At 73.5% G+C, this 115343-nt stretch carries 96 protein-coding genes, 1 pseudogene and 1 riboswitch (1 of these 98 running past the window's edge); of the genes and pseudogenes, 43 read left to right on the top strand and 54 right to left on the bottom strand.

The features are described from left to right. Window positions 1-431, top strand: partial view of an ABC transporter ATP-binding protein gene (locus ACFYOS_RS20545; protein WP_387143777.1) — the end only. 577 nt of this gene lie to the left of the window's left edge; only the last 431 of its 1008 coding nucleotides appear in the window; the start codon falls outside the window, past its left edge; its stop codon occupies window positions 429-431. Between the two features lie 43 nt (window positions 432-474). Next, entirely contained in the window at window positions 475-1887 is a 1413-nt protein-coding gene (locus ACFYOS_RS20540; RefSeq protein ID WP_387143774.1) for a GH1 family beta-glucosidase, read from the top strand. A 160-nt stretch (window positions 1888-2047) separates the two neighbouring features. Here ACFYOS_RS20540 and ACFYOS_RS20535 read toward each other — a convergent pair whose 3' ends face one another. Both ACFYOS_RS20535 and ACFYOS_RS20530 read right to left on the bottom strand, forming a co-directional pair. Continuing rightward, a complete protein-coding gene (locus tag ACFYOS_RS20535; RefSeq protein WP_387143771.1) occupies window positions 2048-3307 on the bottom strand; it encodes an ROK family protein in 1260 nt (419 codons plus the stop codon). 169 nt (window positions 3308-3476) lie between these two features. Then, window positions 3477-3797 carry a TraR/DksA family transcriptional regulator gene (locus tag ACFYOS_RS20530; protein WP_387143768.1) on the bottom strand — a complete coding sequence of 107 codons (321 nt, stop codon included), beginning with the start codon at window positions 3795-3797 and terminating at the stop codon, window positions 3477-3479. Between the two features lie 314 nt (window positions 3798-4111). On the opposite strand from ACFYOS_RS20530, the gene ACFYOS_RS20525 reads away from it, so the two are divergent. After that, window positions 4112-4567: a GNAT family N-acetyltransferase gene (locus tag ACFYOS_RS20525; RefSeq protein WP_387143765.1), complete on the top strand. Its 456-nt coding sequence runs from the start codon at window positions 4112-4114 to the stop codon at window positions 4565-4567. Here the strand turns inward: ACFYOS_RS20525 and ACFYOS_RS20520 are convergent. Both ACFYOS_RS20520 and ACFYOS_RS20515 read right to left on the bottom strand, forming a co-directional pair. Further along, window positions 4564-5787: an LCP family protein gene (locus ACFYOS_RS20520; RefSeq protein WP_387143762.1), complete on the bottom strand. Its 1224-nt coding sequence runs from the start codon at window positions 5785-5787 to the stop codon at window positions 4564-4566. The two genes, ACFYOS_RS20525 and ACFYOS_RS20520, sit on opposite strands and share 4 nt — an antisense overlap. Before the next feature lie 102 nt (window positions 5788-5889). Next, window positions 5890-7080, bottom strand: coding sequence for a thiolase family protein (locus tag ACFYOS_RS20515; RefSeq protein ID WP_387143759.1), 1191 nt, complete (start codon window positions 7078-7080; stop codon window positions 5890-5892). A gap of 142 nt (window positions 7081-7222) precedes the next feature. Here ACFYOS_RS20515 and ACFYOS_RS20510 point away from each other — a divergent pair, with 142 nt between their 5' ends. Both ACFYOS_RS20510 and ACFYOS_RS20505 read left to right on the top strand, forming a co-directional pair. Next, window positions 7223-7801, top strand: a complete 579-nt coding sequence (locus ACFYOS_RS20510; RefSeq protein ID WP_387143756.1) for a TetR/AcrR family transcriptional regulator — start codon at window positions 7223-7225, stop codon at window positions 7799-7801. A 172-nt stretch (window positions 7802-7973) separates the two neighbouring features. After that, the gene (locus tag ACFYOS_RS20505) at window positions 7974-8717 is read left to right on the top strand and encodes a zf-HC2 domain-containing protein (RefSeq protein WP_387143753.1); all 744 of its coding nucleotides are present in this window, start codon (window positions 7974-7976) and stop codon (window positions 8715-8717) included. 13 nt (window positions 8718-8730) lie between these two features. On the opposite strand, the gene ACFYOS_RS20500 is transcribed toward ACFYOS_RS20505, so the two are convergent. The 3 genes from ACFYOS_RS20500 to ACFYOS_RS20490 form a co-directional block, all read right to left on the bottom strand. Beyond that, window positions 8731-9306, bottom strand: a complete 576-nt coding sequence (locus ACFYOS_RS20500) for a sigma-70 family RNA polymerase sigma factor (protein WP_387143750.1) — start codon at window positions 9304-9306, stop codon at window positions 8731-8733. A 188-nt stretch (window positions 9307-9494) separates the two neighbouring features. Next, window positions 9495-10571, bottom strand: a complete 1077-nt coding sequence (locus tag ACFYOS_RS20495) for an NYN domain-containing protein (protein ID WP_387143747.1) — start codon at window positions 10569-10571, stop codon at window positions 9495-9497. A gap of 65 nt (window positions 10572-10636) precedes the next feature. Beyond that, window positions 10637-11107 (bottom strand): molybdenum cofactor biosysynthesis protein, encoded by a 471-nt coding sequence (locus ACFYOS_RS20490; RefSeq protein WP_387143744.1) that lies wholly within the window; start codon window positions 11105-11107, stop codon window positions 10637-10639. A gap of 106 nt (window positions 11108-11213) precedes the next feature. Between ACFYOS_RS20490 and ACFYOS_RS20485 the strand changes: the two genes are divergently transcribed. Next, window positions 11214-11546 carry a putative quinol monooxygenase gene (locus ACFYOS_RS20485; RefSeq protein WP_387143741.1) on the top strand — a complete coding sequence of 111 codons (333 nt, stop codon included), beginning with the start codon at window positions 11214-11216 and terminating at the stop codon, window positions 11544-11546. A 26-nt stretch (window positions 11547-11572) separates the two neighbouring features. On the opposite strand, the gene ACFYOS_RS20480 is transcribed toward ACFYOS_RS20485, so the two are convergent. From ACFYOS_RS20480 to ACFYOS_RS20470, 3 genes are all read right to left on the bottom strand, one after another. Further along, on the bottom strand, window positions 11573-11890 hold the full coding sequence (locus ACFYOS_RS20480) for a hypothetical protein (RefSeq protein ID WP_387143738.1): 318 nt from the start codon (window positions 11888-11890) through the stop codon (window positions 11573-11575). A 269-nt stretch (window positions 11891-12159) separates the two neighbouring features. Next, window positions 12160-12879, bottom strand: a complete 720-nt coding sequence (locus ACFYOS_RS20475; RefSeq protein WP_387143736.1) for a hypothetical protein — start codon at window positions 12877-12879, stop codon at window positions 12160-12162. Then, window positions 12872-13327, bottom strand: a complete 456-nt coding sequence (locus ACFYOS_RS20470; protein ID WP_387143733.1) for an RNA polymerase sigma factor — start codon at window positions 13325-13327, stop codon at window positions 12872-12874. Before ACFYOS_RS20470 ends, ACFYOS_RS20475 begins: the two co-directional genes overlap by 8 nt. A 201-nt stretch (window positions 13328-13528) precedes the next feature. Between ACFYOS_RS20470 and ACFYOS_RS20465 the strand changes: the two genes are divergently transcribed. After that, the gene (locus tag ACFYOS_RS20465) at window positions 13529-14779 is read left to right on the top strand and encodes a YncE family protein (RefSeq protein ID WP_387143730.1); all 1251 of its coding nucleotides are present in this window, start codon (window positions 13529-13531) and stop codon (window positions 14777-14779) included. Between the two features lie 63 nt (window positions 14780-14842). Here the strand turns inward: ACFYOS_RS20465 and ACFYOS_RS20460 are convergent, their stop codons facing one another. After that, on the bottom strand, window positions 14843-15175 hold the full coding sequence (locus tag ACFYOS_RS20460) for a nuclear transport factor 2 family protein (RefSeq protein WP_387143727.1): 333 nt from the start codon (window positions 15173-15175) through the stop codon (window positions 14843-14845). 206 nt (window positions 15176-15381) lie between these two features. On the opposite strand from ACFYOS_RS20460, the gene ACFYOS_RS20455 reads away from it, so the two are divergent. Then, complete coding sequence (locus tag ACFYOS_RS20455) at window positions 15382-16146, top strand: DUF427 domain-containing protein (RefSeq protein WP_387143725.1); 765 nt, start codon at window positions 15382-15384, stop codon at window positions 16144-16146. Between the two features lie 200 nt (window positions 16147-16346). Here the strand turns inward: ACFYOS_RS20455 and ACFYOS_RS20450 are convergent, their stop codons facing one another. Beyond that, entirely contained in the window at window positions 16347-17921 is a 1575-nt protein-coding gene (locus ACFYOS_RS20450) for a Na+/H+ antiporter (RefSeq protein WP_387143722.1), read from the bottom strand. 77 nt (window positions 17922-17998) lie between these two features. Beyond that, the gene (locus ACFYOS_RS20445; protein ID WP_387143719.1) at window positions 17999-18619 is read right to left on the bottom strand and encodes an L-threonylcarbamoyladenylate synthase; all 621 of its coding nucleotides are present in this window, start codon (window positions 18617-18619) and stop codon (window positions 17999-18001) included. Between the two features lie 119 nt (window positions 18620-18738). On the opposite strand from ACFYOS_RS20445, the gene ACFYOS_RS20440 reads away from it, so the two are divergent. Next, the gene (locus tag ACFYOS_RS20440) at window positions 18739-19092 is read left to right on the top strand and encodes a hypothetical protein (RefSeq protein WP_387143716.1); all 354 of its coding nucleotides are present in this window, start codon (window positions 18739-18741) and stop codon (window positions 19090-19092) included. 160 nt (window positions 19093-19252) lie between these two features. Here ACFYOS_RS20440 and ACFYOS_RS20435 read toward each other — a convergent pair whose 3' ends face one another. From ACFYOS_RS20435 to ACFYOS_RS20425, 3 genes are all read right to left on the bottom strand, one after another. Then, window positions 19253-20047 carry a hypothetical protein gene (locus tag ACFYOS_RS20435; protein ID WP_387143713.1) on the bottom strand — a complete coding sequence of 265 codons (795 nt, stop codon included), beginning with the start codon at window positions 20045-20047 and terminating at the stop codon, window positions 19253-19255. A 112-nt stretch (window positions 20048-20159) separates the two neighbouring features. Further along, entirely contained in the window at window positions 20160-21047 is an 888-nt protein-coding gene (locus tag ACFYOS_RS20430) for an aldolase (RefSeq protein WP_387143710.1), read from the bottom strand. Further along, the gene (locus tag ACFYOS_RS20425) at window positions 21044-21271 is read right to left on the bottom strand and encodes a hypothetical protein (RefSeq protein WP_387143707.1); all 228 of its coding nucleotides are present in this window, start codon (window positions 21269-21271) and stop codon (window positions 21044-21046) included. The genes ACFYOS_RS20430 and ACFYOS_RS20425 overlap by 4 nt, the downstream gene beginning before the upstream one ends. Window positions 21272-21463: 192 nt before the next feature. On the opposite strand from ACFYOS_RS20425, the gene ACFYOS_RS20420 reads away from it, so the two are divergent. From ACFYOS_RS20420 to ACFYOS_RS20380, 9 genes are all read left to right on the top strand, one after another. Next, window positions 21464-22201 (top strand): GntR family transcriptional regulator, encoded by a 738-nt coding sequence (locus tag ACFYOS_RS20420; RefSeq protein WP_387143705.1) that lies wholly within the window; start codon window positions 21464-21466, stop codon window positions 22199-22201. Between the two features lie 151 nt (window positions 22202-22352). After that, on the top strand, window positions 22353-23750 hold the full coding sequence (locus ACFYOS_RS20415) for an extracellular solute-binding protein (RefSeq protein WP_387143702.1): 1398 nt from the start codon (window positions 22353-22355) through the stop codon (window positions 23748-23750). Continuing rightward, window positions 23725-24672 carry a carbohydrate ABC transporter permease gene (locus ACFYOS_RS20410; RefSeq protein ID WP_387143699.1) on the top strand — a complete coding sequence of 316 codons (948 nt, stop codon included), beginning with the start codon at window positions 23725-23727 and terminating at the stop codon, window positions 24670-24672. Before ACFYOS_RS20415 ends, ACFYOS_RS20410 begins: the two co-directional genes overlap by 26 nt. Further along, on the top strand, window positions 24669-25532 hold the full coding sequence (locus tag ACFYOS_RS20405; protein ID WP_387143696.1) for a carbohydrate ABC transporter permease: 864 nt from the start codon (window positions 24669-24671) through the stop codon (window positions 25530-25532). The genes ACFYOS_RS20410 and ACFYOS_RS20405 overlap by 4 nt, the downstream gene beginning before the upstream one ends. Further along, complete coding sequence (locus ACFYOS_RS20400; RefSeq protein WP_387143693.1) at window positions 25532-26668, top strand: ABC transporter ATP-binding protein; 1137 nt, start codon at window positions 25532-25534, stop codon at window positions 26666-26668. Before ACFYOS_RS20405 ends, ACFYOS_RS20400 begins: the two co-directional genes overlap by 1 nt. Before the next feature lie 53 nt (window positions 26669-26721). Beyond that, window positions 26722-27879 carry a CehA/McbA family metallohydrolase gene (locus ACFYOS_RS20395; RefSeq protein ID WP_387143690.1) on the top strand — a complete coding sequence of 386 codons (1158 nt, stop codon included), beginning with the start codon at window positions 26722-26724 and terminating at the stop codon, window positions 27877-27879. Continuing rightward, window positions 27870-28781, top strand: coding sequence for a sugar phosphate isomerase/epimerase family protein (locus ACFYOS_RS20390; RefSeq protein ID WP_387143687.1), 912 nt, complete (start codon window positions 27870-27872; stop codon window positions 28779-28781). Before ACFYOS_RS20395 ends, ACFYOS_RS20390 begins: the two co-directional genes overlap by 10 nt. After that, entirely contained in the window at window positions 28778-29911 is a 1134-nt protein-coding gene (locus tag ACFYOS_RS20385) for a Gfo/Idh/MocA family protein (protein ID WP_387143684.1), read from the top strand. Before ACFYOS_RS20390 ends, ACFYOS_RS20385 begins: the two co-directional genes overlap by 4 nt. After that, on the top strand, window positions 29911-32697 hold the full coding sequence (locus tag ACFYOS_RS20380) for a hypothetical protein (RefSeq protein WP_387143681.1): 2787 nt from the start codon (window positions 29911-29913) through the stop codon (window positions 32695-32697). The genes ACFYOS_RS20385 and ACFYOS_RS20380 overlap by 1 nt, the downstream gene beginning before the upstream one ends. A gap of 34 nt (window positions 32698-32731) precedes the next feature. Here ACFYOS_RS20380 and ACFYOS_RS20375 read toward each other — a convergent pair whose 3' ends face one another. Then, on the bottom strand, window positions 32732-33358 hold the full coding sequence (locus ACFYOS_RS20375; RefSeq protein WP_387143678.1) for an SGNH/GDSL hydrolase family protein: 627 nt from the start codon (window positions 33356-33358) through the stop codon (window positions 32732-32734). Between the two features lie 272 nt (window positions 33359-33630). Here ACFYOS_RS20375 and ACFYOS_RS20370 point away from each other — a divergent pair, with 272 nt between their 5' ends. The 7 genes from ACFYOS_RS20370 to ACFYOS_RS20340 all read left to right on the top strand — a co-directional run bounded on the left by ACFYOS_RS20370 (window position 33631) and on the right by ACFYOS_RS20340 (window position 39759). Further along, window positions 33631-34821 (top strand): sensor histidine kinase, encoded by a 1191-nt coding sequence (locus tag ACFYOS_RS20370; protein ID WP_387143675.1) that lies wholly within the window; start codon window positions 33631-33633, stop codon window positions 34819-34821. Then, entirely contained in the window at window positions 34818-35276 is a 459-nt protein-coding gene (locus tag ACFYOS_RS20365) for a roadblock/LC7 domain-containing protein (RefSeq protein ID WP_387143672.1), read from the top strand. Before ACFYOS_RS20370 ends, ACFYOS_RS20365 begins: the two co-directional genes overlap by 4 nt. Before the next feature lie 21 nt (window positions 35277-35297). Next, complete coding sequence (locus ACFYOS_RS20360; RefSeq protein ID WP_387143669.1) at window positions 35298-35639, top strand: DUF742 domain-containing protein; 342 nt, start codon at window positions 35298-35300, stop codon at window positions 35637-35639. Next, a complete protein-coding gene (locus ACFYOS_RS20355) occupies window positions 35617-36222 on the top strand; it encodes an ATP/GTP-binding protein (protein ID WP_387143666.1) in 606 nt (201 codons plus the stop codon). Before ACFYOS_RS20360 ends, ACFYOS_RS20355 begins: the two co-directional genes overlap by 23 nt. A gap of 17 nt (window positions 36223-36239) precedes the next feature. Next, window positions 36240-37478, top strand: a complete 1239-nt coding sequence (locus ACFYOS_RS20350) for a styrene monooxygenase/indole monooxygenase family protein (RefSeq protein WP_387143663.1) — start codon at window positions 36240-36242, stop codon at window positions 37476-37478. Window positions 37479-37714: 236 nt separating this feature from the next. Then, complete coding sequence (locus tag ACFYOS_RS20345; RefSeq protein WP_387143660.1) at window positions 37715-39340, top strand: glycoside hydrolase domain-containing protein; 1626 nt, start codon at window positions 37715-37717, stop codon at window positions 39338-39340. A gap of 260 nt (window positions 39341-39600) precedes the next feature. Further along, window positions 39601-39759 (top strand): hypothetical protein, encoded by a 159-nt coding sequence (locus tag ACFYOS_RS20340; protein ID WP_387143658.1) that lies wholly within the window; start codon window positions 39601-39603, stop codon window positions 39757-39759. A gap of 110 nt (window positions 39760-39869) precedes the next feature. Here ACFYOS_RS20340 and ACFYOS_RS20335 read toward each other — a convergent pair whose 3' ends face one another. Then, window positions 39870-40742, bottom strand: a complete 873-nt coding sequence (locus tag ACFYOS_RS20335) for an SDR family NAD(P)-dependent oxidoreductase (RefSeq protein ID WP_387143655.1) — start codon at window positions 40740-40742, stop codon at window positions 39870-39872. A 169-nt stretch (window positions 40743-40911) separates the two neighbouring features. Between ACFYOS_RS20335 and ACFYOS_RS20330 the strand changes: the two genes are divergently transcribed. Then, entirely contained in the window at window positions 40912-41946 is a 1035-nt protein-coding gene (locus ACFYOS_RS20330) for a nitronate monooxygenase (RefSeq protein ID WP_387143652.1), read from the top strand. Window positions 41947-41972: 26 nt separating this feature from the next. Here the strand turns inward: ACFYOS_RS20330 and ACFYOS_RS20325 are convergent, their stop codons facing one another. Together ACFYOS_RS20325 and ACFYOS_RS20320 are read right to left on the bottom strand one after the other, a co-directional pair. Further along, a complete protein-coding gene (locus ACFYOS_RS20325) occupies window positions 41973-42689 on the bottom strand; it encodes a DUF4253 domain-containing protein (RefSeq protein ID WP_387143649.1) in 717 nt (238 codons plus the stop codon). Window positions 42690-42786: 97 nt separating this feature from the next. Next, window positions 42787-45579, bottom strand: coding sequence for an FAD-binding and (Fe-S)-binding domain-containing protein (locus ACFYOS_RS20320; RefSeq protein ID WP_387143646.1), 2793 nt, complete (start codon window positions 45577-45579; stop codon window positions 42787-42789). A 188-nt stretch (window positions 45580-45767) separates the two neighbouring features. Between ACFYOS_RS20320 and ACFYOS_RS20315 the strand changes: the two genes are divergently transcribed. Then, complete coding sequence (locus ACFYOS_RS20315) at window positions 45768-46628, top strand: S1 family peptidase (protein WP_387143643.1); 861 nt, start codon at window positions 45768-45770, stop codon at window positions 46626-46628. 72 nt (window positions 46629-46700) lie between these two features. Here ACFYOS_RS20315 and ACFYOS_RS20310 read toward each other — a convergent pair whose 3' ends face one another. The 10 genes from ACFYOS_RS20310 to ACFYOS_RS20265 form a co-directional block, all read right to left on the bottom strand. Next, complete coding sequence (locus ACFYOS_RS20310; protein WP_387143640.1) at window positions 46701-47495, bottom strand: ABC transporter permease; 795 nt, start codon at window positions 47493-47495, stop codon at window positions 46701-46703. Continuing rightward, entirely contained in the window at window positions 47492-48292 is an 801-nt protein-coding gene (locus ACFYOS_RS20305; RefSeq protein WP_387143637.1) for an ABC transporter permease, read from the bottom strand. The genes ACFYOS_RS20310 and ACFYOS_RS20305 overlap by 4 nt, the downstream gene beginning before the upstream one ends. Then, window positions 48285-49253 carry an ATP-binding cassette domain-containing protein gene (locus ACFYOS_RS20300; RefSeq protein ID WP_387143634.1) on the bottom strand — a complete coding sequence of 323 codons (969 nt, stop codon included), beginning with the start codon at window positions 49251-49253 and terminating at the stop codon, window positions 48285-48287. The genes ACFYOS_RS20305 and ACFYOS_RS20300 overlap by 8 nt, the downstream gene beginning before the upstream one ends. Before the next feature lie 154 nt (window positions 49254-49407). Beyond that, entirely contained in the window at window positions 49408-50511 is a 1104-nt protein-coding gene (locus ACFYOS_RS20295; protein WP_387143632.1) for a hypothetical protein, read from the bottom strand. 13 nt (window positions 50512-50524) lie between these two features. Continuing rightward, window positions 50525-51943: an RNA-guided endonuclease TnpB family protein gene (locus ACFYOS_RS20290; protein ID WP_387143629.1), complete on the bottom strand. Its 1419-nt coding sequence runs from the start codon at window positions 51941-51943 to the stop codon at window positions 50525-50527. Next, on the bottom strand, window positions 51940-52125 hold the full coding sequence (locus ACFYOS_RS20285; RefSeq protein WP_387143626.1) for a hypothetical protein: 186 nt from the start codon (window positions 52123-52125) through the stop codon (window positions 51940-51942). Before ACFYOS_RS20285 ends, ACFYOS_RS20290 begins: the two co-directional genes overlap by 4 nt. Window positions 52126-52224: 99 nt before the next feature. Next, window positions 52225-52998 carry an aminoglycoside adenylyltransferase domain-containing protein gene (locus ACFYOS_RS20280; protein WP_387143623.1) on the bottom strand — a complete coding sequence of 258 codons (774 nt, stop codon included), beginning with the start codon at window positions 52996-52998 and terminating at the stop codon, window positions 52225-52227. A gap of 27 nt (window positions 52999-53025) precedes the next feature. Next, window positions 53026-54060 (bottom strand): ABC transporter ATP-binding protein, encoded by a 1035-nt coding sequence (locus tag ACFYOS_RS20275; protein WP_387143619.1) that lies wholly within the window; start codon window positions 54058-54060, stop codon window positions 53026-53028. After that, on the bottom strand, window positions 54057-55529 hold the full coding sequence (locus ACFYOS_RS20270; RefSeq protein WP_387143616.1) for an ABC transporter permease: 1473 nt from the start codon (window positions 55527-55529) through the stop codon (window positions 54057-54059). The genes ACFYOS_RS20275 and ACFYOS_RS20270 overlap by 4 nt, the downstream gene beginning before the upstream one ends. A 95-nt stretch (window positions 55530-55624) precedes the next feature. Next, entirely contained in the window at window positions 55625-56662 is a 1038-nt protein-coding gene (locus ACFYOS_RS20265; protein ID WP_387143613.1) for an iron ABC transporter substrate-binding protein, read from the bottom strand. An 85-nt stretch (window positions 56663-56747) separates the two neighbouring features. On the opposite strand from ACFYOS_RS20265, the gene ACFYOS_RS20260 reads away from it, so the two are divergent. Next, entirely contained in the window at window positions 56748-59396 is a 2649-nt protein-coding gene (locus ACFYOS_RS20260) for an AMP-binding protein (RefSeq protein ID WP_387143610.1), read from the top strand. Here the strand turns inward: ACFYOS_RS20260 and ACFYOS_RS20255 are convergent. Then, a pseudogene (locus tag ACFYOS_RS20255) lies at window positions 59316-60173 on the bottom strand (diacylglycerol/lipid kinase family protein); the annotation flags it as partial. The gene ACFYOS_RS20260 and the pseudogene ACFYOS_RS20255 overlap by 81 nt on opposite strands. A gap of 155 nt (window positions 60174-60328) precedes the next feature. Here ACFYOS_RS20255 and ACFYOS_RS20250 point away from each other — a divergent pair. The 4 genes from ACFYOS_RS20250 (at window position 60329) to ACFYOS_RS20235 (ending at window position 66285) form a co-directional block, all read left to right on the top strand. After that, on the top strand, window positions 60329-61504 hold the full coding sequence (locus ACFYOS_RS20250) for a hypothetical protein (RefSeq protein WP_387143607.1): 1176 nt from the start codon (window positions 60329-60331) through the stop codon (window positions 61502-61504). Window positions 61505-61657: 153 nt separating this feature from the next. After that, window positions 61658-62338, top strand: a complete 681-nt coding sequence (locus ACFYOS_RS20245; RefSeq protein WP_387143604.1) for a hypothetical protein — start codon at window positions 61658-61660, stop codon at window positions 62336-62338. A gap of 246 nt (window positions 62339-62584) precedes the next feature. Continuing rightward, complete coding sequence (locus tag ACFYOS_RS20240; protein WP_387143601.1) at window positions 62585-64819, top strand: transglycosylase domain-containing protein; 2235 nt, start codon at window positions 62585-62587, stop codon at window positions 64817-64819. A gap of 56 nt (window positions 64820-64875) precedes the next feature. Next, on the top strand, window positions 64876-66285 hold the full coding sequence (locus tag ACFYOS_RS20235; protein WP_387143598.1) for a CoA transferase: 1410 nt from the start codon (window positions 64876-64878) through the stop codon (window positions 66283-66285). A 30-nt stretch (window positions 66286-66315) separates the two neighbouring features. On the opposite strand, the gene ACFYOS_RS20230 is transcribed toward ACFYOS_RS20235, so the two are convergent. The 6 genes from ACFYOS_RS20230 to ACFYOS_RS20205 form a co-directional block, all read right to left on the bottom strand. Then, a complete protein-coding gene (locus ACFYOS_RS20230) occupies window positions 66316-66915 on the bottom strand; it encodes a TlpA family protein disulfide reductase (RefSeq protein ID WP_387143595.1) in 600 nt (199 codons plus the stop codon). Next, window positions 66912-67343, bottom strand: a complete 432-nt coding sequence (locus ACFYOS_RS20225) for a hypothetical protein (protein ID WP_387143592.1) — start codon at window positions 67341-67343, stop codon at window positions 66912-66914. Before ACFYOS_RS20225 ends, ACFYOS_RS20230 begins: the two co-directional genes overlap by 4 nt. A gap of 12 nt (window positions 67344-67355) precedes the next feature. Then, the gene (locus ACFYOS_RS20220) at window positions 67356-68618 is read right to left on the bottom strand and encodes an RNA-guided endonuclease TnpB family protein (protein WP_387143589.1); all 1263 of its coding nucleotides are present in this window, start codon (window positions 68616-68618) and stop codon (window positions 67356-67358) included. Between the two features lie 152 nt (window positions 68619-68770). Further along, the gene (locus ACFYOS_RS20215) at window positions 68771-68944 is read right to left on the bottom strand and encodes a hypothetical protein (protein ID WP_387143586.1); all 174 of its coding nucleotides are present in this window, start codon (window positions 68942-68944) and stop codon (window positions 68771-68773) included. A gap of 117 nt (window positions 68945-69061) precedes the next feature. Continuing rightward, window positions 69062-71119 carry a M6 family metalloprotease domain-containing protein gene (locus ACFYOS_RS20210; RefSeq protein ID WP_387143583.1) on the bottom strand — a complete coding sequence of 686 codons (2058 nt, stop codon included), beginning with the start codon at window positions 71117-71119 and terminating at the stop codon, window positions 69062-69064. Window positions 71120-71361: 242 nt separating this feature from the next. Next, window positions 71362-72252: a dihydrodipicolinate synthase family protein gene (locus ACFYOS_RS20205; protein WP_387143580.1), complete on the bottom strand. Its 891-nt coding sequence runs from the start codon at window positions 72250-72252 to the stop codon at window positions 71362-71364. A 293-nt stretch (window positions 72253-72545) separates the two neighbouring features. On the opposite strand from ACFYOS_RS20205, the gene ACFYOS_RS20200 reads away from it, so the two are divergent. Then, window positions 72546-73778: a PucR family transcriptional regulator gene (locus ACFYOS_RS20200; RefSeq protein WP_387143577.1), complete on the top strand. Its 1233-nt coding sequence runs from the start codon at window positions 72546-72548 to the stop codon at window positions 73776-73778. 60 nt (window positions 73779-73838) lie between these two features. On the opposite strand, the gene ACFYOS_RS20195 is transcribed toward ACFYOS_RS20200, so the two are convergent. The 3 genes from ACFYOS_RS20195 to ACFYOS_RS20185 all read right to left on the bottom strand — a co-directional run bounded on the left by ACFYOS_RS20195 (window position 73839) and on the right by ACFYOS_RS20185 (window position 78171). After that, entirely contained in the window at window positions 73839-75755 is a 1917-nt protein-coding gene (locus tag ACFYOS_RS20195; protein ID WP_387143574.1) for a Xaa-Pro dipeptidyl-peptidase, read from the bottom strand. A 276-nt stretch (window positions 75756-76031) separates the two neighbouring features. Next, entirely contained in the window at window positions 76032-77492 is a 1461-nt protein-coding gene (locus ACFYOS_RS20190) for a sensor histidine kinase (protein ID WP_387143571.1), read from the bottom strand. Between the two features lies 1 nt (window position 77493). Continuing rightward, entirely contained in the window at window positions 77494-78171 is a 678-nt protein-coding gene (locus tag ACFYOS_RS20185) for a response regulator transcription factor (RefSeq protein WP_387143568.1), read from the bottom strand. A gap of 112 nt (window positions 78172-78283) precedes the next feature. Between ACFYOS_RS20185 and ACFYOS_RS20180 the strand changes: the two genes are divergently transcribed. Genes ACFYOS_RS20180 through ACFYOS_RS20160 form a run of 5 tightly spaced genes read left to right on the top strand, consistent with a single transcriptional unit; the run spans window position 78284 to window position 81813 of the window. Further along, the gene (locus tag ACFYOS_RS20180) at window positions 78284-78892 is read left to right on the top strand and encodes a phosphatase PAP2 family protein (RefSeq protein ID WP_387143565.1); all 609 of its coding nucleotides are present in this window, start codon (window positions 78284-78286) and stop codon (window positions 78890-78892) included. After that, complete coding sequence (locus ACFYOS_RS20175; protein ID WP_387143562.1) at window positions 78889-79500, top strand: DedA family protein; 612 nt, start codon at window positions 78889-78891, stop codon at window positions 79498-79500. Before ACFYOS_RS20180 ends, ACFYOS_RS20175 begins: the two co-directional genes overlap by 4 nt. A 53-nt stretch (window positions 79501-79553) precedes the next feature. Continuing rightward, a complete protein-coding gene (locus ACFYOS_RS20170) occupies window positions 79554-80510 on the top strand; it encodes an ABC transporter ATP-binding protein (protein WP_387143559.1) in 957 nt (318 codons plus the stop codon). Continuing rightward, window positions 80507-81364, top strand: a complete 858-nt coding sequence (locus tag ACFYOS_RS20165; RefSeq protein ID WP_387143556.1) for an ABC transporter permease — start codon at window positions 80507-80509, stop codon at window positions 81362-81364. The genes ACFYOS_RS20170 and ACFYOS_RS20165 overlap by 4 nt, the downstream gene beginning before the upstream one ends. Window positions 81365-81366: 2 nt before the next feature. Continuing rightward, the gene (locus ACFYOS_RS20160; RefSeq protein ID WP_387143553.1) at window positions 81367-81813 is read left to right on the top strand and encodes a hypothetical protein; all 447 of its coding nucleotides are present in this window, start codon (window positions 81367-81369) and stop codon (window positions 81811-81813) included. Window positions 81814-81885: 72 nt separating this feature from the next. Here ACFYOS_RS20160 and ACFYOS_RS20155 read toward each other — a convergent pair whose 3' ends face one another. The 9 genes from ACFYOS_RS20155 to ACFYOS_RS20115 all read right to left on the bottom strand — a co-directional run bounded on the left by ACFYOS_RS20155 (window position 81886) and on the right by ACFYOS_RS20115 (window position 103805). Further along, entirely contained in the window at window positions 81886-85947 is a 4062-nt protein-coding gene (locus ACFYOS_RS20155; RefSeq protein ID WP_387143550.1) for a ThuA domain-containing protein, read from the bottom strand. A 188-nt stretch (window positions 85948-86135) separates the two neighbouring features. After that, window positions 86136-87326 (bottom strand): multicopper oxidase domain-containing protein, encoded by a 1191-nt coding sequence (locus ACFYOS_RS20150; protein WP_387143547.1) that lies wholly within the window; start codon window positions 87324-87326, stop codon window positions 86136-86138. Next, a complete protein-coding gene (locus ACFYOS_RS20145) occupies window positions 87323-88288 on the bottom strand; it encodes a sugar phosphate isomerase/epimerase family protein (protein ID WP_387143544.1) in 966 nt (321 codons plus the stop codon). Before ACFYOS_RS20145 ends, ACFYOS_RS20150 begins: the two co-directional genes overlap by 4 nt. An 18-nt stretch (window positions 88289-88306) precedes the next feature. Further along, window positions 88307-91429: an OmpL47-type beta-barrel domain-containing protein gene (locus ACFYOS_RS20140; RefSeq protein ID WP_387143542.1), complete on the bottom strand. Its 3123-nt coding sequence runs from the start codon at window positions 91427-91429 to the stop codon at window positions 88307-88309. 489 nt (window positions 91430-91918) lie between these two features. Then, the gene (locus tag ACFYOS_RS20135; protein WP_387143540.1) at window positions 91919-93661 is read right to left on the bottom strand and encodes a hypothetical protein; all 1743 of its coding nucleotides are present in this window, start codon (window positions 93659-93661) and stop codon (window positions 91919-91921) included. Next, window positions 93658-97104: a DUF5682 family protein gene (locus ACFYOS_RS20130; RefSeq protein ID WP_387143538.1), complete on the bottom strand. Its 3447-nt coding sequence runs from the start codon at window positions 97102-97104 to the stop codon at window positions 93658-93660. The genes ACFYOS_RS20135 and ACFYOS_RS20130 overlap by 4 nt, the downstream gene beginning before the upstream one ends. Further along, a complete protein-coding gene (locus ACFYOS_RS20125) occupies window positions 97097-98218 on the bottom strand; it encodes an AAA family ATPase (protein ID WP_387143536.1) in 1122 nt (373 codons plus the stop codon). Before ACFYOS_RS20125 ends, ACFYOS_RS20130 begins: the two co-directional genes overlap by 8 nt. After that, complete coding sequence (locus ACFYOS_RS20120; protein ID WP_387143533.1) at window positions 98215-102933, bottom strand: hypothetical protein; 4719 nt, start codon at window positions 102931-102933, stop codon at window positions 98215-98217. Before ACFYOS_RS20120 ends, ACFYOS_RS20125 begins: the two co-directional genes overlap by 4 nt. Continuing rightward, complete coding sequence (locus ACFYOS_RS20115) at window positions 102930-103805, bottom strand: DUF4132 domain-containing protein (protein WP_387143530.1); 876 nt, start codon at window positions 103803-103805, stop codon at window positions 102930-102932. Before ACFYOS_RS20115 ends, ACFYOS_RS20120 begins: the two co-directional genes overlap by 4 nt. A gap of 625 nt (window positions 103806-104430) precedes the next feature. Here ACFYOS_RS20115 and ACFYOS_RS20110 point away from each other — a divergent pair. Next, window positions 104431-106470, top strand: coding sequence for a M4 family metallopeptidase (locus ACFYOS_RS20110; protein WP_387143527.1), 2040 nt, complete (start codon window positions 104431-104433; stop codon window positions 106468-106470). 102 nt (window positions 106471-106572) lie between these two features. On the opposite strand, the gene ACFYOS_RS20105 is transcribed toward ACFYOS_RS20110, so the two are convergent. Genes ACFYOS_RS20105 through ACFYOS_RS20095 form a run of 3 tightly spaced genes read right to left on the bottom strand, consistent with a single transcriptional unit; the run spans window position 106573 to window position 108684 of the window. Then, entirely contained in the window at window positions 106573-107034 is a 462-nt protein-coding gene (locus ACFYOS_RS20105) for a YbaB/EbfC family nucleoid-associated protein (protein WP_387143524.1), read from the bottom strand. Further along, the gene (locus tag ACFYOS_RS20100; protein WP_387143521.1) at window positions 107031-107741 is read right to left on the bottom strand and encodes a radical SAM protein; all 711 of its coding nucleotides are present in this window, start codon (window positions 107739-107741) and stop codon (window positions 107031-107033) included. The genes ACFYOS_RS20105 and ACFYOS_RS20100 overlap by 4 nt, the downstream gene beginning before the upstream one ends. A 52-nt stretch (window positions 107742-107793) precedes the next feature. Next, entirely contained in the window at window positions 107794-108684 is an 891-nt protein-coding gene (locus tag ACFYOS_RS20095; RefSeq protein ID WP_387143518.1) for a helix-turn-helix transcriptional regulator, read from the bottom strand. 159 nt (window positions 108685-108843) lie between these two features. On the opposite strand from ACFYOS_RS20095, the gene ACFYOS_RS20090 reads away from it, so the two are divergent. Beyond that, window positions 108844-110286 carry an MFS transporter gene (locus ACFYOS_RS20090; protein ID WP_387143515.1) on the top strand — a complete coding sequence of 481 codons (1443 nt, stop codon included), beginning with the start codon at window positions 108844-108846 and terminating at the stop codon, window positions 110284-110286. Window positions 110287-110419: 133 nt separating this feature from the next. Here the strand turns inward: ACFYOS_RS20090 and ACFYOS_RS20085 are convergent, their stop codons facing one another. Further along, the gene (locus ACFYOS_RS20085; protein ID WP_387143512.1) at window positions 110420-111076 is read right to left on the bottom strand and encodes a transglycosylase family protein; all 657 of its coding nucleotides are present in this window, start codon (window positions 111074-111076) and stop codon (window positions 110420-110422) included. Next, a riboswitch (cyclic di-AMP (ydaO/yuaA leader) is annotated at window positions 111076-111249 on the bottom strand. It overlaps the preceding gene by 1 nt. A 186-nt stretch (window positions 111250-111435) precedes the next feature. After that, on the bottom strand, window positions 111436-113265 hold the full coding sequence (locus ACFYOS_RS20080; protein ID WP_387143509.1) for a glycoside hydrolase family 3 protein: 1830 nt from the start codon (window positions 113263-113265) through the stop codon (window positions 111436-111438). 264 nt (window positions 113266-113529) lie between these two features. Between ACFYOS_RS20080 and ACFYOS_RS20075 the strand changes: the two genes are divergently transcribed. From ACFYOS_RS20075 to ACFYOS_RS20065, 3 genes are read left to right on the top strand one after another with little or no spacing between them, the layout of a single operon-like run. Then, window positions 113530-114006 carry a winged helix-turn-helix transcriptional regulator gene (locus tag ACFYOS_RS20075; protein ID WP_387143506.1) on the top strand — a complete coding sequence of 159 codons (477 nt, stop codon included), beginning with the start codon at window positions 113530-113532 and terminating at the stop codon, window positions 114004-114006. Between the two features lie 38 nt (window positions 114007-114044). Beyond that, window positions 114045-114743 (top strand): SDR family oxidoreductase, encoded by a 699-nt coding sequence (locus tag ACFYOS_RS20070; RefSeq protein ID WP_387143503.1) that lies wholly within the window; start codon window positions 114045-114047, stop codon window positions 114741-114743. 40 nt (window positions 114744-114783) lie between these two features. After that, window positions 114784-115143: a hypothetical protein gene (locus tag ACFYOS_RS20065; protein WP_387143500.1), complete on the top strand. Its 360-nt coding sequence runs from the start codon at window positions 114784-114786 to the stop codon at window positions 115141-115143. Window positions 115144-115343 lie beyond the last annotated feature (200 nt).

Genomic DNA, 115343 nt, shown 5'->3' with positions numbered 1-115343 from the left:
TGATGCAGCGGCAGATCCTCGGGCAGCTCGCCGAGCTGCGCGAGCGGCTGGGCTTCGCGGTGCTGTTCATCACCCACGACCTGTCGCTGCTGGTCGAATTCTCCGACCGCATCGCCATCATGTACGGCGGCCGGATCGTCGAGGAGGCGCCCGCCGCGCAGCTGTACCGGCGGGCGCTGCACCCGTACACCGAGGGGCTGCTGCACAGCTTCCCGGCGCTGCGCGGCCCCCGCCGCGAGTTGACCGGCATCCCGGGGTCCCCGCCGGACCTGCGCGCCATGCCGGACGGCTGCGCGTTCCACCCGCGCTGCCCGAAGGCGTTCGCGCCGTGCGACGTGGACCTGCCACCGCTCGGCCCGCCCGGCGACGGTCACCCGGGGCGGGGCGTCGCCTGCTGGCTGCATCCCGCCGCCGCGCCGGTTTCCCGCTGACCCCTCACCATCTGATCGACCAGCCGCGAACGCGAGGAGAACCATGGACACCGACCTCACCCGCCCGACCGCCACCGGGCAGGCCGACCCGATCGACACCCTGCCGCCGACCTTCCGGTGGGGGGTGGCGACCTCGTCGTACCAGATCGAGGGGGCGGTCGCCGAGGATGGCCGCACGCCGTCCATCTGGGACACCTTCTGCCGCGTCCCGGGGGCGGTGGCGAACGGCGAAACCGGCGACGTGGCCTGCGACCACTACCACCGGATGCCGGAGGACATGGCGCTCATCGCCGACCTGGGCCTGGACACCTACCGGTTCTCGGTGGCCTGGCCCCGGGTGCAGCCGGGCGGGCGCGGGCCGGCGAACCCGGCCGGCCTGGCCTTCTACGACCGACTGGTGGACGAGCTGCTCGGCCGGGGCGTCGACCCGTGGGTCACGCTCTACCACTGGGACCTGCCGCAGGAGCTGGAGGATGCGGGCGGCTGGCCGCACCGGGACACCGCCCACCGCTTTGCCGACTACGCGGATCTGGTCTTCGCCGCGCTCGGCGACCGGGTGAGGACTTGGACGACGCTGAACGAGCCGTGGTGCTCGGCGATGCTCGGGTACGCGTACGGGAAGCACGCCCCCGGCCGGCGGAACCTGGGCGATGGCATCGCCGCCGCGCACCACCTGCTGCTCGGGCACGGGCTGGCGGTGCAGCGGCTGCGGGCGGCCGCGGCCACCCCGATCGAGGTGGGCATCACGGTCAACCTGGCCACCGCCGACCCGGCCACCGACAGCCCGGCCGACCGGGACGCCGCCCGGGCCGCCGATGGCCTGGGCAACCGGCTGTACCTGGACCCGCTGATCCACGGCCGCTACGCGGAGGACGTGGTCGCCGACCTGGCCGCCGAGGGGGTCCGGATCCCGGTCGAGGAGGGCGACCTGGCGGTCATCTCGGCCCCGATCGACGTGCTCGGCGTGAACTACTACTTCGGGCAGCTGTACTCCGGGGTGGACGAGCAGGGGCGGGAACGGGACGACGAGGGACGGCCGGTGCGCCGGGTGGTCCGGCGGGACCTGCCGCGCACCGCGATGGACTGGGAGATCGTGCCGGAGTCCTTCACCGACCTGCTGGTCCGGCTGCACCGCGACTACCCGGGCGTGCCGCTGGTGATCACCGAGAACGGGGCCGCGTTCGACGACCGGCCGGATGCCGAGGGCTTCGTGGCCGACGACGATCGGGTGGCCTACCTGGCCGAGCACCTGCGCGCGGTTGCCCGGGCCCGGCAGGCCGGCGCCGACGTGCGCGGCTACTTCGCCTGGTCGTTGCTGGACAACTTCGAGTGGGCGTACGGCTACGACAAGCGGTTCGGCATCGTGCGGGTGGACTACGACACCCAGCGGCGGACGCCGAAGCGCAGCGCGCACTGGTACCGCGACACCGTCCGGCGGGTGCGCGGGGAGCGCTGACCCGGCCACCCGGGGCGGCCGCGCGGGAATCGGCAACACCTCGGCCAAACGGCATGAAGACACAGATCTGGACCTGCACCGGCGGCGCCAACCAGAAGTGGACGCTGCCGTCCTGAGCCCAGGGTCGGGCCGGCGACGCGACCGTCGCCGGCCCGCCGATTCAGCGGGTACGCGACTGGGAGTCCCGCGCCGGTCGTGCCCGCGGCAGCACCCGGGCGGCCGGCTCGCGCGGCACGCCGCCGTCGCGCAGCAGCCGGGCCATCGGCAGCGTGGCCGCGCCCATCGCGACCGCGTCCGGCCCGAGCCGGCACAGCTCGATCGAGGTCTGCGCGTACGGCTGGCGCAGCGCGTGCCGTGCCGTGGCCTCGCGGATCTGCGGCAGGTACCGCTCGCCCAGGGCCAGTCCGGCCCAGCCGCCGAGCACCACCCGCTCGGGGTTGAAGAGGTTGACCAGGTTGGCCACCCCGGCGCCGAGGTAGCCGACGGTCTCGTCGAGCACCTTCGCGGCGGTCCGGCTGGTGGACCGCAGCAGCTCGCCGAAGGCGCTCTCCTCGTCCCCACCGGCCGCCGGACGACCCCGGTTGGCCTGGCGGAACCGGTCGAGGACCCCCTCCGCCCCGACGTACGCCTCCAGACAGCCGGAGTTGCCGCAGCGGCAGCGGCGACCGCCGTACACGATGGTGGTGTGGCCCCACTCCCCGGCGCTGCTGTGCGCGCCGCGGTAGCCCACACCGCCTGCCACCACGCAGGCCCCGACGCCGGAGCCGACCAGGGCGATGACGGCGTGCCGCACCCCCCGGCCGGCGCCGAACCACATCTCGGCCTGGCCGAGGGTCTTGGCGCCGTTGTCGACGTGGACCGGGATGTCGGTGCCGGACCGGAGCATCGCCCCGAGCGGCACGCCGTCCCAGCCGAGGGTCTGCGCGTGCACGACGGCGTCGGCGGTGCGCTCGACGGTGCCGGAGACGGCGACGCCGAGGCCGAGCACCGCGGCCGGGTCGACGCCGGCCTGCTCGATCACCGCGTCGAGGCCGTGCAGCAGGTGGGTGGCCACTTCCTGCGGGTCGGGCTCGGCGGCCGCGATCGGGTACTCGGCCTTGGCGAGGGCCGTCATCGACAGGTCGAAGAGTTCCACCTGCGCCCGGGTCTCGCCGACGTCGGCGCCGACCAGGTAGCCGTAGCCGGGGGCGACGCGCAGCAGCACCCGCGGGCGGCCGCCGTCGGACTCGACCGAGCCGGCCTCCTCGACCAGACCCTCCGCGATCATCTCGCCGACCAGGTTGCTGACGCTGGCCAGGCTCAGCGCGGTGGTCTGCCCGAGCTCGTGGCGGCTGAGCGGGCCGTCCAGCCAGATCCGGGTGAGCAGCAGCGAGCGGTTGGCCCGGCGCATGTCCCGCACGGTGGTGCGTCTGGCGTCCACGTCCACCACCTTTCCCCTGTCACCATCCGCGGCGAGTCACCCGGAATGCGTCACCCCAGATTAGTGCCGTGCACCAGGCAGCGAAAAATGCGCTACCGCGGGGCTACCGTTCCGGGCGGCACGGCGACTGCCGCGCCGGGCCGCCGTCAGACGGCCCGGCACCCGGCGGTCAGCCGTGCTTCTGCTGACAGGGCACGCAGAAGCGGGCGTGCGGTAGCACCTCGAGGCGCTCCGGCGGAATGCGCGTCCCGCACCGCGCGCAGGTGCCGTAGCCGCCGTCGGCCATCCGCCGCAGCGCGTCGCCGATCTGCGCCAGGCTCTGCCGGGTGGCGGCGATCAGCGCGGCGCGGGTGTGCGCCTCGCCGGGGTCGCCGGTGTCCGCGGTCAGCTCGGTCAACCGGGTGGTCTGCGCGTCGAACTCCGTGGTCAGCGTGGTCCGTAGCCGCGTGAGCCACTGCTGGTCGTGGGTGCCGTGAAGTTCCGTGCTCATCTGGTGTCCCTCCGGGAAAAGAAAAAGGGCCGAAGCCGGATGGCTTCGCCCTGGTGGCCGTACGCGGGATGCGCGGATCTCCGGAGGGCCACGGTCGGAGGGGATCGGGCTCGGCAGCCCGTGCACGGGCGCGACCGCAGTCCGGGGGTGACGGGCAGCCGAAGGCACCGCCGCGTGGACGGTGGTGCGGACCAACTGCCGGAACATGCGGCCCACCATAGGCGGATCCGCCGGCGGCACCAAGGCATTTCCCTGGTGCGCGCCGGGCGGAAACCGGTGGGGCCAGGCTGACGCCGCCGCCCTAAGCTGGCGCCATGGTGGAGGTGCGGCTCGAACCGATGACCGAGGAACAGTTCGGACCCTGGAAGGCGGACGCGGAGGCGCATTTCGCGCAGAGCGTCACCCGCTCCGGCGTGCCGGCCGAGGCCGCAGTGGCCGAGGCCGCCGAGACCTTCGCGAGGCTGCTCCCCGACGGCGCCGGGACGGCCGGGCACCATTTCTGGTACGCCTGCGACGGCGACCGCCGGCTCGGCTTCCTCTGGCTGAAGCTCACCGGCACGGCCGCGTTCGTGTACAACATCGCCGTCGAGCAGGACCAGCGCCGTAAGGGCTACGGCCGCGCCATCATGGAAGCCGCCGAGCGCTGGAGCCGAGCAAACGGCGCTGCGACCATCGGCCTGCACGTCTTCGCCCACAACCACGGCGCCCGCAGCCTGTACGAGCAACTCGGCTACGTCGAGACCGGCCGCAAGATGTCGAAGGATCTCTAGTGCGCTGCGGTGGTCGGACCGGAGTCGGCCACCCAGGTCGGGTGGGCCTGGACGAACGCCGCGACCGTGTCGTCCCGGACCGCGCGCAGCAGGTCCATGCTGGTCGGGCTGAGGATCTCGGCGCTGCCCACCCCCGGGACCGTACGGCTGTTGAAGGTGCCGTCGTTGGTCTTGATCGTGGTGATCGCGTCCGGGTGAACGCCTCGCATGGCGAAGGCCCAGTCCTCCAACGAGATACCGCCGTCGTCCACGGTCATGGTCTTGCCGACCGCCGAGAGCAGCCCGGCCAGCTTCGTCGGCGAGTCCAGTCCGTCGGTGACCACCTGGTGCATCACCGCCTTGATGAACTGCTGCTGGTGGCGTTGCCGGCCGTAGTCGTAGTCACGGTTGGCCAGCAGGTCCCGCTGCCGTACGAAGTCCAGGGCCTCCGCCGGGTTCAGGCAGTGGTTGCCCTTGGTGTAGATGTTCGGGGTGACGCCGGGGATGCGGTGGTTGACCGTGCCGTCGGGATTGATCTTGTACGGCGCGGCCGGCGCGCCCGTCTTGTTGTCGTGGCCCACGTGGATCGAGGTGGTGGTCTCGTCGACGTACATGCAGACCTGGCCGAGGACCTGGACGATCTTCTTGAACCCCTGGAAGTCGATGATCGCGCCGGCGTCCGGGGTGATCCCGGTGAGGTCGCGGACGGTCAGGGCGAGCAGCTCGAAGCCGTGCGACAGCGCCGCCGGGCCGGTCAGGCCCCGGCTACCGAAGGCGAAGGCGGCGTTGATCTTGTTCTTCCCGCCGCGGTAGGGGGTCGCGCCGTTGTCGTAGGCCGGGATGCTGACCAGCGAGTCGCGCGGCAGCGAGACCAGGTAGGCCTGGGTGTGGTCGGCCGGGATGTGCATCAGGATGATCGAGTCGGAGCGGGTGAGCTGGCTCGCGTCCTGGTGCGGGCGGGTGTCGACGCCGACCAGCAGGATGTTCTTCGCTCCGGTGATCGTCCGGTGCTGCCGGGGGGCCGCCGCGGCGCCGAGCAGGTTCTGCTGGGTGACCTTGCTGGTCGCGGTGTGCAGGAGATACTCGCTGCCGCCCAGCGCCACGCCGCTGAGGATCATCAGCGTCGCACCGAGGGCCAGGCACCACCGGGCCCACCGCGGCGCGCGCCGGCGGGCCGGGCGCGACGGTGGGACCGGGTCCACCGGTCTGGGGTTGTCGGAACGCACGGTGACGTGCGACACGGGTGCCTCCTCGGGCTGGGGCCAAGCCGGACCAAATGTAGGTCGCCGGTGAGCGAAGCGTCACCCCGCGGCGCTGTGAATCGGCTGGGAGCCCGCAGGCCGTCAGGCGTCGAGGCGCTCGATGATCGTGGCGTTGGCGGTGCCGCCGGCCTCGCACATGGTCTGTAGGCCGTACCGGCCGCCGGTGCGTTCGAGGACGTGCAGCAGGGTGGTGGCGAGGCGGGCGCCGCTGGCCCCGAGCGGGTGGCCGATGGCGATCGCCCCGCCGTCGATGTTCACCTTTGCCGGGTCGGCACCGGTCTCGGCGAGCCAGGCCAGCACCACCGAGGAGAACGCCTCGTTGACCTCGAACGCGTCGATGTCGTCGAGGGTGACGCCGGCCCGGGCGAGCACCCGGGCGGTGGCCGGGATGATGCCGGTGAGCATGAAGATCGGGTCGTCCCCGACGACCGTCGCGGTGTGGATCCGGGCGCGGGGGCGCCAGCCGCGCCGCCGGGCGGTCTCGCTGGTGGTGAGCAGCAGGGCCGCCGACCCGTCGTTGAGCGGGCTGGAGTTGCCGGCGGTGACCTTCCAGTCGATCTCGCCGAAGCGCGCGGTCCAGTGCTCGGCGGCGAAGGCCGGCGGCAGCTCGGCGAGCCGTTCCACCGTGGTCCCGGGCCGGATGGTCTCGTCCATGGCGAGGTCGACACCGGGCAGCGGGGCCACCTGGCGGTCGAACCGTCCCTGCCGCCAGGCCTCGGCGGCCCGCCGGTGGCTGGTGGCGGCGTACTCGTCGAGCCGGGTGCGGGACAGGCCCCACTTGCGGGCGATCAGCTCGGCGCTGACGCCCTGCGGGATGAGGCCGCCGGGGTAGCGCGCGGTGACCGCCGGCCCGGCGACGTCGGCCCGGGCGCCGTCGACGACGGCCGCGCTGCCGATCGGCACCCGGCTCATCGACTCCACCCCGGAGGCGACGACGATGTCGTACGCCCCGGCGACCAGACCCTGGGCGGCGAAGCTCAGCGCCTGCTGGCTGCTGCCGCACTGCCGGTCCACGGTCACCCCGGGCACGGACTCGGGGAACCCGGCGGCGAGGGCGGCGAGCCGGGTGGTGTTGGTGCTCTGCTCGCCGACCTGGCCGACCGCGCCGCCGATGACATCGTCGATCTCGACCGGGTCGAGGCCGGGGACCCGGGCGACGAGGCTGCGCAGCGCGTGCGCGTGCAGCTCGACGGGGTGGACCTCGGGGTACGCGCCCCGCTTCGCCTTGCCGACGGGGGTTCGTACCGCCTCGACGATGACCGCGTCCCGCATCGCTGCCTCCTGCCAGTTGAACCGGACCGATCGGTCCGGGACCGAGTGGTCCGATCCTGCGCCGCCCCGACCGCGCCGGTCAATCGCTGCCGGACCGATCGGTCCGTTATCCTCGCCACAGCAGACGGGAAGGGAGGAGCCCATGGCGCGCACCGCCGCCCCCGGGAGCCGGGAACGAATCCTGCGCACGGCCGGCGACCTGTTCTACCGGCACGGCATCCGAGCCGTCGGGATGAACCAGGTGATCGACGCGGCCGGCTGCGGCAAGAACCTGCTCTACACCCACTTCCCCAGCAAGAACGACCTGGTGGCCGCGTACCTGCGGGCCTGCCGGGCGGTGCGGGACCGGGAGTCGGCGGCGGCCACGGCGGGTCTGGCGGACGACCCGGCGGCGCGGCTGCGCGCACTCATCGCGGAGATCGCCGCCAGCGCCGCCCGGCCGGACTTCCGCGGCTGCGCGTTCCGGATGTACCTCACCGAGTTCCCCGACGACGCGGGCGAGCCCGCCCGGATGGCCCGGGACTACCTGCACGACACCCGGGCCGAGATCGACGACCTCATCGTCCGGCTGGACGTGGCCGACCCGGGCCAGCTCGCCGACCGGATCTGGCTGATCGTGGAGGGGCTCTACGCGACCGCCGCCCGGCCCGACTCGGCCGCGGCGTCCGCCGCCGCGACCCGACTCGTCGACGACCTGCTCGCCGGCGCCGCGCCCCGCTGAGCGGTCACCCGGCCAGCCAGGCGCGGGCACACCGCGGAACCGGGTGGAAGGGGCGCTGCCTCGAGCAGCCGGTCGCGGGCCGCCGCCATCGCGCCCGGGCCGAGTGGCCCGAGCCGCCGGGAAACCACGGGCCGGCGGGAACCCGACGGGCGGCACCGACGACTATCCGTACATGGCGTGTGAGCAGTGGCGGGAGATCCTGTCGGCGCAGCTGGACGGCGAGGCGTCCGGATCCGAGGGCGCGGCGGCCGAGGAACACCTGACGGGCTGCACCGGCTGCCGGGCGTGGTTCGACGCGGCGGTGGCGGTGACCCGGCGGGCGCGTACGCACGTGGTGCCGGAGGTGCCCGACCTCGTCGACGCGGTGCTCGCGGCGCTGCCCCCGGCGCCGGTCCGGCCGGCCTGGCGGGACCGGGTGGCACTCGTGTTGCGCGCCCTGCTGGGGCTGCTGGGCGCGGTGCAGCTCGTGCTCGGGCTGACCCAGATCGGCCGGGACGCGGTCGTCGACCACGTGCACACCGCCGGCCAGCACCTGTGGCACGAGTCCGCCGCGTGGAACGTGGCCGTCGGCGCCGGGTTCCTCTTCGTCGCGCTCCGGCGGTCCACCCCGACGGGGCTGCTGCCGATGCTCAGCGCCTTCGTCGCCACCTTGGTACTGCTGTCGGTGAACGACCTGATCACCGGGCAGGTGGCGGTGCCGCGGCTGGTCAGCCACGGTGTCCTGATCGTCGGGTGGGCGGTCATGATGCTGCTGTCCCGGCCCCGGTGGCGTCCGGGCGGCAGCCCGCCGCAGCGGGGCCGCGCCTCCGGGTCCCGGTGGTCGCTCCGGCTGGAGGACCAGCCCGAGCCGGCGCCGCTGCGGCTGCTGCCGCCGGCGCCGTACTCCGCGCAGGCCCGGCACCGTCGGGCCGCCTGACCGGCGGGCGGGCTCAGACCACCCGGCTGCCCCGGGCCGGTCGGGCACCGCCCTGCCAGGCGGCGACCAACTCCTCCCGGGCCCGGGCGACCCGGGACCGGATGGTGCCGACCGGGCAGCCGCACACCTCCGCGGCCTCCGCGTACGACAGGCCGACCACCTGGGTGGCGACGAAGGCCTCCCGCCGCTCCGTCGGTAGCGCGGCGATCAGCCGCCGAAGGGTCACCGCGTCGTCGCTACCCGCGGTCACCGCGCCGGCCGTCTCGGCGGCGGCCTCCCAGTCGGGCAGGGCGGCCACCCGGGGCCGGGCCGTCGTGGTCCGGACGTGGTCGACGGCGACCCGGCGGGCGATGGCGAAGACCCAGGTCCGGGCCGAGGAACGGCCGGCGAAGCCGGGCAGACTGCGCAGCGCGCGCAGGAACGTCTCCTGGGTGAGGTCGTCGGCCTCGCCCGGCCCGGCCAGGTGGGTGAGGAACCGCCACACCGGGCCCTGGAGGGCCCGGATGAAGGCTGCCGCGGCCTGCTGGTCGCCCCGCCCGGCCCGCTGGGCCCAGCGGGTCACCTGGTCGTCGTCGGACTCCGCGATCATGCGGCCGGCCGCCGCCGTCGTCCGGGCACGGTCATGATCAACAGTACGGGGCGTGGCGCCGATCGGTTCATCCCTCGGGTCCTCCTCCGACCTCACCGCCGGCCGGCCACCGCTGCCGCGGTGGCCCGTCAGGTGTTGGTCGGCGCGGGCGGCGAAAAGGTTCCCGGCGGTGTGGTCTTCTGCCGCGGTCAGGTGGTCCCGGGGGTGAGCAGGTAGTCCTCGTGGTCCGGGTCCCACCGCAGGTCGACCAGCCCGCTGGTGGCCGCCGCCTTGCCGAACTGCAGGAAGCTGCGGTAGCCCAGCTTCTTCTCGCTGAAGTCCGGCCGGGCTCGGCGGAGCTGGTTCTTCAGCCCGGACAGCGCCACCGCGCCGTCACCGGCGGCCAGCTCCGCGACCACCGAGCGGAGCAACTCGAACGCCGCCTCCCGGTCGCCCCGCTCCGGCAGCGACACCTCGGGGTCGCCCTTGGCGGGCCCCTCCCCCAACTCGACGACGTTCTGCTCGGCTAGATGGCGCAGCAGCTCGCCGAAGGTGCGGAAGCCGTAGTCGGACTCGCTGAAGGTGGGGTCCTTGCGGAGCAGGGTCCGCTTCAGCCCGGAGGCGGTCACCTCCCCGCCGGAGCTGCCCTGCAGGCCGGCCACCGTCTGGGCCACGAGGACCGCGAGCGTGTCGACATCGCGGGCGGCTTCCTCCTCGGCCACCGCGGTGGGCTCGGGCTGCGGCTCCAGCGGCGGCTGCGGCTCGGCCGCCCGGGCCGGGCGCGCACGCCGCCCCGCCGCCGGCGGGATGTCGACCCCTTCCAGGCGGTCGTAGTAGAGGAACTCGTCGCACGCGGGGGGCAGCAGCGCCGAGGTGGACTTCTCCACGCCGACGCCGATCACCCGCTTGTTGAGTTCCCGCAGCTTGTGCACCAGCGGGGTGAAGTCGCTGTCGCCGGTGCAGATCACGAAGGTGGAGATGTAGCCGCGCTCGAAGGCCAGCTCGACGGCGTCCACCGCCATCTTGATGTCGGCGGCGTTCTTCCGCGACGCGCCCATCCGCTGCGGAATCTCGATGAGTTCGACGTGGGAGCGGGTGAGCATGCGCCGGTCCTCGTCGAAGTACGACCAGTCGGCGTACGCCCGGCGCACGACCACCCGTCCCCGCTCGGCGAGGGCGTCGGCGATCGGGCGGAAGTCGAAGGGCCTGCCGCCGTGATGGTCACGTACGCCCAGCGCCAGGTTCTCGTAGTCGAGGAACAGCGCGATCCGGTCTTCCTGATCCACGCCGCCCAGCCTACGACGCGGCGAACGATCGGCAACCAGGGTCGGCGGCGAGTTGATCGGGGCGTTCACTCGACGACGGCGGTGACCGGGCCGACCCGGAGCAGGCCGTCGGTCAGGGGCTCGCAGCGGACGCCGCCCTTGCCCCGCAGCCCCTTCCAGGTGCCCGGCCCGACGGTGACGTCCATCCAGGCGCACGGATGCGCCGGGCGGTGCACCCGCAAGCGGACCGGCCCGTCCCCGGAGTCCAGGACCAGCACCCGGCCCACCAGGTCGTCGACGGCGAGGCCGGCGGTGAGCACGTTGCGCCTGACCTGGGTCAGGTCGGCCCCGGACGGTAGCGACTCCTGGGCGATCAGCGTCACACTCGCCTCCCGGTGCGCCGGCTGGCCGAAGTACCGGTCGCCAACGATACCGAGGCCCGCCCGGATCCGTACCTCCTCGACCAGCTCCCCGGGCGGCGCCGGCGCCGGACCGTCCGCCGGGCGGCCCACGTAGCGGTGCACGGGCGAGGCCAGCAACTGGACGATCCGTGACATGGGGCGATTCTAGGGACCGGCAGCGGGTATGCCGGGCCGCTTTCGCGCCCAGCCCTCGGCCAGGGGGAGCCGGCCAAGCGCCGTCGGGCTCGGTAGCCTGAGGCGCATGATCTTCATTACCGCCAAGTTCCGCGTCCTGCCGGAGCACGCCGACCGGTGGCCGCAGATCGCCGCCGACTTCACCGAGGCCACCCGGGCCGAGCCGGGCTGCCTGTGGTTCGACTGGTCCCGCAGCCTCGACGACCCGGCGGAGTACGTGCTGGTCGAGGCGTTCCGGGACGACGAGGCCGGCGCGGCGCACGTGCAGTCAGCGCACTTCCGCGAGGCGCAGCGCACCCTGCCGCCGCACCTGGCCGACACGCCGCAGATCGTGAACGTCACGGTGCCGCAGCAGGACTGGTCGCGGCTCGGCGAGATGGCGGTCCCCAAGGGCCGGTGACGGCGGTCGCTCGGACAGCCGGCGGGTCAGCTGTCGGCGTACACGAGGTCCATGGTGTCGGTGCGTCCGGACCACCGCAGGACCAGGTGCCAGCAGCCGGCCTGCGGCATGTCGATGATCGACGGACCCGGACCGCCGGCGACCTCCCGGGTCACCCGCGTGTCGGTGCCGTCCAGCGTCGCGGTGATCTCCAGCGTGGCCGGCGCCGTCGTGGCGGGCGGCGTCGGGACGGGGCGGGCGACCCAGAGGATCTTGTTGTTGCTCCCGTCGTCCCTGCCCACCGCCAGCGGGTACGCGAACAGCGCCGCGACGATGTCGCCCTTCGCGCCCAGGACGTGCGGCATCCGGGCGTCCCCGCTGAACCCGGCGCGCGCCCACTCGGGCAGGGCTCCCAGGTCGACGCGGGGGGCGCAACCCGTCGCGGCGGCCGCTCCGGCCGGCGCAGCCGCCGGCCGACTCCCGGTCGTGCAACCCGCCAGCAGGACCACCGACGCCAGCAACACCCTGCCCCGTACCACCATCTCACGCCCCCGACCATCTCGATGTGCCTGCCATCATCGAGACACCGGCCGAGCTCGCCCGGTTCCCGGTCCTGCCTCGCGCCGTCCTGGCCCTAGCCCAGCGAGCCGGCGACGGCGACCGCCTCGTCTCTGGTGAGGTTGCCCTCCAGTCGGTAGCTCACCCCGGACTCCTGCCAGATCAGGGTCGAGGCCGCGAGCCGCGCGGTCTCCACCCGCACCGTGCCGGTGCGATCCACATAGGCCACCGGGTGCGGGCCGTCCACCCAGACGGCGAAGTCGCCGTCGACCTGGACCAACTCCACACCAGGTCCGCTGGCCTGCTTCTGGAAGACGACATCGAGCTGGCCGTCGAACGCGTCGAGGCGCAGCGCGCCCCCGCGGTACAGCAGCGTCGCCACCCGGTAGGTACCCGTGCCGTCGGGGTCGGCGACCAGCACCCGCTCGGGCGGGCCCAGCTTCGCCGGCACGCGGATCGGGAAGCGCACCAGCCGCTGCGCCTCATCGAGCGCGACCGGCCGCTGCGACGGCAGTGGTGACGGAGTGCCGGTGGGCGACACCGGCACCGGCGACGCGCCGATGACGACCCCGGCGAAGCGCAGCAGCCCGGTCACCGCGTCGGCGACGGCGGCCCGCCCCGGCGGCAGCGCGGCGACGAGCAGGGCGGCGACCGCCGCGGCGAGCCAGTAGCGCCAGCGGCGTCGCCGCGGCGCGGGAGCGGCCAGGCGGGCGCGTACGCGGGCGGTCACGTCGGGCGCCTCGGGCGTCTCCAGCCACGCCGAGAGGTCGTGCAGTTCCCGTTCGAGGTCACGCACGGCGCACCACCTCGTGGTCGAGCAGCCCACGCAGCTTCGCCAGGGCCCGGGACGTCCGCGACTTCACCGTGCCCCGGGCCACGCCCAGCATGGTCACGGTCTCGTCCTCACTGAGGTCGAGGAAGAACCGGCAGACGATCACCTCACGGTCCTTCACCGGCAGCAGGCGCAGCGCCCGCACCAGCGCGGCACGGCGCTCCGCCGCGAGGACGGCGCCCACGGCGTCGTCCTCGACGGCCTCCGACTCCTGGTTCGCCGCCGCGGCCCGCAGGACGAGCCCGTCCCGCCGACTGCGGGACCGGTGCAGGTTGCGGGTCTCGTTGGCGACGATCGCGAGCAACCACGACCGGAAGGCGGACTGTCCCCGGTAGCGGGACAGGTTGCGGTATCCCTTCACGAACGCCTCCTGGATGACGTCCTCGGCGTCCGGACCGGCACCGAGCAGCACCGCCGTCCGGTACGCGGACGCGGTGTGCCGGGCAACCAGGAGTTCGTACGCCTCCAGGTCACCGGCCCGGGCGCGGGTGACAAGCTCGTCGTCGTCCAGGGGAAACCTCCGGTCGGTTCACTCTCATGACACCGCCCGCGCCGCCCGGGTTCCACCCCTTGGCGGTGGGAACTTCGCCGGGTCGGACGGTGTCACCCGAGCATGACCGCCACCACACCGATCTCGCGCCGCACGCTGCTGACCCTGCTCGCCGGCGCCGGCGCCGCCACGCTGGCCGGCTGCGACCCCACCCGGGCGGCGGCCCCCGCCGTCGCGATTCCCGACGCGCTGCTCGTCGACGTCGACGGCGCGGTCGGCGTGCTGCGCGGCACCGACCGGCGGACCATCCCGCACGCCGTCGCCACCGCCGACGGGCTGGCCGTCTACGCGACCGCACCCACCGGTCCCGACACGGCCTTCTGGCGGGTGCACACCGGCACCGGCGACAGCTCCCCGCGAGTCACGCTGCCCGGGCGCTGGCTGCCGCAGGCCGTCTCCGCCACCGGCACCCTGGTGGCGCTCACGCCGGGCCGGTCGGCCGTCACCGACGGGCGTCCGGCGGGGCGGGAGGTGACCCCGGTCCTGGTCGCCGACGTGACCGGGGTTCGACACCGGCTGGAGCTGCGGGGCAACTTCGTGCCGGAGGCGTTTACCGCCGACCTCGGCGGGCTGTTCGTCCTCGAATGGCTTCCGGCGACCGCGCCGGACCGCTACCGGGTGCGTCTCGTCGACCTCGCCACCCGGGCACCCGGCCCGCTCTCCACCCGGACCAAGACGCCGATCCCGCCCGGCGCCGAGGAGGAGATGCGCGGCGACGGCCGCCAGGCCGTGCTCGCCCCGGACCGCACCACCCTCTACACGCTCTACACCCACCAGCCCGACCATCGGCACACCCGGGACCTGGTGAGTGGACGCCCGGGCAACGCGCACGCGTTCGTCCACACGCTCAGCCTCGGCGAGCGCTGGGCGTACTGCATCGACCTGCCGCACCCGTTCGGAGAAGCCCCGGCGCGGGGCCACGCCATGGCGATCAGTCCCGACGGAGGGCGACTCTTCGTCACCGACATCACCTCGGGGGCCGTCGCGGAGATCTCCACGGTGGACCTCACGGTGGTCCGGACGGTCACCCGGGCCGCCGGCGCGGGCACCGCCCACGCCACCACCGACGGCCGCAGTCTCTTCGTCGGCGCCGGCACCACGGTACGCAGCCTGGACCTCGCGGCGCTGGACGGCGCGGCCGGCTGGCCGGTCCGCGAGCCGGTCACCGGCCTGGTGCCCAGCCCGGACGGCAGCCGCCTCTACGTGGGCCAGCGCGACGCGGTGAGCTGGCACGACCCGGCCACCGGCAGGGAACTCGGCCGCGTCGCGGTCCCCGGGCTGGTGGCCGTACGCGGTCTCGCCGGAAACGGGTGACCGGACGGCGCAAGCCGGCCGGAGTCGGTCCAACCGCCCACCGTTGACCGCGCTCGGCCGGTGCTACGGCCGGATGTCGAGGGCCCCGATCAGTCCGTCGCGGAGCGTGAAGCGGTGCCGCAACCGGACCGGACTGCCCGGAAACGTGCCCGAGACGAGGGTCGTCACCACCAGGTTGCCGCCGGCCTCCTCCTCGACCCCCTCCGGGACGGCCCGGTAGTCGAACTCGGCCGCGGTCCGCTCGCGCCAGGCACGGATTGCCGCCGGGCCCTCATACGTCCGGTCTTCGTCGGCGACGATCGCGTCGTCGGTGAAGCAGGAGACGAAGGCGTCGATGTCGGGTTCCGCGGTCAACTGGTAGTAGCGGACAATCACGGCGGGAACGGTCGTGGTCATGTGGCTCTCCTCGCGTGTCGCGGGCCGCGTACCCGGCGAGGCACCGCTCATTCGTCCTGGACCTTGCGGCCGGCGGCATTCGTCCGCCACCTCTCCACGTCGACGCGGGGCCGGGCAAGCGGCCGAGGCGCCTCAGGGACGCACCGGCCGTGCACGTGGGGCCGCGCCGATCGTTGCACCGGTGACGTCGCAGCAGAGGAGGAGCCGTGCCGGACTACCCGAAGGCGATCGCGCCCGTCGACCGCATCGAGCCGGTGCCCCGCCGGATCCGCGCGTTTCTCGCCGGTGAGCCGGTGCTGGACACCAGCCGCGCGCGGTACGTGTGGGAATGGCCGTTCTACCCGCAGTACTACGTCCCGGTCGCCGACGTGCGGCGGGACCTCCTCGTCGACGAGCAGCACACGGAGGAGTCGCGGCGCGGCACCGCCCGGGTGTACGGGCTGCTGGTCGGCGGCGCCAACCGTGACGCCTGCGCCCGCTGGTACGGCGACGACGCGCTGCCCGGGCTGGCGGACACGATCCGGTTCGACTGGACCGCGCTGGACGCCTGGTTCGAGGAGGACGAGGAGGTGTTCGTCCACCCCCGCAACCCGTACGCCCGGGTGGACGCGCTGCGCTCCACCCGCCACGTCCGGGTGGAACTGGACGGGACCGTCCTGGCCGAGTCGACGTCGCCCGTGCTGGTCTTCGAGACCGGCCTGCCCACCCGGTACTACCTGAACCGCACCGACGTGAACTTCGCGCACCTCGCCCCGTCGGCGACGCGGACCGCCTGCCCGTACAAGGGCCGGACCAGCGCCTGGTGGTCGGTCCGCGTCGGCGACACGGTCCACGAGGACCTGGCCTGGTCGTACGACTTCCCCACCGCGGCGCTGCTGCCGATCGCCGGGCTGGTCGCGTTCTACAACGAGAAGGTCGACCTGATCGTCGACGGGGAACGGCTGAGCCGACCGAAGACGCACTTCTCCTGAGCGGCATCCTCGGCGCGGCAGTGGCCCCGGTGACGCGGGTCGGCATAGCGTGAGGCGGACGCCCGCCCGGGCTGACCCACTAAAGCATCTTCAGCTCGCCGCTGTTCGCCGCCGCCACCCTCGCCTTCCTCGACGACCGGTCGAACTGACCGGCCCGACACCGCCGGATCGGGTCACCCGGGCCCCCGGAAGCTGGCCGGTCAGTCCTCGGGTTCCGGGCCGAGCAGCCGGATCTCCTCGATGTCGACGGCGGCCTGCAACTGGCGCAGCACCGCGTCGTCGATCTGGTTGGTGTCCCGCAGCCGGGTGACCTCCCGCCGCTTGTGGTCGAGCACCTCGATGCGCAGCCGGCGGGCGATCTCGCGCTCCTGCTCGGTCTCCTCGGTCCGCGGCGCGCGGACGTCCTCCAGGTGGTCCTGGTAGTCGGAGCGGAGCCGCTCGACGGCGTCCGGCGAGGCGCCGAGGTCGGCGGCGACCTGGGGCAGCGCGGCCAGCGCGGCCTCGGTGGCCCGGATCCGGGCCGAGCGCACCTCGTGTTCGCGTTCCTCGTCGCCCATCAGCCTGGCCCACTTCACCACGGCGGGCAGGGTGGTGCCCTGCACCACCATGATCAGCACGATCACCACGACGGTGACGAAGATGATCAGGTCGCGTTCGCGCACGGGGGTGCCGGCGTGGGTGGTGACCGGGACGGCGATCGCGGCGGCGAGGGAGACCGCGCCCCGGAAGCCGGCCCAGCCGGCGGCGGTGCGGACCCGCGCGTCGAAACGGCGGGCCTGGCGGAACTCCCGCCGGTCAAGTCCCTGGAGGGCGGACACGGACAGGTGCACCCAGGCCATCCGGACGGCCGTCACGACCAGCGCGATCAGCACCGCGATGCCGAGCGACTGCGTCGGCGAGTGGCTGGTGATGGCGCGCAACGACCGGGGCACCTGCATGCCGAGCAGAACGAAGAGACCGCCGTTGACCATGAAGGTGGAGAGGTCCCAGAACGCGTACGCGGTGATCCGGGAGCGGGCCCGGATCACCCGCGGCCCGGCGTACGAGAGCACCAGGCCGGCGACCACGACCGCGAGGACCCCGCTGGCGTGCACCACCTCGGCGAGCAGGAAGGCGACGAACGGGGTGAGGATGCTCAGCCCGCCCTCGCGCAGCGGGTCATCGACGTGCTTGCGGATGAAGATGACCACCCCGCCGACGAGCAGCCCGGCGGCGATCCCCCCGAGGGACTTGCCGACGAACTGGCCGGAAAGGGCGAGCGGCCCGGGGATCGCCCCGCCGGCGATCACCCCGACGGTCACGGCGAAGAGCACCAGGGCCGTACCGTCGTTGATCAGGCTCTCCGCGCGCAGCGTGGTGAGGATGCCACGCGGCATCCGCTTGGCCAGGCCGGCGACGGCCGCGGCGTCGGTCGGCGCGAGGACCGCGCCGAGCACCCAGGCCGCCGCCGGCTCCACCCCGAGGGCCTGTGCGGCGTACGCGACGGCGACCATCGTGATGATCACCAGGGCGACGGCGAGCAGGGCGATCACGCCGAGGTTGGCCCGGATCTCGCGCAGGCTGATGACCAGGCTCTCCCGGTAGAGGATGGCGGGCAGGAAGAGCAGCAGCACCACGTCCGGTTCGAGGACCACGTGGCGAAACGGGGGCAGCAGGCCGAGCAGGGCGCCCATGCCGATGAGCAGCACGGCCGGGGCGACGCTGTACCGGCCGCCGATCGTGGTGCCGATGAGCACGGTGGTACCCAGCACCGCGATCAGCACGAGTGCGCTCACGTCGTACCCCCGTCACCCGCCCACCGCGTCCCACGGTGCCGCACCGCGGCGGCGCGGCGGGGTGGAACGGCGAATCGCTACTCGAACCGGGCGGTGTCTCCGGCGCCGCGGCGCAGGATCTCCGGCTCGGGGCCGGACAGGTCGACCACGGTGGTCGGCTCCAGGCCGCAGTCGCCGGCGTCGACCACCGCGTCGACCTGGTGGTCGAGCCGTTCCTTGATCTCCCAGCCCTGGGTCATCGGCTCCTCCTCGCCGGGGAGCAGCAGGGTGCTGGAGAGCAGCGGTTCGCCGAGCTCGGCGAGTAGCGCCTGGGTCACCGTGTGCCTCGGCACGCGCACCCCGACGGTGCGCCGACGCGGGTCCTGCAACCGCCGGGGCACCTCGGCGGTGGCCGGCAGGATGAACGTGTAGCTGCCCGGGATGCAGGCCTTGACCAGGCGGAACATCGCGTTGTTGACCTTGACGAACTGGCCGAGCTGGGCGAAGTCCGCGCAGACCAGGGTGAACGGGTGCCGGTCGTCGAGCTTGCGGATCTCCCGGATCCGGTCGACCCCCGTCCGGTTGCCGAGCTGGCAGCCGAGGGCGTAGCAGGAGTCCGTCGGATAGGCGATCAGGCCGTCGTCGCGGAGCAGGTCGACGACCTGCCGGAGCACCCGGGGCTGGGGGTTGTCCGGGTGCAGGTCGTAGTACCTCGCCACGTCGGTCAGCCTATGCCGCGAGCGAGCGACCCGCGAGTCCGGGGAAAAGTCGTGGCGACCAGGTTTGCCGCGTCGGCGTACTGGAAAAGGTGGGGCCGCTCGAAGAGGGGGACTCATTCATGTCCGAAGCCAGCACAGACCGCGCCGACCGACCGGCCGAGGTGACCGACCCGCTGCTGTGGGGCCTGGCCGCCGCCGTGGCCGACGCCCACCAGCCCGACGATGAGCGGGTCTGCGTCAGCCCGAGCTGCGTCGGCGCGGCCTGGCCCTGCGCCGCCTGGAACAGCGCCCAGGAGGGGCTGCGCGCCGCGCGGGCCGCGCGGCCGGCGCCGCCACCGGCCACCGAGGCCGCCAACCGGCGCCCCGACGACCCGCCGCCCAGGTGGTCCACCGAACTGGGTCCGGCCGTCCCGTCGGAGGCCGCAGCCGTGCCGGCCGGCCCGGAGCAGCTGGCCGTCGCCTCCGTTGCCTGAGCTCCGCTCCGGTCGGCCTTTCCCGTCCGGGTCGAGCGCCGGGCGCGGCCGGTTGACGAACAGCAGCGCCCCGCCGAACACTGGCCTGCCGTGGCCGCACAGCGAGCGCTGCCGCCTGCCGGCCGGCCGGACGCGGTTCGGCCAGCGGCCGTCGCCCCTGCTATTTCTCGCGGCTGACGACTTGATTGTCGCCCTTGGCTCCGAAGTGCGAGCGCAGCCTGGACAGTTCGGCTTCGGTGCCGATGTCGGGGCGCTGGCCGGGCTGGTCCACGTAGTGGCGGATCGTGTTCGCGAGGAACGCGGGATCCACCTGCAACTGGCCGACGGGCAGCAGGTGCGGCCTGGGCCGACCCCCGAGCGTGGGGCCGGCCGTGCGGTAGAGCCACAGGTTGCGGGGCCGGCGGCCGGGCGGGGGTGGCGGGCCGCCGGGAGCCAACTCGTTCCAGCCGATGCTCCGGCGGGAGGTCATCCGCTGCACCGTGATCCCGTCCGGGTTCAGCGCCACGCGTGGCCGGCTGACCAGCAGCAGCACCACGGCGAGCACGGACAGCAGACCCACGATGACGATCGAGGTCAGTGCCGCGTAGTCGATCTGGGCGAGGCGCAGCCGGTCCGCGTTGGGCACGCGTTCGGTCAGCACCGCGCCCGCCGCGATCCATAGCACGACGATGGCGGCTGTACCGATGTCGTGCGGGGAGGCAGGGGCGACAAATGCGCCGTCGTCGAGCTGGAACGACGCGGGCCGGCGCGGGACGGCTCTGAGGACGGTCAGGTAGTACAGGCCGACGGGAACCGCCAAGCTGGCCGCGGCACCTGCGACCCAGACCAGCAGACTGACGCCCGCCGGCCACTTCTGCCAGGTCATCGGGGTCAACCAGAACGTCGCCGCCAACCGCAGCGCGAACGCCAGCAACCCGAAAGGCAGGGCGAGTATGCGAATCCGGTTCACCGACACGCGAGCAGCGTAGGACCACCGCACCAGCCGGGCGAGGAACGTCACCACCGCCTGCGCCACCGTCAACCTGCGCGTCGCTCGCCTCCCGCTCGGGTCAACGGCAGGTGCAAGCTCATGCCTCCTGCCTCGTGGGCAGCAGCGAATGGGCCAGGTCGACCGCGGCGGCCACGTCGTCGTCAGGCGGGTACAGCAGCGCCCGGCCGACCACCAGTCCGCGCACGCCGGGCACCCGCAACGCCCGCTGCCAGCGGGCGTAGACCACGTCGGGGGCCTCCGTCGGATCGCCGCCGAGCAGTAGCACGGGCAGGGTGGTCGCGGCCATCACCCGGTCCATCTCGTCGATCGCCGGCAGCTTCAACCAGGTGTACGCCGAGGTCGTCCCGAGCGCCTGCCCGACGCTCACGCTCTTGATCACCGCCTCGGGGCTCAGGTCCACCCGCACCCGCCCGTCGGCCCGGCCGACCCACAGCGGCTCGACCAGGGCCACCGTGCGGCGCGCGGCGAGCGCGCTGACCGCCCGGGCGCAGGCCTGCAGTGTGGAGGCGGTGCCGTGGTCGTCGGGGTCGATCCGGCACAGCATCTTGCCGCCGTCGTAGCCCATCGCGGCGATGGTGTCCGCGTCGTACGCGGTGAACCGGTCGTCCAGCTCGAACGCGGCGCCGGAGAGGCCGCCGCGGTTCATCGAGCCGATCGCCAGCCGGTCCTCCAAGGCCCCGAGCAGCAGCAGGTCCTCGAGGATGTCGGGGGTGCCGAGCACCCCGTCGACCCCCGGCCGGGACAGGGCGAGCCGCAACCGGTCGAGCAGGTCGGTACGACCGGCCATGGCCATCGGCCGGTCCCGCACGCCGAGGGCGGCGCGGGCCGGGTGGTCGGCCGCGATGACGAACAGCGGCCGGTCGTGGTCCGGCCACGGTCGGCGGGTGCGCCGGGCCGCCGCCTCGGCGATCGCCTGCGGCCGGTGCGCGCGGGTGAGGGTCAGTGCCTCGTACTCGGTGCTCACCGGTCTCCTTCCGGGACCCGCGCCCCGGTGACCGCGGCGAGGTCCAGCTCGTCGGCGTGGATCTGCAGGTCGCGCTGCGCCCGGTGCACGTAGTCGGCGAAGGCGACGTTGGTGGGGCTGCCGCCGAGGACCCGGCCGGACGTCTCGACCTCGGCCAGCGGCGTGCCGATCTGCAGTGGATAGCTGTCCACTCCGACCCGGCCGATGGTGGGCACGTCGAGCATGCGGCGTCCTTCCGCCGGGCCGGCGACGGCGTCACCGCCGGCTCGAACCTGGTCATTGATTGGTAACAGTGGCCGTGGGTTGTGTCAATGTGTTGTCCTGACATCCTTCAGCTCTGCTCCGTGACCGTTTGGGTACAGTGACGCCAACATCGCGCCCCCGACCCCCTGGGCATCCGTGACGAGGAGGTCCCCGTGACCGGCCCCGAGATCGTCGTCGACCGGAGCAGCCCGGTCCCGCTCTACTTCCAGGTCGCCGAGCAGTTCACCGCCGCGATCCAGCGCGGCGACCTGTCGCCTGGCGACCGGCTGGACAGCGAGTTGCAGCTCGCCGACCGGCTGGGACTGTCCCGCCCCACCGTCCGGCAGGCCATCCAGCACCTGGTGGACAAGGGGCTGATCGTGCGGCGCCGGGGCGTGGGCACCCAGGTCGTCCGCAGCGAGGTCCGCCGCGCGGTCGAGCTGACCAGCCTGCACGACGACCTCGCCCGGGCCGGGCGGCAGCCGTCCACCTCCGTGCTGGAGCTGACCACCGTGGACTGCCCGACGGCGGTGGCGGCCGCGCTCGGCATGACCGCGGGCACCCCGGTGCAGCATCTGCGCCGGCTGCGGTTCGCCGATGGCGAGCCCCTCGCGGTGATGGAGAACTGGCTGCCGCTCGACCCGGTCCGGCTCTCCCTGGAGGCCCTGCAGGCCCGTGGCCTGTACGCGATCCTGCGCGCTGCCCGGGTGCGGGTCCGCAGCGCCCACCAGCGGATCGGCGCGCGGGCCGCCACCGCCGCCGAGGCGCAGATGCTCGGCGAGCGGCGCAACGCCCCGCTGCTGACCATGGCCCGCACCGCCTACGACGACCAGGGCCGCCACGTCGAGCACGGCGCGCACATCTACCGGGCCTCCCGGTACGTGCTGGAGGTGACCGTCGCCGAGCGGTGACGGTGAATGTTTCGCACTGATTTCAGTGACAGGTATTTACGTCGTCAGGCTGTCATGACATTGTGGCCGACAACCACCGCCGGTGCGTACCCGCGGCCGGCGGGGCGACCCGCGAGTCTCTTCGAAGTCACCGTTGCGAAGGGAACAGCCCATGTCAGTCACGCCGAGACGCGCCACAGGCGTGCTCGCCGCCCTCACCGCCGTCACCCTCGCCGCCACGGCCTGCGGTGGCGGTTCCGAGCCCGCCGGCAATTACGCCAAGAACATCACCCTCACCATCGCCGCCAACTCCATCGTCGGCGGCAAGAACTCCAGCGGTGCGGAATGGATCCAGAACTGGGTCATCCCCAAGTTCGTCGAAGCCCAGAAGGCCAAGGGCGTCACCGCGAAGGTGACGTTCGTGCCCAGCGGCGTCGATGACGAGCAGTACAAGACCAAGCTCGCCCTGGACCTTCGGTCCAAGGGCGGCGCCGACGTCATCTCCGTCGACGGCATCTGGGTCGGCGAGTTCGTGCAGGCCGGCTACCTGAAGCCGCTGTCCGACGTGGCCGGCGACCAGGCCGACAAGTGGGACGGCTGGTCACAGATCCCTAAGAGCGTGCAGGGCCTCAGCACGTTCGAGGACAAGCGGTACGGCATTCCGCAGGGCACCGACGGCCGGGTGCTCTACTTCAACAAGAAGCTGTTCGCCCAGGCCGGCCTGCCGGCCGACTGGCAACCCAAGAGCTGGCAGGAGATCCTCGACGCCGGTACCAAGCTCAAGGCGTTGCCCGGGGTGACCCCGATCCAGATCAACGCCGGCACGGCGATGGGCGAGGCGACCACCATGCAGGGTGCGCTGCCGCTGCTCGTCGGCGCCGGCGGGGAGATCTGGAAGGACGGCAAGTGGGCCGGCGCCAACCAGCCGGTCAAGGACGTGCTCGACTTCTACACCAAGGTCTACGGTGGCGGCCTCGGCGACCCGAAGCTGCAGCAGGAGGCCAAGGGCCGGGACAAGTCCTTCGAGGAGTTCGCCGCCGGCAAGATCGGCATCCTGGCCGAGGGCGACTACTTCTGGCGCAGCGTCATCAACCCCAAGGACGGCATCGCCAAGATGCCCGACCGGGACAGCACCGTCGGGTACGCGATGATCCCGGCCAAGCAGCCCGGCGCCGGCATCCGGGGTCAGGACTTCGTCAGCATGTCCGGCGGTGGCGTCGACGTGCTCAACCCCAACTCGAAGTACCCCTCGCAGGCGTTCGAGCTGCTGGCGTTCATGCACTCGGCGGAGGCCACCAAGGCCCAGCTCGCCGGGGATGCGCGGATCACCTCCCGGACCGACGTCAACAACGAGGTGCTCGCCGGCGACCCGATGCTCAACTTCGTCGCGTCGAAGGTGTTGCCGCTGACCGCGTACCGGCCGCCGCTGGCGGTCTACCCGCAGGTCTCGGTGGCGCTGCAGGAGGCGACCGCGGCCGCGGCCTCGGGCAAGAGCGCCGACGAGTCGGCCTCGGCGTACCAGAAGAAGGTCGAGGGGATCGTCGGTGGTCCAGGTAACGTCTCGTCCTGACGAGACGGTCGAGGGAGCGCGCCCGGCAACGGGCGCCTCCCCCGCCCCCGACGCCGCCGGGCTGGGCCCGGCCCGCGCCGCCGGGTTCCTCGTCCCGAGCATGGTGCTGATCCTGCTCTTCCTGGTGCTGCCGGCCGCTTGGACCATCTATCTGGGCGTCACCAACTACCGGCTCACCGGGCTGGCCGCGGCCCACCCGGAGGTCGTCGGGCTGGACAACTACACCACGGCGCTGGGCGACGAACGGTTCCGCACCTCGCTCCTGCTGACCCTGCAGTTCGTGCTCGGCTCGGCGGTGATCGGCCAGGCCGGCCTCGGCTTCGCCATCGCCTTCGCGCTGCGCGACCGGCGGGGCCCGCTGCGCCGGGTGGTCGAGGCGTTCATCCTGCTGTCCTGGATCCTGCCCAGCTCGGTCGTGGCCTTCCTCTGGATCGCCCTGCTCGACCGGGACGCCGGCACGCTCAACGCCCTGCTCCACACCCCAGGCGCGGCGTGGCTGCTCGACCACCCGATGCTGTCAATCATCATCTTCAACACCTGGCGGGGCACCGCGTTCTCGATGATGCTCTATGCCGCCGCGTTGGAGAACGTGCCGCGGTCACACCTGGAGACCGCCCGGCTGGCCGGCGCGTCCACCGGGCAGCAGCTGCGCGACGTGGTGTTCCCGCGCATCCGGGGCCACGTGCTGACCAACCTGCTGCTGATCAGCCTCTGGACGTTCAACGACTTCACCCCGTTCCTGATCACCGCCGGCGGCCCCGAGCAGCGCTCGGAGATCCTCGCGGTCTACGTCTACAAGGTGGCGCTCTCCGGCGGCGAGCTGGGCTTCGGCGCCGCCATCTCGTTCATCATGCTGCTGATCAACCTGGTCATCGCGCTGATCTACCTGCGCATGCTGGGCCGGCGAAGGGAGCGGGCGTGAGCACCGTGGCGGACCGGCCCCGGACCGACGGCGCGGCGGGGATCGCCGTTCGGCACGTGCTGGCCCGCATCGGGCGCTACGTCTTCCTCTGCCTGGTGCTCGCCTTCTTCGCCCTGCCACTGCTCTGGCTGGCCACCGCGCCGTTCGACGACACCCCGACGATCGGCGTCTCGCTGCCGCAGTTCACCCTCGCCAACTTCCGCGCCCTGCTGGACAACCCGTACGCGCTGCCCTCGCTGCTCAACTCGGTCTGGCTGGCCGGCGGCACCGCCGTGCTGGTGGTGGTCTTCGCCGCGCTGGCCGCGTACGCGCTGAGCCGGGTCCGGGTGCCGGGCCGCGACGCGCTGCTCTACGGCCTGCTGCTGCTGTCGTCGATCGTGACCGGCACCGCCACCATGGTGCCGTTGTTCGAGCTGGCCGTCCGGGTCAACCTGATCGACTCACGGCTCGGCGTCATCCTGATCCTCACCGGCGGTCTGCTGCCGGCGGCGATCTTCATCCTCAAGGACTTCATGGACGCCACGCCCACGTCGTACGAGGAGTCGGCGCGGGTCTTCGGCGCCAGCCCGTTGCAGATCATGCGGCACATCGTGGTCCCGGTGGTCCGGCCCGGGCTGGCCACCGTCGGGGTGTGGGCGGTGGCGAACGTGTGGGGCAACTTCCTGGTGCCGTTCCTGCTGCTCGGACCGGACAAGCGGCCCGCCGCCGTGATCATGTACACCCTCTACACCGAGGGCGGCCAGGCCGACCTGCGGCTGCTCTCCACCTTCTCGCTGCTCTACTCGCTGCCGGTGGCGCTGATGTTCGTCTTCGTCAGCAGCAGGTACGGGTTCCGCTTCCACGGAGGGATCAAGCGCTGATGTCCGCCATCACCCTGCGCGAACTGACCAAGGTCTACCCCAACGGGGTACGCGCCCTGGACGCCCTCGACCTGGAGATCGCCGACGGCGAGTTCTTCGCCCTGCTCGGCCCGTCCGGCTGCGGCAAGACCACCCTGCTGCGCACCATCGCCGGCCTGGAACTCGCCTCCGTCGGCACGATCCGCATCGGCGACCGCGCGGTGACGAACCTGCCGCCCGGGCAGCGGGACGTGGCGATGGTCTTCCAGGACTACGCGCTCTTCCCGCACATGACCGTGCGGGACAACATCGCGTACCCGCTGCGGATCAAGAAGGTCGGCCGGGCCGCCCGGCACGACAAGGCCGCGGGCACCGCCGACGAACTGGGCCTGTCCGCGCTGCTGGACCGCCGGCCCGGGCAGCTCTCCGGCGGCCAGCAGCAACGCGTCGCGCTCGCCCGGGCGATGGCCTGCCACCCGCAGGTCTTCCTGCTCGACGAGCCGCTGTCCAACCTGGACGCCCGGTTGCGGCTGGAAGCGCGCACGTTCCTCAAGCGGCTGCAAGGTGAGCTGGGCGTCACCACCGTCTTCGTCACCCACGACCAGGCGGAGGCGCTCGCCCTCGCGGACCGGATCGCGGTGATGGAGGGTGGCCGGATCCGGCAGGTCGGCACCCCCACCGAGGTGTTCCGCCGCCCGGCCAACACCTTCGTCGCCGGGTTCATCGGCTCGACCCCGATGAACCTGATCCCGGCCCGCGTGGACGGCGACGAACTGGCCGTCGCCGGGGTGCGGCTGCCGGTGCCCGAGGAGGCCCGCGGTCTGCTCACCGAGGCGGAGAGCGTGGTCTACGGCGTCCGGCCCGAATACCTCGACTACTCGCCCGAGCCGGTCCCCGGCGCGCTCACCGGCCAGGTCGTGGTGGTGGAGAACCTGGGCAGTTTCTCCCTGGTGTCGATGGACGTGCCCGCCGACGACGACGCGACGACCAGCGTGCAGGTCGTGGTGCCGGAGGGACAGGAGCCGGCGCCCGGCGACAGCGGCTGGGTGGTGCCCCGAGCCGGGCGCTCGCTGGTCTACCGAAACGGTGAGCTGGTGACCGGGACGGCGGCGCCATCGGTGCCGGCACCGCGTACCGGCGTCGGCGCGGACGCCTGACCATGGTCACGCACCGGGGGACCTGGACGTTGTCGGACCGCGCGGAGAGCATCATGCGGGCCCTGCCGGTCACCGTGGCCCCGGGGACCGCCGCGCTCACCGTACGGCTCGACCACCCCCGGGACGCGGGCGTGCTCGACCTCGGCTGCCTCGGACCGGACGGCTTCCGCGGCTGGTCCGGCGGTGCCCGCGACGAGTACACCATCACCGCCGATTGGGCCACCCCCGGCTACCTGCCCGGCGAGCTGGAACCCGGCGAGTGGCAGGTGCTGCTGCGGCTGCACCGGATCCCGCCTGACGGCCTGCCGTACGAGGTCACCGCCACCACCAGCAGCACCCCGCCGGGACCACCAGCCTCGGCAGCGGCGCCGCCCCGACCGGAACGCCCGCCGCGCCCGGCGCTGCCCGAGGTGGACGGGCGGCGGTGGCTCGCCGGCGACCTGCACGCGCACACCGTGCACAGCGACGGCAACCACACCATCGACGAACTGGCCGCCCTCGCCGTCTCCCGGGGCCTGGACTTCCTCGCCGTCACCGACCACAACACCGTCAGCCACCACCCCTGGCTCCCCGAGTCGGCGCGCCGGTACGGGATCACCCTCGTCGCCGGGCAGGAGGTGACCACCGACCGGGGGCACGCCAACGTGTTCGGACCGGTCGGCTGGATCGACTTCCGGGAACCGGCCGACCACTGGCTCGCCGCGGCGGAGCGGGCCGGCGGGCTGCTGTCGGTCAACCATCCGCTCGGCGGCGACTGCGCCTGGCGGCAGCCGGTGACCACCCGCACCCGCCTCGTCGAGGTGTGGCACTCCGGCTGGTGGGACCGCACCTGGGGGGCCCCGCTCGCCTGGGCGCAGGCGTGGCGGCCGGACGTCGTACCGGTCGGGGGCAGCGACTTCCACCGGCCCGGCGCGGACGCGCTGCCCGGCGCGCCGACCACCTGGGTGCTCGTGGACGGCGACCCGACCGACGAGGCCACGGTCCGCGACGCCCTGGCCGCCGGCCGCACCGCCATCTCCGCCGGCCCCGACGCGCCGCTGCTGCTGCGACTCGGCGACGAGCTGCTGGCGCTGGGCGCGGACGGCGCGCTGCTCGGCTACCCGGACGGCCGGCACCGGGTCGTCCACGGCGACCGGTGCCTGCTGCCGGCCGCCGACGGGCTGCACGTCCTGGAGTCCCACCGCATGGAGGTGATCGCACTGTGCGGCTGACCGGACGTACCAGAGTGGCCGGGGCCCCGGTCAACTACGGCATCTACCAGCCGACCGACCCCGAGGTCGACCCCGAGGACCTGCTCGCGTCGCTCGCCGCGGACGGCTACACCGGCGTGGACTCCGGGCCGATCGGCTACCTCGGCACCGGCGATACGCTGCGCCACCGGCTCGCTGCCACCGCGATCGGGCTCGCCGGCGGCTGGGTCGACCTGCGCTTCGCCGACCCGGACGGCTTCGCCGAGGACCTGGCCCAGCTCGACGCGGCACTGAACGTGTTCACCGCCGTCACCGTCGACGACCCGCGCTTCGCGCCCCGCCCGACGCTGGCCTGCCCGGGCGACCCGGCCCGGATGGCCCGCCCCGGCACCCCGCCGGACCTGGCCTCCGCGCTGCCCGCGAGCGAGTGGCCGGGCTTCGCCGCCCGGGTGCAGCAGGCCGTCGACCGCTGCCGCGACCGGGGCCTGGAACCGGTGTTCCACTACCACCTGGGGACCCTGGTGGAGACCGAGGCGGAGGCCGACCGGCTGCTGGAACTCACCGACGTGGCGATCTGCCTCGACACCGGGCACCTGACGCTGGCCGGCGGCGACCCGGTCGCGGCGGTCCACCGGTGGGCCGGCCGGATCGGCCAGGTGCACCTCAAGGGCGCCGACCTGGGCGTGCACCACCGGGTCCGGGACGCCGGTGGCGGACTCGCCGAGGTGGTCGCCGCGGGCGGGTTCTGCGCCCTCGGCGCGGGCGACGTCGACCTCGCCGGGGTGCTGCGCGAGCTGGACCAGACCGGCTACACCGGTTGGCTGGTGATCGAGCAGGACGCACCCGCGCAGGGCCGGGACCTGGACCGGATCCGCGCGGACCAGCACGCCAACCTGCGCTGGGTCGAGGGGGTGCTGCGATGACCGAGCCGGGCAAGCGGATCCGGATCGCGGTGGCCGGGCTCGGCGTGATCGCCCGTACCGTGCACCTGCCCCTGCTGCAACGCCGCACCGACCTGTTCGACGTCGTCGCGCTCAGCGACCTCTCCCCCGCGCGGCTGGCCGAACTGGGCGACCGGTACCGCGTCGAACCGGCGCGCCGGCACACCGACGCGGCGGCGATGATCGACGCGGGCGGCTGCGACGCGGTGCTGCTGGCCACCTCCGGCTCGCACGGCGAGCTGGCCGCGACCGCGCTGCGCCAAGGGCTCCCGGTGCTCTGCGAGAAGCCGCTCGCCTACACCCTCGCCGAGGCCGACCGGCTGGCCGGGGCGGACGCCGGGCTGATGGTGGGTTACATGAAGCAGTACGACCCGGCGGTCGCCGAGGCGGCCCGGCTGCTGGACGTGATCGGCGGCCCGGAGGCGGTGCACGCGGTCGAGGTGACGGTGCTGCACGCAGCCGGGGAGCAGCAGCTCGCCTTCGCCAACCTGCCCCCGGCGCCCCGGGACCTGCCGGACGCGGCGGTGGCCCGGCTGCGGGAGGACGACGCGCGGCTGCTCGACGCCGCGGTGGGCGCGGACGCCGGCGCGCGCACTCTCTACCAGATCCTGATCAACAGCATCTCGCACGACCTGTCGCTGCTGCGGCTGTTCACCGGGGCACCGGCCACCGTGGACCAGGTGGCGACCTGGCCGTTGCCGGACGGGCCGGCGGAGCCGTCGGTGGAGATCTCCGGCCGGCTGCCCGCCGGCGGCCGGTACGGCATCCGCTGGCTGAACCTGCCGGACTGCCCGGCCTACCGGGAGACGGTGACCCTGCACCACGCGCGAGGCGCACTGGAGCTGGTCTTCCCGTCGCCGTACCTGCTCAACGCGCCGACCACGCTGACCGCGGTGGACCGGCACGACGGTGGGGAGCGGCGGGCGCAGTTCCGGTCGGTGACCGAGGCGTTCGAGCAGGAACTGGTCGCCTTCCACGCGATGGTGACCGCGGGCGCGCGCCCGCTGACCGGCGCCGCCGAGGGCGCGGCCGACCTACGCACCAGCCAACAGGTGGTACGCCGTTACGGGGAGCTGACCGGGGCGGCGATCGGCGGAGAGGCGGGGAACTGATGCCCACCGAGATCATCGTGGTACCGCACACCCACTGGGACCGGGAGTGGTACGAGCCGTTCCAACGGTTCCGGCTACGTCTCGTCGCCCTGCTCGACGAGGTGTTCGACCGGATGGCGCAGGACGAGCGGCAGCGGTTCACCCTGGACGGTCAGCTCGCCGCGGTCGACGACTACCTCGAGGTACGTCCCGAACGCCGCGAGCAGGTGGAGGCGCTGGTCCGGGCCGGGCGGCTGGCGATCGGGCCGTGGCAGATCCTGCTGGACGAGTTCCTCTGCTCGGGCGAGAACATCGTCCGCAACCTGGAGCGCGGGCTGGCCCGGAGCGCCACCCTGGGCGGGGCGATGCCGGTCGGCTACCTGCCCGACATGTTCGGCCACATCGCGCAGATGCCGCAGCTCCTGGCCGGCGCAGGGCTGGCCCACGCCTGCGTCTTCCGGGGCGTACCGGACCGGGTGCGGTCGCACACGTTCGGCTGGCAATCCCCGGACGGCACCACGATCCGCACCGAATACCTGCCGGGCGGTTACGGCAACGCGGCCGGGCTGATGGACGACCCGCGGCTGGTCACCCGCCGGGCCGCCGACCTGGCCGAGCGGCTGCGCGACTGGCGGCCCGACGGCCTGGACACCCCCGTGCTGGCCATGTACGGCACCGACCACGCCGCACCCGCCCCGGACGCCCCGGACCTGCTCGCCACGGCCGCGGTCGACGGGGTACGCCTGCGCCTGGGCACCCTCGCGGAGTACTTCGCCACCCAGCCGACCACCGTGGACGGGCTGCCCGTGGTGGCCGGCGAGCTGCGCTCACACGCGCGGGCGAACATCCTGCCCGGCGTGATCTCCGTACGCGCCCACCTGAAGCAGGCGATGGGCCGGGCCGAGCGGCGGGTCGAACGGTACGCCGAACCCCTCGCCGCGCTGTACCACGACCCGTCGGTGCAGCGGTTCCTGGGCATGGCCTGGACCCGGCTGATCGACGCGAGCTGCCACGACTCGGTGACCGGGTGCGGCTGCGACGAGACCGCCGAGCAGGTGGCCGCCCGACTGGCCGAGGCGGACCAGCTGGGCCGGGCGGTCTGCGACCTGGTGGGGGCACGGCTGGCCACCGCGGTGCCGAGCGACGGATACCTGCTGTTCAACCCGACCCCGGCGACCCGCACGGCGCTGGTCCGGCTGGACGTCGAGGCACCCGCGGACGGGCCCGTCGGCCTGGTCGACGCCGACGGCACGGTCGTCCCCGCCCAGGTCCTCGACCGGGCTCGGACGCTGCTCGCCGACGACCTGGTGCCGGCGGCCGAGTTGCCGGCGATCCTCACCCGGGTGCACGGGACCGAGCTGTACGGGCAGGAGATCACCGCCTGGTCGGTGTCGCCCGCCGACGCCACCCTCACCTTCCAGGTCGCGCAGCACGGCGACCCGTCGTTCGACGTCGAGGACGTCCGGCTGGCGCTCGCCGCCGTCACCGGCCCGGACCGGTGGCGGGTACGTATCGTCGCCGCCCCCCGGGCGACCGTCGCCGCGCTGGTCACCGCGCCGCCGCTCGGCCTGGCCGCGGTCCGTCCGGTGGCCCTGCCCGATCACGCGGCGGCGCTGCCGGGTCCGGCCGCCGGGCCGACGCTCGCCGACCCGGCGCAGGGCGGCACCTGGCCGGTGACGGTGACCGACCGGACCGTCGACAACGGCCTGCTCCGTGTCGAGGTGGCCGAGGACGGCACGTTGCGGCTGTCCACCCCGGACGGATGGACCGTCGACGGGGTCGGCCGGGTCGTCGACGGCGGCGACGTGGGCGACAGCTACAACTACGCCCCACCGGCCGCCGACGAACTGGTCGACAAGCCCCGGGCGGTGCGCACCGTGGTGGTGCACGACGGCCCGGTGGTCGCCGTGCTCGACGTGGTCCGCGAATACCGGTGGCCGGTCGGCGCCGACGTGGACGCCGGCTCCCGCCGCGTGGACCGGGAGACCACCATCGTCACGACCAGGGTGGAGGTCCGGGGCGGTGAGCGCTTCGCCCGGCTGCGGCTGAGCTTCGACAACCGCTGCGACGACCACCGGGTACGCCTGCACCTGCCGCTGCCCGCACCGGCGGCCGCGTCGTACGCGGAGGGTCAGTTCGCGGTCGTCGAGCGTGGGTTGACCGCCGAAGGTGGCGGCGGCGAGGTGCCGCTGCCGACGTTCCCGGCCAACGGGTTCGTCGCCGCCGGCGGCACCGAGGGGTCGCTCGCCGTGCTGCTGACCCAGCCGACGGAGTACGAGCTGGTCGACTCCGGTCGGGAACTGGCGGTCACCGTGCTGCGGGCGATCGCGATGCTGTCCCGTAACCGGCACGCCCTGCGGGACGAGCCCGCCGGCCCGCAGCTGCCCACGCCCCTCGCACAGTGCCGGGGCGAACGCCACGTCGACCTCGCCGTGCTGCCGTTCCGGGGCGACTGGAACACCGCCGGGGTGGCGGAGGCGGCCGAGGCGTACCGGCACGAGCTGCTGCCCTTCCCGGGTGCCGGCGATCCGGCCGCCGGGCTGCCGGCGCCGGTGACCGGGCTGACCGTCGCCGGGGACGGCGTGACCCTGACCAGCGTCCGGGACCGGGACGGCCGGGTCGAGCTGCGGGTGGTGGCGAGCCGCGACACCACCGCCGTCATCGGGACCGGCCGTGACGTACGCGGCGCGTGGCGGGCCGACCTGCGCGGCCGGCCGGGCGAGCCGCTGCCGGTCGACGGCGGCCAGGTCCGGCTGCCGCTGCGGGCGTGGGAGATCGCCACGCTCCAGCTCGACCTGGCCGGCTGAGGCCGCCGAGGGTCGGGCGGACGCCGCCCGGCCCTCAGGCCGCCGGGGTGGCCGCGCGCAGCCAGGCCTGGGCGATCAGCGCGTGCCCGAACGGCGTCGGGTGCACGCCGTCGCGGGTCCACACCCGGTCGTCCACCTCGGCGGCCTGGAACAGGTCGTCCACTGCGACCAGCGTCGCGTCGAACTCGGCGGCGAGCTTGCGGACCACCTCGACCTTCGGGTCGAGGTCCGCCCGCCAGCCGCGCTGTTCGTCGTCGAGCGGGACGAGGAACGGCTCGACGAGGACCAGGCGCGCGCCCAGCCGGTGGGTGCCCTCCAGGATGTGCCGGTAGTCGCGGGCGAAGTCCGCGGCGTTGGTCGGGTCGTCCCGGGTGTAGCGCTGCCAGGTGTCGTTGATGCCGATCAGGACGGACACCACCTGCGGGGCGAGGGCCAGGCAGTCCTGTTCCCAGCGGGCGCGCAGGTCGCGTACCCGGTCGCCGCTGACGCCCCGGTTGAGGAAGGTGGCCCGGTGGCCGGGGTGGCGGGCGGTGAACCAGGCCCCGGCCATCATCGCGTACCCGGTGCCGAGGTCGGCTCCGCAGCTCCGGTCCCGGCCGGCGTCGGTGATGCTGTCGCCGATGAAGAGCACCCGGCCACCACGCGGCACCTCCGCCGTCATCCGCCCGTCTCCTCCCCGCTCGACGTCGCTCACATGATCATGCCGCAGCCGTCCGGACGTCCGTCGACCGGCTCCCGTCCGGTCCGCGGCGAAATCCCTCCGTGCGGCTGTTGCGTTTCGCCGGGCGAGCCCGATGGACAAGTCGTGGCAGTGCGGCGCGCCGGGTGTGAAAACCACCCCAAGTTGACCTTGGCCGTTGCAATCAACGCACAAACGGTGGTTGACTGCTGCACCATGCCAGAGCCGAGCATCACGGACAGGCCGGTAATTTCGTGAGAAGCACCGATATCACCCCAGCCGTCTCGGCGGGTCACCGCCGGGCGAGCTGGCGGCAGCGGGCGGCGCGCTGGTTGGATCCGACGGTCGCTCAGTGGGACGTCACACCACAGGAGACGCCCGAGCCGCCTCCGTCAAGCCCCGAGGAGGTGCCGTCCGGCCCCTGGCCGGCGATCTGCGAGCAGTTCGCGATGCGGATCATGGCCTCCGCGTACCAGATGGGCTCCCACCTGGAGGCGGTCGAGGCCGACGAGCAGGACCCCGACCGGCTGGAGCGGCTCTACCGGATCGACCACGCGAACACCCGGATCCGGCGGCACGCGGAGAACCTCCAGGTCCTGCTGGGCCGCCGGGTCGAGGACGCCAACCCGCAGACCGTGACCCTGGTCGACGTCGTCCGAGCCGCCAGCTCGGCCATCGAGCACTACCCCCGCATCCAGGTGGGCCACGTGCTGGACCTGGCGGTGGTCGAGTTCGCCGCCGACGACGTGATCCGGGTGCTCACCGAACTGCTGGACAACGCCACCCGGTTCTCCCCGCCCACCTCCCCGGTGATCGTGTCGGCGTTCATCACCGAGGACGGCAGCGTCCTGCTGCGGATCGAGGACGCCGGGGTGGGCATCCACCCCGATCACCTGACTCAGCTCAACGCCCTGCTCGGCGGCCAGCCGATCACCCCGGTCACGCTCGACCCCGCAGCCCATCTCGGGCTCGCCGTGGTGGCCCACCTGGCCGTCGCCCAACGGCTACGGGTCGCCCTCACCAACCGGCCCTCCGGCGGCACCACGGCGACCGTGTTCGTCCCCGGCGCGTTGCTCTGTGAGATTCCCACCGCGCCGGGTGCAGACCCGGCCGGCGCGCCTGTCCCGCCCCCGGCCTGGCCGCCCCCGCCGGCCGGGGGCGGGACCCACTCCAGGAGTACCCAGATGGCCCCGCCCCACGACGGCACCAACTCGCCCACCATGCCCCTGACCACGCTGGGCGGACAGGCCCGCGCGCAGCAGTCATCCGGCGGGCTGCCCCAGCGGGTGCCGGGAAGCGTCCGTGACCAGTCCCCGGCGACGGCGCCGTCCCCGGCGGACCCCGGCGCCGGATCTCCACCCGAGGCATGGCCGGACGAGACGGCGGCCTTCGCCGCCGGCGTCAGCGACGCCCTGACCACCAGCGACGAAGGACAGCAGCGATGACCCACGCATTCCCCCGCAGCGGTACGACGACCACGGGCCCGGGGGTACCGGACTGTGCCTGGCTGATCCGGCAGTTCGCCGAGGACGTACCGGGGGTCACCCACGCGATGCTCGTGTCGCTGGACGGCCTCCAGCTCGCCGCCTCCCGCACCGTCGACCGGGACCTCGGCGACCAACTCTCCGCGCTGACCGCGGGCCTGCTGAGCATGGCCGACCGCAGCGCGGCCCTGCTGGACCTCGGCTCCTCCGAGTACCTGACCGTCCGGCTGCCACGCGGGCACCTGCTGTTCATGCGGGTCGGCGAGTCGGCGGGCCTCGCGGTGGCCGCCGCCCCCGGCTGCGACCTGCGGGTCGTCTCCTACCGGATGACCCAGTTCGTCGGCGCGGTGTGGCACGCCCTCACCCCGGCCGTCCGCCACGAGCTGCACCGGATGACCGCCAGTCAGTCCCGCTGACCCGGCCGAAAGAAGCTGATCATGCCGATGAGGTACTGGAAGGTGCGGCCGTACGTGCTGACCGCCGGCCGGACCCGCACCCGGCAGCCGCTGCTGGTGCACACCCTGGTGTCGGTGCCCTACTACGACGCCGTGTTCGCCTCCGGCCTGCTGCCCGAGGCCCGGTCCCTGTACGAGCAGGCCCGCCGGGCGGCGCGCTCCGTCGCCGAACTTTCCGCAGTCTGCGGGATGTCACTGGGCGTGGCCCGGGTGGTCGTCGACGACCTGGCCGCCACCGACCGGCTGCTGATCCACACCGACCACGACAACGTCGACTTCCGCCTCCTGGAGAGACTGCGCGATGGCCTCCGCAAGCTTGCCTGAGCCTCCGCTGCTGACCTCGGCGAAGATCGTCATCGCGGGCGGCTTCGGCGTCGGCAAGACCACCTGCGTCGGGTCCATCTCGGAGATCCCGCCGATCAACACCGAGGCGTGGATGACCGCGGCCAGCGAAACCGTCGACCGGATGGACCCGGGGATCGACAAGAAGACCACCACCGTGGCGATGGACTTCGGCCGGCTGACCATCGGTCCCGACCTCGTGCTGTACCTGTTCGGCACGCCGGGACAGCCGCGGTTCTGGCCGATGTGGGACGACCTGTGCCGGGGCGCGGTCGGCGCGCTGGTGCTCGCCGACACCCGGAACCTGGCCGCCTCGTTCCCGGCCATCAACTACTTCGAGCAGGACAGCGACGTGCCGTTCGTGGTCTGCGTGAACCTCTTCGACGGGGTGCTGCACCACCCGCTCGACGAGGTCCGCGAAGCGCTCGCGCTGTCCGCCGCTGTGCCCCTGGTCGCCTGCGACGCCCGCGACCCGTCGTCGGTGGCCCGGGCGCTGCTGGCGGTCGTGGAACACACCATGTCCCGCACCGCCCGGCCCACTGCCGGCTCGCTCGCAATGCAGTAGCTCAACCTGGAGGAACCATGCGCAAGATCCTGATCGTCGGGGCCGGACAGTCCGGGCTCCAGCTCGCCCTGAGCCTGCTCGCCGAGGGCTACGACGTGACCGTGATGTCCGCCCGCACCCCGGACGAGATCCGCCGGGGCTGGGTGATGAGCACCCAGGCCATGTTCGGCACGGCGCTGGCCACCGAGCGCCGGTACGGACTGGACCTCTGGCAGGACCGGGCGCCCCGGATCGAGGGGCTGCAGGTGTCGCTGTCCGCGCCGCCCGGCGAGCGGGCGCTACGGATCGCGTGCCTGCTGGACGAGCCGGCGCAGAGCACCGACCAGCGGGTGAAGATGGCCGACTGGCTGGAGCTGTTCGAGCAGCGCGGCGGAACCGTGCTCTACCAGACGGTGACGACGTCCGACCTGGACGGGCTCACCCGGCTCGGCCGGTACGACCTGACCGTGGTGGCCGCCGGCAAGGGCGACCTGGTCGGCGCCTTCGACCGGGACCCGGAGCGCTCGGTGTACGACGCGCCGCAGCGTGGGCTGGCCGTGGCGTACGTGCACGGGATGACCCCGGACCCGCTGCTGCCGGTGCCGCACGTCGGCTTCAACGCCGTGCCGGGGCTGGGCGAGCTGTTCGTCATCCCGGCGCTGACCCACTCCGGACCGTGCGAGATCCTGTTCTGGGAGGCGGTGCCCGGTGGACCGCTGGACCTGTGGACCGACCGGCGGGACCCGGCCGAGCACCTGAAGCTGACCCTCGACCTGGCCCGCCGCTACACGCCGTGGGTCTACGAGCGGTGCACCGACGTCGAGCTGACCGACGGGCGGGCCACCCTCTCCGGCCGGTACACCCCGACCGTGCGGCGGCCGGTGGCGGACCTGCCCTCGGGCGGGCTGGTGCTGGGCATGGCCGACGTGGTCGTGGCCAACGACCCGATCACCGGGCAGGGCAGCAACACCGCGGCGAAGTGCGCGTACTCGTACCTGGGGTCGATCGTGGAGCGTGGCGACCGGCCGTTCGACCGGGAGTGGATGACCCAGACCTTCGAGCGGTTCTGGGCGGGCGCCGGCGAGGCGGTCACCGGCTGGACCAACGCGATGCTCCAGCCGCTGCCGCCGCACGTGCAGCAGATCCTGGGGGTCGCCGCGGAGAACCCGGTCGTGGCCCGGCGCTTCGCCAACGGGTTCAGCGACCCGAACGACTTCCGGGACTGGTTCATGACGCCGGACGCCGCCGAGCGGTACCTGGCCGCCGCCGCCGGCTGAGCGACCGAGCCGGACTCGAGCCGCCCGCCGGGACCCTCCGCCCGGCGGGCACCCTCCGTGGCGGTGGGCGGCCGGACCCAGGTCCAGCCGTCCATCGCAGCCCCAACCGCGCTGACTGCGGCCATGCCGTTCATCAGGCGAAACAGTCCGTTCGGCCCTGGTGAAGCGACGTCGGACCTGCTGCCCTGGATGGCAGGACCAGTCGGTTGGTCACCAGGACCAGAATCGAGACCGGCATGGACGGCAGCCACCTCCCGCGCACCGGGCGCCACCTGATCCGCGCCCTCCTGGTCGGCGTCGTCACGGTGCTGCCGCTCACCGCAGCGGCGCCGACCTCGGGCCACACCACCGCCGCCCCGGCAACCGCCGCCGCCCGCACCGCGGCCGTCGCGGGGCCGGACCCCTCGCCCGGCAGCTTCACCGGACTGGGCTTCGACGCCTGCACCGCCCCGTCAGCCGAGACCATGCAGGCGTGGTCGGCCTCGCCCTACCGGTCGATCGGCATCTACTTCGGCGGTGTCAACCGGGCGTGCGCACAGCCCAACCTGACCCCCTCGTGGGTCGCCGCCCAGCAGGCGGCGGGCTGGCATCTCATGCCGATCTATCTCGGATTGCAGGCGCCGTGCACGACGTCCACCAAGCGCTATCTCATCGAACCGGCGAACGCGGCGGCGCAGGGACGCGCACAGGCGGAAGACGCAGTCGTACAGGCGGAGGCGCTCGGCCTGGCACCGGAGAGCGTACTCATCTTCGACATGGAGGCGTACCGGACCGACGATCCGGCCTGCCGCTCCGCCGTGCTCGCCTTCATGAGCGCGTGGACGGCGCGGCTCCACGACCTCGGCTACCTCTCCGGCTTCTACAGCAGCCTGGCCTCAGGCGTCGCCGACCAGGTCGCCGCCTACAACACGCCCGGCTACGTCCGCCCCGACTACCTTGACCTCGCCCGCTGGGACGGGATCGCCACCGTGTCCGACCCGGCTGTCCCCAGCTCGTACTGGTCGCCGCAGCGGCGGATGAAGCAGTACCGGGGCGGCCACGACGAGACCTGGGGCGAAGTGACGATCAACATAGACAACGACTATCTGGACGTCGCTCCTGTTCCGGGAACCCCCTTCGGCGACTTCACCGGTAACGGCTGGTCCGACCTGCTGACCCGCCAGCCCTCCACCGGCAACCTCTACCTCTACGCCGGCAACGGGACGTCCCTCGGTAGCCGCACGACCATCGGCACGGGGTGGAACGTCATGGATGCCATCATCCGGACCGACTTCACCCGGGACGGTCATGAGGATGTCATCGCCCGCGCCAAGGCGACCGGCTATCTGTGGCTGTATCCGCACACCCCGTCGGGGTGGGCCAGTCGGATCCGCATCGGTATCGGCTGGAACTCCATGCGCGAGATCACCCCCGCCGCCGACTTCAACGGAGACGGCTATCGGGACCTGCTCGCCGTGCAGACCTCCACCGGATACCTGTTCCTCTACGCGGGCCGTGGCACGTCGTTCGGTGCCCGGACGGCGGTCGGAACCGGCTGGAACAGCATGGACGAACTCGCGGGAATCGGCGACGTCAACCGCGACGGCTATCCAGACCTCCTCGCCCGGCAGAAGGCCACCGGCTATCTCTTCCTCTACCCGGGACGGGCAGGTGGGTTCGGTACCAAGCTGCAGGTCGGAACCGGCTGGAACAGCATGCGTGACCTGGTCGGCATCGGCGACTTCGACCGTGACGGCTACCCGGATCTGCTCGCCGTCGAGAAGTCCACCGGCTACCTGTATCTCTACCGCGGTCGGGGCACCGGCTTCGCCACCAAGATCCGGACCGGTACGGGCTGGGGCGGAATGCAGCCCCTGTTGTGATTCGGACGAGGCCCGGAGGCACAGAGCGGGCGCCCGGACGACGTACGCCTGCCGCACCCGCGCCCCGTTCGAACCGCAGGGCACTGAACACGCCCCGTGTCCAGGTTCCTTCCCGCCGCTCCCCGGGTAACCGTCGGACTGCGGCAGCGGAAGCAGAACGACGAACGCCGGGCACGATGGTCCGACTCCGGGAGGAAGGCGCCGGAAATGTCCAGCCGCAGGACCACAGGCACCTGCCCGGCGACGACATGGGGGTAGCCATGACTGACCGTCAGCAACTGCACGAGCTGCGCCAGCGAGCCCACAACGCGGGCATCGAGGGCAACTCCAAGATGACCGAGAGCCAGTTGAAAACGGCACTGTCCAAGGTGACCAAGGGCGCCTCGCCGCAGGCGGCGAAGCAGGCCGCGAAGCGCTGACGACCGGCGTACCGCGAGGTCGGGCGGGCGGGCACACCCTGCCCGCCCGGCGCCTGATCAGCTCATCGCGCCGGCTCGGCAGGTCCACACAGTCCAGGCCGGCGCACCCGTCAGGCCGTTACGTGCGCGCTGTCGCCGCCGGTCGCGGCGAACGAGGTGCCGCTGACCATCCGCGCCTGGTCGGAGGCGAGGAACACCACCAGCGGCGCCACGTCCTCCGGCTGCACCCAGGGCACGCCCAGCGGCGTCTTCGCCCGCAGCAGTTCCATCGCGGTCTGCTCGTCGGCGGCGGCGTCCCCGGACGGCGTCCGACCGCCCTCGGCGATCGCCTGTGCGTACCGGTCCTCGTGCCGGGTGAGGGTGGTGTCGACCAGCCCGGGGATCACCGCGTTCACCGTGATGCCGTGCCCGCCGAGCTCCAGCGCGGCCGACTTCACCAGACCGATCAGGCCCCACTTCGAGGCCGCGTACGCCGACCCGTTCTTCGTGCCGTGCTGCCCCTGGGTGGAGGAGGTGACGACGATCCGCCCGCCGCCGCGGCGGACCAGCAGCGGGGCGAAGGCCCGCAGCACGTTCGCGGTGCCGGTCAGGTTGACGTCGATCTGGTCGTGCCAGTCCGGGTCGGCCATCTCCAGCAGCGGCTTGAACGCCTGGATACCGGCGTTGGCGAAGACCACGTCGACACCGCCGAGGTCCCGCTCGACCGCGTCGGCCACCGCCCGCACGGCGGCGATGTCCCGCTGGTCGGCGGCGTGCGCGGACCAGCGCGCGCCGGCCGCGCTGACCAGCCGGCCGGTCTCGGCCAGGTCCTCCGGGGTGGCGGGCGGGAAGTCCAGGATCGGGCTGACCGGCCCGGCGACGTCGACCCCGGCCACGTCCGCGCCGGCCGCGGCGAGGGCCACGGCCGCGGCCCGGCCGATGCCTCGCGCGGCGCCGGTGACCACGGCGACCCGCCCGGCCAGCGGTCGCGTCGATTCCGCCATCCCGTCCCACCCCCGCCCGGTACGCCCGGTTACACCGGCTCATTTGCACGGTAGACCGCGTGGGACGGCCGCGCCGGGGATCGGCCGGCGGCGGATCACCGGGTCGGCGGTGCGGGATGTCACGGCGGACCGGCCGCCGGCGCCGCGCCCTGGCGGGCAGACTGGGGCGGTGGACAGGCGATTGCAGGAACTGCTCGGCGTGGACGTACCGGTCGTGGCGGCGCCGATGGCTGGTGGACCGACCACCACCGGCCTGACCGCGGCGGTCGGCTCGGTCGGCGCGTTCGCGTTCCTGGCCGCCGGCTACAAGACTCCGGCGGCGGTGGCGGACGAGATCGCCGCGGTGCGGGGCAGCGGACTCCCGTTCGGGGTGAACGTCTTCGTGCCCACCCCGGTGCAGGTCGGCGAGGCGGAGTTCCGCCGCTACGCGACCCGGATCGCCGCCGAGGGCGCACCCTACGGGCTGGATCTCGCGGCCGCGGCCCGCATCGAGGACGACGACCACTGGGCGGCGAAGATCGACCTGCTGGTCCGCGACCCGGTGCCGGTGGTCAGCTTCACCTTCGGCCTCCCGTCCGCGACCGTCGTGCGGGAGCTGCGGCGGGCCGGCAGCCGGGTGCTGGTCACGGTGACCGATCCGGCGGAGGCCTCAGCCGCCGTCGCGCTCGGGGTGGACGGGCTGGTCGCGCAGAGCGGGAACGCCGGCGGCCACTACGGCACCTTCACCCCGGACTCCCCGGCAGCGTCCCGCCCCCTGCCGGAGCTGGTCGGCCTCGTCGCGGACCAGACCGGGCTGCCCGTCCTCGGCGCGGGCGGCGTGTCCGGCGGGGAGGACGTCCGGGCGGCGCTCGCCGCCGGTGCCGCCGCCGTCCTGGTCGGCACGCTGCTGCTGCGCGCGGAGGAGAGCGGCACCAGCCGCACCCACCGCGACGCGCTGGCCGATCCCCGGTGGGACCGGACGGTGGTCACCCGGGCGTTCACCGGGCGGCCGGCCCGCGGGCTGCGCAACGACTTCATCGATCGGTACGACGCGGAAGCCCCGCTGGGCTACCCCGCGCTGCATTACCTGACCCGGCCGCTGCGCACCGCCGCCGCGCAGGCCGGTGACGCCGACCGGCTGCACCTGTGGGCCGGGACCGGCTGGCGCTCCGCCCGGGCCGCCCCGGCGGCGGAGATCATCGCAGAGCTGACCCGGACGCTCTGACCGGCGGGTCAGTCCCACCAGAAGGATCAGGAGTTCATGCCGAGGAGCTGCTCGGCATAGACAGTCAGCGTGCCGGCGCCCTGCCAGACGTTGTCGGGACAGAAGGCGAAGTGCTCGGCGGCGACCCGCAGGGCGTGCCGGGGTGAGGTGGGTGGCGCGGCGACGCTGAGGTGGAGGGTGTCGAACCCGACCCCGACCACCCGCGCGCCGAACCGTTCCTCCCAGCTTCGGACGACGGCGGCGATCTCGCCGGTGTCTTTGGTGTGGTTGGCCGGGCCGGACCAGCCGGTCAGGGCGAGCGTGTCCGCACCCCGGCCGGCCGGCACCAGGCCGAGCCGGGCCGGGGTGCGGAGCAGGAACTCCGCGTACCGGTCGGCGAAGTGGGCGGCGGGTCCCGCGGATTCTCCGGGCAGCGCGATCCCCGGCCAGGTCTGCCGGAACGGGGCGGTCACCGCGGCCCGCTCGGTGGCGGAGAGCATGTCGTCCTCGTCGGTGTCCGTGCAGTCTTCCCACCACCGGGCCAGCAGGTCCGCCGCGTCGTGGTGCTCCGGCGACGACATGCCGGCCGGGTGGACCTCGCCGTCGGCCCAGGGTCGGCTCTCCTCGCGGGGCAACCCGGTCAGCAGCAGCGGCCACAGCCCGGACTCCCGATGCCGGGACCGCATCCGCGCCCAGCGGTCCGGCTCGATCGGGGCGTCGCTCAGCCAGTACCGCGGCGGTCCGCCGCCCTCCGGCTCCACCACCCGGCCGGGCGGCAGTGTCCCCGGCGGGAGGAACTGAGCAACCGGGGCAGGTCCTCGATCATGGCGGGAGCGTACGGGACCGCTGCGACACGGACTGTCAAGCGGTGGACTCGGCCAGCAGCTCCAGTAGGTGTCGGTACGGCTGCCCGGTGGCCCGGGCCAGACCGATCTCGCAGGTGCGGTTCACCGAGGCGTACCCGTCGAAGGACCGCGCGGCGACCGCGGCGGCCTCGGCGCGGGTGGCGGAGGCGGTGAGCTCCGGGTGCAGCAGCCCCCGGTCGCCGGCGAAGCCGCAGCACTGCCAGCCCTCGGGCACCACGACCTCGTCGGCGATCGCCCGGGCCACGGCGAGCAGCGGCTCGTCCAACCCCAGGCGGGTGGACGAACAGGTCGGGTGCAGGGCGAGGGAGCCGAGCCGGCGGCGGACGGTGAGCCGGGGCAGCAGCGTGGTCGCCGCGTACTCGACGGCGTCGACCACCCGCAGGTCACCGGCGTCGGCGACCAGCTTGGTGAAGCCCTCGGTGCACGACGCCGCGTCGCTGACCAGCGGCAGCGCCCCGTCGCCGCTGGCCGCCCGCAGCGCCGGCGGCACCCGGTCCTGCACCGCGCGGTAGCCCGCGATCAGGCCCTTGGAGGACCAGGGCGTGCCGCAGCACACGGTGGCGATGCCCTCGGGCACGAGCAGCCGCGCTCCGGCCCGTTCGGCGAGGGTGAGCAGCGCGGCGGCGACCCCCGACCCGCCCTCGGCGGGCGAGAAGAGGGTGCCGAGGCAGGACGGGACGAAGACCGCGTCCGGGTCGTCGACCGGGTGCGGACGGCGGACCGTGCCGCCGCGCGGCAGGTCGCGCCGCCACTGCGGGACCCGCTCGGCACCGAGGACCGCGCGGGCCGCGCGGGTGGCGGCCTCGGGCAGCGCGGGCGGCAGCGCACCGGCCAGGTCGAGGCCGCGGGCCATGCCCCGGGTGGCCGCGCCCCACCGGGTGGCGGCGCCCCGCCAGCCGGCCTGCGCGACCCCGCCATGGCGTTCGGCGCGCAGCCGCTTCACCAGGTCACCGGTGTTGATCAGCACCGGGCAGGCGGTGGCGCACATACCGTCGACCGCGCAGGTGTCCACGGCGTCGTAGTCGTACGCCTCCGTCAGCTCGCGTGCCAGGGCGAGGTCGCCGTCGGCGCGGGCGGTGGCGATCTCCCGGCGCAGCACGATGCGCTGCCGGGGGGTGGTGGTCAGGTCGCGGCTGGGGCAGACCGGCTCGCAGTAGCCGCACTCGACGCAGCGGTCGACCTCGGGTTCGACGGTCGGCACGGTCTTCAGGTGCCGCATGTGGATCTCGGGGTCGTCGCTGAGCAGCACCCCGGGGTTGAGCACGGCGTCCGGGTCGCAGAGCGTCTTCAGTTCGCGCATCACCGCGTACAGTTCGTCGCCGAACTGGCGGCGCACGTAGGGGGCCATCACCCGGCCGGTGCCGTGCTCCGCCTTGAGCGTGCCGCCGTGGCCGAGCACCAGGTCGACCATCTCCTCGGTGAAGTCGGCGTAGCGTGCCGGGGCCTCGCCGCCGGAGAACCGCTCGTTGAGCATGAAGTGCAGGTTGCCGTCCTTGGCGTGCCCGAAGATCACGCTCTCCTCGTACCGATGCCCGGCGAAGAGGTCGGCGAGGGCCGCGCAGGTCTCGGCGAGCGCGTCCACCGGGACGGCGATGTCCTCCAGCAGCGCGGTGGTGCCGGACGGGCGGGCTCCGGCGACGGCCGCGTACAAGCCTTTGCGGATATGCCAGAGCGCGGCGCGGGCCGCCGCCTCGCCGCTGAGCCGGGCCGGGGCGGTCAGCGGCAGGTCGGCCAGCACCGGCCGGGCCGCCGCCAGCCGCGCGGCGAGGGCGTCCGGGTCGGATTCCTGCCACTCGACCAGCAGCGCGGCGTGCTCCCGGACCGTCAGGCCGCGCAGCGCGGCGTCGGCCTTCGGGTCGGTCTGGGCGACCCGCAGGGAGGCCGCGTCGAGCAGTTCGATCGCCGCCGGCCCGGCGGCGACGAGGGCCGGCATCGCGGCCATCGCCGCGCCCAGGGAGTCGAAGACGAGCAGGCCGGTCGCGGCGTGCCGGTGCACCGGTACGGTGTGGAGGGTCGCCGCCGCGACGAAGGCGAGGGTGCCCTCGCTGCCCACCACGAGCCGGGTGAGCAGGTCGGCGGGCGAGTCGTGGTCGAGGAAGGCATTCACCCCGTACCCCATGGTGTTCTTCATGACGTACTGGGCGCGGATGCGGCGCACCGAGTCGGGGTTGCCGCGGACCCGGTCGCGCAGTCGGAGCAGGCCGGCGTGCAGCTGCGGCTCGGCGGCGCGCAGCCGGTCGTCGGCGTCCGGGACGCCGGTGTCGAGCAGGGTGCCGCTGGGCAGCACCAGCAGTACCGACTCCAGGGTGCGGTAGGTGTTGAACTCGGTGCCGCAGGTCATCCCGCTGGAGTTGTTGGCGACGACGCCGCCGATGGTGCAGGCGGACTCGCTGGCCGGGTCCGGGCCCAGCTTGCGGCCGTACGGGGCGAGCCGGGCGTTCACCTGCCGCAGCACCACGCCGGGCTGCACCCGGACCCGCCGGCCGTCGTCGAGGACGTCGAGGTCGCGGAAGTGCCGGCGGGTGTCGACGAGGAGCTGGTCGGTGACCGCCTGCCCGCTGAGGCTGGTGCCGCCGGAGCGGAAGGTCAGCGGCGTGCCGGAGCGCCGGCTGTGCCGCAGCAGCGCGGCCACCTGCTCCGCGTCGGCGGGGGTGACCACCGCGCTCGGGTGCAGCAGGTAGTGGGAGGCGTCGTGGGCCAGCCGCAGGCGGTCCGCGGCCCGCGTCCGCACCCCGCCCGGGACCGCCGCCTCCAGTCCGGCCCGCCCGTCCCTGCTCAGTTCCGCCATGATCGCCGCACCTCCCCGCCCCCACCCTAGTCAGCGCGGGGCGCCGCGCCAGAGGCCCTTGCCATCGCATCGACCTGGGTGGATACTCGCCGCTACAGCGTTCGCCGAGGTCAACCCCGAACCGACCGCGGCGAAAGGGGCATGGACGCCGACGCAACCGGCGGCCTGCACCGTCCTAGGAGGAGACCGTGAGCATCCGCCGTAGCCGACTGACCCCCCTGCTCGCCGCGACCGTCGGCCTGGTGGCCGCCGGCGCGTTCACCGTCCCGGGTGCCGCCTCGGCCGCCCCGCGGACCTACACCGCCGACCAGCTCTCCCGGGTCGACGCCGCCGTCGCGGCCTCCGGCGTCGAGGGCATCGCCTGGCACATGGACGTCGCGTCCGGTCGCGTCGTGGTGACCGCCGATGAGAGCGTCTCCGCCGCCGAGCTGGCCACCCTGAAGAAGAGCGCCGGCACCGACGCCGGCGCGATCCGGGTCGACCAGGCCCGGGGCACCTTCCGTCCGCTGCTCTCCGCCGGCAACGCCATCTACGGCGGCGGCTACCGCTGCTCGCTCGGCTTCAACGTGGTCAAGGCCGGCGTCTACCACTTCCTCACCGCCGGGCACTGCGGCAACGTGGCGGCCACCTGGTACACCAACTCCAGCCAGACCACTCTCATCGGCCCCACTGTCGGCTCCAGCTTCCCGGGCAACGATTACGCCCTGGTCCGCTACGACAACGCGTCGCTGACCCACCCGGGCGGCTACACCGCGGCGAACGCCTTCGTCGGCGAGGCGGTCACCCGCACCGGGTCGACCACCGGCACGCACAGCGGCACGGTGACCGCGTTGAACGTCAGGGTTCGCTACGTCGGCAGCGGCACCGTGAAGGGCATGATCCAGACCACCGTCTGCGCCGAGCCGGGCGACTCCGGCGGCCCGCTCTACGACGGCACCAAGGCGCTCGGCATCACCTCCGGCGGCAGCGGCGACTGCCGGGTCGGCGGCACGACGTTCTACCAGCCCGTCACCGAGGCGGCCAGCGCCTACGGCGTGACCGTCTACTGACTTACCACCCGCCCGGCAGCGAGGACCCGTACCCGTCGGGGCGCGGGTCCTCGTCGTGTCGCCGTCCGCTGGCTAGGCGCTGGCGCCGGCGTACGACCGCAGCGCCCGCCGCCACGCCCAGGTGGCCAGCACGACCGAGCCGGTCGCCACCGCCGGGGCGAGCAGCAGCAGGTACGCGTCGAGCCGGCCCAGCAGGGCCGCCGCCGGGTAGGTGGTCAGGAACGCCACCGGCACGATGGTGAGCACGGCCTGCGCGGGGTTGCGGTACAGGTCCACCGGGAAGCGCGACAGCTCGACGAAGGCGAAAGAGACCCGGTCGAGCTCCTCGGCGGCCACCAGCACCACCGACAACGCCATCAGCACCACGGTGAGGGCGTACATCAGCAGCATCGCGCAGGCCAGCAGGAACAGGAACGCGGCTAGCGCGGCCGGCGACACGCCGCGCCCGGACAGCACCATCCCGACAGTGGCCAGGGCCAGGCCCAGCACCGGATCGAGCAGGTTGTTGACCCGTACCTGCCGCAGGCTCACCAGCAGCTGCGCGTCGAACGGCTTGGTGAGCAGGAAGTCGAGGGTGCCCCGGCGCACGTAGTCGGTCATCCGCTCCAGGTTGGGTTGCAGCAGCGCCTGACGGATGCCGTTGAGGGCGAAGAACAGGCCGATGACCACGAGCACCTCGGCGTGCGTCCAACCGGCCACGACGCCGGTGAACCGGAAGTAGACCGAGGCACCGGCCGCCGCCCACACCATCCAGAAGGTGCTCAGCGCGACGTTGGAGAGGAAGTTGAACCGGTACTCCACCTCACTGGCCACCGCCGCCCGCCAGCAGATGCCCAGGACGCGCGCGTGGCGGGTCCACCGGCTCATCCGGCCACCGCCTGATAGCGGCGTACGCCGTGCCGCCAGATGATCCGGTACAGCAGGGCGAACACGGCGAGCCAGCCGAGCCCGACGGCGAAGCCGTACGCGGTCTCACCCGCGTCGAGGCGGCCCATCAGCAGCTCCACCGGGAAACCCATCGCGGTGCGAAACGGCAGCACCATCGCGGCCGTGCGCAGCCAGTCCGGCATGAGCGCCAGCGGAGCGATCCAGCCCGAAGCGAACGAGCCGAGGCCCCACCACAGCAGCCACACGTTGGACGTCTGGATGCTCCAGAAGCCGATCAGCGCGAACGTCGAGGCCATCAGCAGGCTGACCGCGTACGCCAGGGCCGTGGCGGCGGCCACGGCGACCAGCCGGGCGGGCGTGACCGGGTAGTCCAGGCCCGGCACGAGCAGCGCGGCGAGCACCAGGGCCGGTGCCAGCACCGTCAGGAACACCAGCCGGTGGCCGAGGTCGGCGGTGGCGTACTGGTGGAAGGGATGCACCGGACGCAGCAGCCGCACGGACAGGTCACCGCTGCGCATATCCGCGTCCCACTGCCACACCACCCGGTCGCCGGAGAGGTTCCACAGCAGCGTCGCGGCCGCGTAGTAGGACAGGAAGTCGCCGCTGGTCCAGCCTGCCGGCGGGCCGCCCTCGGCGACGACGGTGAGCCACACCGCCATCGTCAGCAGCGGGAAGAAGCCAGTGAGCAGCGACAGCACCACCCCGCCCCGGTAGGTCGACGCGACCAGCGTCGCGCTGCGCACCAGCGGCGGGTACGCGGTGAGGATCTCACGCATGAGCGAAGACCGCCCGGATGATGTCCTCCACCGGCGGGTCCTCGATTGCCACATCCTCCACCGGCAGGGTGGTCAGCAGCCGGGCCGCGACGGCGGCCGTGTCGGCGCGCGGCACCGTCAGGGTGACCACCGCGCCGTCGACCGCGGACACCTCGCCGAGGCCGGCCCAGGTCGCCGCTGGCAGGGCCTCGCGCAGGGTGACCCGGACCAGCCGGTGTGGCGAGTGCGCCTCGACCAGCGCGGCGAGGTCGCCGTCAAAGCGCATGGTGCCGCGGTCAATGACCAGCACCCGGCGGGCCAGCGCCGTCACGTCGCCCATGTAGTGGCTGGTGAGCAGCACCGTGGCGCCGTGCTGGGCGTTGTAGTCGCGCAGGAACGTCCGCACCGCCGCCTGGCCGTTGACGTCCAGGCCGAGCGTCGGCTCGTCGAGGAAGAGCACCTCCGGTCGGTGCAGTAGCGCGCCGGCAAGTTCGCAGCGCATCCGCTCGCCGAGACTGAGCACCCGGACCTGCTTGGTGAGCAGCGGCGCGAGGTCGAGCAGGTCGACCAGTTCGTCGAGCGCCGACCGGTACGGCCCCTCGGCGAGGCCGTATATCGCCCGGTTCACCTCGAAGGCGTCGGCGGCGGGCAGGTCCCAGAACAGCGCGTTGCGCTGCCCCATTACCAGCGAGATCCGGCGTAGGAACGCGGCTTCCCGGCGGTGCGGAGTGTGCCCGAGCACCCGTACCGAGCCGGCGGTGGGATGCAGCAGGCCGGTGAGGCATTTCAGGGTGGTCGTCTTGCCGGCGCCGTTCGGGCCGAGGAAGCCGACGACCTCGCCCGCCGGGATCGTGAAGCTGACCCGCTCGACCGCGCGGACGGTGACGTGCTCGCGCCGGACGAAAGAGCGCAGCGAGGCCCGCAGCCCGGGTGGTCTTCGGTGCACCCGGTAGTGCCTGGCCAGGTCGCGCACCTCGATCATGGTCCGACCCTAGCCGGGCGCGCGCGCCGATCGACATCGATTTTTTTTCCCGGTTTCCGGCGGCATCCGCCGATGGGGTACGACACCCGCCGTCATGCGCCCCGGGTGATCGCCGCGTCGAGTCTCCGGCAGTGGAACGAACTGGGTGACGCGGTCAGCTCTGCCGCAGGGCCGGCATCGGCACCGGGACGGCGAGCGCGGTCGCCCCGGCGCCGGCGCCACCCTCGCAGGTGTTCGGCGGCACGGTGCCGATGCCGCGGGTGGCGGGACGTTCGGCCGCCCAGAACATGAAGCCGAGCATGCCGGCGGTGGTGCCGGCGCCGTTGGGCGCGACGCTCTGCACGTACGGGGCGGCGGCCTGCTGCACCGAGTTGGCGTAGTTGACGCACTCGGGCAGCGGCTTGCCGCCGTACGCGAGATAGACGCCGCCGGTGAACTTGGCCGGGGCGAGCGGCGGCACCGGCGGGCTGTACTGCGGCTTGCCGTCGACGTGTTCCTGCCAGTTCGCCTGCGCGGTACCGGCCGAGGCGGGCCGGGCGGACACCATCGCGTTGGCGTAGTCGAGGACCGGGGCGTCGGTGCGCAGCCAGTCGGCGGTGGCCTTGCGGTTGAGGGCGATGAGCCAGCGGTCGCCGGCGGCGACGTCGATGGTGAGCCGAGCCTCGGGCCGGGCGCCGGTGGCGTCGTACGGGTGGACCGCCCGGTAGGCGTCGATGAAGGACTGCAGCCCCGCGAGGTCGGGATCGGTGTTCTGCTCGTAGTCGATCTCGATGCCGACGCCGAGCCGGGTGGCGGCCGCCGCGGCCCGCTGGCCGAGCAGGGTGGGGTTCTCGGCGAGCGCGGCGTCCCAGTCGTCGGTGTAGGTGATGCCGCCGAGGGAGAGCATCACCCGGACGCCGCGCGCGGTGAAGTACTGCACGACCTCGGAGGTCATGCCGCGCGGCACGCCGTCGAGGGTGGTGCCGTCGGTGGTCTGGTGCAGCAGGTCGAGCGGGTTGACGAAGCTCAGCACCACCAGGTTGACCGAGGGGCGGCCGTCGCCCCGGTCGATGAGCCAGTGGTTCTGGCTGTCGAACTGGGCGACGGTGCGCGCCGTGCCCCAGGTGCAGTAGTCGTCGCCGCAGTGCCAGGCGCCGTCGACCTGGACCGGGGTGGCGGCGAGCGGGGCGGGGGCCGGTCGGGGTGGTGGCGCGGCGGCGGCCGGGGTGGTGGTGGCGAGCGCGAGCAGGAGCGCGGCCAGGGATACCGAGCGTCGCATGAGGACCTGCTTCCTAGTTGTTGCTCGTTGTTGAGCGGTTCGGATGGTTCGCTCTCCGCTCGGCTATTGCCGGGCTGGAGTCCTGGACCGGCAGTCTGGTCCGGTGGCGATCGGTCCGGTCCTGCAGGATCTGCTTCACCCTGTGGTGTGGGGTGTGCAGGGCGATGTCGGCGTCGCCTGCTCGCTGCAGGATGTTGATCGCGGCGTTCACGTCGGCCTGCCACACCACCCCGCACCAGGTGCAGTGAAACCGGTCCCCACTGCGTCGGCCGAACCGGCCGCAGCGGTGACAGGCTTGTGAGGTGTAGGCGGCGTTGACGGGAACGAGCACAGAACCTCTGCGCTCCGACACGCTTGCCAGGGCCTCGGCGGTGACACCTTTGGTCCACGCAGCGAGGCGCCGATTGACGTTCTTGCCGAGCGTCTTACGACCGCCGAACTTTCGGGTGAGGTCTTCGGCGATGACGGTGGCGGCCTTGTCGACGACCCGATGCACGGCGGTGAAGATCTCCGTGCGCACCTGGGCGCGGTGCCGGGCGGCCTGCCGGTCCCGCTTTACGGTCCCGAGGTTGTTGATCTTGATCCGGTGCGCTTTCGCGTGGTCACCACGCAGCGCGGCAGTGTTCGCGATCGAGCGCAGCTTCGCCCGACGGCGATTGCGTTCCTTCAACCTGTCCGACTCGCTGGACAGCATTTGGCCGAGACGGGTGCCGTGGGGGTCGCCGTCGGAGTCGGTCAGGGCTTCGGTGTAGCCCTTGTCCACGCCGACCGTCGCATCGCCGGACGGGCGCTGCGAGGACCTCATCTGCGACGCGTCGATCTGGTAGTGCACCTCGACCCGGCCACCGCGCAGGATCAGCCGAAGCGTGCCCTTCGGAGCCACGGTCGTGGACAGCGGGATCTTGACCATCTTGCGACGTTCCAGACCGGGAACCGCCAGCCACAACCGACCCCGCCCATCAGCAATGGTGTGGTGCTTGTCGGCGCGCACCACGATCTGATCATGCGTACGATTGCGGCCACGCTTCCAGTGCATACGCATCTGCCGAGCCAGGAACGGATCCCCGGCCCACCGGTCAGCCTTCAACGCGGTGAACATCCGCGTTCGCTCGGCAGGATCGTTGGTGCGCCGGATGACCGCCCGCCGGACCTCGACCTTGGCCGCCGCCAGGTTCGCTCCGATGTCGGCCATGGCGTCGCGGACGGTTTCCTTCCACGCATTCGCCAACACACCGAACTGCACGTGCGTGCCGTCAGCCAACCACCGGTCACGCACCTGCCTGTCCCGCAGCCCGGACCCGACACCGGCGATCGACCCGTAACGCTGCCACACCTCGCTACGAATCCGGCCCAACCGACGGGCCTGCTCCACCAGCGCCGCGTACTTGCCCGGGTTCAGACGCGTCGAGTAAGCGATCCGGGTGACCTTCACCGATCGCCCTCCACGGTCAAGTCCGCCCCCTTGAGCTCTCCCTCAGAGCGGCGCGGCCCGTCCAGCCACCCCGAGAATGTGGGCACGATCGCCAGCAGGTCCTCGACCAACTCCTGCTGCGGGACACCGCGTCTCCGGTCCACCCGCTTGGCAGACTCGCCAATCTGATAGACGCTGCTCACGACCATCCATGATAGACACACCTGGAAGGCAAGCTGGTGACTCGCCGCTCTTCCTCGATTGACCAGTACGCCTTGTTTACAGTAAGACGCTGATCCCCGTCAATGCGTGTCGGCGACCTCGGCGCGGACCCACCGCTGGAACGCGCGGGCCTCGGGGCCGCTCGGCGCCGGACCGCCCCGCCGCGCCGCGATCGCCCGGCCGACCAGCTCGGCGTGCCACCCCCGCTCGACCACCCAGCGTCCGGCGTCCACCTTGGGCAGCCACCGCCCGGTGCGGACCCGGGCCAGGGAGCGGCAGGCCCCGAGGACGGCGTCCTCGGTGCCGGGTGCCGGGCCGTCACCGTCGGGGGTGGGCAGCGCCAGCCACCAGTTCAGCGCCTCGACCAGCAGCCGGCGCAGGTCCTCCGGCGCGAGGTCGGCAAAGACGTCGACCGCGGGCGGGCCGAGCAGCGCCAGTCCGGACTGGCGCAGGATGCTGCGGTCGAGGGCGTACCAGAACCGCCCGTCGGCGGCGGGCCGGTCGGCCGGGTCGTAGGTGGCGCGGAACGGCATGGTCGCGCCGGTGTTGAGCTCGACCTCGAAGCCCGGCTCGGGGGTGCCGGAGGCGGCCACGTCGCGCCGGTAGCCGACCAGTTCCAGGCCGCGCGCCGGGCAGGCCAGCGCCTCATGCCGCAGCCGGTCGACCAGCGCCCGCTTCGCCGGGCCGGCCACCGGCTCGGCGACCACCAGCGCCACGTCCACGTCGCTGCGCCCCGGCTGGTACGCGCCCAGCCCCACCGAGCCGGCCGCGTACGCGCCGATCAGGTTGGCGCCGAGCACCGCCCGGGCCCGGTCGACCAGCGCGGTCAGATAGTCGCGTACCTCGTCGCCCATGCCCCTGCCCGGCGCCCCGACCGCGGGTCAGACCGGCCCGGCGTACGCGCGGACCGGGCCGCGGACGGTCACCCCGACCTGCGCGCCGGCGGGCAGGGCCCCGCCCTCGTCGAGGGTGCGGGCGGTGAGCAGGGTGCCGTCGGCCAGCCGGAGCGTGGTCAGCGCGTCGTGCCCGTGGAAGGCCTGCCGGACCACGGTGGCGACCGACCCGCCGGTCGGGGCGAGCCGGAGCTGTTCGGGGCGGATCAGCACGGTGACCGGGCCGTCGGCGGCCGGGCCGCGCAGCGGCAGCCGGCCCAGCGGGGTGACCGCCACGTCGGCGTCGACCGTGGCCGGCAGCAGCACGGCGTCGCCGACGAACCGGGCCACCCACGGGGTCGCCGGGTCGCGGTAGACCTCGGCCGGCGCCCCGCACTGCACGATCCGGCCGGCGTCCAGCACCGCCACCGCGTCCGCCATCGACAGCGCCTCCCCCTGGTCGTGCGTGACCAGCACCGCGGTCGCCCCGTCGGCCCGCAGCGCCTGCCGTACGTCGGCGCGCAGCTCGCCACGGAGCTGCGCGTCGAGCGCGCTGAACGGCTCGTCGAGGAGGACCAGCGGCGGGCGGGGCGCGAGGGCCCGGGCGACCGCCACCCGCTGCTGCTGGCCGCCGGAGAGCTGATGCGGCATCCGGCCGCCGTACCCGTCGAGCCCGACCAGCGTCAGCACCTCCTCGATCCGGCCGCCGCGACGCTCGGCCCGGTCCAGGCCGTAGCCGACGTTGTCGGCGACGGAGAGGTGCGGGAAGAGCGCGCCGTCCTGCGGCACGACGGCGACCCGGCGGCGGTGCGGCGGCACGTGGCCGCGCGCACCGGCCACCTGCCGGCCGGCGACGTCGATCCGGCCGGAGTCGACGCGTTCGAAGCCCGCGACGCAGCGGAGCAGGGTGGTCTTGCCGCAGCCGGACGGGCCGAGCACCGCGAGCAGATCGCCGCGGGACACGTCCAGGTCGATCCCGGCCAGCGCGGGGACCTGGCCATACGCCTTGGTCACCCCGGTCAGGGCCAGCATCCGCTCGGTCATCGGGCACCTCCGGTGAGTCCGGTTCGGACGGCGAGCAGCCAGGTCGGCACGGCGGCGAGCGCCACCAGGATCGCGGCGTACGGGGCGGCGGCCGCGTACGCCGCGGAGTTGGTGTGGCTCCACAGCTCGGTGGCGAGGGTGTCCATGCCGGTGGGGCGCAGCAGCAGCGTGGCCGGCAGTTCCTTCATGCAGGTGAGGAAGGTCAACGCCGCCCCGGCGCCGATGCCGGGCAGGGTCAGCGGCAGGGTGACGGTGCGGAACACGGTGAACGGGGTCCGCCCCAGTGACCGGGCGGCCTCCTCCACGGCCGGCGGGCTCTGCGCCGCGGCGGAGGCCACCGCGCCGACGGCGAGGGGCAGGAAGAGCGTCGCGTAGGCCAGGGCGAGCAGCCAGACACTCTGGTAGAGCGGGTACGCGACGTTGACCGCGAAGAACACCAGGGACAGGCCGATGACGACGCCGGGCAGGGCGTGGGCGAGGTAGGTGAGCCGGTCCAGCACGGTGGCGACCGGGCCGGGAGCCCGCGCGGTGAGCAATCCCAGCGGCAGGGCGAGCAGCATGGTCAGCCCGGCGCCGGCGAGGGAGACCGAGAGCGACGCGCCGGCCGCGGCGGCGACCTCGGCGAGCGAGCCAGGGCGGGAGACCCCGGCCGCCAGCCAGCGGGCCAGGCCGGCGGCCGGCACGCCGAGGGCGAGCCCGTGCACCGCGAGCAGGCCGGCCAGCGCGGGCCCGCGCCAGCGGGCCAGTCGCAGCCGTACGGGGGGTCGGGTCGTGCCGCTGGCGTACCGGGCGTGGCGGGTACGGGTGCCCAGTTCGGCGCCGAGCAGCAGCACGGTGAGGACGACCAGCACGGTGGAGAGCACCAGCGCACCGGTGCGGTCGAAGCCGAGGTTGAAGGCGGTGAAGATGGCCCGGGTGAAGGTGTCGACCCGGACGATGGAGACGGCGCCGAAGTCGCTGAGCACGTAGAGGGCGACCAGCAGCGCGCCGGCGGCGACGGCGGGACGGATCTGCCGCAGGGTCACCCCGAACAGGGTGGCCCACGGTCCTCGGCCGAGCGACCGGGACACCTCCTCCTGCCCCGGGTCGGTTCGCTGCAGCGCGGCCACCGCCGGCAGGAAGACGTACGGGTAGGAGCAGAGGGTGAGCAGCAGCGCGGCGGCCCAGAAGCCCTCGAAACCGGTGACCGTGGCGGTCCACGCGAAACCGGCGACGTACGTCGGCACGGCCAGGGGCAGTGCGGCGAGCAGCCCGACGGCCCGACGGCCGGGCAGGTCGGTGCGGGTGACCAGCAGGGCGGTGGCGACGCCGAGCACGGTGCAGGCGGCGGTGACCACGGCGGCCAGGGCCAGGCTCCGCCCGGCCAGCACGGCGACGCGGGCGGTGAACAGCTCGGCGACGATCCGCTCGCCGCCCGCCTCGGCCGCCCGTACGCCCAGGTAGACCAGGGGCAGGAGGGCGATCGCCACGGCGGCGGCCGAGGCGGCGGTGAGCGCGGGCCGGCGGATGAGCCGGCGCGGCGACCGCCGGGCGGAGGCCCGACGGTCGCCCGCCAGGACGGCGCTCAGGCCAGCCCCGCTTCCTTGATCATGGTGACGGTGGCGTCGAGGGTGTCCAGGTCGTTCAGGTCGATCTTCGGTGCGTCGAGGGTGGCGAGCTGCGGCAGCCCGGGCGCGGCGGGCACCCCGGCCGCGAGCGGGTACTCGAAGGTCTGCGTGGCGAAGTAGGTCTGCGCCTCGGTGCCGAGCAGGTAGTCGACCAGCGCCCGGGCGTCCGGGTCCTGCCCGGCCCGCTCGAGCAGGCCGATGCCGGCCGCGTTGACCAGACCGCCGGTGTCGCCGTCGGGGAAGAAGTGCAGCTTCGCCTTCAGCGCGTCGGGGCTGCCGCCGCGCTCCTTGGCCAGCTCGTACACGTAGTAGTGGTTGACCAGGCCGACGGCGAGGGTGCCGGCGTCGACGTCGGCGACGATCTGGACGTTGTTCTCCCGGATCTGCGGCTGGTTGGCCTTGAGCCCGGTGAGGAACTCGCGGGCCTTGGCCTCGCCGTGCTGAACCCGCAGCGCGGTGACGAACGCCTGGAAGGAGCCGTTGGTGGGTACCACCCCGATCCGGCCCTTCCACTTCGGGTCGGTCAGCTCGAACACCGACCTCGGCAGTTGCGCGGCGGGGACCTGGTCTGCGTTGTAGGCGAGGACCCGGGAGCGGCCGCTGACGCCGACCCACCGACCCGCGTTGTCCCGGTACACCGCCGGCACCCGGTCGAGCTGCTCGGCGGAGAGGGGCGCGAGGAGGCCGGCCTTGCCGACCGCGCCGAGCGCGCCGGCGTCCTGGGCGAAGAACGCGTCGGCGGGGCTGCGCTCGCCCTCCTCCAGCAGCTGCGCCGCCATCTGCGCGGTGGTGCCGTAGCGGACGTCGACGTCGATGCCCGTGGCCTTCTCGAACTTCTCCAGCACAGGCTTGACGAGGGCTTCGCTGCGGCCGCTGTAGACGGTGAGTCGCTTGTCGCCGGGCTTGCCCGGATCGCCGTCGGAGCCGCCGCACGCGGTCAGGGACAACAGGCCGGCCAGAGTGCTGGCCAGAACGAGACTGGGACGAATTCGCACAAGTAAGGCTTACCTTACTCACCATCGTCGAAGCAAGCCACCCCCCTAATCGCTTGTAAGGTGAGGCTCCCCTAACCTGTCCGCCATGCGCGTCCTCCCCGACATCGGGCCGGCGCCGTTCGTCCGCGCCCTGGCCGGGCACGGCGACCGGCCGGCAGTGATCACCGCCGACGGCCGGCTCAGCTACGCCGAGCTGGCCGCGCGGGTCGAGGCCCTCACCGCCCGGCTCGGCGCCACCCGCCGGCTGGTGCTGCTCGCCGGCGCGAACCGGGTCGAGGAGCTGGTCGCGTATCTGGCGGCGTTGGCCGGTGGGCATCCCCTGCTGCTGGTACCCGGCGACTCCGAGGCCGCAACCGCCGAGCTCACCCGGGCGTACGACCCGGACGTGGTGATCCGACGTCGCGACGGGGACCTCGTCGTCGACGAGCGCCGCCCGGGCACCCGGCACGAGCTGCACCCGGAGCTGGCGCTGCTGCTCAGCACCTCCGGGTCGACCGGCTCCCCCAAGCTGGTCCGGCTGTCCTCAGCCAACCTCCAGGCCAACGCCGAGTCGATCGCCGCGTACCTGGACATCCGCGCCACCGACCGGGCCGCCACCACCCTGCCGCTGCACTACTGCTACGGCCTGTCGGTGGTGAACAGTCACCTACTGCGCGGGGCGGCGCTGATCCTCACCGGGCTCTCGGTCGCCGACCGCTGCTTCTGGGAGCTGTTCCGGGCCGAGCGGGGCACGACGCTGGCCGGCGTGCCGTACACCTTCGACCTGCTGGACCGGGTCAGCTTCGACCGGATGCGCCTGCCGCACCTGCGCTACCTCACCCAGGCCGGCGGCCGGCTCGACCCGCAGCGGGTGGCCCGGTACGCCGCCCTCGGCCGTCGCCAGGGCTGGCGGCTCTTCGTCATGTACGGCCAGACCGAGGCCACCGCGCGGATGGCCTACCTGCCGCCGGAGCTGGCCGAACGGCGGCCGGAAGCGATCGGCGTGCCGATCCCCGGCGGGTCGTTCCGGCTGCGCCCGCTGCCGGAGCACCCCGGGCCGGACACCGGCGAGCTGGTCTACACCGGGCCCAACGTGATGCTCGGCTACGCCGAACGCCCTACCGACCTCGCGCTCGGGCGCACCATCACCGAGCTGTGCACCGGCGACGTGGCCCGGCGCGCACCGGACGGACTCCACGAGATCGTCGGCCGAGCCGGCGGGTTCGTGAAGATCTTCGGCCTGCGGATCGACCCGCGACAGGTCGAGGAGCGGCTGCGCCGGGGGGGCGTCGAGGCGTACTGCGTCGGCGGGGACCGCGAACTGGTGGTGGCCGCAGCCGGCGGCCACCGGCCCGACCGGGTGCGGCGGCTCGCCGCGGCCGCGGCCGGGCTACCGGCCCGCGCGGTGCGCGCGCACGTGCTCGCCGAACTGCCCCGCCTCGACAACGGCAAGCCAGACCTGGCGGCGATCCGGGCCCTCGCCGCACCGCCACCGGCGACCGCCGCCGGTGGGGCCGGAGAGGCGCAGCTCTGCCGGCTGTACGCGGAACTGCTGGACCAGCCTGAGGTCAGCGCGGACCAGAGCTTCGTCGACCTGGGCGGTGACTCGCTGTCCTACGTGGAGACCTCCGTCCGCTTGGAGGAGCTCCTCGGCGACCTGCCCGTCGACTGGCACACCAGGCCGATCCGGGACCTGGCCCGACCGGAGCCCGCCCGGCCGGCCCGGCGTCGAATGCTGGAAACCAGCGTCGCGCTGCGGGCGTTCGCGATCGTCGCCATCGTCGGATCGCACATCCCGGTCTTCACCGTCAAGGGCGGGGCGCACCTGCTGCTCGCCGTCGCGGGGTTCAACTTCGCCCGCTTCCAGCTCACCGCCGCGCCCCGACGCGAACGGGTGCGCGCGGCGCTGCGCGGCACCGGCCGCCTCGTCCTCCCATCGGTGGCCTGGATCGCCCTGGCCGGCGCGCTCACCGGCGACTACACGCTGACCAACGTGCTGCTGCTCAACAGCGTCCTCGGCCCGCACGACGGGGCGACCGAGTGGCAGTTCTGGTTCATCGAGGCACTCGTGTACATCCTGCTCACCAGCACCGCGCTGATCGCCGTGCCGGTGGTCGACCGGATCGAGCGCCGGCACCCGTTCGGGCTGCCGCTGGCCCTCGCCGCGCTCGGTCTGGTCACCCGCTACGACCTGCCCGGCCTCGCCGCGTACGGGCTCGTGCCCGACGCGCTCACGGTGGGCTGGCTCTTCGCGCTGGGTTGGGCGGCCGCGCGGGCGAACCGGACCGCGCAGCGGGTGGTGGTCACCGCCGCGGCCGCGCTCACCGTGCCGGGGCTCTTCGGCCAGCCGTACCGGGAGGCGTTCGTGGTCGCCGGGTTCGCCCTGCTGATCTGGGTGCCCCGGTTGCCCGGACGGCCCGTCGTCAACCGGGTGGCCGCCGCGCTGGCCGGCAGCTCGCTGTACATCTACCTGATCCACTGGCAGGTGCTGCCGGTGGTCGGGCCGTGGTCCCGATGGCTGGCGCTGGCCGTCTCGCTCGCCATCGGCGTCGGCGCCGCCGCCGGGGCACGGCGGTTGACCCGGGCGCTGGCGCGGCGCCGGTCAGCCGGGGCAGCAGACGGTCAGCGCGCGGGGGACGACCCGCACCTTGAGCCGCTTCGCCGTCGACCGCGCGCCCCCGTCCAGCTCGTACGTCTTCGGGGCGGCGAAGCGCACCCGGATCTTGCGACCGCGGGTGATGCGCACGAAGGGTGACTCCTCGGAGCGGCCGGCGGCCATCCGCCCCAGCGTGCGGGCCCAGTCGACAGCGCCGCTGGCGGTGGCCACCCCGATCTCCAGGGTGCCGTCGTCGGGGCGGGCGTCGTCGAAGGCGGGGATGCCGCCGGTGATCGTGCCGACGTTGCCGAAGAGCACGCAGCTCGCCTCGCCGTCGAACCAGTCGGCGCCGTCCACCCGGATCCGGGTGCGGACACACTCGCCGCGGACATGCCGCAGCCCGGTCCAGACGTACGCGATCCGGCCGAGCCGGCCCTTGAGCTTGCGGTCGGCATCCCGGATCAGGTCGCCGTCGAAGCCCGCGCCGGCCATCACGGCGAAGTGCTCCCCGTTGAGCCGGCCCAGGTCCAGCTTGCGCCGCCGGCCGTGCAGCGCGATCCGGACCGCCTCGGGCAGGTCCGCGGGGATGCCGAGGTTGGTGGCGAAGAGGTTGGCGGTGCCGGCCGGCAGGACGCCCATCGGCACCTCCGATCCGGCCAGCGTGTCGGCGCAGCGCTGCACCATGCCGTCGCCGCCCCAGACCAGGATCAGCTCGGCGCCCTTGTCGAGCGCCTTGCGCACCTGCTTCGGCGCCTTGCGGCTCTTCGGCACCTCGTACCAGAGGAGCCGCCGGACCCCGGCGGCGACCAGGCTGGTCCGCAGTTCGTCGAGGCCGCCGCCGAGGGTCTTCCTCCGGTGGGCCACGACCGCGACGACCCCGGCCGGGCGGGTGGGGACGGCGTCGGCGGCGGGGCGGTCGACCGTGCTCGTGCTCATGGCCTCCGGTGGTACCCAGTGGCCGGCGCGCTCACGCCTGCCCGGGACGCGACGCGCCCGATTCAGATCGGCCGCAGCCTGTGATCGGGCGGGCGCTTTCGGTAGAGTACGGGCGTTGATCGTCGGCGGTGGCCGACGACCGGAGGGGTGCCGGGATGACTCGACGAGGCGAGCGGCTGACGCGGGTCGCGCTGCGCCTCGGGCTCCTGCTCGGCGGATTGATCGCGGCGTGGGGGGCCCACGAGATCGCTACGACGGGCAGCGCCTACGCCGCCGACCGACCGCCCCCGGGCCCGGTCGGGACCGCCGTCCAGTTGGTTCGGGACACGATCAGCCCGCGCCTCGGATTCCCGTCGCCGGGCACCGGCGCGGCCCGCCGCAGCCCGCCGGCCGAGGCCCACTCGCCCACCGGCGAGTCTCGCCGGCCCGAACTGCGGACCCCAGGCCACGCCACGGGTCAATACGACGAGCGACTCGGGACGCCGCCGAGCGCGCGCGAACGGACGACCCGGCCGGGAGCCCACCGATCCGGGTGGTGCGGCGCGTCGAAGCCGGCGGGCGACGCCCGCCACCAGGCCGACGAACCGCGCGGCGGGACCACGCCGGCAGCGGCGGCTCAGTCCCGCCGACCGGGCAGCGGCGACGCGCCGGGACCGGCCGCCCACCCGATCGACCGGGCCCCGGCCCTCGTGCGGCAGGGGCTGCACAAGGTCTCCCCGCCACGTGATCCCGCGCAGGATCCAGCCGGGCCGGCAGAGGACGCGCAGGATCCAGCCGGGCCGGCAGAGGACGCGCAGGATCCAGCCGGCCAGGCGGAGGACGCGCAGGATCCGCCCGGGCAGGCAGAGGACGCGCAGGATCCACCCGGCCGCGCGAAGCACGCGCCGAATCCGCCCGGCCAGGCGAAGCACGCGCTGAATCCACCCACCAACCCGCCGACGGCGCCCGCCGCACCGTCGGCCATCGCCGGTCCGGCGTCCGCGATCCCGCCCGGCACCGCCATCGGGCCGAGCAGCCGGGCCCACCCGCAGCGGGCCGCGTCGACCGCGAACTCCGCTCCCCGCTGGCGGGGATCCCCGGACAGCCCGGCCTCGTCCCAGCCCACCCGGCCACTCCAGCCCCGCCCGCTCCCGTCGGACGTCGCCCCCGCACCCGGCACGCCGGGCTCCGGCACGAGCGGCTCCGGGACCTCCGGCGTCACCCACGGCGACCCGGCCGACGCCTGCGCCACCGGCTGGATCCCGCCCGCGCAGCAGGGCCGCCGCTGCCTCCCGAGCAGCGACGACGTCCTCCCGTCCTGGTCGCCCCGACCGGGCACCCGCCCCGCCTGACCGACGAGCCGGTGCGTCCCGCCCGCGTGGACGGCACCGGAGGCTTCGCGTACCCGTCAGCCTGACGGCCCCTGGCGGCCTGCGTCGGCCCGCGGCGGTCCCCGCCCCGCCGGCGCCCCTTTCGACCTCAATCGATGCGACCAGGAGTTACCCATGAGCGTGAGCACGCCCGTCGTCCGGGCCCGGTGGTGCGACACCGGCCGAATCGTCGACCTCGTCACCGATGCCCTCTCCCCCACCGCCCTCGGCGCCTGGCTCGTCCCGGACGAGCGATGTCGGCGGTCCGTGCTCGCCGAGGTGGCGCGGATCTGGGTCGAGCACGCGCTGCTCTTCGGCGACGCGTTCCTACTTCGGGACGGCACCGCCGCGACGGTCTGGTACCACCGCTACCGACCCATCCCGGCCCCGGCCCGGTACGCCGAACGTCTCGCCCGAGCGTGTGGCGCCGACCAGGAGCGGTTCGTCCTGCTCGACCAGGCGCTCGCCGCGCGCCGTCCCGCCGATGCGCACAACCACCTGGCGCTGCTGGCCGCACCCGGGCCGGACGCGACCGGGCGGGCCGGCGCGGTGCTCGGCGGCGCCCAGCGCTGGATGGACACGCTGGGCCTGCCGACGTACGCGGAGGCCCTCACCGAGACCGACCGCGACCTGTACCGGCGGCACGGCTACGCGGACCGGGACACCTTCCCGATCCCGGGCGGCACGACCGCTCATCCCATGTGGCGCCTGTCGCCGTTCTGGCCGGGCCGGGCCGGCGGGAACGCCCGCTGGCCCACCCGCCGGGCGACCGGACGAACACGCAACGGCCGGACGAGCGGACGGGCGCTGCGCTGAGCCACGCCGTCACGCAGAGTAGTCAGAACGGGACCGGGCTCGGGCGCGACGAACGCCACACCCGGCGACCGCGGACCACAGCGGCGTCATCGCAGCTCCGCTAGCCTGGCAGGCCGAGCATGGACACGATTCGGCCGATCAGTCGGAGGGTATCGGGTGCGGGTGCTTCCTACCGGTGACAATGACAACGCGTACGGTTCCACAACCCCGCCCCCGCGGCGGAAGCGGCACCGCCTGCTGATCTTCTTGGCGATCTTCGCGCTGCTGGCCGGCTCCGGCCTGGTGGCCGGCGCCTACTACTTCGACAGCGTGCCCACTCCCACCGACCTCAAACTGCCGGAGTCGACCACGGTCTACTACGCCGACGGCCGCACCCCGATGGCCAAGCTGGGCGCGGAGAACCGCACCATCGTCCCGTACGACCAGATGAACGACTCCGCCAAGGAGGCGATCGTCGCGGCCGAGGACCGCACCTTCTGGACCAACAAGGGCGTCGACTTCACCGGTGTGCTGCGCGCCGCCTGGTCGAACCTCACCGGCGGCCAGCGGCAGGGCGCCTCCACCATCACCCAGCAGTACGCGCGGGTCGCCGCCGACCTGCGCGGGGTCACCTACTCGCGGAAACTGCGCGAGGCGGTCATCGCCTGGAAGCTGGACGACAAGTACAGCAAGCAGGACATCCTCGGCTTCTACCTGAACACCGTCCCGTTCGGCCGGGGCGCGTACGGGATCGAGTCGGCCGCGCAGACGTACTTCGGCAAGACGGTGCGCCGGGACGCGCCGCCGGCCCAGCAGCTCACCAAGGCCGAGGCGATGGTGCTCTGCGCGATGGTGAAGCAGCCGGAGGCGGACCCGAACGACCCCGAGGGCTCCCCCGGCTACGACCCGGCTCGCAACGCGAAAGCCAAGCAGAACTCGATCGACCGCTGGACCTACATCCGCGACGGCATGGCGAAGCTGGGCTACCTCACGCCCGAGGAGGCGGCGAACCTGGCGTACCCGGACGACGTGAAGCCGATCGACGAGAACGCCGGCCAGTCCGGCCTCGACCGACCCACCGGTCTGGTGGTCAACCACGTGCTCAGCGAGCTGCGCCAGACCGACCAGTTCAAGGGCAAGCCGGACGAGGTGATCCGCGACGGCGGCTACAAGATCGTGACGACCATCGACAAGCGGGTCCAGGACGCCGCCGAGGCGGCCGCCGACATCCGCCGCGACACCGCCCCGGAGGCGGTCCGCGGCCAGCCGAAGAACTGGCAGGCCGCGCTCGTCGCGGTGGAGCCGGGCACCGGCCGGGTGCTCGGCTACTACGGCGGCAACGGGGGCTCCAGCGGCGCCGACTACGCCGGCTGGTACTACGACGAGAAGGGGCAGGCGCGGGGCTTCGGCCAGCACCCGCCGGGCTCGTCGTTCAAGGTGTACGACCTGGCCACCGCCGTGGAGAACAAGATCTCCGTGAAGCAGCACTTCGACTCGCCGGACACCAAGGAGTTCCCCGAGTCGGGGCGTACCAAGTCCAGCCCGGCCGGCCCGATCCGCAACGCGGAGCACGCGCCCTGCCAGCCGAACTGTGCCCTCTGGGAGGCCACCGTCGCGTCGCTGAACGTCACCTACTTCGAGCTGACCGAAAAGCTGGGCATCGCGAAGGTCATGGACATGGCCAAGCGGGCCGGGGTCAACTCGATGTGGGAGACGGTGAAGGGTAATCCGCAGCCGCAGCGGGTGGACCTGCGCGAGCAGCCGACAGACGAGGTCGCCAAGCGCTTCTCCACCGAGGTCGGCATCGGCCAGTACGGCATCAGCGTGCAGGACCACGCCAACGGGATGGCCACCTTCGCCGCCGGCGGCAAGCGGGCCGACTCGCACTTCGTCCGGTCGGTGACCAAGGGCGACGAGAAGGTCTACACCGAGCAGCTGAAGGAGACCGACCTCGGCCTGGACAAGGAGGCGCTCGACCAGCTCGACTGGACGCTGCGCCGGGTCAAGGCCGCCAAGCTGGACAACGGCTGGGACTCCGCCGGCAAGACCGGCACCTGGCAGGCCGGGCAGAGCACCACGCAGAACGTGCACACCTGGATGGTCGGCTGGACCGGGGCGCTGGCCGCCGCGGTCTGGCTCGGCACCACCGACGGCAAGCCGCTGAAGACCAAGGACGGCAGCTACGAGGTGTACGGGTCCACCGGTCCGGGCCCGATCTGGCGGCAGTTCATGGAGCAGGCCACCGCCGCCATGAAGCTCGACCCGAACAAGTACCGGTTCGAGGACCCGAAGTTCCCGAACGACACCCCGACCGAGACCGCCCCGCCGCAGCCGGCCCCCGCCACCTCCTCGGCCAGCCCGAGCGCCCGGCCGACGCCGGACGCGGAGCCGTCCAGCCCGAGCCCGAGCCCGAGCGACCGGAAGACGCCGCTGCCCACCTGGTCGCCCCCGGCGACCCCGCTGCCGAGCCTGTCCCCGTCGAAGAGCCGACGACCGGGCTGACGGCGGTGGCGGCGGTCCGCGCTCCGGACCGCCGCCACCGGTGGAATGATCAAGCGGTGGAGCAGTCGACGGCGGACGCGGTACGGGCGGCGTGGACGGCGCTGGGCGGGGACCCGGCCGACCCGGCGACGGTGGACCTGCGCGGCCCGGCCGGGGTGCTCCCCGCCCGGCTGCCCGTCACCGACCTGGCGGTGGCCTGCGTCGCGGCGGCCGGGCTGGCCGCGGCGGAGCTGGCCCGGGCGCGGGGGCACGACCCGACCGGCCCGCTGACCGTGGACAGCCGGGCCGTGGCGGTGGCCTTCACCAGCGAACGGCACCTGCGGCTGGACGGGCGGCCCTTCACCGGCTTCGCCCCGCTGTCCCGGTTCTGGCCGGCCGCCGACGGCTGGGTACGCACCCACGCCAACTACCCGCACCACCGGGACCGGCTGCTGGCCGGGCTTGGCCTCGACCCGGCCACGCCCGACGGCGACGCCCTGGTCGACGCCGCGGCGGACCGGATCCACGCCCTGCCGGCCACCGACGTCGAGGAGCAGGTGTACGCCGCCGGCGGCCTCGCCGTCGCGACCCGTACGCCGGACGGGTGGGACGGCCACCCGCAGGCGGCGGCGGTCGCGACGGAGCCGCTGGTCCGGCTGACCACCGAGGGCGCGGCGACGCCCCGCCGGTTGCCGCCCGCGCCCGCCGGGCTGCCGGCCGCCGGGGTGCGGGTGCTGGACCTGACCCGGGTGATCGCCGGGCCGGTGGCGACCCGGTTCCTGGCGCTGCTCGGCGCGGACGTGCTTCGGGTCGACCCGCCCGGCCTGCCGGAAATCGGGGGGCAGCACTTGGACACCGGCGCCGGCAAGCGGTCCACGTTGCTCGACCTGGGCCGACCCGGCGACCGGGACCGGTTCGCGGCGCTGCTCGCCGACGCCGACGTGCTGGTCACCGGCTACCGACCGGGGGCGCTGGACCGATGGGGTCTCTCCCCCGACGCGCTGCGAAGGCACCGCCCCGATCTGGTCGTGGCCTGCCTCTCGTCCTGGGGCGGCACCGGCCCGTGGGCGCGGCGACGTGGCTTCGACAGCCTGGTCCAGGCCGCCACCGGCATCGCCGAAGTCGAACGACGGCCGGACGGTACGCCGGGCGTACTGCCCGCCCAGGCCCTCGACCACGGCACCGGCTACCTGCTGGCGGCGGCCGTGCTGCGGGCCCTCACTGGGCGCGCCCGGGATGGGGGCGCCCGGTCGGTGGAGCTGTCCCTGGCCCGTACCGCCCGGTGGCTGCGACACGACCTGCCGGCCGGGCCCGACACTGCGGGCGCCGCGCCCGAACCCGGGCCCTGGTGCGACGAGCGGGACGCCCCGGCGGGCCGGCTCCGGTACGCGCTGCCGCCGGTCTCGCTGCCCGGTGGTCCGCGTACCTGGGCGACACCGCCGGGCATCTGGGGCGCCGATCCGCCGACCTGGCTGCCGAGGTCCTGACCGGGTCGGCGCCGGTGCCGGGTCAGCCGGTCAGGGGCCCAGCACCAACTCGCGCAGCTTGCTGTCGAGGGCCGCCGCGTCCACCCCGCCCGGCCAGCCGCGGAGCAGGGCACCGCCCTTGGCGACCAGCACCACGGCCGGGGGTTCGCGGACCGCGTACGACCGGGAGATCGCGCCGTCGTCGTCGACCACGACCGGGTACTCCACCCGGTGCTCCCGCAGGTAGCGCTGCACGTCCGGCGGCTGGTCCTCGGTGACCACCCCGACGAACACGACCTCGTCCCGGTGGCTGCGGGCCAGCTCGCTCAGCGCGTCCTGCCGCTGGGCGCAGAGGGCGCACCACGAACTGAAGAAGACCAGCACGACCGGGCGGTCGGCCCACAGGTCGGCGAAGGCGACCCGGCTGCCGTCGGTGAGCGGACCGGTGACGGCCGGCGCACCCGGTGCCCCGGACGGGGCCGGTCGCAGGGCGACACCCGCCGGCGCCGGGCCGGGCAGCGCCGCGGCACCACCGGCGACCGGATCGGTCCGCGCCGACGTGCCGTCCTGGCCGAAGCAGGCGGCCGAGGCGAGCACCCCGGCCAGCGCCAGCGCGGCGGCGGCCAGGCGGAGAGGGTGCCGGCGGGTCACGACGGCACCACCGCGACCAGCGCCGGTCCCTCACTGCTGTTCAGGGTGAGGGCAATCGGGGGATGGCCGTCGACGACCAGGCGGTAGGCGTCCCGGGCGGCCACGTCGACCGGTACGGCGAACTCGCAGTACGTCGGGACGCGGGCCACCTCCAGGTCCTCCTCGAAGGTCGACACGGCCCTACCGGACGACAACGCGCCCTGGGCGAGCGTCCGGCCGGTGGCGTCGACCACCTGGAACGGCGCCCGGTTGTGGAAGTGGGTGTAGGGGCCGGTGCCGGCGCACTCCACGCCCTCCGGCCGGATGTTGATGTCCCGGACGAGCACCCGCACGGTCATCGTCGACCGGGCCTCCTCGGCGTCACCGCACGCGGTCAGCGCGCCGGTGAGCAACGACGGCAGCCAGAGCACTGCCAGCAAGCGCCGCATCTGTCCTGCTTCCTACTGCTTACTCGGTGTTGAGCGGTTCGGATGGTTCGCTCTCCGCTCGGTCGTGGCCGGGCTGGAGTCCTGGACCGGCAGTCTGGTCCGGTGGCGATCGGTCCTGTCCTGCAGGATCTGCTTCACCTTGTGGTGTGGGGTGTGCAGGGCGATGTCGGGGTCGCCGAATCGCTGCAGGATGTTGATCGCGGCGTTCACGTCTGCCTGCCACACCACCCCGCACCAGGTGCAGTGAAACCGGTCCCCGTCGCGTCGGCCGAGCCGGCCGCAGCGGTGACAGGTTTGTGAGGTGTAGGCGGCGTTGACGGGAACGAGCACAGAACCTCTGCGCTCCGACACGCTTGCTAGGGCCTCGGCGGTGACACCTTTGGTCCACGCAGCGAGGCGCCGGTTGACGTTCTTGCCGAGCCTTTTGCGTCCGGCGAACTTCTTGGTGAGGTCTTCGGCGATCACGGTGGCGGCGGTGTCGACGACCCGGTGCACGGCGGTGAAGATCTCCGTGCGCACGAGCGCGCGGTGGCGGGCGGCCTGCCGGTCCCGCTTGACGGTGCCGAGGTTGTTGGCTCTGATTCGGTGCGCTTTCGCGTGGTCACCGCGGAGGGCTGCGTTGTTGGCTATCGAGCGCAGCTTCGCCCGACGCCCGTTGCGTTCCTTCCGCCGGTCCGACTCGCTCATCAGCAGTTGGCCGAGGCTGGTGCCGTGGTGCACGCCGTCGGAGTCGGTCAGGGCTTCGGTGTAGCCCTTGTCCACGCCGAGCGTCCGCTGACCGCACGGCCGCTGCGACGTCCGCATCTGCGACGCGTCGATCTGGTAGTGCACCTCGACCCGGCCGCCGCGCAGGATCAGCCGCAGCGTGCCCGCCGGGGCGACGCTCGTGGACAGCGGGATCCGAACCTTCTGGCGGCGTTGCAGACCGGGAATCGCCAGCCACAATCGGCCGTGCGCGTCGGTGACGGTGTGATGCTGGTCAGCGCGCACGACGATCTGATCGTGCGTGCGGTTGCGGCCGCGCTTCCATTGTTTGCGCATCTGCCGCGCCAGGAACGGGTCGTCCGCCCACTGGTCAGCCTTCAGCGCCGTGAACATCCGCTTGCGTTCGGCCGGATCGTTGGTGCGCCGGCCGATGGCCCGCCGGACCTCTACCTTTGCGGCAGCCAGGTTCGCGGCGATGTCGGCCATGGCGTCGCGGACGGTTTCCTTCCACGCATTCGCCAGCACACCGAACTGGAGGTGCGTGCCGTCGGCCAACCACCGGTCCCGCACCTGCCGATCATTCAGTCCAGACCCGACCCCTGCGACCGAACCGTAGCGCTGCCACACTTCGCTGCGCACCCGACCCAATCGGCGCGCCTGCTCCAGCAAAACTAGGTACTTACCTACATTCAGGCCGCTCGAGTAAGCGATCCGAGTGACCTTCACTGGTCACCAGCCCCAGTCAGGCCCGCTCCGAGTTCCGCCATGAAGGGACGCGGCACACCCAGCCGCCACGAGAAGGCACGCACGACCACCAGCAGATCCTCCACCAGCTCCTGCTGCGGGGACAACGCCACCCGCTCGGCACACTCACCGATCCGGCAGACGCCACGCACAACAAGCAACCATAGATGGACATCCAGAGAGATTCGACAGCTAATCACTCCTCCCGACTCGTCTCCGGCTGAGCCCGGGGCGGTGTGGCGTCGCACCGCCCCGGGCCGCTGCGTGGGTCAGCCGAGCAGCGCCCGGGGCCGCTCGACCCGGCACTGGCTGGTCACGGTCCTGCTCGGGTCGCTCTCCGAGGTGGCGGTGAGCGTCACCAGGGTGGTCGCGGTCGCGTCGGCGGTGGCGCCGACCGAGACGTCGACCGGGACGGTGGCACCGAACCCGGCCGTAGCCAGTTCGTTCGGTAGCTCCACCCGCCAGCCCTGGCCGCCGACGGTCGCCGAGAGCCGGTACACGTCGGACTTCAGGTAGGCGCTGGCGTCCTCCGGGTGCTGCTGCTCGCCCGCCACGTACGTCCCGGTGTTGGTCAGGTCGAACGTGCAGTTCGCGCCCTTGCCGGTCGGCGCGCCGCGGGTGATCAGAGAGCCCTTGGACAGGGCCACGCCGTGCTGGCTCGGACCCGCGCTGTCCAGCGACCGGACCGCCACCGTGTACGACAGCACCCCGTCGGCGTCCCGGCGGAGGTTGAGCACGTAGAAGTGCAGCCGATTGGCCTCGTCCACGTACTCGTACTCGCTGCCGGAGTTGGCGCCGGCGTGGAACAACGCGTCGGACAACTGCCGGTAGTCCCCCATGGTGATCTTCTGCGGGGTGCCGTTCGGCTGGTAGAAGTCCACCATGTCGATGTCCTGCGGGTTGGCGTCGACGACCCACACGAACGGGGCGCTGTCGGTGTTCTTCGTCTTGCTGATCAGCACGCCGTTGTCCGGGGTGAACGAGTCCGCGCCCATCCGCTGGACGACCTCAACCGTGTAGTTGTTGTACCGGCCGCCGTCGCACAGCGGGTCGGTGCTGACGCTGCACGCCGGCGACCGGTCCGCGTTCATCGCGATGTTGATGCCGGTCAGCCCGCCCGGGCCGGCGTCCACCGCGCGGGCGGTGACGTCCGCGACGACCGGGCCGGAGGCGGCCAGCGCCTCACGCGACAGCCGCAGGACGTGCTCCTCGCCGAGCAGCCCGATCTTCAGCTTGTCCCGGACGGTGTGCAGCGAACCCATCGAGCCGCCGTTGACCGGGGGGATCTGCCAGCGGGTGTGCGGCCCGCCCGGACCGTTGAAGGAACCGCGCGACATCATGCTCCAGATGCCGGTGTACGCGCGGCGCAACGGGGTGCCGTACGGGTTGTTGTAGTTGTCCCCGATGCTCAGCAGGTGGCTCAGCTCGTGCGCGTAGACGCCCATGCCCGAGCTCTCCGCCTGGGTCGACGAGCCACCGCCGGCGTTCGGCCAAATGGTGGCGGCCGCCTTCCAGGAGGTCCACTCGACGTACCGGGTCTTCGCGTAGTTGGGCAGGGTGGGGTCCGGCGGGCCCCACGCGTCCGGCACGTCCTCCTTGGTCTGGAACATCATCTGGCCGAACTCCTGCCAGGTCGAGGACTCGTCCTGGCCGGCCGAGAGGATGAAGACCAGCTCGTAGCTGTTGGCCACCGCGTCGCCGACCGCCGCGCGCCAGGCGCCGAGCCCGTCGGTACGGATGTTCCGGGCACAGGTCCCCCCCGACGGGCAGGCGCCGGGGTTGAAGCCGTTGTCGATGCCGTACTGGTACGACTTCGACGGCATCTCGTACGGGCCGAAGCCGGTGAGGTCGACGCCGTACCGGCCGTTGGAGTCCTGCATCCAGTACTCGTGCAGGGTGTGTCCGCGGTTCAGGTCGCCCGGGGAGTTGAGGAAGTCCGTGTAGAACTGCGCGACCCGGTCCCGTGGCACGTTCGCGGCGCTGGCCTGCGGGTTGCCGAAGACCGAGGAGCCGGCCGGCTTGGTGATGACGAACGGCTGGTCCGGGTAGTCGAGCGTGACCAGCGCGATCTTGAAGTTCCGGACCGATCCGCGCACGGTGGGGTCGGCCCAGTTCCGGTTGGGCACCGCCTTGTAGTCGTCCCAGGTCATCGTGTCGGGGTTCTGCCAGTGCTGCGGGTCGAGCACCTGGAACGGGGCGGTCCCGTCCGGCGGATCGCCCGGTGCGGCGGAGGCCGGTCCGGCGGAGCCGGTCGCGACCAGGACGGTCGCGACGGCGGCGGCCAGCACCGAACGCCACACCGCACGCCTGGTGGCCAGAAGGTGCATCGAGTCACCTCTCAGGTCGGGGGCTCAGGGGGCGGGGCGATCGGGCGACGGCTCCGGGTCGCGCGGCGTCAGACGTGCCGCGCCGGAGTTGTCGCGATGCGGGTGCGCTCGCCGTCCCGCATGATCACGCCCGATCCCGAATCTAGGAGCCGGTGGGCGGGGCGGTCACCGTGCAGATGTCGGCAGGTGGACCGGCGACTTCCGACACGTGCAGGACCGCCGGCCGGTGCGGGCGGGCACGCCTACCCGTCGGCCCCGGCCCGCATCGCCCGCCGCATGTCCCGGCACAGCTGCGCCTCGGTCTCGGGCGACAGCGTGCCGCGCGGTGGGCGACACGGCCCGCCGTACCGGCCGGTCAGCCCCATCGCCAGCTTCACGGCCTGCACCACCTCCGGCTGGGAATCCCAGCTGAGCAGGTGGTACAGCTGCGCGTACAGCGGCAGCGCCACCGACAGGTCGCGGGCGACGCACAGCCGGTGCAGGTGCAGGCAGAGCCGGGGCAGCGCGTTGGGGCAGTGCCCGATCCACCCGGTCGCGCCGCACACGGTCAGCTCCAACAGCGCGTCGTCGGCCCCGACCAGGACGTCCAGGTGGGGACAGAGCTCGCGGACCCGGTGCAGCCGGCTCACATCGGTCTCCCGCACCGCCACGATGCCGTCGGTCTCGGCGACGCGGGCCAGCAGCTCCGGCGTCAGGTCCACGGTGGACTCCATCGGGTCGTGGGACGCCACCACCGGCAGCCCGACCGCGGCCACCTCGCGGTAGTGGGCGACGACCTCGGCAGCGGCAGCCGGGTACCCGACCGGGGGCGGCGCGAGCACGGCCTGCGCGCCCGCGGCCCGGGCCTGCTCGGCCCACTGCCGCGACTGCCGGCTGCCGTACCCGCCGACGCCCGGCACCACCGCGCAGCCCTCCGGCGCCGCCTCGACGACGGCGCGGACCACGTCGGCGCGCTCGCCGTCGGACAGGGCCCGGTACTCCCCCATCGGCCCGCACGGCGTCACCCCCTGGCAGCCTTCGTCGGCGAGCCACCGCACATGCTCCTGGAGCCGGTCGTAGTCGACCGAGAGATCGGCCCGGAACGGCGTGGGAACGGCGACGATGAGGCCCTGCCAGGGCCTGGTTGCGGCCACGGTTTTCCCTTCTCCGACCCTCCGTTCGCGCGGCGTACCCGCGCCGGGACGCCCGCCCTGGCCCCTCGGGCCGGCACCCGCACACGTTAGGGGCGTCGCTCGCCGGGGTCTTCCGACAGATGCCGGAAGACCCCGGACCGGACGGGCTACGGCTGTCGCGGTGCCGGCACGGGGGATTGCGCTTCGGCCAACATCATCGGAAGGTAAGCCAACGGTCCTACCAGCACACTCCCGGCCCGGACCGCGCGGAGACCGCGCCGGGACCGGGCCGGTCCGGGGGGGGGGGGGGGCGCATGCGCGTGGAACTGCAAGGCATCGTCGACCGGGTCGCGGCGCGGGTCCGGCGGCCGGCGTTGATCGAGGACCGGCGCCAGCGGGTCGTCGTCTACAGCGAACACACCGGGGTCATGGACGGGGTACGCCGCAGCTCGATCCTGCGCCGGCACACCACCCCGGAGGTCATCGCCTGGGCGCGGGAGATCGGGATCATGGAGGCCCGGCAGCCGGTGCGCACCACGGCCTGCCCCGAACTGGACCTGCTGCCCCGGGTGTGCGTGCCGATCCGGCACCAGGACCTGCTGCTGGGCTTCGTGTGGTTCATCGACGCGGCCGACGGGATGACCGACGAGGACATCTCGGTGGTGACCGAGGCGATGCCGGACCTGTCGCTGGCCCTGTACCGGGAGAACCTGCTCGGCGAGCTGACGTCGCAGCGGGAGGCGGAGGCGACCCGTACGCTCCTTGTCGAATCCCCGGAGGCTCGGTGCGAGGCGGTCCGCTCGCTGCTGACCGACGGCGTGGTCGCCCGCGACGGCCAGGTCACCGCCCTGGTCGCCCAGCTCGTCGTGGCTCCGGACGAGGTGCTCGACGACGCGGCCCGGATCGCCCTGGAGCACGCCCTCGTCGCCACCCGGCAGTGGGTCGGGTCGCGCGAGACGCTGCACCTGGTCCGGCACGACCACGGGGCGCTGTTGCTCTGCGGCGGGCGGAGCACCGGCCGGATGGCGGCGGAGGACGCCGCCGCGCACCTCGAAAAGGCCCTGCGCGGCGCCACCCGGGGACTGGCGTCGGTGGCGCGCACGGTCCTCGGGATAGGTGACTCCCGACCCCGCCTGTACGACAGCGTCCTGTCGTACCAGGAGGCCTTCCAGGCGGCCCGGGTGGGTGCCCAACTGCCGGCCCTGGGCCCGGTCGTCCCCTGGTCTGAGCTGGGCATCTACCGCCTGCTGTCCGGAGTGGACGCCCGCCAGCTGGACGCCGCGCGGGTGCATCCGGGACTGGGCCGGCTGTTGGACGACGAGGCCCAGCAGGTGCTGCTCGAGACCCTGGAGGCCTACCTCGACCTCGCCGGCAACGCCCACGCCACCGCCGAGCGCCTGCGGTTGCACCGCACGACGCTGTACTACCGGTTGCAACGGGTGGAGCTGCTCGCCGACACCGACCTGAAGGACGGCAACGAGCGGCTCTGCCTGCACCTGGCCCTGAAGCTCGGCCGGCTGACCGGCCGCTACCGGCCGGGGCGGTAGCCGGCCTCGCGGCCGGGCCGGGGGCGGGTCGCCGGTGCCGGGCGCCCGCCCCCGGGTCTCCTACAGGCCGGCCGCCACCGCGGCCGTCCGGCCGCCGACCACCGGCAGGGTGATCCGGCTGCGGTCGAAGTGGACGGTGATGTGGGCCCGGTTCTGCTTGGCCCGGCTGCTGTACCCGGAGTACGAGCCGAGCAGCACCACGCCGATCTGGTGGCCGGCGTCGAAGACGTAGTCCTCGGGGAGCAGGTTCAGGTCCACCGCGGTCTTCTGACCGGGCACCAGCGGCGTCGAAACGGACCGCGAGTCGACGTTGAGGCCGTCGATGATGCCCTTGGTGACCAGCTCCTGCGGGTTGCTGGCGACGTTCTTCTCCGTCCTGCGGTAGCAGGCGTCCTCGGCGAAGCCGCCCCAGTCGGCCGGCTCGCCCCAGCAGTCCTCCTCGGTCAGCGTCCGGATGCCGTCGCCGGCGGTGCTGAAGCGCTGGCGGCTGCCGTAGTCGACGAGCAGCCCGGCGAAGCTGGTGTCCTCGCCGTCGACCGTGGCGTTGATCCGCACGATCGGGGTGCCCGAGATGTGCAGGGGCGCCCGCAGCGGCGCGGAGAGGAACACCAGCCGGTTCTCGGTGTTCGCCAGCGGATCCGACGGGTGGCGGATGGCGTTGGTCTGGGTCATCGTGGGCGTGTCCTGAAAGGTCGCCGAGGCGTTGCCGGGGCCGGAGCGGACGGACAGGCCGCCCGCGTTCCCGGCGGCCGGCGCCTGCAGGAACACCTGGGTCGGCTGGGTGTCCGGCAGCGGCCAGGCGCGGGCCGTCTCCCAGACGTCCGGCGCCCGCTCGATGTCGACGGCCGGCTCCCCCATGATCCCGTTGTCGATGCCCTGGAGCCATTGGTCGAACCAGCGGTGCAGGGTGTCGACCCACGCCACGCGGCGGAAGTCGAACGGGTCGACGTGGCCGGTGCCGGTCAGCCAGAGCTTGCGCGACACACCCTGCTCGCCCAGTGCGGCCCACCACTTGCTGAAGTGATCCGGGCGGACGTTGTCGTCGTTGATCCCGTGCACCACGAAGACGCTGGCCCGGACCCGGTCGGCGTGCGGCACGTAGTCCCGCTCCGCCCAGAAGTCGTTGTAGTCGCCGGTGGCGTCGTCGCCACCCTGCCCGAGGGCCGCTCGCACCGGCGCGCAGTACGCCCGGCGAGCCGGGTTGGTGACCGTGTTGGCGAGGCTGCCCGAGTAATTGTTGGCCCGGGTGACCAGACCGTTGCTGCGGGAGTAGTCGTACCAGCTCGAGATGGCCGAGATCGGCACGATGGTGGTCAGCCCGTCCACCCCGCTGGCCGCGGCGGCGTTGGCCAGGGTGCCGTCGTACGACTTGCCGATCATGCCGGTCCGGCCGTTGTGCCAGTCGGCGACGACCTCCCGGCCGGCGGCGTCGTGCCCGGGCCGGCGCCCGTTGAGCCAGTCGATCGCGGTCGGGGCGCTGATGTTGTCGGCCCCGCCACCGGTGACCGGGCAGCCGGTCGAGTTGTTGGTGCCGATCATGTCGAGCAGGATCACCGCGTAGCCGCGCGGGACGAAGTAGTTGTCGTAGAAGAGCGGCCACTTGTCGTTCAGCCCGTCCCCGTCGACGTCGGCCTTGCACTCGCTCTCGTTGCCCCGACAGACCGTCGAGTAGTACGGGCTGGCGTCCATCACCACGGGCACCTTGAGCCCGTTCTCGCTCGCCCTCGGCCGGATGATGTCCATGGCCACCACGTCACGCGCGCCGTCGCCGTCCGTGTCGACGTCGGCGGTGACGAAGATCCGTTCCCGAACCGCGTCGGCGTATCCGAACACCGGTTGGGTGACACCGTCGGTGATCACCAGCGCCGGGCGTTCGTCGGCGCCCGGCTGGGCCAGCGCGCCGGTCGCCGGCAGTCCGGTGACCGCGACCGCCAGGGCCACCGCCGAGGCGCGCCAGGCCAGTTTTCCACTTCGCATCCGCGTGCTCCTCCTCCCCGCACCGGCCGTCGCGCCCGGGCCTGTGTCGGAAGGGCACGGGTCACCGCCGCGACGGTCGCACCGAACCTACGAATCGACGTGTGTCCAGGTCATCGGACAGCTGTGGAAGATGCCCGCCGTCGGCTCCTACGCCTGTCGCACGAGTCGGGCATCGCCGGTCGGCCACCGTCTTTCCACAGCCGACAGCCATCGACAGAGGCGCTGACCGTGCCCCTCCCCCGGGAGGATCGTCGTCACGGCCTGCCGCCGCGCCGATCAGGCGGCAGCGGAAGTCGGGGCGGCCGGCAGCAGCACGGTGACGGTCGTACCGTTCGTGGGATGCCGGCATTCGCCGGCGAAGACGGCACCGATGCGGTGGTGGGCTCCCGCCGAGCAGATCCGCAGCTCGCCGTGGTGGGCGCGGACGATGGCCTCGACCAGCGAGAGCCCCAGCCCGGTGCCGGGTGAGGTCCGGGAGGTATCGGCGCGGCGGAACCGCTCGGCGGCGTGGGGCAGGAACTCCGGGTCCATTCCGGGGCCGCTGTCGTGCACGGCGAGCCGGACCATCCCGTCTGCCCGATCGACGGAGGCGGTGATCGGCGGTGCGCCGTAGCGGACGGCGTTGTCCAGGAGATTGGTGACCACCCGGCCGAGGCGGGCGGCGTCGCCCCGGACGGCGAGACCCGGGACGATCCGCTCGTGCAGCGTGTCGGGAGCCGCGCCGACCCGGTAGCGGTCGACCAGGCCGGCCACCAGCGCGCTCACGTCGACCTCGGGCGCGGCGGCGTCCTGGACGGGTTGCACGCCGAGGGCGAGGAGCGTGTCGGCGAGGGCGATCAGGTCGGCCGTGTCGGCGGCGGCGGCCCGCAGGGTCTGCTCGAGTTCGGCGGTGGTGCGCGGTCGGCGCAGCGCGAGTTCGAGCTCGGTGGAGAGCAGGGTCAGTGGGGTGCGCAGCTCGTGGCTGGCGTCGTTGATGAACCGTCGCTCCCGCTCCAGGGCCGACTCGAGTGCGGCGAGCATGTCGTTGAGGGTGCGGCCGAGCCGGGCCACCTCGTCGTCGGTGGCGGGAACGGCGAGGCGGACCCCGGTCTCGCCGGCGGCGATCCGGGCCGCTTCACCGCGGTAGCGTTCGACGGGGGCGAGCGCGGCTCGGGCGAGCCGGTAGCCGACCAGGGAGGCGACAGCGAGGGCGGCCAGGTTCGCGAGGGCGAGCTGACCGATGAGTTCGCGCAACGCCTCGTCGCGTTGGTCGCGGCGGACCGCCGCGACGGTGACCGCGGGCTGTCCCGGCGCCGGCTGCGCACCGGGTTGGACGGGAACCGCGTACAGCCGCAGCGGGCGGGCGGTGATCGGCAGCAGGGTGCCCCGGTCGGCTCGTACCAGCTGGTGCAGGGCCCGGGCGAGCTGCCCCGGGGTGAGCAGGGAACCGGCGGGCAGGCCGGGGGCGGCGGCGAGGACGTGGTTGGTGGAGTCGAGGAGCTGCCAGTACTCCCCCGGCCCGGTCCGGGCCGCGCTGGCCAGCGGTGCGCCGGTTCGGGCGGCGTCGGTCAGCTGTGCCGACTGGGCGGCCAGGTCCTCGTCGAGGCGCAGGTCGAGGGCGTAGCGAACGCGCAGGTAGACGAATCCTCCGGCACCGGTGAGCACCACCAGCATCGCCGAGGCGAAGCCGGCGACCAGCCGGACCCGCAGCGGCAGGCGCCCCCACCGCGCGCCCCGCGTACGGGAACCGGTGCCCATCTCAGCCGCCGTCGGGACGGAGCCGGTAGCCGACGCCACGCAGCGTCTCGATGGCGTGCCGACCGAACGGCTTGTCGACCTTCGCCCGCAGGGTGGCGACGTGGACGTCGATGACGTTGGAGCGGATGTCGGTCTCGCCGTCCCACACCTCGTCGAGGATCTGGTAGCGGGTCAGGCACTGCCCGGCCCGGGTCATCAGCAGCGCGAGGATGTCGAACTCCCGGGCGGACAGGTCGATCTCCGTGTCGCCGCGGAACACCCGTCGCCGGGCCGGATCGAGCAGCAGGTCGCCGGCGCGGACCTCGCCGGTGGGCGGACCGGCGGACCGGCGGTGCAGGGCACGCAGCCGGGCGAGGAGTTCGTCGAAGGAGAACGGCTTGGACAGGTAGTCGTCGGCGCCGGAGTCGAGGCCGGCGACCCGGTCGGGAACCTCCCCGCGGGCGGTGAGCATCAGCACCGGAACGCGGTTGCCCTGTTCGCGCAGGGCCCGACAGACCGCCGTGCCGTCGAGTCGCGGCAGCATGACGTCGAGCACCACCGCGTCGTACGGTCCGGTGGCCGCGGCGAGGAGGCCGTCCGAGCCGGTGTACCGGATGTCGACCGCGTGTCCGGCTTCGCGCAGCCCCTGAGCGAGCAGATCGGCGAGCCGCCGCTCGTCCTCCACCACCAGGACCCGCACCCCGCCTCCTTCGCGTCACGTCGACCACCAGTCCAGCACACCCCGGACGATCTTCATGTGGCCTTCATGTCCGCGTGCCTACCGTCGGCAGCCGGACGTCGGAAGGGACAGCATGAACACCCGGCTCTTCTTGGAGATCAACGACCTGGCCCGGGCGACACCGTGGCTGCACGCCCCGATGGTCGGCTACGCGAAGTATGGCGTGGTGCTCTTCGCCGTCCTGCTGCTCGCGGGCTGGTGGACCGCCCGCCTGCGCGGTGCGGGGTTGCCGGCCGCGATCTGGGCGCCGATCGGGATGTTGCTGGCGGTGGCGGTCAACCAACCGATCGTGGCGCTCGTGCATGAGCCCCGCCCGTACACCACGCTGTCGGGCATCCTGGTGCTGGCCGATCGGAGCACCGATCCGTCGCTCCCGTCGGACCACGCCACCATGGCCGGCGCCATCGCGGCCGGCCTGCTCCTGGTGAGCTGGCGCCTCGGTCTGCTCGCCACGGCCGCCGCCGCCCTGATGGGCTTCGCCCGGGTCTACATCGCGGCGCACTACCCGTTTGACGTGCTGGCCGGCTTCGCGCTGGGGGCCACGGTCACCTTGCTGGGCTACCTGGTCGCCCGCGGCCCGATCACCGCCGGGCTGGACCGGCTGGACCGCACCCGGCTGCGGCCACTGTTGCGGACCGGCGGCGCGGCGGCCACCGACCAGGCCGCCATGGCACGCCGGTGACCGTCGCCGGTTCCCTCACCAGCCTCGTCGCTCACTACGGATACCTGGGCATCGCCCTGCTCGTCGGGGTGGAAGGCTTCGGCATGCCGGCACCCGGTGAGACGGCGATCATCGCCGGCGCCGGCTACGCCGCCCACGGCGGCCTGACGGTCGCCGGCGTCGCGGTGGCGGCGTTCCTGGCCGCAGTGTTCGGGGACAGCGTGGGCTACCTGATCGGCCGCACCGGTGGGCGGCAGCTGATCCTGCGCCACGGCCGGTACGTCCGGCTGACTCCGGAGCGCTTCGCCCGGCTGGAGGCGTTCATGAGCCGCAACGGGCCGAAGGTCGTCGCGGTCGCCCGGTTCGTCGAGGGGCTGCGGCAGTTCAACGGGATCATCGCGGGCGCCACCGGCATGCCGTGGCGGCGGTTCGTCGCCTACAACGCCCTGGGCGCCGCCGCCTGGGTCGGCACCTGGGTCACCGCCGGCTACCTGGCCGGGGACCACCTGCGCGCCATCGAGGCCGAGCTGCACCGCTACCAGGGGTACGCCCTGCTGGCAGGCATCCTCGCGGCCCTCGCCTGGGCGGCCTGGCGGCTGCGGCGCCGGGGTGCGGCGAGCCGCCGCTGACCCGCCGCGCGTCTTCATCCCTGCTTCATGTGTGATCTCTAGCGTCGCGGGCCATGAACGATGTGCTGGCGGTCAACGCCGTCCATCTCACCAAGACCTACGGTCCGCTGACCGCGGTCGACGACATCACCGTGCAGGTCGCGCAGGGCGAGGTCTACGGCGTCCTGGGCCCCAACGGGGCGGGTAAGACGACCTTCCTGCGGATGCTGTTCGGGCTGATCCGTCCCGACCGCGGCTCGCTGGAGGTCTTCGGCCGGTCCTGGCGCGACCACGGCGTGGGCGCCCTCACGGGCGTCGCCGGGTTCATCGAGAGCCCGAAGTTCTACCCGACCCTGACGGGCCGGCGGAACCTGCGGCTGCTGGCCGGTCTCGACGGCGGTGATGCCGCCGGCCGGATCGACGAGGTCCTGGACCTGGTCGGGCTCACCGACCGCCAGCACGACAAGGTTCGCGGCTACTCGTTCGGCATGCGGCAGCGCCTCGGCGCCGCCTCCGCGCTGCTGCGCAACCCGCGACTGCTGGTGCTCGACGAGCCGGCCAACGGCCTGGACCCCGCCGGTATCCGCGACATGCGCGACCTGATCCGACGCCTCGCCGACACCGGCCTCACCGTGCTCCTGTCCAGCCACGACATGGCCGAGGTCGAGCAGATCTGCGACAACGTGACGATCATGAAGGCCGGTTCGGTGGTGCACCACGGCTCGATCGCCGCGCTGCGCGAGCAGGCGCCCGAGCAGGCGCACCGGATCACCACCACGGACGACGACCGCGCCGGCGAACTGGCCCGGGCCCGCGGGCTGGAGGTCGCGCCGGTCGACGTCGGGCTGGCCGTACGCGGCCCGCAGAAGGACGTGGACGGGCTGATCGCCGACATCGTCGACGCCGGCATCGCGCTGCGCGGCCTCACCCGCGACGAGACACCGCTGGAGGCGCTGTTCTTCATGCTCACCGAATCCGCCCCCACCGGACCGACCGCCGACCTCGACGCCGCCACCGGAGCCCACCGATGACCGCCACCGCCGTACCCGCCATCGCCCCGACCGCACGCCGCCGGCCCGGCACCGCCACCGTCCTGCGCTGGGAGGTGGCCAAGCTCGCCGCCCAGGCGCGCAGCCGCGCCCTGCTCATCGGCGCGGTCGTCGTCCCGATCGCGGTCGTGCTGATCTTCGACACCCAACTGCCGCCGAAGGACACCATCTACGGCCGGCACATCCACACCAGCGGCTACGCCGTACCGCTGTTCGTGCTCGCCTTCGCCCACCAGTGGGTGCTGCCCCTGCTCGCCGCCCTGGTGGCCGGGGACATCTTCGCCAACGAGGACCAGCACGGCACCTGGAAGACCATCCTCACCCGCTCGGTCAGCCGCACCCAGGTCTTCTGGGCCAAGACCCTGACCGCCGTCGGCTTCAACGTCCTGGTCCTGGTCCTGCTCGCCGCCAGCACCATCGCCACCAGCCTGCTCGTCGTCGGCCGACAACCCCTGCCCGGGCTCAGCGGCCAGCTCATCGCGCCGGGCCACGCGTTGCCCGTCGTGATCGCGAGCTGGGCCACCGCCGTCGCGCCGATGCTCGGCTTCACCGCCCTGGCGATCCTGCTGTCGGTCACGACCCGTAACCCCACCATCGGCGTCGCCGCACCCGTCGTCCTCGGGATGATCATGCAGCTGGTCAGCAGCCTCGGCGGCCTCAACCAGGGCCGACGGCTGCTGCTCACCACCCCGTTCGAGGCCTGGCACGGGCTGCTCACCGCGCACCCCTTCCCTGCACCGGTCACCACCGGCGCGCTCGTCAGCGCCGGCTGGCTGGTCGTCTGCCTCAGCCTCGCCTACCGCTACCTGCGTCGCCGCGACATCACCGGAGGCTAACCATGAACGCACACCGCCTGCGGGGCATCTCCCTGGCCGCCGCGCTCACCGTCGCGCTCGCCGGCTGCGGCCACGAGGACGTCACCAAGGCCCGACTCGAACGGGCGATCGCCCCCACCTTCGCCAACCTATACGTGCAGCGCGCCGCCCTGCTCGGCGAGTCCGGGGTCACCGTCGCCACCATCGGCGCCGCCGCGACCTGCGACCGCGGCGGCCCCAAGGTCCCGGATGTCGGCCCCGGCCCCGACTGGATCTGCATGATGCATTTCCGGGACGACCAGGGCCAGATCCAGGACGGCAAGTTCGAGGTCCAGGCCAAGTCCGACGCCACCTACGTCGCCGGCGGGCCGTCGAAGCTCGTCGGCCCGGCGATGCTGACCGACAGCCATGGCCGCGACGTCCCCAACCCCGTGTTCGAGTTCGACGGCGCCTTCGACCCCGATCACTGAACCGGCGACCGCACCGCCGGACGCGAAGGTGCCGGGCACGGGGTGACCCCGTGCCCGGCACCGCCGGAGGACCTACAGGTCGCGGACCCGTACGTCGCGGAACTCGATCAGGTCGTTCGTGCCGTGGTTCTGCAACCCGACGAACCCGCTGAGGAACTGGCGCAGGTCGGTCGGCGGGTCACCGGCGCGGGACGACGCCTTGCCCGGCGTGTTGTCGAACTCGTTGATCACCAGGCCGTTCCGGATGATCGTGTAGTGCTGCCCGACCACCCGGACCTCGTAGTCGTTCCACTGGCCCTTCGGGGTCACCCCGGCCTGGTCCAGGTTGTTCGCGTCGAAGTTGTAGATCGACCCGGTCTTCTGCGGCTCACCCGTGGGACCGTCGTAGATCTGGATCTCCTGGCCGCAGTAGATCGCCACCCAGGCCTGGGACGAGCGGGCCGAGCCGACCGTGCCACAACTGCCCTCCGGCCGCTGGTCCAGCGGAGTCCGCGGGTCCGGGAACCGGGTGAAGACCCCGCTGTTGGCGTACGTGGTGCCGGCGGAGACGTCCCGGAACTTCAGCCGCAGCGAGAAGTCGGCGAACTCGTCCTTGGCGTACCAGAGCATGCCGAGCCCACCCGAGCTGCGGATGGTCCCGTCGCGCTGCAGGTTGAACGCCCCGCCGGGCGCCTGCCGCCAGTCGGCGAGCGACGCCGCGGTGCCGTCGAAGAGCGGCCGGTATCCGGCGACCTTACCGATCTGCGACTGGGCGGCGGCGGTCTGCAGCTTCTGCGCCTCCCGGTTGTCCACCACGCCGCCGGCCCGGAGGTCGTTGACCACGTCGGCGACGTGGCTGACGAACTGGCCGTGGTTCGACCAGTTCCGCTCGTCGTCGATCAGGTCGTTGATCGTGCAGCCGCCGTCGACCACGTGGTTGGTCACGCCGGTGTCGGTGTCCAGCAGCTGGACGGTCTTACGGCCGTCCGGCGCAGGGCAGCCGGTGGTGACGGTGATCTTCGCGGTGGACACCTGGCCGTCGGCGTACGTCACCTTCAGGGTGGCCTCGTAGGTGCCGTAGCCCGCGTAGGTGTGGGTCGGGTTGGCCTCGTGCGACGGCGCGCTGCCGTCACCGAAGTTCCACTCCCACGCCGCGCCGCCGGAGCGGGCCGACGAGAACCCGATCGTCTTGGGCTGGCTCGGCGCGACCGCCCGCCAGGCGGCGTCGCTGGCCCGCGGCGTCGCCTCGCCACCGGTGTACGAGACCCGGATCAGCTTCTGGTTGCCGTGCAGGCTGAAGAAGCCACCCGCGTAGTCAAGCATGTACAGCGCCCCGTCCGGGCCGAACTTGGCGTCCATCCAGGACTGGAGCTGGGTGCCGCCGCTGCCGGAGCGGATGATCTGGCGCAGGTCCTCGGCGAACGCCGGCGGGCCGTGGTCGGCGACCTTGTCCGGGTCGACGGTGACGGCGATCCGGTTGTTGGCGTTGGACTCGTCACCGATGAACCACTTGTTGTCCCAGTACGCCGGCCAGGCGACGCCGCTGTCGGTGTCGACCTTGTCCCGGTGGTAGGTCGGGCCGTTCATGATGGCCTGGCCGCCGCCCTTGAGGTACGGCTGGGTGAAGGTCTCCTCGCCCAGCACGTACGAGGGCAGCCCGCTGCCGTCGGTCCGCTTCGGGAAGACCGGGCCACCGCCCTGCGGCGAGTACCAGATCATGTTGTCCCGGATCGGCGGGAGGTTCACCAGGCCGGTGTTGCGCGGCGAGGTGTTCTTCGGGTTGTCGCAGTCGTACCAGCCGGTCAGCACGTTCGCGTCGGTGTTGTCGCGGTCGCGGTACGGCTGCCGGTTACCCATGCAGTACGGCCAGCCCTGGTTCCCGGCCGAGGTGATGATCGTGGCGGTCTCGTACTTCGCCGGGCCCAGGTCCGGGCTGGGCGCGCCCGCGTCGGGGCCGACCCAGGCGGCGGTCAGCCAGTGGTTGACGGAATCCCAGGCGATCCGGGCGATGTTCCGCACGCCCATCACGTAGATCTCCGGGCGAGTCTTGCCGCCGCCCTCCTCCTTGCCGGTGAACAGGTTCCCGGCCGGGATGGTGTAGGTGCCGTCGGCCTCCGGGTGGATCCGCAGGATCTTGCCGTTGAGGTCGTTGGTGTTACCGGCGGTACGCCGGGCGTCCTGGAACGAGGTGCCCTTGTAGTCCTGGGTCCAGTTGTTGCCGGAGTAGCCGCTGGAGCCGCCGGAGGAGTTGCTGTCCCCGGAGCCGATGTAGAGGTTGCCGCTCTCGTCGAACGTCATCCCGCCACCGGCGTGGCAGCAGCTGTGGATCTGGGTGTCCCAGTGCAGCAGGTCCTTGCGGGTGCTCTGGTCGATCGTCTGCTGCGCCGCGTCGTAGGTGAACCGGGAAACAGTCCGCTGGCCGATCCGCCGGTCCCGGTCGATGGACTCGTGCGGCATCCAGTAGGCGTACACCCAGCCGTTCTGCGCGAACTTCGGGTCGAGGGTGATGCCGACCAGGCCCTCCTCGTTCTTCACCAGCTCGCTGCCGCTGCCCCGGTTGCCCATCACGGCGAGCGTGGTGAGCAGCTTGACCTGCTTGGTCTTCGGGTCCCACTGGTGGATGGTGCCGCAGCCCAGGCCGACCTTGGGGTCGTCCCAGCTCACGACCGGCCCGGTCGGGCAGGCGGCCTTGCCGATGTAGAAGACCTTGCCGTCGGGGGCGATGGTGAGGCCGTGCGGCTCACCGATCTGGTCGAGCTGGCCGGACTGGTTGGTGGTGGTGAGCCGCTCGATGCGGTAGTTCGAGGCGATGGTGGCCTGGCAGTCCCCACGCACCAGGCCGGCCGTCCACTTGATCGCGCCGGCCAGGTGGTTCTGGAACCGCTCGTCGCTGGTCCAGCTCGCCTCGGTACGCCCCATGCCGGTGTAGAAGGACCGGCCGCCGTCGTAGTCCTGGCACCACGAGATCGGGTGGAACGCCCCGTTGCCGCTCAGGCCCGCGTTGTAGGTGCGCTCCTCGACCTGGGCGATCGTGTGGACCTTGCCGATCGGGCTGGGGTCCCAGTTGATCCACTGGTCGGACCGGGTCCAGGTCAGCGGGAGGCCCTTGTTGGCCGGGTGCTCCCGGTCGGTGACGTCGAGAGTGGCCTGCTGCACGGTGCTCTCCGGCGCAGGGCCGGCGTCCGGGCCGATCAGCCACAGCTCGGCCAGCTGGATCAGCGGCTCTCCGCTGTTGGCGGTGACGTTGAGCCGGTAGTGCTGGTAGGCCGTGGTGTTGGTGAAGCTGTACTGCTTGGTCTGGAACCGCTGCGGGAAGGTCTCGTTGCTGCGGGTGTCCAGGTCGGTCCAGGTGGTGCCGTCCTGGGAGCCCTGCAGGGTCCAGTTCTTCGGGTCCCGGCCGGGGAAGTCGTTGGCCGAGGTGAGCGCGTACCGGCTGACCGCGACCGGCTTGGCCAGCTTCGCCGCCAGCCAGCCGGTCGGCGAGAAGGTGAGCCACTTGGTGCCGGTCGACCCGTCGATGGCCCGCGCGGCGGTCTCGTTCGGCGGGTTCTCCCCGCTGGCGGTGGCCGAGACCGCCTTCTCCGCGTTGGGCAGGCCGGCGGCCGGGCGGGTGCCGATCAGGCCGGTGAACCAGGACGACTCCGGCTGGGCGCGCGCCGCGTCGTGCACGCCGACGAAGCCGCCGCCGCCCTTGACGTACGCCTGGAAGGCCGCCTCCTGCGCGTCATTGAGGGTGACGCCGTTGGCAGAGAGGAACACCACGGCGCGGTAGCGGGCCAGGTTGCCGAAGGTGAACACCCCCGGGTCGGCGGAGTCGTCGACGGTGAAGCCCTGCTGCACGCCCAGCGCGCGGATCGTCGCGGTGGCCTTGGCGACCGGGTCGTCCTGCTTGTCCACCGGGCCGTGGAAGACCAGCACCTTGACCGCCGCGGCGGCCTCGGCGGCAGCGGCGGGCGTCGGGGCGAGGGTCTGGCCCGGCAGGGCCAGCACGCCGAGCGCGAGGGCGGCGCTCGACGCCAGGGCGGCCGCCCGGCGACGGCCGCCGGGACGACGCGGGGCGCTCGACGGGGTCGGTGTGGGTGTGATCGGTCCCGTCGGGGCGGCGCCGAGGCGGCCGACCCAGCGGGAGAACCGGAAATGGCGTCTGTCGGCCATCTCGACTCCTCCTGGGTTGAAGGTTTCCGGGTTCGTCGATCGGCCGGTGAGAGTGAGGCGCTCACCGGACGAGGGCGTACGCGTCCACCGGCGCCACCCGTACGCGGGCGGCCGGTGCGGCGGTGTGGATGGCGGTGCGGTCCGGTGGCTGCCGGTCCTCGACGCTGAGGCCGGCGGCCACGGACCCGTCAGTTGTGCTGGTGCGTGCCGCCGTCGGCGGCGGGCGCCGCGGCGGCGCCGGCGGTGGTGTGCTGGTGGTCCATGCCGGGCGGCATGTTCCCGTTCTCATCCAGGACGTGCAGCATCGTCGACATGCCGGCGTCCGAGTGGAACTGCATGTGGCAGTGCAGCATCCAGTGCCCTGGGCCGACCGAGTCGCCGGCGACCACGCTGAGGCCGAACGAATCGCCCGGTCCGAGCGTCTTGTTGTCGATGATCGGTACGGAGTCGGCGAACGGCTGCCCGTTGCTGACCATCCCGGTGCGGGTGTCCGCCCAGGAGTGCCCGTGCAGGTGGAAGGTGTGCATGTCGTTGCCCACGCCGACCACGACGAACTCCACCCGCTCCCCCTTGCGGGCGACCAGGCAGCTCGGGCCGGGCTGCGGGTTCACCTCGGTGCAGGTGTCGGTGGCGGCGCCGCGGCGCAGGTTGATGTTCTGCCGGTCACCGAAGACCACCGTGTAGCTCCGGTCCGGCTTCGGGTCGCCGGGGCGGCGGACCACCAGGCCGCCGAAGAGGCCGGAGGAGAGCCCCTGGGTGCCGTGCGGGCCACCCACCACGTGGTCGTGGTACCACCAGTACCCGGCGGTGCCCTGCGCCCCGGTCTTGTTGTTCCTAGGCTGGGCGTACCAGGTGTAGGTGCGGGAGCCGCCCGACGGGACGTACGACCCGCTCTGCACCGTGCCGTCGGAGTCCTGGGTGTACTTGACCCCGTGCACGTGCAGGGAGACGCCCAGCGGGTGGGCCGGGTCGGTCCGCAGCGCCGCCAGGGTCGCCTCGGACACCTGGTTGTGCAGGGTGATGGCCAGGCACTCGCCCTCCATCATCTCCATCAGCGGGCCCGGGTAGGAGGCGGTCTCCGGGGTGAGGCCGTAGCCGAGCCGGATCTGGGTGCCGTCCTTCGGCAGCTCCACCGCGTACAGCTGGATGGTGCGGTCCGGCTTGGCGCAGCCGTCCGGACGCTCGGCGAACATCCCGGTGCGGGCGGCGGCGAACCCGCCGGCCCCGACCAGGGTGAGCAGCACGACCGCCGCGACGACCAGGATCCGCCGGGCGCCGGTACGCGGGCGCTCGGGCCGGCCGCCCAGCGGGCCGGTGGACCCGGTCGTCGGTCCGGTCTGCGGCGCCGGGTCGTCCTCGGCCAGCCGCCAGGCGCTCACCGGGCACCCCGCAGCTCGACCATGCGCTGGTAGCTGCGCTCGGCGGCACCGAGCGACCCGGGCGGGTTGGGCTGGGCGCCCGGCGCCGAGTCCTGCTCCCAGAGGAACTCGAAGCGGCCCCGGCCGTTCAGCTCGCCGAAGAACTCGGCGAACGGGATGACACCCGCGCCGAACTCCACGTCGGCGTAGGAGTTGCCCTGCTGCGGGTTCGGCAGCGGCACACCGTCCTTGACGTGGAACAGCGGGTAGCGGTGCGGGTGGGCGTTGACGTAGTCGACCGGGCGGAAGCCCGGGTACTTCCGCGCCCCGCCGTACGCCCACAGGATGTCCATCTCCAGGAACACGTACCGGGGGTCGGTCAGCTCCAGGAAGAGGTCGTACAGCCGCACGTCGGGACGGTCCGTCGCGAAGGCGAACTCGATGGTGTGGTTGTGCTGGTAGAGCTTCAGGCCCCGGGCCGTCGCGGCCTCGCCCCACGCGTTGAACTCGGCGGCGGCCGCCTGGTAGCCGGCGATGGTCCGGTTGCCGGTGGGCGCCTCCGCGGTGCCGATGGCAGGCATGCCGAGGGTCTCGGCGACGTCCAGCTCCCACTCCAGGTTGGTGCGGAAGTCGCGCAGCCCCCGGTGGCTGCCGGCCGCCTTCAGCCCGTTGTCGTCGAGCAGTTGGCGGATCTGCTCCGGGGTGATGGCGCCGACCGAACCCTGGGTGTAGCCGGCGAACTCCACCTCCCGGTAGCCGATCCGGGACAGCTCCTCGAAGACGGCGGCGAAGCCGATCTGAGCGATCTTGTCCCGGACGCTGTAGAGCTGGATGCCCACGTGTCCCTGCGGGATGAGCTTGCCCTGGCCCCCCTGGTCGGCCCCGGCCGGCAGCGCGCCGGCCAGGCTGGCCGCGCTGACCGCGACCGTGGAGCCGGCCAGGCCCCTCAGCAGCGTACGGCGGTCGATCCTGTTCCTTGCCATGGTGTCCTTCCCTTCCACTCAGCAGCAGGTGTCCGAGGCGCCGCCGGAACAGCAGGCGGTCAGCGGGGCGATCCGTACGTTCCGGAAGCTGATGACGTCGCCGGTCCCGTGGTTCTGCAGGCCGAGGTAGCCGGTGGCGCTCTGCCGCCCGGCGCCGCCCGGGTCGTCCGCCCTCGGCGGGCTGAAGACGGCGTCGGGGGTGTTGACGTACTCGTTGATCAGCTTTCCGTTGCGGAAGACGGAGTAGTGCTGGCCGACCACCCGGATCTCGTAGTCGTTCCAGGTGCCCTTCGGGGTCACGCCGGCGCCAGCCAGGCCGACCCGGTCGAATCCGTACACCGAGCCGCTCTTGTACTGGTCGCCGTCGGTCCGGTCGAGGATCTGGAGTTCGTGGCCGTACTTGATGGCGACCCACTCGGGGCGGGACTCGGCCGGGTGGTTCCGGACGTCCGGGAAGCGGACGAAGACGCCGCTGTTGGCCCGGCCGTCACCCGGGGCGTCGTCGCGCCACTGGAACTTCAGGGAGAAGTCGCCGTACGCGGAGACCGGGTACCAGAGCATGCCGAGCCCGGGCACCGGCTTGCTGGTGATCGACCCGTCGGCGTTGCGGGTGAAGCCACCCGCGCCGACGTGCTGCCAGCGGCCGAACGACGCGCCGGTGGAGTCGAGGATCGGCTGGTAGCCGTCCTTGCCCGCCGGCTTGCCGATGCCGGACCGACCGGCGGCGCTGACCAGCTTGCCGTGCTCCTGGTGGGTGATGAGGCCGAGGTGGTGCAGGTGCTCGCCGACGTAGCCCACGTAGGAGACGAACTCGCCGTGGTTGCGCCAGTCCCGGTCGGAGTCGATGACGTCGTTGATGGTGCAGTCGCCCTGGACCACCCGGTTCGGCACGCCGCTGTCAACGGTGCCGACCCAGACGGTCGGCCGGGTGTCCTTCACGCACTCGGGCTGCGGCCCGCTGGCCACCACGGTGAAGGTGACCGAGGCGGTGCCGGAGGTGTTGCCGGCCTTGTCGGTCGCCCGGTAGCTCAGCGTGTGCTGCCCCGGCCGGTCGACGGTGACCGGCGCGGTGTAGCGGGTGTAGGCCTGCCCGTCGAGGGAGTACTCGATCCGGTCCACGCCGGAGCCGCTGTCGGCGGCGGTCAGGGTGGCGGTGGCGCTGCCCACGTACGCCCCGCTGTCGTCGAGCTGCCCGGTGAGGGCGGCGTTGACGGTCGGCGGGGTGGTATCCGGGGCAGGCGGGTCGACGACCGTGAACGACGCGGTCTGCGGCGACGAGGTGTTCCCCGCCTTGTCGGTGGCCCGGTAGCTGACCGCGTGCTGACCGACCTGGCTGACGGTCACCGGCGCGGTGTAGGCGGCGTAGGGCTGCCCGTCGAGGGAGTACTCGACCCGGTCCACACCCGAGCCGCTGTCCGTCGCGGTCAGGGTCACCGTCGCGCTGCCCACGTATGCCCCGTTGGCGTCCTTCTGGCCGGTCACCGCGGCGGTGACCGTCGGCGGGGTGGTGTCCGCCGGCGGCGGTTCGACCACGGTGAACGACACCTGCTGCGCCGACGACGTGTTGCCGGCCTTGTCGGTCGCCCGGTAACTCACCGCGTGCTGGCCCGCCTGGTTGACGGTGACCGGCGCGCCGTAGGCGGCGTAAGCGCCGCCGTCGAGCGAATACTCGACCTTGTCCACCCCGGACTCGGTGTCCATGGCGGAGAGCGTGATCGTGCCGCTGCCCACGTAGGCGCCGTTGGCGTCCTTCTGGCCGGTGACCGAGGCGGTCACGGTCGGCGGGGTGGTGTCCGGGGCGGGCGGCTCGACCACCGTGAACGACGCGGCCTGCGGCGACGAGGTGTTGCCGGCCTTGTCGGTGGCCCGATAGCTGACCGTGTGCTGACCCGGCTGGCTGACGGTCACCGGGGCGGTGTAGGCGGCGTAGGGCTGCCCGTCGAGCGAGTACTCGACCCGGTCGACGCCCGAGCCGCTGTCGCTCGCGGTCAGGGTGACCGTGGCACCGCCCACGTACGCGCCGTTGGCGTCCTTCTCGCCGGTGACCGCGGCGGTGACCGTCGGCGGGGTGGTGTCCGCCGGCGGCGGCTCGACCACCGTGAACGACACCTGCTGCGCCGACGAGGTGTTCCCCGCCTTGTCCGTCGCCCGGTAGCTCACCATGTGCTGGCCCGCCTGGTTGACGGTGACCGGCGCGCCGTAGGCGGCGTAGGCGCCCCCGTCGAGCGAATACTCGACCTTGTCCACCCCGGACTCCGTGTCCATGGCGGAGAGGGTGACCGTCGCGCTGCCCACGTACGCCCCGTTGGCGTCCTTCTGACCGGTCACCGAGGCGGTCACGGTCGGCGGGGTGGTGTCCGCCGGCGGCGGCTCGACCACCGTGAACGACACCTGCTGGACCGGCGAGGTGTTACCCGCCTTGTCCGTCGCCCGGTAACTCACCGTGTGCTGACCCGGCTGGTTCACCGTCACCGGCGCCGAGTAGGTGCCGTACGGGCCGCCGTCCAGGGCGTACTCGACCCGGTCCACGCCCGAACCGCTGTCGGACGCGGACAGGGTCACCGTGGCACTGCCCACATATGCCCCGTTGGCGTCCTTCTGGCCGGTCACCGCGGCGCTGACGGTCGGCGGGGTGGTGTCCGAGGAACCGCCGCTGACCACCAGCAGACCGGTCATGCCGCCGTGGCCGGGGATGGAGCAGAAGTACCGGTAGGTGCCCGGGGAGAGCACCACATCCACGGTCCAGCGGCCCCCGTTGGCGTCCGTCGGATCGGCGAGGATGTTGACGTCGACGTCGCTGTTGTACCGCGGGTCGCCGGTCTCGAACGTCAGGGTGTGCTGCATTCCCGTGGTGTTGCCGGTGGCGGGGCTGTTCTCGAAGACGAGGGTGGCCGGGCCGGCGACGGCGGTGGTGGGTGCCGACCGGTAGGCCAGAAAGTTGTCGCCCGCCGTCCAGGTGAGCACCTGGGCCTGCAGTGGCGTCGTGGCGGCAGCCGGCGCCGACCGTTCCGGGTCGGTCGGCCGTGCGTTCGCCGGGGACGAGGAGAGGCCGGTGGTCAGCAGCGCCAGCGCGACGAGGGCGGCCACCGATCTCCGGAGCCGGCTCAGCGAGCGCCGGCGCCCCGGTGGGTGTGGATTCATGGGTGCCTCTTTCACGGTCCGGGAAGCAGCGGGCGGAACGTGCGTGGATGTCATCGGTGCGGCGGAGCTGGCGATGCCGGCTTCGAGCCCGTCGGCCCCTCCCAGGCCGCGCGGGATCCCCGGCCGTGGCCGGCGGCCACGGTCGTCCTGTATGGATGACGGAGTGCAGCGTGCCGACGGCGGGAACCGTCGTGCACTAGGAGCTGGTGGGGTTGGTCGGGTACGGACGTCGGTCGACCCGTGGCGCGTGCCGCGCCGGGCCGCCGTGGGTGGCGTTGACCCGGGGTCGGCCATTACTGGCCGGTCGTGGCCGCCCGACGTGTTGCGCCGCCGAAGGGCCACAGTCGAGAGCTACCGTGCCGGGCAGTTCATCTCGACGAAACATATTGATGGTGCCCGACACTACTGACTTACCTTCAGCGTGTCCATAGCTTTCGTCAGATCCGTGACTACTTTTCTACGAGACAGACGAAAGTGGCTGGCGGATTCCTACCGCCACGCCTCGGCCGTCGCCAGGGCACCGGCGGCCTCCACATAGCAGGCCGCGGTGAGCCATGCCGAGGCGAGCGCCGCCGGGTCACCGTGGGCCAGCCGGCCGAACGCATCCCGCTCCCGGCCCTGCCCCGCCCGGCGCAGCGCGGCCAGCGCTCCGGCCGCCGTCGGGAGCTGGGCGTCCAGCAGCGCCCGGAGATCCCGGTCCGGGTCCGGGATCAGGGCCGTCCGGCCGGCGGCCACCACCCGGCGCAGGTGGTGGGTGAGCAGGTGCAGCGGGGGCCGGGCCGGTTCCGGCGGCGCCGCGCCGGCCGGCTCCGCGGCCGGCAGGTCCGCCCGTTGCAAACGGTCCACGCCGAGGTCGACATGCCCCTCGTAGCGGTGCGGCAGCCAGTCGGCGGCGATCGCAAGGCCGTGCACCCGCCGGGGGCCGTAGAAACGGCCGATCAGGCGCACCGGCCGGCCGGCGGCGTGGTCGACCAGGGCACGGAGGTTCGCCACGTAAGGCAGCACCGGGTCGTCCTGGGGGGCGAGAACCAGGACCGGGCCGGACCGGGACGGCTTATGCAGCAACAGGCCGCGCCGGTCCCCGCCGATCACCCCGTCAAGGAACGCCAGGTCGTGCCCGGCGGGCCGCTCGTGGACCGCCCGCTCCCGCGCGGACAGCCAACGGCCGGCCTGGTCGGCCGGGGGTTCCCGCCACAGCCCGGCCACGGGCTCCGCCCACCAGCCCCGACCGTCGGTCCGCACCGCCCGCACCGCCCGCCCGTGCCCGAGCCGCCGGTCAACCGAGGCGGACGCGTCCGCGGCGAGGATCCCGGCCCGGCTCAGCTCCCGCAGGCTCAGCCGCACCTCCCCCAGGTCGACGGGCGCGTTGGCCGGGTTGCGCGCCGCGCCCGGATCGCCGGGGCGGGCCTGCGCCACGCTCCACACGGTCCCCCGCTGGTCGACCAGGTAGGTCACCGCGCCCACGTGCCCGGTGCGGGTGCGCAGCGGCTCGACGCAGAGGCCGTACAGGCGCAGCTCGCCGACCCCGTGGTAGCCCCGGCGGGCGACCCCGCGGACGGCGACCGGGTTCCCCTGGCCGCTCCGCAGGAGATGGCAGACCAGCAGGGCCTCCCGCAGGTCGTCGGCGAGTTCGGCGAGCCGGAAGTCCGGGGCGGGGCGGCGGGCCGCGCGGAGCTGCTCCACGATCCGGGTGCCGGCCGCCGCCAGCCGGGGCAGGCCGGCGGCCCGGGCCTGGTGGACGGCGCGGAGCAGGTCCGCCTGGAGTACCGCGCCGGCACCCGGCAGGCCGTGCGCCAGCACCCCGGCGACCGCGCCCTCCGTCAGCTCCACCGCCCGCAGCTCGGCCGTGGTGACCGGCCGCTCCTGGTCGCCGTCCGGCGTCACCTGTTCGCCGGGCGACCCGGCCGCCGCGAGGGCCGGGAGCTCCTCCTCGACGGCGGGCGGCGGCTCACCGGCGGGGTCCAGCACCGGGGCGGCGGCGAGCACGGCGGTGCGGTGCAGGCAGCGGGGTGCCAGCAGGCAGGTGCAGACGACCCGATCGGCGGCGTCGACGGGCGCGGTCAGGGTGACCGTGACCTGATCGTCCACGGTGACCACCGCGCCGTCGGCGGTGGCGGTGACCGTCCAGCCCGACACCCTCTCGACGGTCTGGTCCAGCTTGGACCGCAGCCGTCCGGGCAGGGCGGCGACCGCCTCGGCGACGACCTCGGGGGCGACCGCGGGCAGGCTCATCGGACCTGATCTCCGATCCAGCGGGCGAGTTCGGTGGGGCTCAGCGCGGCGACCGGCATCCCGGCCGCCACCAGCTGCCCGGCGACCGCGGTGCTGTAGCGGGGTCGACCCGTGTCGTCGAGGCTGGCGCAGCCGAGCAGTTTCACGCCGTCGTCGGCGAGGGCCCGCACGGCGGCCAGCAGGCCGCCGATGCTGTGCCCCTCCTCGAAGTCGCTGACCAGCACCACCATGGTGCGGGCGGGCGTGGTGACGAGCTGGCGGGCGTAGCGCAGCGCCCCGGCGATGTGGGTGCCGCCGCCGACCCGTACCTCCAGCAGCAGGCTCAGCGGGTCGGTCACCCGGTCGGTGAGGTCGACCACCTCGGTGGAGAAGGTGACGAAGTGGGTACGCAGGCTGGTCACCCCGGCGAGCACCGAGGCGGTCAGGGCCGCCCAGATGGTCGACGGCTCCATCGAACCGGAGACGTCGACGAGCAGGATCACCTGCCAGTCCACGGTCCGCCGGCCGCGGGTGCGGAAGACGATCCGCTCGGGCGTGAGGCGTACCGCGCCGTCGGGGTCGCGGTGCGCGCTGGGCAGGTTGGCGCGCAGGGTGCCGTCGAGGTCGATCCGCCCGCCGGGCCGTCGGGTACGCCGGGGCGTGCCGATGCCGGTCAGCGCCGGCCGTACCCGCCGGGCCAGCTCGGCGGTCAGCTCGGCGACCAGGTGCGCGACCAGCGGGCGCAGCCGGTGCAGGCGCGCCTCGGGCAGCCCGCCAGCCAGGGCGAGGACGGTGTGCAGCAGCTCCACCGAGGGGCGGACCTGATCCGGTGGCACGGCCAGCAACGCGTCGGGGCGGCCCGCCTCGGCGGCCCGGGCCAGCACCTCGTCGCGTACGGCGGTGCCGAAGAGCGTGGTCAGTTCCTCGGCCCAGTCGCGGACCTGCGGATACGCCCGGTCCCGTCCGCCGCCCGACCCGACGGTGTGCGCGCCCTCGCCGCGCCCGGCGCCGTACAGCTCGTCCAGTGCGGTGGCGAGCCGGCGGGCGTCCGGTGGCAGGTCGTCGGCGCGGCGACCGAGCAGCAGCCGCCACCGCTGTGCTTCGGGGATCCGCCGCCCGTCCGCCCGGCCCGGGCCGTCAGCCGTGCCGGCCGGTGCCGGGGCGGACGTCACCGGGGCGGGCGGGGTGAGGCCGAGCGCGGCCAGGGCGTCCCGGCCCGCCTGGTCGACCGCGAGCCAGCCGGCGAGCGTGGCGGGTTCCACGGCGAGGGTGGGCCCGACGTCGCCGATCCGCTGCCGCACGGCGTCCAGGAGCCGGTCCCGGTCGGCGGGGCTGAGCACCTCGAAGCCACCACGCAGCGCGGGTAGCCGCCGGGTGAACCGGTCGTCGTCCCAACCGTCCACGATGTCCAGCAGCGGGGTGAGCGTGTCCCCACCGGCGGCGAGCAGTGCTCCGGCCAGGCTGAGCGCACCGCGCAGCCGGTCCGTGCACTCGGCGCCGGACAGCTCGGTCCAGGAGGCGAGCGCGGTACCGAAGGCGCCCGGCGCCGCGACGCCCACCACCACCCGGACCGCGTGGGCGGCGCCCCGCATCAGCGGGGACCCGTCCCGGGTCAGCCGGGTCAGGGCGTGGTCCAGCCGCAGCAGGTGGCCCGTCTCGTCGGCGTGCCGGGCAAGGGCCAACAGGGCTCGGGCGTCGGCGGGATCGCCGGACCCGGCCAGCCCGTCGACGGCGGCGACGGCGGCGGTGTGCAGCGCGGCCAGCAACTCCTCGAGACCGGGCGGCGGGTCGGGCAGGGCCGGGATGTGCCCCCGGTGCAGCCGGCCGACCAGCGCGACGGCGGCGCCGAGCTCGGCCAGGGTGGCGGTCCGGGTGACGGTGGTCCTCAGGTCGCCGAGCCGGGCGTCGACCGCCTCCGGCAGGCCGCACTCGGCCGCCCGGGCCAGCCCGTCGATCGCCTCGGCGGCGCTCGGCCCGCCGGCGCGGAGCTCCCGACCGCGCTGCCGCGCCAGCAGTCCGGCCGTCGCCTGGGCCAGGGTCACCCCGTGCCGGGCGGCGGCGGCGAGCGCGGCGTCCGTGCCGGGCGTCCAGTGCACGCTCCACCGGGTGGTGAGCGGATCGGGGCCGGCCAGGTCGGCGTCGACCGGCTCGGCGTACGGGATGCGGCAGGCGCGCAGCCGGCGCAGGGCCGTCTCGCGGCGCCGGTCCAGCGGCGAGCGGAGCGGGTCGAGGCGGAGCTGCCGGGGCGGGGCGTCGGGGCCGGGGAGGCGCAGCTCGCGGAGCAGGTCGAGGACGGCCGGGCGAAGGCCGCAGACGGGGGTCTCCGGGCAGGGCCGGCCCCGGCGGTCGCCGACGAGGACGTGGTGCATCGCCGCGGCGACGGCCCGGCCCCGGCCGACCGGCTCCCCCTGGGCCAGGACGGTCTGCAGCGCCTCGACGAGCTCACCTCGGCCGGGCGCGGGCAGGCCGCGCAGCCGGGCCAGGTCGGTGGCGAGCCGGGTGATCTCGGCGGCCTCCACCGGACCGGTGGGGTGGCCCTGCCCGCGCAGCTGCCGGGTGATCTCCACGGCGACGGCGCGCAGCCGCTCCATCAGGTCGGCGGGGTCGCCGCCGCTGTCGTGCACCGCCTGCTGCCAGCGCGGGTCCCGGATGCCGGCCCGGTAGCCGGAGCGCGCGTCGAGCAGGTCGAAGGAGTACGGCACCAGCGAGACGACCGGCGTCGGGCCGGGCGTCCCGGCGGCGGCGTCCCAGGCCGGGTCGTCCAGCCCGGGTCCGTCGCCGGCCAACGCCGGGGCATGGAAGGCACCGACCACGGCGGCCACCCGCCCGGGGGTGGCGGCGAGCCGCCGCCGCATCCACGCCTCCCGGTGCAGGTCCAGCGCCGCCACGCCGCCGCCCGCCTCGGCGTCGGCCCGCAACGCCCAGCCGACCGCCAGGGCGGCCCGGCGCAGCGCCTCCGGCGGGGAGCCGGGGGCGACCGCCTCCACCCACCGGTCCCACAGGTCGTCACCGTCCCGCCCGGTGAGGCCGGCCCGGACGGCGTCGCCGTAGCCGGGCACGCCGCCGGTCGGGTGCCTGTCCGGTCGGCACCGCCAGGCCGGGTCGGTCAGCGGCAGGTCGCAGCAGTACGCGGGGACGCCGCTCCGCCGTGCCCAGCGCAGCGCGGCCAGCTCCGGGGAGAAGTCGGCGAACGGCCAGAAGGCGGGTGGCCCGTCGCCGGCCGCGGCGGCCAGCGCCACCGGGGCGGTGGTCTCCGGATGGGCGAGCCAGTCCAACCAGGGTTGCGTCTCCTCGGGCAGCTCCACCAGCACGGCGTCCGGGGCGGCCGCCTCCAGCAGCGCCGGGACCGCGGCGGCGAGGGCCGGCGAGTGGTGGCGTACGCCTATGAGGACGGTCCGCCCGGCGTCGGCGACCCGCGCGACGGCCGCGCGGGGGTCCTCCCGGACGGCGGAGCGCTCAATCACGCAGCACGTCCCGGTGCTCCCAGAGCTGCCGCCAGATCCGGCCGCCCGCCTCGGCGCGGCGGCGCAGCGCACCGTCCCAGTACGCCAGCAGTCGCGCCTGGTCGGCCGGGTCGTCCTTGCGGACCACCCCGACGAGGTGGCCGGGGAGCAGCGACAGCGGGTCCGGTCCGGGCAGGTACGCCGCCGACAGCCCGATCGACGCGGCCACCGCGACCGCCTCGGCGGTGCTCATCACCGACGAGGGACGTTCCACCTCCCACCCTTCGACCGTGCTGCCGGTCCGCAGGTCCCGGAACGCGGTCACCAGCGTCTCCAGCACCGCCTCGTCCACCGTGTACGACGCGCCGACCCGCTCGATCGCGGCCCGTGCCTGGCGGGACACCAGCGCCACCTCGGCGTCGAAGTCGACGATCGGCGGGACCACCTCGAAGTTGAACCGCCGCTTCAGGGCGGCCGACATCTCGGAGACGCCCCGGTCGCGCAGGTTCGCCGTGGCGATGACCGAGAAGCCGGGGGCGGCGTACGCGACGGCGTCCTCGCCGCCGCCCAGCTCGGGCAGGACGAGGCGGCGGTCGGAGAGGATCGACACCAGGGCGTCCTGCACCTCGGGCAGGCAGCGGGTGATCTCCTCCACCCGGGCGATCGCCCCGGTGGTCATCGCGGTCAGCACCGGCGAGGGCACCAGCGACTCCCGGGACGGGCCCTTGGCCAGCAGGAGGGCGTAGTTCCAGCCGTACCGCAGGTGCTCCTCGGTGGTGCCGGCGGTGCCCTGGACGGCGAGGCCGCTGGTGCCGCAGATCGCCGCGGCGAGCAGCTCGGAGAGCATCGACTTGGCGGTGCCCGGCTCGCCGACCAGCAGCAGCCCCCGCTCGCCCGCCAGCGTCACCACGCACCGCTCCACCAGCGCGCGTTCCCCGACGAACTTGGCGTCGACGGCCCGGCTGCGACCGTCGGGCGCGGTCACCGGACGGCCGGCGGAGCCGGCGATGAAGGTCACCACCGCGCGCGGGGTCAGCCGCCAGCCGGCCGGCCGGGGGCCCGGGTCGGCGGCGGCGAGGAACTCCAGCTCGTCGGCGCACCGGTGCTCGGGCGGGTCGATCTGACGGGCGGTCACGGCTGCTCCTGCAGGTCGAGGTAGCGGGGCGGGTCGCCGGCGGTGACCCGCCGCCAGGCGTGGTGGAACAGGTCGGGCAGGGACCGGTCGACGACCGGCCGGCCGTCCCCGGACGGGTAGAGCGGGCGCTTCCAAGTCTCCAGCGGCACGCGGGGATGCTTGGCGGGTTGCCAGCCGCCGGGGAGGAAGACGCCCCGGCCGGCCCGTTCCCGCTTGGCCGACACCACCAGCCCGGCCTCGACCAGGGCCGCCTGCGCCTGCTTCAGCGCGGCCGGCTTCCACCCGTTCCAGGTGCGCACGTTGACGTCGGTCGGGTCGGGCAGGGCGAGCAGTTGCAGGTAGTAGGCGGCGTGGTCGCGGGCCAGTCCGGTGTGCCCGGCCACCGCGTCCACCAGCTCGGGCACGGCGACCCGGGGGTCCCGGTGATCGCCGACCGCCCCGTCCGGGGTGGCGACCACCGCGTCGAGCCGGGGCGACAGCACCAGCCGCAGTGCCAAGGCCACCCCGTCGTGCTCGCCGACGAAGCCGAGCGCCGGGTCGTCGGGGCCGGTCAGCCGGGCCGGGGCGAGGTGGTGCAGGACGTGGTCCCCGGTGGCGTGGCCGGCCACCAGCACCGGCCCGACGGTCGGCGGCTGGTCGGCCGGGAACCAGGCGGCGCCGACCAGGAGCTTCGGGTTGCGCAGCCGCTCACGCAGCAGGGCCACCGCCCGCGGCAGCGCGGCCCGCAGCGGGTCGCCCCACGGCAGCCGGTACGCCAGCCAGAGCAGCGCGGTGGTCCCCGACGCCAGCCACTCCTCACCGAACGGCGTGCCGGTGGCCGCGGTGGTGCGGACGCGTCCCCAGTCCAGCGTGGTGCTCTCCCCGTCGGTGGTCAGCCAGCTCCCGGGGCCGGGCTCGGCGATCGTCTGCAGCAGCTCGGCCACCCGCCGGGCGGGCAGGATCCGCGCGGCCTCGGTGAGCAGGTGCTCCGGCACGCTCACCCGGGCGCCGCGCAGGGCCAGCCACCGGTCGGCCAGGGCGTCCACGTCCGGCCCGGTTCGCCACAGCTGCGCCGGGTCGGCGGGCATGGCGGCGTCGAGCAGCGCGAGCCGGTCCGCCGGGGACAGGGCACCGAGCGCGGCGCGGCCCAGCTTCGCCTGGGCCATCGTGACGCCGAGCACCCCGCGCTGCTCGAGGGTGAGGAAGTTGGCCTGCCAGTCGGCGAACCCGGGCAGGGCGGCGAGGAGCAGGGCCGCCTCCGCCCGGGTCAGGCCGGTGCGCGCCACCAGCCGGTCCACGCACTCGGCACGCCAGGCCGCGGGCCCCTGGTCGGCGAGCAGCCGGCAGAACGCCCGGATCCGCTCGGCGCCGCGCCAGCCGGCTGCGACGGTCTCCGCCTCGACGGCGACGCCGGTCGGAGGCGTGAACCGCCCGTCGGGGCGCAGTTGCACGGCTCGCCGCCGGTAGCCCACGTACGTCCCCTGGTCCCAGACCCGGTCGTGCTCGGCGAGCAGCACGGTGACCTGGTCGCCGTCGCGCTGGACCTCGACCCGATCGTGCGGCGGCACGTCCGGCTGGCGCACGAGCAGCGTACGCACCGGGCCGTCGGCCAGGGTCGGGTCGGCGAGTGCGGCCAGCAGGGCCCGCAGGGCGTCCCGCTCGGCCGCCCCGGTCACCGGGGAGGCGGCCCGCAGCGCCAGCGCGCCGAGCCCACCGAGCGCGTCCAGCCACTCCGGACAGATCGCCGGCACGCCGTCGGCGGCCCCGCCGCGCAGGACGTCGGCGATCCCCCGCACCTGCGGCAGGATCTCCGTCCGTTGCCCCGCCGCGCCGTAGCGGTAGCGATACACCCGTTGGTCGAGCAGCCCCGCCCAGGCTTCCCGCAGCGCCTCGTCGTGGACGGTGTCGGCCGGCGCCGGCCCGGCGACGGGGTCGGCGGCCAGCAGCGTGGCCAGCTCGCCGAGCCGCCGGCGCAGCCGCACGGCCCGCACCACCAGATCGGCGAGCGCCGAACGCAGCGCGCGGGCAGTGACCTCGGGCAGCACGCTCGCGACCCGGGCGGCTGCCGCCTCGGTGAGGCCGGTGGTGCCGGTCAGCGCCCCGTCGATCGCCAGCAGCCGTTCGGCGTCGGCCGCGGTGAGCCGCCGCAGCCGGGCGGAGCCGCGCTCGTCGCGGGTCCGCAGCGCGTGCCACCAGCCCAGCGGGGGCAGGTAGCGGGAGGGTCCGCCGCGCTCCAGCGGCTGCCGCCCGTCGGCCGTCCACACCGTCCACCGGGGTTCGTCGTTGACCCGCGGCTGCGTGGTGACCGGGAGCAGATCGCCGCCGGGCATGCGGAGGGCGGCGACCAGCCGCTCCGCCCGGGGTGCCCAGTCCGGGGCACCCTCGGGCCGCCAGGTGACCGTCCGCCCGTCGATCGCCTCCCCCAGCTGGGTGCCGTCGGGCAGGGTGACCAGCCGCCAGCCGACCAGGCCGTCCCGGAAGCCCAGCGGGGAGTCGGCGTACCCGGCCGGCGCCGGGCGCAGTTCACCGGCGTCGGGGACCAGCACCGCCCCGTCGGGCAGCGGCGCGGCGAAGAAGGCAGGCAGGCTGTGCCGGCCGGTCTCGCCGGTCGTCGGGTCGTACTCGCGCCAGCGCCACTCGCCCGCGGCGCCGGGCGGCTCGCACCGCCAGTACGCCCGGCCGTCGCCGGCCACCAGGTAGGTCGCCGCGGGACCGCTGGTGTCGCCGGCGTACCAGGGCCGCGAGCCGGTGGTGACCCCACCGTCGGGCAGTGGCAGCGGGAAGGCCCGGCGGCCGAAGAACACCTGCCCGGCGGTCTGGCCGGGTTCGAAGACCGTGTCCGGGTCGGCGGACCAGTAGCCGGCCCGCACCCGACCGCCGTGCCAGTGCACGAGGAGCTGGTCGCCGACCAGCTGGCACCCGGTCTGGGCGTACGAGGTGCGGGCGTACGAGCTGTCCGCGGGCGGGTAGCGGAACAGGTGCTCGGTGGTCGACCCGTCCGGCTCGACCACGTGCGCGACCTGGTTGTCGTGCACCACGAGCTGCGGCCAGGCCGCGCCGAAGCGGCGGCCCAGCTTCCCCGACTCGGCCGCCTCGTACGCCGGCCAGCCGAACTCGACCAGCAGGCCGGCCCGCAGCGTGCGGGCCAGCACGGCCGGCACGTCCACCCGGGCGAGGTCGCCCAGCGCCCGCGGCGCGAGCGCCGCCCCGGCGGGCGAACAGATCCCCACCACCTGGTCCCGCAGGTCGGCCAGCCCCTGCACGGTGCCCGTCGTGGCGACCCGGCTGACCCGCTCGGCCAGCACCTCGGCGAGCACGTCGCGCAGCCCGGCGACGCCGAGCACCTCGGCGACCACCCTGGTGGGAAGCGGCCCGATGCCCCCGTTGCGCCGGTGCAGGTCGGTCAGCGCGTCGACGGCGGCCGCCCCGAGCAGCAGCCGGATGGTCGGGTCGGCCGCGACGGCGGCGAGGTCCCGCCGGCCGGGCTTGTCGTCGTGCGCCCACCTGGTGACGTTGACCTGGTGCGGCTCGACCGCGACCGGCACGCCGCCGGCCAGGCACGCGTCGAGCACGTCGAGGTCGCACCGGTGGGCGGTGCCGGTGCCGAGCGCCACCGGACGCCCCTCGGCGCGCAGCCGCGGCGCGAGCCGTTCGACCGCCGCGACCAGCCGGGCGCTGCGGCGCTGGTGTCCCCGCTCGCGCATGGCCAGCAGCCGCTCCAGCCAGCGGCCCGCCGACGGAACGCCGGGCCCGCCGGCCTGCACGTCGGCCAGGGCGCCGGCGGCGTCCAGCAGGTCCAGCCACGGCTCGGTCAGGTCGGTGGACCAGCCCGGCGGCTCCGGCAGCAGCTCCAGCAGGCGGGCCCGCACGGCAGCGTCCTCGCGCGCGGCCCGCACCAGCGGCTTCCGGTACGCCTTCCAGAAGCCCTCCTGCGCGCGGGCCACCGCCGGGAGCGCCAGCAGCTGGACGATCACCTCGTCGGCCTGTCGCTCCGGGTCCAGGCCGGCGGCCTTCGCCAGCCGCCGCAGGTCGTCGGCCATCCCGGCGTACGGGGGCAGGCCGCCGGCCACCCGGCGCACGGCGAGGGTCCGGACCAGGTCGTACGCCTCGGCGGCGGGACGGCGGGCGGACACGCCGCGGGCGTACTCGGTGAGCATCTTCGCGGTCAGCGCGCCGGCGAAGGCGAACTCCAGGTGCACCTCGCGCAGCCGCTCCTCGTCGACGGTGAGACCGTGCACCTGCTCGGCGCGGCGGGCGTCGGTAAAGCAGCTGCCCGCCATCCGGGTGTTGTCGGCGGCGAGGAAGGCGCGGCCGGCCTGCTCCCAGAAGGTCGGCAGGAAGTGCGGCGCCGCCGCGCCCAGCCGCTCGGCGAGCTGCTGGTAACCGTCCCGGGCGTTGCCGGGCTTGGACATCGCCGTCCGGGCCAGCCGGCTCATGTCCTTGACCAGGGCGAGCGCGTGCCGGCCGTTGGCCGGGTCGTTGACCAGTGCCCAGGCGGGGAAGCCGACGCTCCGACGGCGCGCGGTGCCGACGGGGGTCGGGTCGCCGGCCCGGGTGAAGCCGAGGAACTCCATCGACAGGTCCTCGGCCTCGCCGAGCGCCGTCCCGGCCAGCCGGACCACCGTGCGGCCGGTGAGGGCGGGGTGGGCGTACCGGCGGGCGGTGACCACGTCGGTGCCCGTGTCGGAGCGGTCCCCGGGCAGGATCGCACCCGCCTCCAGCAGTGCCTCGGTCACTTCGGCTCTCCGTCCTCGTCGACGACCCGGCCGGCGTGCAGCGCCGCAGCCATCCGCATCCCTTCCGACCAGGCCACCGGCCCGACATCGGCGGGCCCGACCGCCTCGCCGGACGGGTCGGTGAAGCAGAGCGGTCCCGTCTCGGTCTCCCAGCCCGGGTCGCCGTCGCCGATCCACACGGAGGCGACGACCGGTACGCCGTCCTCCCAGACCTTGAGCGTGGCGGTGCCGCCCTGGACCCGGTAGCCGACCGCCGTCGCGCGCGCCTGCACGTGCCGCAGTTCCTTGTACCGGGCGGCGGCGTACCGGGTGAGTTCGCGGCGGCGGGTGTCCTCGTCGTCGGGTCGCGTCCAGACCTCGCGGAAGAGTTGCAGCGTCCCCTGTCGGACGCCGAGGTCGGCGGCGAACTCGCGGAGGTCGGCCAGGTCCGGCAGGCGTACCGGATGGGGCAGGACGACCTGCGTGGTGGTGAGCCGTCCGGTCTCCCCGTCCAGGTCGACGATGCCGAGTCCCTTGTCGACGTCCGCGTCGCGCAGCAGGCCGGCCCGCTCGGTGTCCCAGTGCCCGGCCTCGTCGACCGGTACGACCACGAGGTCGCGCAGCGGGGCGCGCCAGGCCTGGTCGGCCCACACCTCGCCGATCAGCGCGGTGGGCACCGGCAGCGAGCGGACCAGCCACTGCTCGACCTGCTGGCGGCAGGAGGTCTCGTGGCGGACCAGCCATTCGTTGAGCTGGCGCAGCCCGAGGACCGCCTCGGTGTCGCGGACCGCCTTGGGCAGGCTCCTGAGCACCCTGCCCTGGCGATTGCGCGCCACGATCTTGCCCTCGTCGAGGCTCACCTCGTAGTCGACACCGGCTGCCAGCCAGCCCATGTTGGTCTCCTCCCCGCCGCGCGGTAGGCGGGATTGTGCCACCGGGCACCGACACGGAGTGGATCAGGAGGTGGCGTACCGGTTGACCAAAATTCCGCAGTCGTATGCCCCCGGGAGTCGGCCACGATGAGATATTCATCGATCTTTGCTACTGATTGGTAGTGGACGGAACATCTTGTGGTGACATCCACCAAACGACGACCTCGGCCCTCCGTTCGGCGCCGGTCGGCAACCCGTCCGGCTTGCCCGGGCCGGCATCTTTGACCGAGGACGAAGATGCGCCATCCGCACAGCGCGGCAATAGCGGCGAACCGACCGGGCGGCCGTCCAATGAGGAGCAGGTTAGCCCTGATCAGCGCCTATAGAAGATCGTAGCTTCCTTAATTCGCGGTGACGGCGCGACGACCGAGCGGAGTCGGTTGCCCGGGTCACCCATTGATCCCGGCCGAAGGCCGTGTGATTGTGCACCAACGAGTCGCCGACCCCCGGCGACCCGGACGGTCGATCTGTCGAACCGGGGCCACGCCGGCAGTCCCGGAGACCGGCCGTCACCCGCCTCCCTGCACCGCGCCGCACGCCCCCACCGGGCTCCGTGCTGCGCGCCTAGGAACAGGAGCACACCCCCTTGAAGCTCTCACCCCGCCTCGCCGCGCTATCCGGCGCGGCCGCGGCCGGCCTGATCGCCGCCGGCACCGCCGCGGCCGTGCAGGCCGCGCCCCCCAGTCCCGTTCCCGACGCCGCCCAGGCCCGCGCGCTCGCCGCCAGGTCGGCCAGCGCCCTGGTCGCCAGCCGCCCCGCCTACCTGCACGCCAGCGCCGACGAGGCGTTCGTGCAGAAGCAGGTCATCTCCTCCGAGGGCACCCAGTACGTCGCCTACGACCGCACCTACAAGGGCCTCCCGGTCACCGGTGGTGACTTCGTGCTGGCGACTGACGCCGGCGGCAACCTGAAGTACGCCTCGGTCGCCCAGCAGCAGGCCATCGGCAACCTCGCCACCACGCCGAAGCAGACCTCGGCCGCCGCCGAGAAGACCGCCCGGGCCCAGCTCAAGACGGTCACCGCCGTCGAGGGCACCAACCTGGTCGTCTACACCCTCGGCGCCAAGCCGGCGCTGGCCTGGGAGAGCACGGTGCGCGGCACCAACGCCGACGGCCCGAGCCGGCTCACCGTCGACGTCGACGCCCTCACCGGCGAGGTCCTGCGGACGCAGGAGCACGTGATGCGCGGCACCGGCACCGGCGCGTGGAACGGGCCGAGCCCGCTCACCCTCAACACCACGTTGTCGGGCAGCACGTACTCCATGAAGGACCCGTCGCTCACCAACCTGAGCTGCCAGGACGCGGCCACCAACACCACGTTCACCGGCTCGGACGACGTCTGGGGCAACGGCACCGCCACCAACAAGGAGACCGGCTGCGTCGACGCCCTGTTCGGCGCGCAGACCGAGCACAAGATGCTCTCGGCCTGGCTGGGCCGCAACGGGGCGGACGGCAACGGCGGCTACTGGCCGCTGCGGGTCGGCCTGAACGACCAGAACGCCTACTACGACGGCACCCAGGTCCAGATCGGCAAGAACACCGCCGGTGGGTGGATCGGCTCGCTCGACGTCGTCGCCCACGAGATCGGCCACGGCATCGACGACCACACCCCGGGCGGCATCTCCGGCAGCGGCACCCAGGAGTTCGTCGCCGACACCTTCGGCGCGGCCACCGAGTGGTACGCCAACGAGCCGTCCACCTACGACGCTCCCGACTTCCTGGTCGGCGAGAAGATCAACCTGGTGGGCAGCGGCCCGATCCGCAACATGTACAACCCGTCGGCGCTGGGCGACCCGAACTGCTACTCCAGCAGCATCCCGACCACCGAGGTGCACGCCGCGGCCGGCCCCGGCAACCACTGGTTCTACCTGCTGGCCATGGGCAGCAACCCGACCAACGGCCAGCCGACCAGCACGACCTGCAACGGCAGCACCGTGACCGGCCTCGGCATCCAGAAGGCCATCAAGATCATGTACAACGCGATGCTGCTGAAGACCACGTCGTCGTCGTACCTGAAGTACCGCACCTGGACGCTGCAGGCGGCGAACAACCTCTACGGCAGCACCGGCTGCACCGAGTTCAACACCGTCAAGGCCGCCTGGGACGCGGTCAGCGTGCCGGCCCAGACCGGTGACCCGACCTGCTCCGGCACCACCACCCCGCCGCCGACCGGCTCCTGCTCCGGGCAGAAGCTGGCCAACCCCGGCTTCGAGTCCGGCAACGTGAGCTGGAGCGCCACCTCCGGCGTCATCACCACCGACGCCGGCCAGGCCGCGCACGGCGGCTCGTGGAAGGCGTGGCTGGACGGCTACGGCACCACCCACACCGACACCCTGTCCCAGTCGGTGGCGATCCCGTCCGGCTGCCGGGCGACGCTGACCTTCTGGCTGCACATCGACACCGCGGAGTCGACGACGACCACCGCCTACGACAAGCTGACCGTCAAGGCGGGCAGCACCACCCTGGCCACCTACTCGAACCTCAACAAGGCCACCGGCTACCTGCAGAAGTCCTTCGACATCTCGTCGCTGGCCGGCACCACCGTGAGCATCTCGTTCAGCGGCGTGGAGGACAGCTCCCTGCAGACCTCCTTCGTCGTCGACGACACGGCGGTCACCCTGTCCTGAGCACCACCGGAGCGGCCGGTCGTCGTCCTCCCGACGACCGGCCGCTTCGTCGTGTCAGTCGTAGAGGGCGGTGCCCTGTCGTGGGCTGGCGGGAGCCTGAGGTCAGGCGGGCCGCTCCGCCGGGGCGGCGGCGTCCCCGCTCCGGTTGAGGCGGGCGACCACGCCCTCCATCGCCTGGCTGAACATCTCCATCTGCCGCACCGACTGCTCCGGCAGGCCGCCGAGCCGCGCGGCGAGGGCGTCGACGTCGGCCCGCGCCGAGGCGCTGACCTGCGCGTCGAGCTCGGCGAGGGCGGCGTTGGCCGCCGCCACCACGTGCCCGCAGACGGTCTCCCAGCCGGTCCCGGCCAGCGCCGGGTCGACGGTGACGGACTCCAGCCGGCCACCCTGGACGGCCACCGCGCGGACCTGGCCGTCGGCGGCGGTGCCCTCGGCGCGTAGCAGCTCGCCCGGCTCGCCGTCGGCGTGCCCACCGGCCCGCGAGCGCATGGACGACAGCGCCTGCTGGGTCTGGGTGAGCAACTCGTCGAGGCTCGCGGCCGCGGAGAACGGGTCGTTGGTCATAGCCGCGCTTTCTTCACGTCTTTCCGGAGCACCGTGACGATAGCAACCGGTCCGACGGCGACGCGGTCCACACCGCTCAGAACGTCCGCCGGTACAGCGAGGTCGGCGTCTGAGAAGCTGTGCGACAGGTTCTGCACGTACAGCTCGTCGACGCCGATCCGGCCGAGCAGCCGGACCAGCTCGGGCAGCTCGGCGACGGTGTCCCGCATCGCGACGAAGACGACCCGGAGCCACGGGGTGTCGCTGCCCCCTGCCCGCTTCGCCGCGACCAGGCCGGCCAGGTTCGCCACCACCGTGTCGAAGTCCGCCCCGTCGCGCACCCGCTGGTACGCCTCGGCATGGGCACCGTCGAGCGAGACGTGCATCCAGTCCACCCCGCTGGCCACCAGCTCCTCCGCCCGCCGCCGGGTCAGCAGCGTGGCGTTGGTGTTGAACCCGACGTAGATGTCCCGCTCGACCGCCGCCGCGATCATCTCCATCAGGTACGGCGACAGCAGCGGCTCGCCGAGCCCCTGGAGGGTGAGCCGCCGCAGGGCGGGCAGGTCCTCCACCAGCCGATGGAACAGCTCCGGCCGCATCGCGCCGGCCAGCTTGTTGACCGGCGGCCGATACCGGACCAGGCACATCAGACAACGCAGGTTGCAGGCGGAGGTGACCTCCAGTTGGAGGTTCGTCGGCAGCGGCGGATCGTCGACGGCGACCGGCATGCCCCCGGTTGCCCCGCGGCGACCGGGGCAAACCACCCCGCCCGCCGTCGGGTCACGCCCGCTGGCGCACGGCGAGCGTCTCCGCGCCGAGGTCCGCTTGGAGCAGGCGGAGCGCGGCCTCGGCCGGCGAGCCGACCGCCGCCGGGTAGGTCATCAGCCGGTGGCCGGCGTCCCCGGGCAGGTGCAACATCTCGAAGTCGAGGTCGAACTCCCCCACCACCGGATGCCGGAGCCGCTTGGTGCCGGAGACGCAGGTCTGCACCGGGTGCCGGGACCAGAGGGCGGCGAAGGCCGGGCTCTTCATCGACAGCTCGCCGATCAGCTCGGCGAGCTCCCGGTCGTCGGCGTGCCGGCCGGCCACCAGCCGCAGCGCGGCGACCGCCCGGGCCGCCTCCTCCTCCCAACGGACGTGCAGGTCACGGGTGTGCGGGTCGAGGAAGAGCATCCGGGTCAGGTTGGGCCGGTCCACCGGCCGGTCCGGGGCGTCGGGATCGAGGTGGCCGGCGAGGAGCCGGTGCGCGAGGGAGTTCCAGGCCAGCACCTCGGTACGCCGGCCGAGCACCAGCGCCGGCACCTCGGTCATCGCCGCGATCAGCTGCCGTACTCCCTGGCTGGCGGTGTCGGGGCGGGCCGGCCGGCGACGCCGGCCCGGGCGGGGGCGGGCCAGGTCGTGCAGGTGGGCACGCTCGTCGTCGGTGAGCCGCAGTGCCCGGGCCAGCGCCTCGATCACCGCGTCCGACGCGTTGCCGCTCTGCCCCTGCTCCAGCCGGGTGTAATAGGTGATACTCACCCCCGCCAGCTGGGCCAACTCCTCCCGCCGCAGTCCGGGGACCCGTCGTGCGCCGTACGAGACGACGCCGACGTCCTCGGGGGCGAGCCGGGCGCGCCGGCTGCGCAGGAATTCTCCGAGCTCCCCGGCTCCCGGGCGGTGCGGTGCGTGCATCGGCCCATCATGCCCGGCCCGGTGCGCCGTTGCCTGTCCCTATGGGTGCCAGGCAGCCGCAGACCAGGCGGTGCAGGGTCCTGGCTGGCGGCGCCGGCCGGGCCGACGGTGGTCGCGGGTCGCTCCTGGGCGACCCGGCTACCTGAGAGAGGATCTCCGATGACCCGTCTGGACTCCCCCGCCGTCGCGCCGTACCCGGTGCCGACCCGGCGGCCCGGGCTCGCGTTGGCCGTGCTGCTCACCGCGAGCTTCACGCTGGCCGTGGACTTCTCGATCCTGACCGTCGCGCTGCCGGTGATCGGCCGGGATGTCGGGTTCGGGCTGGACACGCTGCAGTGGATCACCACCTCCTTCGCCCTCTGCGCGGCCGGGTTCACGCTGCTGTTCGGCCGGATCGCCGACCTGTTCGGCCGGCGCCGGCTGTTCCTCGCCGGCATCGCGCTGCTCGGCGTCTCGTCGCTGGTGGGCGGGCTGGCCATCGCCCCGGGAATGCTGATCGCGGCACGGGTCGCCCAGGGCCTGGCCACCGCTGCGGTCGTCCCGGCGGCGTTGTCGCTGCTGACCACCGCGTTCCCGGAAGGACCGGCACGAGACCGGGCGCTCGGCCTCAACGGCGCGCTGATGGCCGCGGGCTTCACCACCGGGGCGATCGTCGGTGGCCTGCTGACCGACCTGTTGAGCTGGCGGTGGGCGTTCTTCGTCAACGTGGTGGTGGCGGTCGCGGTGCTGGCCCTGGCGCCGCTGGTCCTGGCGGAGAGCCGGCCACCCCGGCGGCCCCGGCTCGACCTGCCCGGTTCGGTCACCGTCACCGCCGGGCTGCTGGCGATCGTGTACGGGTTGACGGCCGCCGGTGAACACGGCTGGACCGACCGGCGGGCCCTGGCGGCGCTGGCCGTGGGGGCGGTGCTGCTGGTCGCGTTCGGGGCGGTGGAACGGCGGGTCGACGCGCCGCTGGTGCCGGCGGCGGTGCTGCGTCGGCCGACCGTACGGTGGGGCAACCTGCTCGGCCTGCTCGCCTTCGCCACCGAGACGTCCCTGGTGTTCCTGCTCACCCTCTACCTGCAGTCGGTGCTCGGTTTCCCGCCGCTGGTCGCCGGCGGCTCCTTCGCCGTCCTCGGCGTCGGCACGGTGCTCGGCGGCATGCTGGGGCCTCGACTGGTGACCGCATGGGGCGGCCGGCGGACCATCGTGGCCGGCTTCCTGGCGCAGGCCGCCGCAACCGCGCCGCTGTGCCTGCTCGGGCCCGACCGGGGATGGATGGCCGTGCTGCTCGTCACCACGTTCCTCGGCGGGGTGGCCAACCTGGTGGTGATCGTCGGCTTCATGGTGACCGCGACGTCCGGCCTGCCCGACGGCGAGCAGGGCCTGGCGACCGGCATCGCCACACTGAGCCAGCAGGTGGGGATCACTGTCGGCACGCCGGTCATGTCCGCGGTGCTGGCCGCGGTCGTGCACGGCCTAGGCACCGAGGGCGCCGGGGCGGTGTTGCGCGGGGTCACCACCGCCGTCGGGGTGAACGCCGGCCTCTGCCTGCTCGGCGCCGGGCTCGCCGCGCTCCTGCTCCCCCGGCTCCAGCCTGCCGGTCGGGCGACCGTGGACTGAGCGGCGTGGTGGCGCGGGATGAGACGCGCGGAACGCCCGACCGGTCTCCCGGTCGGGCGTTCCGCGGACCGCCGGGGAGGTCGGTCCGGTGGTGCGTTCCGCGGACCGCCGGGGAGGTCGGTCCGGTGGTGCGTCAGCGCAGGCGCAGCTGCTGGCCCGGGAAGATCAGACCAGGGTTGGCACCGACCACGCGCTTGTTGCGCTCGTACAGCGCGTGCCAGCCGCCGGCGACCTTGTGCACGCCGGCGATCTCGGACAGCGTGTCACCGCGCTTGACCACGTAGGTGCTGCCGCCGCCCGCGCTCGGCGCGGTACGCCGGTGTTTGCGGGTGGTCGGCCGGTCGCTCCGCGACCGGTCCTTCGTGGCCTTCTTGTGCGACTTCTTCGAACCCGAGCCCGGCTTGGCCGAGTAGTGCTTGGTCGAACCGGCCTTCTTGCCGCAGACCGGCCAGGCACCGATGCCCTGACCGTCGAGCACCTTCTCGGCGATGGCGATCTGCTCGCTGCGGCTGGCGAGGTCGGCGCGGCCGGCGTACTTCTGCCCGCCGTGGCCGTTCCAGGTGCTCCTCGAGAACTGGAGCCCGCCGTAGTAGCCGTTGCCGGTGTTGATGTGCCAGTTGCCGCCGGACTCGCACTGGGCGATGGCGTCCCAGTTCACGCTGGACGCACTGGCCGGGGCGGCCGGACCGAGGATGGCGGCGGCACCGGTGGCCGCGCCGACGACGAGCGCCCCGACGGCGATCCGACGCTGAGTGGTCCGGCGGTGACGGGCGACGTGTTCACTTGCCATGTGGTTTTCCTCCACGCCGACGAGGTGAGCTGTCGGGTTCGGGCCGAGGAGCCCGGCCGCCGGACGGCGGCTTCACCCCGAGGTGTCGAGCACCGAGGAACGAGTGGGTCCCCCGCTCCCGCCTGAGGTCCAGGTCCCGACAGGCCGGCGGCGGGATTAGGCGTTGCCGGCCCGTGGTGTCCGCGATCGCGAACGGAGACGACGTTAGGGACGGTTTGGGACGATCGCCCACTTCTTGTGAAGTTCTTCACCCGGCCGAGCGACGGCCTCCCGTTTCGAGTTGCGGGCGGACCCGACATGCCTTACACGCGGACACATCACCCACAGTGGCCGTCCACGCCGGCTCCGCACGCGTCCCTTCAGTACGTCAGTCCGTAGCGCTGCGGGAAGAGCGGAACCTGCCCGTCGCCGGCGTTGATGGGTTGCTGGCTGACCGAGTTCATCCAGGTCATCGGCAGTTTGCCGGTGGGCGCGTAGCCGCCGAAGAGGACGTCGGCCACCCCTGCGCCCTCGGTGCCGGGCAGCCAGGAGGCAAGCAGCGCGGTCCAGTTCGGCAGCTCCGCCGCGACGTCCAGCGGTCGGCCGGAGACCAGCACCACGATCACCGGCACGCCGGCCTTACGCAGCGTCGAGATGGTGCGCAGGTCCTCCCGGTCCAGGCTCATGCTGCCGGTGCGGTCGCCCTGCCCCTCGGCGTACGGCGTCTCGCCCACCACGGCGACCGCGGCCCGGTAGGTGCTGTCGATGCCGGTGCCGCGTTGGTTGTAGGTGACCGTCGTGGTCGGACCGACGGCGGCGCGGATGCCCTGCAGGATCGTGGTGCCGGGGGTGATGTTGCCCGACGAGCCCTGCCAGGAGATGGTCCAGCCGCCGCTCTGGTTGCCGATGTTGTCGGCGTTCTTGCCGGCCACGAAGATCTTGTTGTTGTCGCGGGCCAGCGGCAGGATGCCGGCGTTGTTCTTCAGCAGCACCTGGGACTGGCGCACGGCCTGCCGGGCGAGCGCCCGGTGCGCCGCGCTGCCGACCGTCGGGGTCCAGCTCCGGTCGGTGTACGGCCGCTCGAAGAGCCCGAGTTCGAACTTCTTGGTGAGGATGCGCCGGTTGGCGTCGTCGATCCGGCTCATCGGCACGTGCCCGTTCTGCACCTCGGCGCGCAGGGTGCTGATGAAGGTCTTCCAGGCGGTGGGGACCATCACCATGTCGATGCCGGCGTTGATCGCCGTGCTGACCTCGGCGGCGGTGAAGCCGGCGGTGCCGTCGATCTGGTCGATGCCGTTCCAGTCGGACACGACGAAGCCGGAGAAGCCCAACTCTCCCTTGAAGACCGTGGTGATCAGGTACTGGTGGCCGTGCAGCTTCACGCCGTTCCAGCTGCTGTAGGAGATCATCACCGAACCGACGCCGCGCTGCACCGCGGCCTGGAACGGCGGCAGGTGGATGGCCCGCAGGTCGGCCTCGCTGAGCTGGGTGTTTCCCTGGTCGTCGCCACCGGTGGTGCCGCCGTCGCCGACGTAGTGCTTGGCGGTGGCGAGCACCGAGGTAGGCCCGCCGAGGGTGCTGCCCTGCAGGCCCGTGACCAGGGTGGACAGGCTCGACACCAGGTCCGGGGTCTCGCCGAACGACTCGTAGGTGCGGCCCCACCGGTCGTTGCGGGCGACGCAGAGGCAGGGGGCGAAGTTCCAGTCGACGCCGGTGCCGGAGATCTCCTCGGCGACGACCTGGCCGATCTGCTGCACCAGGGCCGGGTCCCGGGTCGCACCGAGCCCGATGTTGTGCGGGAAGATCGTCGCGCCGAACACGTTGTTGTGCCCGTGCACGGCGTCCGCCCCGTAGATCATCGGGATGCCGAGCGGGGTGGCGAGGGCGGCCTGCTGGAAGTTGTCGTACATGTCGGCCCAGGACGTGGCGGTGTTCGGCGAGGGCGCGGAGCCGCCGCCGGAAAGGATCGAACCGAGCCGGTAGCGGGTGAGGTCGGCGGCGGTGACCGAACCGCGCTCGGCCTGGGTCATCTGGCCGATCTTCTCGTCCAGGGTCATCCGGGCCAGCAGGTCGGCGACGCGGGTGGCGACGGGGAGCGTGGGGTCCTGGTACGGCAGACCGGCCGCGGCGGCCGGCGCGGGCGCGGCCAGGGCGGTGACCGCGACGAGGAGCAGGACGACGGCGACGGGATGGTGGGGGCGACGGGTCACGGGTCGCTCCTTTCGGAGGAACACTGAGGCCGTTGTCGGCACCCTACGCCCGACAACATCGACTGTGAACAATCCATGGCGGTTCCGGAACCGCCGGGCCGCCCGGCACCGGGGCGGGCTACCGCGAGCAGGGTTCGCGCAAGCTCGACCGGTACGGCTGCTGCGCCGGTCAGGTGTGAGGCGGGGGTATTCCCGCGCGCCGGCACGCCTGGCGTGAGATTGCTGACTTTTGTTTCCCTAAGTCAGCCGGGTAGCGTCATTGGCATGGCCGACTTTCTCGCGCAGCGTGACACCTGGTCCACCGCCAACTGCTCGATCGCCCGCGCGCTCGACGTGGTGGGCAACCGGACCACCCTGCTCCTGCTGCGCGAGGCATCGTTCGGCACCCGGCGCTTCGACGACTTCGCCCGCCGGGCCGGGGTCAGCGAGCCGGTGGCCGCCGCCCGGCTCAAGCAGCTCGTCGCCGACGGGCTGCTGGAACGGCGGCCCTACCGGCAGCCGGGCCAGCGCACCCGGGACGAGTACGTGCTCACCCCCAAGGGGCGGGACCTGCTGCCGGTGCTCGCCGCCCTGCGCCAGTGGGGCGACGCGTACGCCGTCGACGAGACCGGCCCGTCGGTCCGGGTGGCCCACCACGACTGCTGCGCCGCGGTGCACGTGCGGCTGCGCTGCGAGGCCGGACACGACGTGCCGCCCGGCGAGGTGGACGTGCTGCCGGGCCCGGGCCTGCTGCCGTCCTGACCGCCTGCCCTTTCCTTCCACACCCTCAGGAGTGAGACATGAAGATCGCTGGACGCGCCGCCCTGGTCACCGGGGCAAACCGGGGCTTCGGCCGGCACCTGGCCGCCGAACTGCTGGCCCGGGGCGCCACCGTCTACGCCGGCGCCCGCAACCCCGAGAGCGTCGACCTGCCCGGCGTCACCCCGGTGCTGCTGGACATCACCGACCCGGCCTCGGTCGCGGCGGCGGCGAAGCTGGCCGGTGATGTCACCCTGCTGGTCAACAACGCCGGGGTGAGCACCGGGGCGGATCTGCTCGAGGGCGACCTGGCGCAGATCCGGCTGGAGATGGAGACCCACTACCTCGGCACGCTGTCCGTGGTGCGCGCCTTCGCCCCGACGATCGCGGCCAACGGCGGCGGGACGATCCTGAACATCCTCTCCGCCCTGTCGTGGATCACGTTCCCGCAGGTCGGGGCGTACAGCGCGGCCAAGGCCGCCGAGTGGTCGATGACCAACACGCTGCGCACGCAGCTCGCCGACCGGGGCGTCCGCGTGGCCGGCCTGCACGTCGGCTACATGGACACCGACATGACCGCCCGGGTGACCGCGCCGAAGTCCGACCCGGCCGACATCGCCCGGATCGCCGTGGACGGCATCGAGGCGGACCGCTACGAAATCATCGCCGACGAGACCTCCCGTCAGGTTCTCGCCGGCCTGTCCGGCGGGGCCGCCGCCCTCTACCCCGACCTGCCCTGACGGGGCGCGGCGCGGCGGCGCCAGGGGCACAATGGACACCGTGCGACAGGGGTACGCCCACCAGGCCGTCCTGGACATGGCGCCGGACGCGGACGAACGCGCGCCCGGGGCGGCCGGCACCGTGGCCCTGTGCGGCCACTGGGAGCACGAACCGCCCTGCCCGGTCGCGGCGCACCACACCCGGGCGGAGCGGGAGGGCGACGTGGTGCGCCTGCGCATCCTCTTCGCCACCGAGCCGCACCTCGAAACCGGGGTGCGGGAGGGCATCGACCGGGCGTTGGGGCGCGGCGAGCTCGTCGGCCCGGACGGCGGGACGACCCGCTGGCAGCTGCTGGGCAGTGGGATGCGCGAGCCGTCACCCGACGAAGCGGCACACCTGGAGCAGCTGATCCACGGCTGACCGGCCCGCCCGCGCGTGGCAGGACGCCAGGGCCCGGCGGAGCGGTCGCGAGCGGTCCGCCGGCCGTGGCGCACGGGCCACGGCCGGCGGACCTCGTCGGCGAGGCCTAGACGAGTAAGTCCTAAGCGTGGTCAGTGGTCGTAGGCGATCAGTGACCTGGTGAGGGGTGCTCCGTTGGCCCTGTTGTGCCAGATCGCGGC

This window comes from Micromonospora sp. NPDC005806 (assembly GCF_042871425.1).
In the GTDB taxonomy this organism is placed as follows: domain Bacteria; phylum Actinomycetota; class Actinomycetes; order Mycobacteriales; family Micromonosporaceae; genus Micromonospora.
The sequence above is the reverse complement of the archived record's forward strand: the minus strand, read 5'-3'. Positions and strand labels throughout refer to the sequence as shown.

Bases quoted from the DNA above. Each gene is read 5' to 3' on its own strand.
- ACFYOS_RS20415 (WP_387143702.1), top strand. From the start codon at position 22,353: ATGTCAGTCACGCCGAGACGCGCCACAGGCGTGCTCGCCGCCCTCACC.
- ACFYOS_RS20135 (WP_387143540.1), bottom strand. From the start codon at position 93,661: ATGAGCCTGCCCGCGGTCGCCCCCGAGGTCGTCGCCGAGGCGGTCGCC.
- ACFYOS_RS20145 (WP_387143544.1), bottom strand. From the start codon at position 88,288: ATGGCAAGGAACAGGATCGACCGCCGTACGCTGCTGAGGGGCCTGGCC.
- ACFYOS_RS20525 (WP_387143765.1), top strand. From the start codon at position 4,112: ATGGTGGAGGTGCGGCTCGAACCGATGACCGAGGAACAGTTCGGACCC.
- ACFYOS_RS20340 (WP_387143658.1), top strand. From the start codon at position 39,601: ATGACTGACCGTCAGCAACTGCACGAGCTGCGCCAGCGAGCCCACAAC.
- ACFYOS_RS20070 (WP_387143503.1), top strand. From the start codon at position 114,045: ATGAAGATCGCTGGACGCGCCGCCCTGGTCACCGGGGCAAACCGGGGC.
- ACFYOS_RS20365 (WP_387143672.1), top strand. From the start codon at position 34,818: ATGACCCACGCATTCCCCCGCAGCGGTACGACGACCACGGGCCCGGGG.
- ACFYOS_RS20075 (WP_387143506.1), top strand. From the start codon at position 113,530: ATGGCCGACTTTCTCGCGCAGCGTGACACCTGGTCCACCGCCAACTGC.
- ACFYOS_RS20320 (WP_387143646.1), bottom strand. From the start codon at position 45,579: ATGGCGGAACTGAGCAGGGACGGGCGGGCCGGACTGGAGGCGGCGGTC.
- ACFYOS_RS20195 (WP_387143574.1), bottom strand. From the start codon at position 75,755: ATGCGAAGTGGAAAACTGGCCTGGCGCGCCTCGGCGGTGGCCCTGGCG.
- ACFYOS_RS20260 (WP_387143610.1), top strand. From the start codon at position 56,748: ATGCGCGTCCTCCCCGACATCGGGCCGGCGCCGTTCGTCCGCGCCCTG.
- ACFYOS_RS20155 (WP_387143550.1), bottom strand. From the start codon at position 85,947: ATGGCCGACAGACGCCATTTCCGGTTCTCCCGCTGGGTCGGCCGCCTC.
- ACFYOS_RS20200 (WP_387143577.1), top strand. From the start codon at position 72,546: ATGCGCGTGGAACTGCAAGGCATCGTCGACCGGGTCGCGGCGCGGGTC.
- ACFYOS_RS20375 (WP_387143678.1), bottom strand. From the start codon at position 33,358: ATGACGGCGGAGGTGCCGCGTGGTGGCCGGGTGCTCTTCATCGGCGAC.
- ACFYOS_RS20515 (WP_387143759.1), bottom strand. From the start codon at position 7,080: ATGCGGGACGCGGTCATCGTCGAGGCGGTACGAACCCCCGTCGGCAAG.
- ACFYOS_RS20210 (WP_387143583.1), bottom strand. From the start codon at position 71,119: ATGCACCTTCTGGCCACCAGGCGTGCGGTGTGGCGTTCGGTGCTGGCC.
- ACFYOS_RS20245 (WP_387143604.1), top strand. From the start codon at position 61,658: ATGAGCGTGAGCACGCCCGTCGTCCGGGCCCGGTGGTGCGACACCGGC.
- ACFYOS_RS20225 (WP_387143592.1), bottom strand. From the start codon at position 67,343: ATGCGGCGCTTGCTGGCAGTGCTCTGGCTGCCGTCGTTGCTCACCGGC.
- ACFYOS_RS20160 (WP_387143553.1), top strand. From the start codon at position 81,367: ATGAACGCACACCGCCTGCGGGGCATCTCCCTGGCCGCCGCGCTCACC.
- ACFYOS_RS20170 (WP_387143559.1), top strand. From the start codon at position 79,554: ATGAACGATGTGCTGGCGGTCAACGCCGTCCATCTCACCAAGACCTAC.
- ACFYOS_RS20250 (WP_387143607.1), top strand. From the start codon at position 60,329: ATGACTCGACGAGGCGAGCGGCTGACGCGGGTCGCGCTGCGCCTCGGG.
- ACFYOS_RS20105 (WP_387143524.1), bottom strand. From the start codon at position 107,034: ATGACCAACGACCCGTTCTCCGCGGCCGCGAGCCTCGACGAGTTGCTC.
- ACFYOS_RS20480 (WP_387143738.1), bottom strand. From the start codon at position 11,890: ATGCCGCACGTCCTGGGCGCGAAGGGCGACATCGTCGCGGCGCTGTTC.
- ACFYOS_RS20095 (WP_387143518.1), bottom strand. From the start codon at position 108,684: ATGCACGCACCGCACCGCCCGGGAGCCGGGGAGCTCGGAGAATTCCTG.
- ACFYOS_RS20425 (WP_387143707.1), bottom strand. From the start codon at position 21,271: ATGCTCGACGTGCCCACCATCGGCCGGGTCGGAGTGGACAGCTATCCA.
- ACFYOS_RS20115 (WP_387143530.1), bottom strand. From the start codon at position 103,805: ATGGGCTGGCTGGCAGCCGGTGTCGACTACGAGGTGAGCCTCGACGAG.
- ACFYOS_RS20140 (WP_387143542.1), bottom strand. From the start codon at position 91,429: ATGAATCCACACCCACCGGGGCGCCGGCGCTCGCTGAGCCGGCTCCGG.
- ACFYOS_RS20355 (WP_387143666.1), top strand. From the start codon at position 35,617: ATGGCCTCCGCAAGCTTGCCTGAGCCTCCGCTGCTGACCTCGGCGAAG.
- ACFYOS_RS20490 (WP_387143744.1), bottom strand. From the start codon at position 11,107: ATGTCACGGATCGTCCAGTTGCTGGCCTCGCCCGTGCACCGCTACGTG.
- ACFYOS_RS20345 (WP_387143660.1), top strand. From the start codon at position 37,715: ATGGACGGCAGCCACCTCCCGCGCACCGGGCGCCACCTGATCCGCGCC.
- ACFYOS_RS20295 (WP_387143632.1), bottom strand. From the start codon at position 50,511: ATGCGACGCTCGGTATCCCTGGCCGCGCTCCTGCTCGCGCTCGCCACC.
- ACFYOS_RS20440 (WP_387143716.1), top strand. From the start codon at position 18,739: ATGTCCGAAGCCAGCACAGACCGCGCCGACCGACCGGCCGAGGTGACC.
- ACFYOS_RS20510 (WP_387143756.1), top strand. From the start codon at position 7,223: ATGGCGCGCACCGCCGCCCCCGGGAGCCGGGAACGAATCCTGCGCACG.
- ACFYOS_RS20090 (WP_387143515.1), top strand. From the start codon at position 108,844: ATGACCCGTCTGGACTCCCCCGCCGTCGCGCCGTACCCGGTGCCGACC.
- ACFYOS_RS20530 (WP_387143768.1), bottom strand. From the start codon at position 3,797: ATGAGCACGGAACTTCACGGCACCCACGACCAGCAGTGGCTCACGCGG.
- ACFYOS_RS20275 (WP_387143619.1), bottom strand. From the start codon at position 54,060: ATGACCGAGCGGATGCTGGCCCTGACCGGGGTGACCAAGGCGTATGGC.
- ACFYOS_RS20485 (WP_387143741.1), top strand. From the start codon at position 11,214: ATGATCTTCATTACCGCCAAGTTCCGCGTCCTGCCGGAGCACGCCGAC.
- ACFYOS_RS20350 (WP_387143663.1), top strand. From the start codon at position 36,240: ATGCGCAAGATCCTGATCGTCGGGGCCGGACAGTCCGGGCTCCAGCTC.
- ACFYOS_RS20385 (WP_387143684.1), top strand. From the start codon at position 28,778: ATGACCGAGCCGGGCAAGCGGATCCGGATCGCGGTGGCCGGGCTCGGC.
- ACFYOS_RS20395 (WP_387143690.1), top strand. From the start codon at position 26,722: ATGCGGGCCCTGCCGGTCACCGTGGCCCCGGGGACCGCCGCGCTCACC.
- ACFYOS_RS20165 (WP_387143556.1), top strand. From the start codon at position 80,507: ATGACCGCCACCGCCGTACCCGCCATCGCCCCGACCGCACGCCGCCGG.
- ACFYOS_RS20190 (WP_387143571.1), bottom strand. From the start codon at position 77,492: ATGGGCACCGGTTCCCGTACGCGGGGCGCGCGGTGGGGGCGCCTGCCG.
- ACFYOS_RS20400 (WP_387143693.1), top strand. From the start codon at position 25,532: ATGTCCGCCATCACCCTGCGCGAACTGACCAAGGTCTACCCCAACGGG.
- ACFYOS_RS20505 (WP_387143753.1), top strand. From the start codon at position 7,974: ATGGCGTGTGAGCAGTGGCGGGAGATCCTGTCGGCGCAGCTGGACGGC.
- ACFYOS_RS20460 (WP_387143727.1), bottom strand. From the start codon at position 15,175: ATGACCACGACCGTTCCCGCCGTGATTGTCCGCTACTACCAGTTGACC.
- ACFYOS_RS20300 (WP_387143634.1), bottom strand. From the start codon at position 49,253: ATGATCGAGGTGCGCGACCTGGCCAGGCACTACCGGGTGCACCGAAGA.
- ACFYOS_RS20180 (WP_387143565.1), top strand. From the start codon at position 78,284: ATGAACACCCGGCTCTTCTTGGAGATCAACGACCTGGCCCGGGCGACA.
- ACFYOS_RS20360 (WP_387143669.1), top strand. From the start codon at position 35,298: ATGCCGATGAGGTACTGGAAGGTGCGGCCGTACGTGCTGACCGCCGGC.
- ACFYOS_RS20540 (WP_387143774.1), top strand. From the start codon at position 475: ATGGACACCGACCTCACCCGCCCGACCGCCACCGGGCAGGCCGACCCG.
- ACFYOS_RS20280 (WP_387143623.1), bottom strand. From the start codon at position 52,998: ATGGGCGACGAGGTACGCGACTATCTGACCGCGCTGGTCGACCGGGCC.
- ACFYOS_RS20310 (WP_387143640.1), bottom strand. From the start codon at position 47,495: ATGAGCCGGTGGACCCGCCACGCGCGCGTCCTGGGCATCTGCTGGCGG.
- ACFYOS_RS20085 (WP_387143512.1), bottom strand. From the start codon at position 111,076: ATGGCAAGTGAACACGTCGCCCGTCACCGCCGGACCACTCAGCGTCGG.
- ACFYOS_RS20465 (WP_387143730.1), top strand. From the start codon at position 13,529: ATGACCGCCACCACACCGATCTCGCGCCGCACGCTGCTGACCCTGCTC.
- ACFYOS_RS20500 (WP_387143750.1), bottom strand. From the start codon at position 9,306: ATGATCGCGGAGTCCGACGACGACCAGGTGACCCGCTGGGCCCAGCGG.
- ACFYOS_RS20380 (WP_387143681.1), top strand. From the start codon at position 29,911: ATGCCCACCGAGATCATCGTGGTACCGCACACCCACTGGGACCGGGAG.
- ACFYOS_RS20335 (WP_387143655.1), bottom strand. From the start codon at position 40,742: ATGGCGGAATCGACGCGACCGCTGGCCGGGCGGGTCGCCGTGGTCACC.
- ACFYOS_RS20100 (WP_387143521.1), bottom strand. From the start codon at position 107,741: ATGCCGGTCGCCGTCGACGATCCGCCGCTGCCGACGAACCTCCAACTG.
- ACFYOS_RS20305 (WP_387143637.1), bottom strand. From the start codon at position 48,292: ATGCGTGAGATCCTCACCGCGTACCCGCCGCTGGTGCGCAGCGCGACG.